The organism is Streptomyces sp. WAC05374 (assembly GCF_004353505.1).
Taxonomy (GTDB): Bacteria; Actinomycetota; Actinomycetes; order Streptomycetales; family Streptomycetaceae; genus Streptomyces.
This window is the reverse complement of record NZ_SMNQ01000012.1, coordinates 1-115,343: the sequence shown is the minus strand read 5'-3', so window position 1 is coordinate 115,343 and position 115,343 is coordinate 1. Positions and strand designations below refer to the sequence as shown.

General features: G+C 72.7%; 96 protein-coding genes and 2 pseudogenes (1 of these 98 running past the window's edge). 63 read left to right on the top strand and 35 right to left on the bottom strand.

Going from position 1 to position 115,343, the window contains the following annotated elements:
• The 13 genes from E2B92_RS22200 to E2B92_RS22145 form a co-directional block, all read left to right on the top strand.
• On the top strand, positions 1–346 hold the 3' portion of the coding sequence (locus E2B92_RS22200; protein WP_126889203.1) for a (2Fe-2S)-binding protein. The gene continues 260 nt to the left of window position 1, outside the view; only the last 346 of its 606 coding nucleotides appear in the window; the start codon falls outside the window, past its left edge; its stop codon occupies positions 344–346.
• A gap of 2 nt (positions 347–348) precedes the next feature.
• Positions 349–2,757: a xanthine dehydrogenase subunit D gene (pucD, locus tag E2B92_RS22195; RefSeq protein WP_126889204.1), complete on the top strand. Its 2,409-nt coding sequence runs from the start codon at positions 349–351 to the stop codon at positions 2,755–2,757.
• A gap of 221 nt (positions 2,758–2,978) precedes the next feature.
• The gene (locus E2B92_RS22190) at positions 2,979–4,421 is read left to right on the top strand and encodes an NCS2 family permease (RefSeq protein ID WP_126889181.1); all 1,443 of its coding nucleotides are present in this window, start codon (positions 2,979–2,981) and stop codon (positions 4,419–4,421) included.
• 38 nt (positions 4,422–4,459) lie between these two features.
• A complete protein-coding gene (locus E2B92_RS22185; protein ID WP_126889180.1) occupies positions 4,460–5,599 on the top strand; it encodes an XdhC family protein in 1,140 nt (379 codons plus the stop codon).
• 111 nt (positions 5,600–5,710) lie between these two features.
• The gene (locus tag E2B92_RS22180) at positions 5,711–6,934 is read left to right on the top strand and encodes a GNAT family N-acetyltransferase (protein ID WP_126889179.1); all 1,224 of its coding nucleotides are present in this window, start codon (positions 5,711–5,713) and stop codon (positions 6,932–6,934) included.
• A gap of 186 nt (positions 6,935–7,120) precedes the next feature.
• Positions 7,121–8,221: a glutamate--cysteine ligase 2 gene (locus E2B92_RS22175; protein WP_126889178.1), complete on the top strand. Its 1,101-nt coding sequence runs from the start codon at positions 7,121–7,123 to the stop codon at positions 8,219–8,221.
• Positions 8,222–8,269: 48 nt separating this feature from the next.
• Entirely contained in the window at positions 8,270–9,043 is a 774-nt protein-coding gene (locus E2B92_RS22170) for a phosphodiesterase (RefSeq protein WP_185923795.1), read from the top strand.
• Between the two features lie 28 nt (positions 9,044–9,071).
• Positions 9,072–9,242, top strand: a complete 171-nt coding sequence (locus tag E2B92_RS33025; protein WP_185923794.1) for a hypothetical protein — start codon at positions 9,072–9,074, stop codon at positions 9,240–9,242.
• A gap of 207 nt (positions 9,243–9,449) precedes the next feature.
• Positions 9,450–9,929 (top strand): DUF5709 domain-containing protein, encoded by a 480-nt coding sequence (locus E2B92_RS22165; protein ID WP_126889553.1) that lies wholly within the window; start codon positions 9,450–9,452, stop codon positions 9,927–9,929.
• A gap of 74 nt (positions 9,930–10,003) precedes the next feature.
• Entirely contained in the window at positions 10,004–10,573 is a 570-nt protein-coding gene (locus E2B92_RS22160) for a (2Fe-2S)-binding protein (protein ID WP_126889554.1), read from the top strand.
• The gene (locus E2B92_RS22155; RefSeq protein ID WP_133087661.1) at positions 10,570–11,562 is read left to right on the top strand and encodes an FAD binding domain-containing protein; all 993 of its coding nucleotides are present in this window, start codon (positions 10,570–10,572) and stop codon (positions 11,560–11,562) included. The genes E2B92_RS22160 and E2B92_RS22155 overlap by 4 nt, the downstream gene beginning before the upstream one ends.
• A 20-nt stretch (positions 11,563–11,582) precedes the next feature.
• The gene (locus E2B92_RS22150; protein WP_133087660.1) at positions 11,583–13,736 is read left to right on the top strand and encodes a xanthine dehydrogenase family protein molybdopterin-binding subunit; all 2,154 of its coding nucleotides are present in this window, start codon (positions 11,583–11,585) and stop codon (positions 13,734–13,736) included.
• Positions 13,737–13,753: 17 nt separating this feature from the next.
• Complete coding sequence (locus E2B92_RS22145) at positions 13,754–14,689, top strand: glutaminase (protein ID WP_126889389.1); 936 nt, start codon at positions 13,754–13,756, stop codon at positions 14,687–14,689.
• Between the two features lie 25 nt (positions 14,690–14,714).
• On the opposite strand, the gene E2B92_RS22140 is transcribed toward E2B92_RS22145, so the two are convergent.
• Positions 14,715–16,457 (bottom strand): IclR family transcriptional regulator domain-containing protein, encoded by a 1,743-nt coding sequence (locus tag E2B92_RS22140; protein ID WP_133087659.1) that lies wholly within the window; start codon positions 16,455–16,457, stop codon positions 14,715–14,717.
• 132 nt (positions 16,458–16,589) lie between these two features.
• On the opposite strand from E2B92_RS22140, the gene E2B92_RS22135 reads away from it, so the two are divergent.
• Both E2B92_RS22135 and ctaD read left to right on the top strand, forming a co-directional pair.
• Positions 16,590–17,480 (top strand): FAD-dependent monooxygenase, encoded by an 891-nt coding sequence (locus E2B92_RS22135; protein ID WP_133087658.1) that lies wholly within the window; start codon positions 16,590–16,592, stop codon positions 17,478–17,480.
• A gap of 232 nt (positions 17,481–17,712) precedes the next feature.
• Positions 17,713–19,455 (top strand): aa3-type cytochrome oxidase subunit I, encoded by a 1,743-nt coding sequence (gene ctaD, locus E2B92_RS22130; protein ID WP_126889486.1) that lies wholly within the window; start codon positions 17,713–17,715, stop codon positions 19,453–19,455.
• Positions 19,456–19,462: 7 nt separating this feature from the next.
• Here ctaD and E2B92_RS22125 read toward each other — a convergent pair whose 3' ends face one another.
• Entirely contained in the window at positions 19,463–20,113 is a 651-nt protein-coding gene (locus E2B92_RS22125; RefSeq protein ID WP_126889485.1) for a phosphoribosyltransferase, read from the bottom strand.
• Positions 20,114–20,405: 292 nt separating this feature from the next.
• Between E2B92_RS22125 and E2B92_RS22120 the strand changes: the two genes are divergently transcribed.
• From E2B92_RS22120 to E2B92_RS22110, 3 genes are all read left to right on the top strand, one after another.
• Positions 20,406–23,336, top strand: coding sequence for an NACHT domain-containing protein (locus tag E2B92_RS22120; protein WP_126887209.1), 2,931 nt, complete (start codon positions 20,406–20,408; stop codon positions 23,334–23,336).
• Positions 23,337–23,403: 67 nt separating this feature from the next.
• A complete protein-coding gene (locus E2B92_RS22115; protein WP_133087657.1) occupies positions 23,404–24,570 on the top strand; it encodes a polysaccharide pyruvyl transferase family protein in 1,167 nt (388 codons plus the stop codon).
• 28 nt (positions 24,571–24,598) lie between these two features.
• Positions 24,599–26,008, top strand: a complete 1,410-nt coding sequence (locus E2B92_RS22110) for an FAD-dependent oxidoreductase (protein WP_443070297.1) — start codon at positions 24,599–24,601, stop codon at positions 26,006–26,008.
• Between the two features lie 21 nt (positions 26,009–26,029).
• On the opposite strand, the gene helR is transcribed toward E2B92_RS22110, so the two are convergent.
• Both helR and E2B92_RS22100 read right to left on the bottom strand, forming a co-directional pair.
• Complete coding sequence (gene helR / locus E2B92_RS22105; protein WP_235023920.1) at positions 26,030–28,228, bottom strand: RNA polymerase recycling motor ATPase HelR; 2,199 nt, start codon at positions 28,226–28,228, stop codon at positions 26,030–26,032.
• A gap of 142 nt (positions 28,229–28,370) precedes the next feature.
• Positions 28,371–29,657 carry an NAD(P)H-dependent oxidoreductase gene (locus tag E2B92_RS22100; protein ID WP_126887207.1) on the bottom strand — a complete coding sequence of 429 codons (1,287 nt, stop codon included), beginning with the start codon at positions 29,655–29,657 and terminating at the stop codon, positions 28,371–28,373.
• Between the two features lie 425 nt (positions 29,658–30,082).
• On the opposite strand from E2B92_RS22100, the gene E2B92_RS33835 reads away from it, so the two are divergent.
• The 6 genes from E2B92_RS33835 to E2B92_RS22070 all read left to right on the top strand — a co-directional run bounded on the left by E2B92_RS33835 (position 30,083) and on the right by E2B92_RS22070 (position 36,872).
• Entirely contained in the window at positions 30,083–31,843 is a 1,761-nt protein-coding gene (locus E2B92_RS33835) for an ABC transporter ATP-binding protein (RefSeq protein ID WP_126887206.1), read from the top strand.
• The gene (locus E2B92_RS22090; protein ID WP_126887205.1) at positions 31,840–33,582 is read left to right on the top strand and encodes an ABC transporter ATP-binding protein; all 1,743 of its coding nucleotides are present in this window, start codon (positions 31,840–31,842) and stop codon (positions 33,580–33,582) included. The genes E2B92_RS33835 and E2B92_RS22090 overlap by 4 nt, the downstream gene beginning before the upstream one ends.
• A 68-nt stretch (positions 33,583–33,650) precedes the next feature.
• On the top strand, positions 33,651–34,412 hold the full coding sequence (locus tag E2B92_RS22085) for an SAM-dependent methyltransferase (protein ID WP_126887204.1): 762 nt from the start codon (positions 33,651–33,653) through the stop codon (positions 34,410–34,412).
• A gap of 92 nt (positions 34,413–34,504) precedes the next feature.
• On the top strand, positions 34,505–35,194 hold the full coding sequence (locus E2B92_RS22080; RefSeq protein ID WP_126887203.1) for a StsF protein: 690 nt from the start codon (positions 34,505–34,507) through the stop codon (positions 35,192–35,194).
• Positions 35,191–36,183 (top strand): phosphotransferase family protein, encoded by a 993-nt coding sequence (locus tag E2B92_RS22075; RefSeq protein ID WP_126887202.1) that lies wholly within the window; start codon positions 35,191–35,193, stop codon positions 36,181–36,183. Before E2B92_RS22080 ends, E2B92_RS22075 begins: the two co-directional genes overlap by 4 nt.
• A 44-nt stretch (positions 36,184–36,227) precedes the next feature.
• On the top strand, positions 36,228–36,872 hold the full coding sequence (locus E2B92_RS22070) for an HAD family hydrolase (protein WP_126887201.1): 645 nt from the start codon (positions 36,228–36,230) through the stop codon (positions 36,870–36,872).
• Positions 36,873–36,878: 6 nt separating this feature from the next.
• On the opposite strand, the gene E2B92_RS22065 is transcribed toward E2B92_RS22070, so the two are convergent.
• A complete protein-coding gene (locus E2B92_RS22065; protein ID WP_126887200.1) occupies positions 36,879–38,153 on the bottom strand; it encodes a DegT/DnrJ/EryC1/StrS aminotransferase family protein in 1,275 nt (424 codons plus the stop codon).
• Positions 38,154–38,395: 242 nt separating this feature from the next.
• On the opposite strand from E2B92_RS22065, the gene E2B92_RS22060 reads away from it, so the two are divergent.
• Together E2B92_RS22060 and E2B92_RS22055 are read left to right on the top strand one after the other, a co-directional pair.
• Entirely contained in the window at positions 38,396–39,916 is a 1,521-nt protein-coding gene (locus E2B92_RS22060; protein WP_126887199.1) for a GMC family oxidoreductase, read from the top strand.
• A 45-nt stretch (positions 39,917–39,961) separates the two neighbouring features.
• Entirely contained in the window at positions 39,962–41,197 is a 1,236-nt protein-coding gene (locus E2B92_RS22055; protein WP_133087656.1) for a DegT/DnrJ/EryC1/StrS family aminotransferase, read from the top strand.
• 95 nt (positions 41,198–41,292) lie between these two features.
• Here E2B92_RS22055 and E2B92_RS22050 read toward each other — a convergent pair whose 3' ends face one another.
• A complete protein-coding gene (locus tag E2B92_RS22050) occupies positions 41,293–42,066 on the bottom strand; it encodes an inositol monophosphatase family protein (protein WP_133087655.1) in 774 nt (257 codons plus the stop codon).
• Positions 42,067–42,195: 129 nt separating this feature from the next.
• Here E2B92_RS22050 and E2B92_RS22045 point away from each other — a divergent pair, with 129 nt between their 5' ends.
• From E2B92_RS22045 to E2B92_RS22035, 3 genes are read left to right on the top strand one after another with little or no spacing between them, the layout of a single operon-like run.
• Complete coding sequence (locus E2B92_RS22045) at positions 42,196–43,128, top strand: phosphotransferase (protein ID WP_126888040.1); 933 nt, start codon at positions 42,196–42,198, stop codon at positions 43,126–43,128.
• A 55-nt stretch (positions 43,129–43,183) separates the two neighbouring features.
• Positions 43,184–44,236 (top strand): inosamine-phosphate amidinotransferase 1, encoded by a 1,053-nt coding sequence (locus E2B92_RS22040; RefSeq protein WP_126888041.1) that lies wholly within the window; start codon positions 43,184–43,186, stop codon positions 44,234–44,236.
• 14 nt (positions 44,237–44,250) lie between these two features.
• A complete protein-coding gene (locus E2B92_RS22035; RefSeq protein WP_126888042.1) occupies positions 44,251–44,853 on the top strand; it encodes a dTDP-4-dehydrorhamnose 3,5-epimerase family protein in 603 nt (200 codons plus the stop codon).
• 82 nt (positions 44,854–44,935) lie between these two features.
• Here E2B92_RS22035 and rfbD read toward each other — a convergent pair whose 3' ends face one another.
• From rfbD to E2B92_RS22020, 3 genes are all read right to left on the bottom strand, one after another.
• Positions 44,936–45,850 carry a dTDP-4-dehydrorhamnose reductase gene (rfbD, locus tag E2B92_RS22030; RefSeq protein ID WP_126888043.1) on the bottom strand — a complete coding sequence of 305 codons (915 nt, stop codon included), beginning with the start codon at positions 45,848–45,850 and terminating at the stop codon, positions 44,936–44,938.
• A 96-nt stretch (positions 45,851–45,946) separates the two neighbouring features.
• Positions 45,947–46,936, bottom strand: a complete 990-nt coding sequence (gene rfbB, locus E2B92_RS22025) for a dTDP-glucose 4,6-dehydratase (protein WP_126888044.1) — start codon at positions 46,934–46,936, stop codon at positions 45,947–45,949.
• Positions 46,937–46,985: 49 nt separating this feature from the next.
• Positions 46,986–48,053: a glucose-1-phosphate thymidylyltransferase gene (locus E2B92_RS22020; protein ID WP_126888045.1), complete on the bottom strand. Its 1,068-nt coding sequence runs from the start codon at positions 48,051–48,053 to the stop codon at positions 46,986–46,988.
• A 648-nt stretch (positions 48,054–48,701) separates the two neighbouring features.
• Between E2B92_RS22020 and E2B92_RS22015 the strand changes: the two genes are divergently transcribed.
• The 12 genes from E2B92_RS22015 to E2B92_RS21960 all read left to right on the top strand — a co-directional run bounded on the left by E2B92_RS22015 (position 48,702) and on the right by E2B92_RS21960 (position 61,368).
• A complete protein-coding gene (locus tag E2B92_RS22015; protein ID WP_443070296.1) occupies positions 48,702–49,580 on the top strand; it encodes a streptomycin biosynthesis protein in 879 nt (292 codons plus the stop codon).
• 164 nt (positions 49,581–49,744) lie between these two features.
• Complete coding sequence (locus E2B92_RS22010; RefSeq protein ID WP_126888047.1) at positions 49,745–50,668, top strand: APH(6)-I family aminoglycoside O-phosphotransferase; 924 nt, start codon at positions 49,745–49,747, stop codon at positions 50,666–50,668.
• A gap of 584 nt (positions 50,669–51,252) precedes the next feature.
• On the top strand, positions 51,253–52,299 hold the full coding sequence (locus E2B92_RS22000; RefSeq protein WP_126888049.1) for an inosamine-phosphate amidinotransferase 1: 1,047 nt from the start codon (positions 51,253–51,255) through the stop codon (positions 52,297–52,299).
• A 40-nt stretch (positions 52,300–52,339) separates the two neighbouring features.
• Positions 52,340–53,185, top strand: a complete 846-nt coding sequence (locus tag E2B92_RS21995) for a glycosyltransferase (RefSeq protein ID WP_126888050.1) — start codon at positions 52,340–52,342, stop codon at positions 53,183–53,185.
• Positions 53,186–53,194: 9 nt separating this feature from the next.
• Positions 53,195–53,794, top strand: a complete 600-nt coding sequence (locus tag E2B92_RS21990) for a streptomycin biosynthesis protein StrG (protein WP_125616796.1) — start codon at positions 53,195–53,197, stop codon at positions 53,792–53,794.
• 40 nt (positions 53,795–53,834) lie between these two features.
• On the top strand, positions 53,835–54,182 hold the full coding sequence (locus E2B92_RS34170; RefSeq protein ID WP_443070295.1) for a hypothetical protein: 348 nt from the start codon (positions 53,835–53,837) through the stop codon (positions 54,180–54,182).
• Positions 54,183–54,225: 43 nt separating this feature from the next.
• Positions 54,226–54,984 (top strand): hypothetical protein, encoded by a 759-nt coding sequence (locus E2B92_RS21985; RefSeq protein WP_443070294.1) that lies wholly within the window; start codon positions 54,226–54,228, stop codon positions 54,982–54,984.
• Positions 54,985–55,002: 18 nt separating this feature from the next.
• Positions 55,003–56,049: a Gfo/Idh/MocA family protein gene (locus E2B92_RS21980; RefSeq protein WP_133087654.1), complete on the top strand. Its 1,047-nt coding sequence runs from the start codon at positions 55,003–55,005 to the stop codon at positions 56,047–56,049.
• Entirely contained in the window at positions 56,046–57,437 is a 1,392-nt protein-coding gene (locus E2B92_RS21975; RefSeq protein ID WP_126889462.1) for an alkaline phosphatase, read from the top strand. The genes E2B92_RS21980 and E2B92_RS21975 overlap by 4 nt, the downstream gene beginning before the upstream one ends.
• Positions 57,438–57,511: 74 nt before the next feature.
• A complete protein-coding gene (locus E2B92_RS21970) occupies positions 57,512–58,654 on the top strand; it encodes a DegT/DnrJ/EryC1/StrS family aminotransferase (RefSeq protein WP_126889461.1) in 1,143 nt (380 codons plus the stop codon).
• 161 nt (positions 58,655–58,815) lie between these two features.
• Positions 58,816–59,769: an aldo/keto reductase gene (locus E2B92_RS21965; RefSeq protein ID WP_133087653.1), complete on the top strand. Its 954-nt coding sequence runs from the start codon at positions 58,816–58,818 to the stop codon at positions 59,767–59,769.
• Positions 59,770–59,772: 3 nt separating this feature from the next.
• On the top strand, positions 59,773–61,368 hold the full coding sequence (locus E2B92_RS21960; RefSeq protein WP_133087652.1) for a glycosyltransferase family 39 protein: 1,596 nt from the start codon (positions 59,773–59,775) through the stop codon (positions 61,366–61,368).
• A 46-nt stretch (positions 61,369–61,414) separates the two neighbouring features.
• Here the strand turns inward: E2B92_RS21960 and E2B92_RS21955 are convergent, their stop codons facing one another.
• Complete coding sequence (locus E2B92_RS21955; protein WP_235023918.1) at positions 61,415–61,966, bottom strand: hypothetical protein; 552 nt, start codon at positions 61,964–61,966, stop codon at positions 61,415–61,417.
• A 1,322-nt stretch (positions 61,967–63,288) separates the two neighbouring features.
• On the opposite strand from E2B92_RS21955, the gene E2B92_RS21950 reads away from it, so the two are divergent.
• From E2B92_RS21950 to lepB, 3 genes are all read left to right on the top strand, one after another.
• The gene (locus tag E2B92_RS21950; RefSeq protein ID WP_235023924.1) at positions 63,289–70,953 is read left to right on the top strand and encodes a golvesin C-terminal-like domain-containing protein; all 7,665 of its coding nucleotides are present in this window, start codon (positions 63,289–63,291) and stop codon (positions 70,951–70,953) included.
• Between the two features lie 99 nt (positions 70,954–71,052).
• Complete coding sequence (locus E2B92_RS21945) at positions 71,053–71,559, top strand: SMI1/KNR4 family protein (RefSeq protein ID WP_160159773.1); 507 nt, start codon at positions 71,053–71,055, stop codon at positions 71,557–71,559.
• 20 nt (positions 71,560–71,579) lie between these two features.
• On the top strand, positions 71,580–72,239 hold the full coding sequence (gene lepB / locus E2B92_RS21940; RefSeq protein ID WP_235023917.1) for a signal peptidase I: 660 nt from the start codon (positions 71,580–71,582) through the stop codon (positions 72,237–72,239).
• Positions 72,240–72,368: 129 nt separating this feature from the next.
• On the opposite strand, the pseudogene E2B92_RS21935 reads toward lepB, so the two are convergent.
• Positions 72,369–73,456: pseudogene (locus E2B92_RS21935) on the bottom strand (magnesium and cobalt transport protein CorA); the annotation flags it as partial.
• Positions 73,457–73,623: 167 nt separating this feature from the next.
• On the opposite strand from E2B92_RS21935, the gene E2B92_RS21930 reads away from it, so the two are divergent.
• The gene (locus E2B92_RS21930) at positions 73,624–74,754 is read left to right on the top strand and encodes a winged helix DNA-binding domain-containing protein (protein ID WP_126887214.1); all 1,131 of its coding nucleotides are present in this window, start codon (positions 73,624–73,626) and stop codon (positions 74,752–74,754) included.
• On the opposite strand, the gene E2B92_RS21925 is transcribed toward E2B92_RS21930, so the two are convergent.
• Both E2B92_RS21925 and E2B92_RS21920 read right to left on the bottom strand, forming a co-directional pair.
• A complete protein-coding gene (locus E2B92_RS21925) occupies positions 74,751–75,398 on the bottom strand; it encodes a LysE family translocator (RefSeq protein ID WP_126887215.1) in 648 nt (215 codons plus the stop codon). The two genes, E2B92_RS21930 and E2B92_RS21925, sit on opposite strands and share 4 nt — an antisense overlap.
• Before the next feature lie 111 nt (positions 75,399–75,509).
• On the bottom strand, positions 75,510–76,337 hold the full coding sequence (locus E2B92_RS21920) for a helix-turn-helix transcriptional regulator (RefSeq protein WP_126887216.1): 828 nt from the start codon (positions 76,335–76,337) through the stop codon (positions 75,510–75,512).
• 91 nt (positions 76,338–76,428) lie between these two features.
• On the opposite strand from E2B92_RS21920, the gene E2B92_RS21915 reads away from it, so the two are divergent.
• Both E2B92_RS21915 and E2B92_RS21910 read left to right on the top strand, forming a co-directional pair.
• A complete protein-coding gene (locus E2B92_RS21915; protein WP_126887217.1) occupies positions 76,429–78,105 on the top strand; it encodes an AMP-binding protein in 1,677 nt (558 codons plus the stop codon).
• The gene (locus E2B92_RS21910; RefSeq protein ID WP_126887218.1) at positions 78,102–79,715 is read left to right on the top strand and encodes an AMP-binding protein; all 1,614 of its coding nucleotides are present in this window, start codon (positions 78,102–78,104) and stop codon (positions 79,713–79,715) included. Before E2B92_RS21915 ends, E2B92_RS21910 begins: the two co-directional genes overlap by 4 nt.
• A 27-nt stretch (positions 79,716–79,742) precedes the next feature.
• Here the strand turns inward: E2B92_RS21910 and E2B92_RS21905 are convergent, their stop codons facing one another.
• Positions 79,743–80,129 (bottom strand): hypothetical protein, encoded by a 387-nt coding sequence (locus E2B92_RS21905; protein ID WP_327437498.1) that lies wholly within the window; start codon positions 80,127–80,129, stop codon positions 79,743–79,745.
• A gap of 614 nt (positions 80,130–80,743) precedes the next feature.
• A pseudogene (locus E2B92_RS34165) lies at positions 80,744–81,017 on the bottom strand (hypothetical protein); the annotation flags it as partial.
• A gap of 197 nt (positions 81,018–81,214) precedes the next feature.
• On the opposite strand from E2B92_RS34165, the gene gcl reads away from it, so the two are divergent.
• Positions 81,215–82,999 carry a glyoxylate carboligase gene (gcl, locus tag E2B92_RS21895; protein WP_185923701.1) on the top strand — a complete coding sequence of 595 codons (1,785 nt, stop codon included), beginning with the start codon at positions 81,215–81,217 and terminating at the stop codon, positions 82,997–82,999.
• Between the two features lie 71 nt (positions 83,000–83,070).
• On the opposite strand, the gene E2B92_RS21890 is transcribed toward gcl, so the two are convergent.
• Complete coding sequence (locus tag E2B92_RS21890) at positions 83,071–83,997, bottom strand: peptidoglycan recognition protein family protein (RefSeq protein WP_126887909.1); 927 nt, start codon at positions 83,995–83,997, stop codon at positions 83,071–83,073.
• Between the two features lie 117 nt (positions 83,998–84,114).
• Between E2B92_RS21890 and E2B92_RS33020 the strand changes: the two genes are divergently transcribed.
• Complete coding sequence (locus tag E2B92_RS33020; RefSeq protein WP_185923700.1) at positions 84,115–84,276, top strand: hypothetical protein; 162 nt, start codon at positions 84,115–84,117, stop codon at positions 84,274–84,276.
• Positions 84,277–84,354: 78 nt separating this feature from the next.
• Here the strand turns inward: E2B92_RS33020 and E2B92_RS21885 are convergent, their stop codons facing one another.
• Positions 84,355–85,617 (bottom strand): serine hydrolase domain-containing protein, encoded by a 1,263-nt coding sequence (locus E2B92_RS21885; protein WP_235023915.1) that lies wholly within the window; start codon positions 85,615–85,617, stop codon positions 84,355–84,357.
• Between the two features lie 22 nt (positions 85,618–85,639).
• Positions 85,640–86,536 carry an alpha/beta hydrolase gene (locus E2B92_RS21880; RefSeq protein ID WP_126887908.1) on the bottom strand — a complete coding sequence of 299 codons (897 nt, stop codon included), beginning with the start codon at positions 86,534–86,536 and terminating at the stop codon, positions 85,640–85,642.
• A gap of 97 nt (positions 86,537–86,633) precedes the next feature.
• Between E2B92_RS21880 and E2B92_RS21875 the strand changes: the two genes are divergently transcribed.
• A complete protein-coding gene (locus tag E2B92_RS21875) occupies positions 86,634–87,668 on the top strand; it encodes a helix-turn-helix domain-containing protein (RefSeq protein ID WP_126887907.1) in 1,035 nt (344 codons plus the stop codon).
• A 188-nt stretch (positions 87,669–87,856) separates the two neighbouring features.
• Here E2B92_RS21875 and E2B92_RS21870 read toward each other — a convergent pair whose 3' ends face one another.
• The 11 genes from E2B92_RS21870 to E2B92_RS33015 form a co-directional block, all read right to left on the bottom strand.
• On the bottom strand, positions 87,857–88,975 hold the full coding sequence (locus E2B92_RS21870) for a protein-L-isoaspartate O-methyltransferase family protein (protein ID WP_126887906.1): 1,119 nt from the start codon (positions 88,973–88,975) through the stop codon (positions 87,857–87,859).
• Position 88,976: 1 nt separating this feature from the next.
• Positions 88,977–89,105, bottom strand: a complete 129-nt coding sequence (locus E2B92_RS33830; protein WP_260604415.1) for a hypothetical protein — start codon at positions 89,103–89,105, stop codon at positions 88,977–88,979.
• A 98-nt stretch (positions 89,106–89,203) separates the two neighbouring features.
• On the bottom strand, positions 89,204–89,377 hold the full coding sequence (locus E2B92_RS32725) for a hypothetical protein (protein ID WP_160159771.1): 174 nt from the start codon (positions 89,375–89,377) through the stop codon (positions 89,204–89,206).
• Positions 89,374–89,496 (bottom strand): hypothetical protein, encoded by a 123-nt coding sequence (locus E2B92_RS33825; RefSeq protein ID WP_268830919.1) that lies wholly within the window; start codon positions 89,494–89,496, stop codon positions 89,374–89,376. Before E2B92_RS33825 ends, E2B92_RS32725 begins: the two co-directional genes overlap by 4 nt.
• 123 nt (positions 89,497–89,619) lie before the next feature.
• A complete protein-coding gene (locus E2B92_RS21865; protein ID WP_126887905.1) occupies positions 89,620–90,801 on the bottom strand; it encodes a helix-turn-helix domain-containing protein in 1,182 nt (393 codons plus the stop codon).
• On the bottom strand, positions 90,798–91,445 hold the full coding sequence (locus E2B92_RS21860) for an HAD family hydrolase (RefSeq protein WP_126887904.1): 648 nt from the start codon (positions 91,443–91,445) through the stop codon (positions 90,798–90,800). Before E2B92_RS21860 ends, E2B92_RS21865 begins: the two co-directional genes overlap by 4 nt.
• A gap of 463 nt (positions 91,446–91,908) precedes the next feature.
• Positions 91,909–93,366, bottom strand: a complete 1,458-nt coding sequence (locus E2B92_RS21855; protein ID WP_126887903.1) for a catalase — start codon at positions 93,364–93,366, stop codon at positions 91,909–91,911.
• 181 nt (positions 93,367–93,547) lie between these two features.
• Complete coding sequence (locus tag E2B92_RS21850; RefSeq protein WP_126887902.1) at positions 93,548–94,438, bottom strand: 2-hydroxy-3-oxopropionate reductase; 891 nt, start codon at positions 94,436–94,438, stop codon at positions 93,548–93,550.
• A 36-nt stretch (positions 94,439–94,474) separates the two neighbouring features.
• Positions 94,475–95,314 (bottom strand): TIM barrel protein, encoded by an 840-nt coding sequence (locus E2B92_RS21845; protein ID WP_126887901.1) that lies wholly within the window; start codon positions 95,312–95,314, stop codon positions 94,475–94,477.
• Positions 95,315–95,485: 171 nt separating this feature from the next.
• The gene (locus tag E2B92_RS34160; RefSeq protein WP_443070293.1) at positions 95,486–95,653 is read right to left on the bottom strand and encodes a hypothetical protein; all 168 of its coding nucleotides are present in this window, start codon (positions 95,651–95,653) and stop codon (positions 95,486–95,488) included.
• Positions 95,654–95,660: 7 nt separating this feature from the next.
• A complete protein-coding gene (locus tag E2B92_RS33015) occupies positions 95,661–95,999 on the bottom strand; it encodes a hypothetical protein (RefSeq protein WP_200840167.1) in 339 nt (112 codons plus the stop codon).
• 286 nt (positions 96,000–96,285) lie between these two features.
• Between E2B92_RS33015 and E2B92_RS21825 the strand changes: the two genes are divergently transcribed.
• From E2B92_RS21825 to E2B92_RS21790, 8 genes are all read left to right on the top strand, one after another.
• The gene (locus E2B92_RS21825; protein ID WP_133087651.1) at positions 96,286–96,540 is read left to right on the top strand and encodes a hypothetical protein; all 255 of its coding nucleotides are present in this window, start codon (positions 96,286–96,288) and stop codon (positions 96,538–96,540) included.
• Between the two features lie 56 nt (positions 96,541–96,596).
• Entirely contained in the window at positions 96,597–96,917 is a 321-nt protein-coding gene (locus E2B92_RS21820) for a helix-turn-helix domain-containing protein (RefSeq protein ID WP_126888722.1), read from the top strand.
• A 152-nt stretch (positions 96,918–97,069) separates the two neighbouring features.
• Positions 97,070–97,585 carry a 2-oxo-4-hydroxy-4-carboxy-5-ureidoimidazoline decarboxylase gene (uraD, locus tag E2B92_RS21815; protein WP_126888719.1) on the top strand — a complete coding sequence of 172 codons (516 nt, stop codon included), beginning with the start codon at positions 97,070–97,072 and terminating at the stop codon, positions 97,583–97,585.
• Entirely contained in the window at positions 97,582–97,971 is a 390-nt protein-coding gene (gene uraH / locus E2B92_RS21810) for a hydroxyisourate hydrolase (protein ID WP_084900072.1), read from the top strand. The genes uraD and uraH overlap by 4 nt, the downstream gene beginning before the upstream one ends.
• Before the next feature lie 7 nt (positions 97,972–97,978).
• The gene (pucL, locus tag E2B92_RS21805; RefSeq protein ID WP_126888718.1) at positions 97,979–98,902 is read left to right on the top strand and encodes a factor-independent urate hydroxylase; all 924 of its coding nucleotides are present in this window, start codon (positions 97,979–97,981) and stop codon (positions 98,900–98,902) included.
• Positions 98,903–98,973: 71 nt separating this feature from the next.
• Positions 98,974–100,374: a nucleobase:cation symporter-2 family protein gene (locus E2B92_RS21800; RefSeq protein WP_126888717.1), complete on the top strand. Its 1,401-nt coding sequence runs from the start codon at positions 98,974–98,976 to the stop codon at positions 100,372–100,374.
• A gap of 48 nt (positions 100,375–100,422) precedes the next feature.
• Positions 100,423–101,811, top strand: a complete 1,389-nt coding sequence (locus E2B92_RS21795; protein WP_126888716.1) for an 8-oxoguanine deaminase — start codon at positions 100,423–100,425, stop codon at positions 101,809–101,811.
• A 272-nt stretch (positions 101,812–102,083) separates the two neighbouring features.
• Positions 102,084–103,550, top strand: coding sequence for a nucleobase:cation symporter-2 family protein (locus tag E2B92_RS21790; RefSeq protein ID WP_185923750.1), 1,467 nt, complete (start codon positions 102,084–102,086; stop codon positions 103,548–103,550).
• A 93-nt stretch (positions 103,551–103,643) separates the two neighbouring features.
• Here E2B92_RS21790 and E2B92_RS21785 read toward each other — a convergent pair whose 3' ends face one another.
• From E2B92_RS21785 to E2B92_RS21770, 4 genes are all read right to left on the bottom strand, one after another.
• Positions 103,644–104,774, bottom strand: a complete 1,131-nt coding sequence (locus tag E2B92_RS21785; RefSeq protein ID WP_126888715.1) for a serine hydrolase domain-containing protein — start codon at positions 104,772–104,774, stop codon at positions 103,644–103,646.
• 72 nt (positions 104,775–104,846) lie between these two features.
• Complete coding sequence (locus E2B92_RS21780; RefSeq protein WP_126888714.1) at positions 104,847–105,452, bottom strand: 3'-5' exonuclease; 606 nt, start codon at positions 105,450–105,452, stop codon at positions 104,847–104,849.
• A 44-nt stretch (positions 105,453–105,496) separates the two neighbouring features.
• Entirely contained in the window at positions 105,497–106,105 is a 609-nt protein-coding gene (locus tag E2B92_RS21775; RefSeq protein ID WP_235023914.1) for a TIGR03086 family metal-binding protein, read from the bottom strand.
• A 55-nt stretch (positions 106,106–106,160) separates the two neighbouring features.
• Positions 106,161–106,340: a hypothetical protein gene (locus tag E2B92_RS21770; RefSeq protein ID WP_235023913.1), complete on the bottom strand. Its 180-nt coding sequence runs from the start codon at positions 106,338–106,340 to the stop codon at positions 106,161–106,163.
• A 718-nt stretch (positions 106,341–107,058) separates the two neighbouring features.
• Here E2B92_RS21770 and E2B92_RS21760 point away from each other — a divergent pair.
• From E2B92_RS21760 to E2B92_RS21745, 4 genes are all read left to right on the top strand, one after another.
• The gene (locus E2B92_RS21760) at positions 107,059–109,227 is read left to right on the top strand and encodes a hypothetical protein (RefSeq protein ID WP_185923773.1); all 2,169 of its coding nucleotides are present in this window, start codon (positions 107,059–107,061) and stop codon (positions 109,225–109,227) included.
• Between the two features lie 82 nt (positions 109,228–109,309).
• The gene (locus E2B92_RS21755; RefSeq protein ID WP_133087650.1) at positions 109,310–110,272 is read left to right on the top strand and encodes a fibronectin type III domain-containing protein; all 963 of its coding nucleotides are present in this window, start codon (positions 109,310–109,312) and stop codon (positions 110,270–110,272) included.
• Between the two features lie 226 nt (positions 110,273–110,498).
• On the top strand, positions 110,499–111,029 hold the full coding sequence (locus tag E2B92_RS21750) for a hypothetical protein (RefSeq protein ID WP_235023912.1): 531 nt from the start codon (positions 110,499–110,501) through the stop codon (positions 111,027–111,029).
• Positions 111,030–111,103: 74 nt separating this feature from the next.
• Positions 111,104–111,613, top strand: a complete 510-nt coding sequence (locus E2B92_RS21745; RefSeq protein ID WP_185923772.1) for a hypothetical protein — start codon at positions 111,104–111,106, stop codon at positions 111,611–111,613.
• Between the two features lie 55 nt (positions 111,614–111,668).
• Here the strand turns inward: E2B92_RS21745 and aceB are convergent, their stop codons facing one another.
• Both aceB and E2B92_RS21735 read right to left on the bottom strand, forming a co-directional pair.
• The gene (gene aceB, locus E2B92_RS21740; RefSeq protein WP_126888939.1) at positions 111,669–113,291 is read right to left on the bottom strand and encodes a malate synthase A; all 1,623 of its coding nucleotides are present in this window, start codon (positions 113,289–113,291) and stop codon (positions 111,669–111,671) included.
• A 229-nt stretch (positions 113,292–113,520) separates the two neighbouring features.
• Positions 113,521–114,135: a nucleotidyltransferase family protein gene (locus tag E2B92_RS21735; RefSeq protein ID WP_126888938.1), complete on the bottom strand. Its 615-nt coding sequence runs from the start codon at positions 114,133–114,135 to the stop codon at positions 113,521–113,523.
• Between the two features lie 115 nt (positions 114,136–114,250).
• Between E2B92_RS21735 and E2B92_RS21730 the strand changes: the two genes are divergently transcribed.
• Positions 114,251–115,343, top strand: a 1,093-nt coding sequence (locus tag E2B92_RS21730; protein ID WP_133087649.1) for a serine/threonine-protein kinase, incomplete at its 3' end; no start/stop codon positions are given.

Genomic DNA, 115,343 nt, shown 5'->3' with positions numbered 1-115,343 from the left:
GCACAGCGGCACGTGCGGCACCGGCGCGTGCGGCGGCGACGGCACCCCCCTCCAGGCCGCCCAGCAGTGGTCCGCCAAGGGAACCGACTCCCAGACCGGCGAGGGCACCGAGCTCTCCCCGATCCAGCAGGCCTTCATCGACGCGGGCGCCGTGCAGTGCGGCTTCTGCACCCCCGGCCTGCTCGTCGCGGCCGACGAGATGCTGGAGCGCAACCCCTCCCCGTCCGACGAGGACATCCGCGAGGCGCTCTCCGGCAACCTCTGCCGCTGCACCGGTTACGAGAAGATCCTGGACGCCGTCCGCCTCGCGGCCGCCCGCCAGGAGCGTCAGGGAGAGGCGGTCTGACCATGTCGCGAAACACCCGAGTCGCCGCCGCCCCGGCCGGCACTCCCACCAAGGTCACCCAGGGCTCCCAGACCAAGGGCGGCATCGGCGAGTCCACGCTCCGCCCCGACGGCACCCTCAAGGTCACCGGCGAGTTCGCGTACTCCTCGGACATGTGGCACGAGGACATGCTGTGGGGCCAGATCCTGCGCTCCCCGGTCGCCCACGCCGAGATCGTCTCCATCGACACCTCCGAGGCCCTCGCCCAGGCCGGCGTGTACGCCGTCCTGACCTATGACGACCTGCCCACCGAGGTCAAGAACTACGGCCTGGAGATCCAGGACACCCCGGTGCTCGCCCACGGCCGGGTACGCCACCACGGCGAGCCGGTCGCCCTGGTCGCCGCCGACCACCCGGAGACCGCCCGCCGCGCGGCCGCCAAGATCAAGGTCGAGTACAAGGAGCTCCCCGTCGTCACCGACGAGGCCTCCGCGATCGCCCCCGACGCGCCGCTGCTGCACCCGGGCCGCGACGACCACCACGCCGGCCACGTACCGCACCCGAACATCGTGCACCGCCAGCCGATCATCCGCGGCGACGTGGCGGCGGCCCGCGAGCGCGCCGACGTGATCGTCGAGGGCGAGTACACCTTCGGCATGCAGGACCAGGCATTCCTCGGCCCCGAGTCCGGCCTCGCCGTGCCCGGCGAGGACGGCGGCGTCGACCTGTACGTCGCCACCCAGTGGCTCCACTCCGACCTGCGCCAGATCGCGCCCGTCCTCGGCCTGCCCGAGGAGAAGGTCCGCATGACGCTCTCCGGCGTCGGCGGCGCCTTCGGCGGCCGCGAGGACCTGTCCATGCAGATCCACGCCTGCCTGCTGGCACTGCGCACCGGCAAGCCGGTCAAGATCGTCTACAACCGGTTCGAGTCCTTCTTCGGCCACGTCCACCGCCACCCGGCGAAGCTCTACTACGAGCACGGCGCCACCAAGGACGGCAAGCTCACGCACATGAAGTGCCGGATCGTGCTGGACGGCGGCGCCTACGCCTCCGCCTCCCCGGCCGTCGTCGGCAACGCCTCCTCGCTCTCCGTCGGCCCGTACGTCATCGACGACGTCGACATCGAGGCCGTCGCGCTCTACACCAACAACCCGCCCTGCGGCGCCATGCGCGGCTTCGGCGCGGTCCAGGCGTGCTTCGCGTACGAGGCCCAGATGGACAAGCTCGCGGCGAAGCTGGGCATGGACCCGGTCGAGTTCCGCCGGCTCAACGCCATGGAGCAGGGCACGCTCATGCCGACCGGGCAGCCGGTCGACTCGCCTGCCCCGGTGGCCGAACTGCTGCGCCGCATCAAGGCCCGCCCGCTGCCGCCGGAGCGCCAGTGGGAGACCACCGAGGGCGCCGACGTCCGCGCGCTGCCCGGCGGTCTGTCCAACACCACCCACGGCGAGGGCGTCGTCCGCGGTGTCGGCTACGCGGTCGGCATCAAGAACGTCGGCTTCTCCGAGGGCTTCGACGACTACTCCACGGCCAAGGTGCGCATGGAGGTCATCAACGGTGAGGCGGTCGCCACCGTCCACACCGCGATGGCCGAGGTCGGCCAGGGCGGCATCACCGTCCACGCCCAGATCGCCCGCACCGAGCTGGGCGTCACCCAGGTGACGATCAACCCGGCCGACACCCAGGTCGGCTCGGCCGGCTCCACCTCCGCCTCCCGCCAGACGTACGTCACCGGCGGCGCGGTCAAGAACTCCTGCGAGCTCGTCCGCGAGAAGGTGCTGGAGATCGGCCGCCGCAAGTTCGGCACGTACCACCCCGCGTGGGCCACCGCCGAGCTGATCCTGGAGGGCGGCAAGGTCGTCACCGACGGCGGCGAGGTCCTCGCCGACCTGGTGGACGTCCTGGAGAACGAGGTCGTCGAGATCGAGGCCGAGTGGCGCCACCGCCCCACCGAGGCCTTCGACCTCCGCACCGGCCAGGGCAACGGCCACGTCCAGTACTCGTTCGCCGCGCACCGCGCGGTCGTCGAGGTGGACACCGAGCTCGGCCTGGTCAAGGTCATCGAGCTGGCCTGCGCCCAGGACGTCGGCAAGGCCCTCAACCCGCTGTCCGTCGTCGGCCAGATCCAGGGTGGCACCACCCAGGGCCTGGGCGTGGCGGTCATGGAGGAGATCGTCGTCGACCCCAAGACCGCGAAGGTGCGGAACCCCTCCTTCACGGACTACCTGATCCCCACCATCCTCGACACCCCGACCATCCCGGTCGACGTGCTCGAGCTCGCCGACGACCACGCGCCCTACGGGCTGCGCGGCATCGGAGAGGCCCCGACCCTGTCGTCCACCCCGGCCGTCCTCGCGGCGATCCGGAACGCGACGGGCCTGGAGCTCAACAAGACGCCGGTACGCCCCGAGCACCTCACCGGCACCCTGTAGCCCTCCGGGCGGTGCGTGCCTCCCGGGAACGTCACACTTCCACCGCCCGCACCGCCCGGAGCATCCCCCCACCCCCCGCCCCCCACGCAGTACCGCAGTACCGCATCACCCCGTTCGTCTCGGGCCGTCCCCCGGGTCGTGCAGCCAACGCACCATCCCAAATCCCGCAGTCTTTGCCCCCGGGCATGCGGGTGCCCCTTTGAACCTTGGGAGTAGGCACCATGACCCAATCGTCAGTGGAGCCGAAGACCGTCGCCGAAGACGCGGGATCCGGTTCCCGTGTCCCCGCCGGACGGTCTTGGCTCGACCGGTACTTTCACATAACCCACAGAGGATCCACGGTCGCGCGCGAGGTGCGCGGCGGCATCACCACCTTCATGGCGATGGCGTACATCCTCTTGCTCAACCCGCTGCTCCTCGGCGGTCCGGACGCGGCCGGCGACAAGCTGAGCCAGCCCGCCCTGATCACCGCGACCGCCCTCGCGGCAGCGGTCACCACTCTGGCGATGGGTTTCATCGGCAAGGTCCCGCTCGCCCTCGCGGCGGGCCTGAGTGTCGCGGGCGTCATCTCCACCCAGGTGGCCCCGGAAATGACCTGGCCGCAGGCCATGGGCATGTGCGTCGTCTACGGCGCCGTGATCTGTCTGCTGGTCGTCACCGGTGTTCGTGAAGTCATCATGAACGCCATCCCGCTGGCGCTGAAGCACGGCATCACGATGGGCATCGGCCTTTTCATCGCGATGATCGGCTTCGTCAACGCGGGCTTCGTCGGCAAGAGCGAGGGCGGCGGTCCCGTCACCCTCGGTGTGGGCGGCTCGCTCACCGGCTGGCCGGTGCTGCTGTTCGCCATCACCCTGCTGCTGATCTTCATGCTCCAGGCCCGCAAGGTGCCCGGCGCCATCCTGCTCGGCATCGTGGTCGGCACGATCATCTCCGTCGTCGCCACCGCGACCGGCCTCATCAGTGAGGAGGAGTGGGGCGGCAAGGCGCCGATCCTGCACGGCAGCTTCGTCTCCATGCCGGACTTCTCGCTCTTCGGCGAGGTCGAGTTCGGCGGCTGGGAGCAGCTCGGCTACACCACCGTCGGCATGATCGTCTTCACCCTGGTGCTGGCGGGCTTCTTCGACGCCATGGCGACCATCATCGCCGTCGGCCAGGAGGCCAAGCTCGCCGACGCCCAGGGCCGCATGCCCGGTCTGAACAAGGCCCTGTTCATCGACGGTGCCGGCGGTGCCATCGGTGGCGCCGCGGGTGCCTCCGGCCAGACCGTCTTCATCGAGTCCGCCACGGGCGTCGGTGAGGGCGCGCGTACGGGGCTGTCGGCCTCGGTCACCGGTCTGTTCTTCGCCGCGTGTCTGTTCTTCACCCCGCTCACCCAGCTCGTGCCGGGCCAGGTCGCCTCCGCGGCCCTGGTCGTGATCGGAGCGATGATGCTCCAGAACGCCCGGCACGTGGACTGGACCGACTGGTCCGTCGCCGTCCCGGTCTTCCTGACCGTCGTGCTGATGCCGTTCACCTACACCATCACCACCGGTGTCGGCGCGGGTGTCATCGCGTACTGCGCCATCAAGGCGGCGCAGGGCAAGTGGCGGGAGCCCAGCATCCTCATGTGGGTGCTCTCCGCGGTGTTCGTCTTTTACTTCGCCACGGGTACCGCGCACTGACGGGACCCCCTCACACATCCGCCTGTAAGGAGGCCGACATGCTGGACATCGCCGAGGAACTGCACCGGTGGGTCGAGCAGGGACGTGACTTCGCCGTCGCCACCGTGGTGGCCGTCGGTGGCAGCGCGCCCCGTCAGCCGGGCGCCGCCCTCGCCGTGGACAGCGAGGGCACGGCGATCGGGTCGGTCTCCGGCGGATGTGTGGAGGGGGCCGTGTACGACCTGTGCCGGCAGGCGCTCCAGGACGGCGAGACCGTCCTGGAACGCTTCGGCTACAGCGACGAGGACGCCTTCGCGGTAGGCCTGACCTGCGGCGGAGTCATCGACATCCTCGTCACTCCGGTACGCGGCGGGGTCTACCCCGCCGCGCTCGGAGCCGCCGCCGGAGGGGAGGCGGCGGCTCTGGCCCGGATCACCGACGGCCCGGCCGGGCTGATGGGCCGCGCCCTCCTCGTCCACCCCGACGGCTCGTACGAGGGAAGCCTCGGCGGCCACCCCGAACTGGACCGGACGGCGGCGGGCGAGGCCGGTGCCATGCTCGACGCCGGCCGCACCGGCACCGTCACCATCGGCCAGGAGGGCTCGCGGTGCGGACAGCCGCTCACCCTGCTGGTCGAATCCAGCGTGCCGGCCCCCCGCATGATCGTCTTCGGCGCGATCGACTTCGCCTCCGCTCTGGTACGGGTGGGGAAGTTCCTCGGCTACCACGTCACCGTGTGCGACGCCCGCCCGGTCTTCGCCACACCCGTCCGCTTCCCCGAGGCGGACGAGATCGTCGTCGAGTGGCCGCACGAGTACCTGGCGCGCACCGAGGTGGACGCCCGCACGGTGCTGTGCGTCCTCACCCATGACGCCAAGTTCGACGTGCCCCTGCTCGAACTGGCCCTCAAGCTTCCCGTCGCGTACATCGGCGCGATGGGCTCCCGCCGCACCCACGAGGACCGCAACAAGCGCCTCCGCGAGGTCGGCGTCACCGACCTGGAACTGGCCCGGCTGCGTTCCCCGATCGGCCTCGACCTCGGTGCCCGCACACCGGAGGAGACCGCCCTGTCGATCGGCGCGGAGATCGTGGCCTCCCGGCGCGGCGGCAGCGGTGTCTCCCTCACGGGCGCCCACACCCCGATCCACCACGACGGCCCGGACGCCTCCCCGGCCGGACGCATCGGATCGGTGGCCTGAGCGCGGACGCCGGCCCTGTACGGGCGACCGGCCGACCGGGGGCAGGCCCCCGATCAAGGCGGCGGAAAACCCCCGTGACCTGCCCGTTATCCGGAGACTACAGTCCGGACCATGGACATCCGTGATGTGCCCGAGGCCCATGTGGACCGGGCCATGGAGCTCGTGTACCTGGTCTTCCACGACAATCCGGAGGAGGAGAAGCGCAAGCACCACCGCGAGCTGGTGCTCCAGTGCGAGCGCATCGGCGCGTACGACGGCGACACCCTGGTCGGGTTCGTCGCCGCCCACCGCTTCATCCTCTCCGTCCCCGGCGGCGATCTGCCCTGCCCGGGACTGACGTTCGTCTCCGTCGCGCCCACCCACCGCCGGCGCGGCGTGCTCTCCGCGATGATCGCCGAGCTGTTCCGGCGCGCGGCCCGGCAGGGCCGGCCGCTGGCCGCGCTGTGGGCGTCCGAGGACGCCATCTACGGCCGGTACGGCTTCGCCCCCGCCATGGAGTGCCTCAGCATCGAGATCGACTCCCGCCGCCCGCTCGCCCTGCGCATCGCGCCCGACGAGCGGCCGCTGCGGCTGGTCGCCCCGGCCGACGTCCCGGACGTCGTGGGTCCCTACTACGACGCCACGCGCGCCGTCCGTGCGGGCCGGATCGCCCGGGACGCCGAGCGCTGGAGCGGCGAGTGGCTGGTGGAGGAGGACGAGGAGGACGACGAGCTGTCCCCGCCCCGGATCGTCGTCCTCGGCGCCGAGGGCGAGCCGATCGCCGGGTACGCCGTGTACCGCACCAAGTCCGGTGACGACGACACGAACACACCCGGCGTGGTGCGCGTCGACGAGCTGGAGGCGGACGACGCCGCCGCAGCCGCCGCCCTGTGGCGGTACGCGGCCTCCATCGACCTCACCGGCACGGTCCGCGCCTGGGGCCGCCCGCTGGACGACCCGCTGGCGCTGTTCGCCGCCGACCGCGACCAGGTGCGGATCACGGGCCGGTTCCCGGGCCTGTGGGTCCGGCTGGTCGACGCCGCGGCGGCGCTCACCGGCCGCTCCTGGGCCGCGCCCGTCGACGTCGTGCTGGACGTCCGGGACGACCACGTGCCCGCCAACACCGGCCGCTTCCGGCTCACCGCCACCGAGGGCACCTGCTCCTACGAGCCGGTGGACGCCGCGCCCGACCTGAGCCTCGACGTCCGGGACCTCGCGGCCTGCTACCTGGGCGGCACGCGGGTCCGGCACCTGGTGCGCGCGGGCCTCGTGGTGGAGCACACCGAGGGCGCGGCGGCCCGGCTGGACGCGGCCCTGGCGACGGAACTGGAGCCGAACACCGGCGACGAGTTCTGAACCTGGGGACGGCCCCGCGAGCGGGGTACCCGGAGGGGTTCAAGCCGCGGGCGTCGGGAACTCGCCACATCCCCGACCCAGGCCCGACGGACCGGTGCGCGGAGCCTGCCGAGCCGGGATGATGGTGCGTCCCGCGCAGTCCTCAGGACCAGTCCCCGCTGGATGCGATCGGAAAGGTGGTTTCCGTTGCGCACTGTCGGAGTGGAGGAGGAACTCCTCCTGGTGGACCCGCGGACCGGCGAGCCACGCGCCCTGTCCACGGCCGTGCTGGCCATCGCGGCCAAGGAGAGCAGGGGCAGGGGCCACGCCTTCACCAAGGAGCTCCAGGGGCAGCAGCTCGAGTTCGCCACGCACCCCCGGAGCGGCATGCGCGAGCTGGCCGCCGAGATCGAACGCTGGCGCGCGGTGGCCGCCCGGCACGCCGGGGAGGCCGGGGCCGCGGTGGTGGCCCTCGCCACCTCGCCCCTGCCCGCCGGGCCGGCCCTCACCGAGGGCAAGCGCTACCGCTGGATACAGGAGCAGTTCGGCCTCACCGCCCTGGAACAGCTCACCTGCGGCTGCCACGTCCATGTGTCGGTCGAGTCCGACGAAGAGGGCGTCGGCGTCCTGGACCGGATACGGCCGTGGCTGTCCGTCCTGCTCGCGCTGAGCACCAACTCGCCCTTCTGGCAGGGCCACGACAGTGGCTACAACAGCTACCGCAGCCGGGTGTGGGGACGCTGGCCCTCGGCGGGCCCCGTGGAGGTCTTCGGCTCGGCACGCCGCTACCACCAGCAGGTGCGCGACCTGCTCGACACCGGCGTCCTGCACGACGAGGGGATGATCTACTTCGACGCCCGGCTGTCCCGCAAGTACCCCACCGTCGAGGTCCGCGCCGCCGACGTCTGCCTGGACGCGTCCACCACCGCCCTGCTCGCCACTCTGACCCGCGGCCTGGTGGACACCGCCGCCCGGGAGTGGCGCGAGGGCGAGCCCGTCGCCCGCCACGGCGTCGGCCTGCTGCGCGCCGCGGCCTGGCAGGCCGGCCGCTCCGGCGTGGACGACGTGCTGATCCACCCGCTGACCATGCGCCCCGCCCCGGCCGACCACGTCGTGTACGCGCTGCTCGGCCACATCGAGAAGGCCCTCGACGAGAACGGCGACCTCGAGTTCGCCCGCCAGGGCCTGGCCGAGCTGCTGCGCGACGGCAACGGGGCGCGCGTCCAGCGCCGCCTGCTGCACCGCACCGGCAGCCTCCGCGAGGTCGTCGCCGCCTGCGTACGCCGCACCCAGGAGGGCCCGCATTAGCCGCCGCTCCCGGGGGGTACCCGCTCACGCGGACGGAAGGGAGCCGGCGTGGCGATCGAGAAGCGGGTCTTCGGCATGGCGCGCCGCATCGCCCGGCGGCGCTCCGCACCGGCGTTCCACCCGTGGGGCCTGACCTGTGCGGGCGTGCTGGACGTGCCCGGGACCGCCGGCGGGGCCGCCCCGTGGGGCGTGCCGTTCCTGGACGGCGCGGGCCGGTACGAGGTGACCGTGCGGTGGTCGCGGGCGGCCGGGCTGCCGGCGCGGTGGCCGGACGCACTGGGGCTCGCCCTCCGGGTCGAGGACGCGGGCGGGACCGGCGCTCCGCTGGACCTGCTGCTGACCTCCAGCGGCTCGGGCCCGGTGGGCCGCCATGTGCCGCGCCCCCGGCGCGACGCCCTGGCCGGGCCGTACTCCACCCTGCTGGCCTACCGGGTGGGTGACCGGGAACGGGTGATCGCCGCGTTTCCGGTGCGCGGCGCGCAACGGCGCCGGGTGCGCGGCGACCTGGCCTCGCTGCGCCGGGCGCTGGACGACGCCCCCGTCCGCGTCGAGCTGTGCGCGGCCGGCCCGGGCGAGCCCTGGCGGGGCCTCGCGACCCTCGTCGTCGGGACGCCACGGCCGTATCCGGCGGGCACGACGCCGACGTACGACCCGTACCTGCACGGCCTCCCCGGCCTGCGGCCCACGGACCGGCTGCACGGCCTGCGGGCCGCGGCGTACAGCGGCTCGCGGCACGGCCGGCAAGCGGTGGGGTGGATTCCGCATGTTCCGGCGGGCCGTGGGCAGGTGCCGGGGCGCCGGGACCGCCCCGGTGCCCCGTAGCCGCCCGCGCCCGGAGGAGAAACCGCACGTGTTCCCGCGCCACAGCCCGCCCGGTTCGCCGATATACGACCAGCTCGTCGAGGAGCACGGAGACGTGCTCGGCGAGGCGAGACGCCTCGCCGACCTCACCCACCGCGAAGCCGAACGCCTCCTCGCCTGGGACGTCTCCGCCCTCGGCACCAGCGACGACCACCCCTGACCCTCCCGGCCGCCCCGCCCCATTCCCCGGCCGGCCGCCCGGGGGCGCCCCCCCGCCCCGCGACGGCCGGCCGCCCCAGGGCTGCCCCCACCCCCCCCGGCGGGTGTCCGGAGTGCCGGGATGTGTGACCTGTTCCAGGCTGGATACGCGATCAGTCGTACGAGCCGAAGGCGCCGAGCCGCAGGAGCAGCAGACGGGAGCCACGCCATGGGAACCGAAGAAGCGATGGGCGACAACGTCTACCAGCCGGATGACGCCGAGGGCCGGGAGGACGACGGCATCCTCGACCCCGAGGACACCCTCTCGGACCGGGAGGCGGACCCCTACGACGAAGGCTGGTCCCCGCCCGAGCGGCCGCTCGCCGTCAACCACGTCGGCACCACCGCCCGGGAGCAGCGCGAGGGCGAGACGCTCGACCAGCGGCTCTCCGAGGAGGTGCCCGACCCGGCCCTCCAGGAGCCGGACGACTCCAACGGCATCGGCGACCTGCCCGGCGGCGACGGCGAGCCCATCGACGACCAGGTCGGCCGCGAGCGCTCCGGCCGACTCGTCGCCCCGGACGAGGGCGTGCGCACCGACGACGAGAAGGACGTGGTGGCCCGGGACGTCGGCATCGCCGGAGCGGCGGCGTCCGCCGAGGAGGCCGCGATGCACACCGTGCCCGACGAGGCCGACGAGGCACGCTGATGAGCTCCGCGCACACACCGGTCCCGAGCCCCATCCCGGACCCCACGCCGACGCCCGACCCGGCCCCGGAGCCGATGCCCGACCCGGGCCCCCTGCCGGACCCGCCCCAGTCCCCGGACCCGGACGCCACCCGGTCCCGCGTCACCCTCCAGGTGAACGGCGAGCCCCGGGACCTCACTGTGGACCACCGCGCCACGCTGCTCGACGTCCTGCGTGAGCGCCTCGGGCTGACCGGGGCCAAGAAGGGGTGCGACCACGGGCAGTGCGGGGCGTGCACCGTGCTGGTCGACGGGCGGCGCGCCAACAGTTGCCTGCTCCTCGCTGTCGCCCAGGACGGGGCCGAGGTCATCACCGTGGAGGGCCTCGCCGCGGGCGGCGAGCTGCACCCGGTGCAGCAGGCCTTCCTCGACCGGGACGCCTTCCAGTGCGGCTACTGCACACCCGGCCAGCTCTGCTCGGCGGTCGGGGTGTTCGCGGAGGCCGCCGCAGGGCACCCCTCCCACGTCACCGACCCCGGCCGCCCGTCCGGCCAGGGCCCCGTGGAACTCGACGCCGAGGAGATCCGCGAGCGGCTGAGCGGCAACCTGTGCCGGTGCGGGGCGTATCCCAACATCGTCGCCGCCGTTCAGGACGTGACCCGGTGAAGCCCTACGCCTACGTACGCGCCAGGAGCGTCGAGGAGGCCACCGCCGCGCACGCGGCCCGCCCCGGCGCCCGCTACCTCGCCGGCGGCACCAACCTCGTCGACCTGATGAAGCACGGGGTCGAGGCGCCCGACACGCTCGTCGACGTCAGCCGCCTGCCGCTCGACACCGTCGAGGAGCTGCCCGACGGGTCCCTGCGCGTCGGCGCGACCGTGCGCAACAGCGACCTGGCCGCCCACCCCCTCGTGCGCGACCGCCACCCGGTCCTGTCGCAGGCGCTGCTCGCCGGGGCGTCCGGCCAGCTCCGCAACATCGCCACCACCGGCGGCAACCTGCTCCAGCGCACCCGCTGCCCCTACTTCCAGGACACCGCCAAGCCGTGCAACAAGCGTGAGCCCGGCACCGGCTGCGGCGCCCGTGACGGCATCCACCGCGACCACGCCGTCCTCGGCCACTCCCCGCACTGCATCGCCACCCACCCCTCCGACATGGCCGTCGCGCTCGCGGCCCTCGACGCCACGGTGGAGCTGCACGGCCCGCAGGGGCAGCGGTCCGTGCCCGCGGCCGAGTTCCACCGGCTGCCCGGCGACCACCCGGAGCGGGACACCGTCATCCGGCCCGGCGAGCTGATCACCGCGGTCGTCCTGCCCGCCACCACGGCCGGGCTCCCGTCCGCGTACCGCAAGGCCCGCGACCGGGCCTCGTACGCCTTCGCGCTGGCCTCCGTCGCGGCCGTGCTGGACCTGGCCGAGGACGGCACCGTACGCCACGTGGGCCTCGCCTTCGGCGGGCTCGCCCACCGCCCGTGGCGCGCCCGGCTCGCCGAGACCGCGCTGCTGGGCGCCGCGCCCACCGAACGCGCCGTCGCCCACGCGGTGGACGCCGAGCTGGGAATGGCGCAACCGCTGCGGGACAACGCCTACAAGGTGCCGCTCGCCCACAACCTGGCCCGCCGGGTCCTCGCCGAGCTGGCCGCCGCCCGCCCCTGAACCCGAACCGGAGCCCAGCGATGCACCCCACCCGGACCACCCGGACCCGGGCCCGAGTCCCCGCCGCGCCCCCTACCCCCCTCGGCACCGCCGCCGAGCGCCTGGAGGGCCGCGACAAGGTCACCGGTGCCGCCCGCTACGCCACCGAGCACGCCCACAACCCGCCCGACTGCGCCTACGCCTGGCCCATCCCCGCCACCATCGCCCGTGGCCGTGTCACCTCCGTCGACACCGCGGCCGCCCTCGCCCTGCCCGGCACCCTTGCCGTCCTGACCCCTGACACGGCACCCCGCCTCGGCGAGACCGAGGACCCGACGCTCGCCGTGCTCCAGGACGCCACCGTGCCGCACCGCGGCTGGTACGTCGCCCTCGCCGTGGCCGAGACCCTGGAGGCCGCCCGGGCCGCGGCGGCGGCCGTCCGCGTCACGTACGCCGCCGAACCGCACGACGTCACCCTCACCGAGGACCACCCGGACGCCTACCGCCCCGACGAGGCCAACGGCGGCGTCCCCGCCCTCCGGGAGCGCGGCGACGCCCCGGCGGCCTTCGCCGCCGCGCCCGTCCGGGTGGACGTCACCTACCGCGTCCCGCCGCTGCACAACCATCCGATGGAGCCGCACGCCGCCTACGCCCGCTGGGACGGCGAGGGCGACGGCGCCCACCTGACGGTGTACGACTCGAGCCAGGGCGCGAACCCCGTCCGCAGCGTGCTGGCCGTGCTCTTCGGCCTCCCCAAGGACCGGGTCACGGTCGTCTCCGAGCACGTGGGCGGCGGCTTCGGCTCCAAGGGCACGCCCCGCCCCCACGTCGTGCTGGCCGCGATGGCCGCCCGCCACACAGGCCGCCCCGTGAAGCTCGCCCTCCCGCGCGGTCACCTCGCGGCCGTCGTCGGCCACCGCGCGCCGACCATCCAGCGCGTCCGGCTCGGCGCCGAACGCGACGGCACCCTCGTCAGCCTCAGTCACGAGGTCACCACCCACACCTCCCGCATCAAGGAGTTCGTCGAGCAGGGCGCGCTGCCCGCACGCGTCATGTACGCCTCCCCGCACAGCCGCACCGACCACCGCGTCGTCCCCCTCGACGTCCCGAGCCCCTCCTGGATGCGCGCCCCCGGCGAGGCGCCCGGCATGTACGCGCTGGAGTCGGCCATGGACGAACTCGCCGGCGCCCTCGGCGTCGACCCCGTCGAGCTGCGCGTCCGCAACGAGCCCGCCACCGAGCCGGACAGCGGCCTGCCGTTCAGCAGCCGCAACCTCGTCGCCTGCCTGCGAGAAGGGGCCCGCCGCTTCGGCTGGTCCGACCGCGACCCGCGTCCCGGCGTCCGCCGCGAGGGCACCTGGCTCACCGGCACCGGGGTCGCCGCCGCCACCTACCCGGTGCTCGTCTCACCCTCCACCGCCACGGCCACCGCCCGGCACGACGGCGGCTACGACGTACTCGTCAACGCCACCGACATCGGCACCGGCGCCCGTACCGTGCTCGCCCAGATCGCCGCCGACGCCCTCGGCGTCCCCCTCGGCTCCGTGACCATCGGCATCGGCAGCACCCGCCTGCCGTACGCCCCGCTCGCCGGCGGCTCGTCCGGCACCGCCTCCTGGGGCTGGGCCGTGCACCGGGCGTGTACGAGCCTGGCCGAGCGGCTGGCCCGCCACACGGGCCCGCTGCCCGCCGAGGGCCTGTCCGCCTCCGCCGACACCACCGAGGAGGCCCGGCGTACGCCGCCGTTCGCCCGGCACGCCTTCGGCGCCCACTTCGCCGAGGTCCAGGTCGACACCGGCACGGGGGAGGTGCGGGTGCGACGGCTCCTCGGCGTGTACGCCGCCGGGCGCATCCTCAACCCGCGCACGGCCCGCTCACAGCTCATCGGCGGCATGACCATGGGGCTGGGCATGGCGCTGACCGAGCACAGCACCATGGACCCGGCGTTCGGGGACTTCGCCGAGCGGGACCTCGCCTCGTACCACGTACCGAGCCACGCCGACGTCCCGGACATCGACGCCCACTGGGTCGAGGAGCACGACGACCACCTCAACCCGATGGGCAGCAAGGGCATCGGCGAGATCGGCATCGTCGGCACCCCGGCCGCCATCGGCAACGCCCTGCACCACGCCACCGGCGTCCGCTTCCGGGAGTTGCCGCTCACCCCCGACCGGGTACTGCCGGCCCTGGCCTAGCCCGTAATGTGGAGGCCGTGTCACCCTCCACGCAGCCCGTCACGGACTTCCGGCCCGTCCTGGAGCGCATCGCCGCCGACATCGCCGCCACCCCCGGCCGCGGCCGCCCCGCCGACTACATCCCGCTGCTCGCCGAGGCCGACCCCGACCGCTTCGGGATGGCCGTCGCCGAGCTGGACGGCACGGTGTACGGGGTGGGGGACTGGCGGCAGCCCTTCTCGGCCCAGTCGATCACCAAGGTCTTCACCCTCGCCCTCGTGCTCGCCGCGGACGGGGAGACGCTCTGGGAGGGCGTCGGACGCGAACCGTCCGGCAACCCGTTCAACTCGCTGGTGCAGCTCGAGTACGAGAACGGCATCCCGCGCAATCCGTTCATCAACGCGGGCGCCCTCGTCGTCACCGACCGCCTTCAGAGCCTGACCGGCGACGCCTCCGGCAGCCTCCTGGACTTCCTGCGCGCCGAGAGCGGCAATCCCGCCCTCGACTTCGACGAGAAGGTCGCCGCCTCCGAGACCGCCCACGGCGACCGCAACGCCGCCCTCGCCCACTTCATGGCGTCGTACGGCAACATCACCAACCCGGTGCCGGACCTGCTCGACCAGTACTTCCGCCAGTGCTCGGTCGAGGCGTCCTGCGCCGACCTGGCCCTGGCCGCCGGGTTCCTGGCCCGGCACGGCATACGGGCCGACGGCTCCACCCTCCTCACCCGCAGCCAGGCCAAGCAGATCAACGCCGTCATGCTGACCTGCGGCACCTATGACGCGGCCGGTGACTTCGCCTACCGCGTCGGCCTGCCCGGCAAGAGCGGCGTGGGCGGCGGCATCATCGCCGTCGTACCCGGCCGCTGCACCCTGTGCGTGTGGAGCCCGGGCCTGGACCGGCGCGGCAACTCGGTGGCGGGCGTCGCGGCGCTGGACCGCTTCACGACCCTCACCGGCCTGTCCGTCTTCTGACCCGGCGTCCGGCCGGCCCCCCGGCTCACACCGTCGCGATCCGGGCGAAGCGGCCCGCCACGTGCAGGTCGGCCTCGATGCGGTCCGCCGTCGCGCGCAGCTCCGGCAGCAGCTCGTCCACGCACTGCGCGGTGGTGCGCCGCACGCTGTGCATGGCCACGTTGACGGCGGCGACGGCCCGCCCGGCGCGGTCGCGCACCGGCACGGCGACGGACCGCAGGCCCTCCTCCAGCTCCTCGTCGACCAGGGCGTAACCGCTCGCGGCGACGGTTTCCAGGATTCCGGCCAGCTCCTCCGGATCGGTGACGGTGTGCGGGGTCAGGGGCCGCGGCCGGGTGCGGGCGAGGCCCGCGGCCCGCTCGTCCGGCGCCTGCTCCGCCAGCAGCACCCGGCCCATGGAGGTCGCGTACGCCGGGAAGCGCGTCCCTACGGTGATGTCGACGCTCATGATCCGGCCGGTCGCCACCCGGGCCGTGTACCGGATGTCGTCCCCGTCCAGCACGGCGAGCGACGCCGAGTCGTGCACGCGGGTGGCGAGCGCGGCCAGGTGGGGCGCCGCGATGGCGGGCAGGGTGGTGCGGGACAGCGGGGGATACCCGAGGCCCAGCACGCGCGGGGCCGGCCGGAACGTCCGCTCGTGCGCGGTGACGTACCCCAGGTGCTCCAGGGTGATCAGGGCCCGGCGGGCGGTCGCGCGGGCCAGGCCGGTCGCCTCGGCGACCGCGCTGAGCGTCAGGGCTTCCCGCCCCTCGCCGAACGCGGTCAGCACGGTCAGCCCGCGGGCCAGCGACTCGACGAAGTCCCGGCCCAGTTCCTGCTTGGACGCCCCGGTCCAGGCGGCGAGCCCGGCGGGCGCGGGTGCCGGGGCGGGCGGCGGGGCCTCGCGCCAGGCGCGCTCCATCTCCCGCACGGCCGCGCGCAGCGGGGGCAGCGCCGCCTCCCGCAGCGACGCGGCCCCGTGCCGGCTGGTGTGGCTCACCACGCTCACGGCGCACACCACCCGCCCGTCGGGCGCGCGCACCGGTACGGCGAGGGCGACCAGGCCCGGCTCGATGCGCTGGTCGTCCACCGCCCAGCCCCGCCGGCGCGCCCCGGCCGCCCGCCGCTCGAAGTCGTCCTCGCCGGCCCGTGCGCCGGTGCCGCGCCGCTCGCGCCACCGCGCCCACTCCTGGTCGGTCCAGTCGGCGGCAAACAGGTCCCCCGGCGCGGTGCGTTCGGCGGGCAGCGGGTCGCCGATGCGGAAGCTGAGCGACATGGCGCGGCGCCGGGTCGCCTGGTGGACGAGACGGATGCCGTCCCGGTCGGGGACCGCGAGGGAGACCGACTCGTCCAGTTCGTCGGCGAGGGCGTCGGCGCGGGCGCCGAGCAGGCCGGGCAGGCGGATCGCGGCCAGGTAGGCGTTGCCCAGCTCCATCAGGCGCGGGGCGAGAGCGGCGTCGCGCCCGTCGAGACGGACGTACCCCATCCGCGCGAGGGTGGCGGTGACCCGGTCGACGGTGGCGCGGGGGAGCCCGGTGGCGCGTTCCAGCGCGCTGGCGCTCAGTACGCCGTCGGCCTCGGTCAGCGCGCGCAGGACGGCGATGCCCCGCATCAGCGGCGCGACGGCCTCCGGCGGCGCGACAGCTTCCGGCGGGGCGACGGTCCGGGGCGGGGCGACGGTCTCCGGCCGGGTGACGGTCCCGGGCGGCGGGTCGGCCTCGGACGGGGCGGCGGTCTGCGGCCGGGTCACAGCCTCGCGCGGCGGGTCGGCGGGGGTGGGGGGAGGCATCGGCCCTCCGGCATCGGTCGTCACGGGCGGAACGGGGGCGTTGACAGCGCCGGGGGCGGCACGCGGACTCGGCGCCACCTGGATGACGTGAAGTTTACTTCGCCTGGCGAACAGGAGCTTCCATGCGCACCCGTGGGCATCGTCGGGGGCGGCCCGGCCGGGCTGCTGCTCGCCCGGCTGCTCCACCGCGCGGGCATCGGCAGCGTCGTCCTGGAGAGCCGCGACCGCGCCTACGCCGAGCGGCGGCAGCGGGCGGGCATCCTGGAGCAGGCCACCGCCGACGTCCTGCGAGAGGCGGGCGCCGGGGCGCGCCTCGACCGCGAGGGCATGGTCCACGACGGCATCGAACCGCGCTTCGACGGGCGCGCCCACCGCGTGGACTTCCCCTCCCGCACCGACGGGCGGCGGGTGGTGGTCTACGCCCGGACGGAGGTCGTCAAGGACCTCATCGCCCTGCAACTCGCGGACGGCGGACCGCTGTTGTTCGGCGCCGAGGCCCGCGCCGTCGAGGGCGCCGACAGTGCGCGGCCCCTCGTCCGCTACACCCACGAGGGCCGGGAGCGGACCCTCGCCCGCGACTACGTCGTCGGCTGCGACGGCTTCCACGGCATCGCGCGCGGGGCCGTCCCGGAGGCGCTGCGGACGACGTACGAGCGGACCTGCCCGTACTCGTGGCTGGGCATCCTCGCCGAAGCGCCGCCCGTGTACGACGAGTTGATCCACGCCCACTCACCGCGCGGCTTCGCCCTCGCCAGCATGCGCTCGCCCACGGTGAGCCGCCTCTACCTCCAGGTTCCCCACGGCACCGACGCCGCCGACTGGCCCGACGGGCGGATCTGGGACGAGCTGCACGCCCGGTTCGCCCTGCGCGCTCGAGCGACGACCCTCCACACCGAACCGGACCAGTCGCCGTTCGAGACCCGCCCCCGGCTCGCGCGGCTCGACCGGATCGCCTCCGGCGGGCACGCCGCCGCCGAACTGGCCGCCGACTGCACGGGCTTGCCCTTCACCACCATCGGGTGACGCCCGCGGCCGCTCGGGAGACGCGCGGTACGACCATCATGGCGGCGCCCCCGGCGGGCGGCCGTCCCCCGGGGGGCAGCGCGCCGGGCGCTGCCCAATACGAGTGACGTATCCAGCGCCGTACGGGCCCAAAGCGCCCGGTGTCCGCGCCGTACGCATACGTTTCGGAGGGCGGTAAGGGGGGTCCTTTGCCGCGCGTCCTGCCCGTGCGTGTGCGTTGACGAGGATTCGTATGGTGACATCGACGGAGCCGGTCGCTCCGGTGCCGGTGGCGGGACGCGGTCTCGGCCGTGTCGTGGTGAGCTGGCTGACCACGACGGACCACAAGAAGATCGGTCACCTCTATCTGGTCACGTCGTTCGCCTTCTTCCTCTTCGCCGGCGCGCTCGCCCTGCTGATGCGCGCGGAACTCGCCCGGCCCGGATTGCAGTTGATCTCAAACGAGCAGTACAACCAGGCGTTCACGCTGCACGGCACCGTGATGCTGCTGCTGTTCGCCACGCCCACCTTCGCCGGATTCGCCAATGCGGTCATGCCGTTGCAGATCGGCTCGCCGGACGTCGCGTTCCCGCGGCTGAACATGTTCTCGTACTGGCTCTTCCTCTTCGGCGGCCTCATCGTCATCGGCAGCGTGCTGACGCCCAACGGCAGCGCCGATTTCGGCTGGACCGCCTATGCGCCGCTCAACCGGCTGGAACGCACCCCGAGCATCGGCGCCGACCTGTGGATCATGGGGCTCGCGCTCTCCGGTTTCGGGACGATCCTCGGCGCGGTCAACTTCATCACCACCATCATCGGGATGCGCGCACCCGGCATGACGATGTTCCGCATGCCCATCTTCACCTGGAACATCCTGCTGACCTCGGTCCTCGTGCTGCTGGCCTTCCCGGTCCTCGCCGCCGCCCTCCTGTGCCTGGAGTCCGACCGCCGGTTCGGCTCCCACATCTTCGACGCCTCCAACGGGGGAGCGCTGCTGTGGCAGCACCTGTTCTGGTTCTTCGGGCATCCCGAGGTGTACATCCTGGCGCTGCCCTTCTTCGGCGTGGTGACCGAGATCCTCCCCGTGTTCTCCCGCAAACCGCTCTTCGGTTACATCGGGCTGATCGGCGCCACCATCGCCATCACCGGACTCTCCGTGGTCGTCTGGGCCCACCACATGTTCGCCACCGGCGCGGTGCTCCTGCCCTTCTTCTCCTTCATGAGCTTCCTCATCGCCGTACCGACGGGCGTCAAGTTCTTCAACTGGATCGGTACGCTGTGGAAGGGGGCCATCACCTTCGAGACCCCGATGCTCTGGGCCCTGGGATTCCTCGTCACCTTCCTCTTCGGCGGCCTGACCGGCGTCATCCTCGCGTCGCCGCCCATGGATCTCCACGTCACCGACTCGTATTTCGTCATCGCCCACTTCCACTACGTCCTCTTCGGCACGATCGTCTTCGCGATGTTCGCCGGATTCCATTTCTGGTGGCCCAAGATGACCGGCAGGATGCTCGACGAACGCCTCGGGAAAATCCACTTCTGGACCCTGCTCGCCGGCTTCCACCTGACCTTCCTCGTCCAGCACTGGCTCGGCGCGGAGGGAATGCCGCGCCGGTACGCCGACTACCTCGCCGCCGACGGGTTCACCGCGCTGAACACCCTGTCGTCGCTGGGGTCCTTCCTGCTCGGCCTGTCGACCCTGCCGTTCCTCTACAACGTCTGGAAGACCGCCAGGTACGGCGAGCGCGTCACCATGGACGACCCCTGGGGCTACGGCCGCTCCCTGGAATGGGCCACCTCCTGCCCGCCGCCCCGCCACAACTTCACGGCGCTGCCGCGCATCCGCTCCGAGTCGCCCGCCTTCGACCTCCACCACCCGGGGGTCGCCGGCCTGGAGAAGGCGCACACCGGCGGCCGCCGCGACGTCGTCGAACCCGGCCGGGGCATCGTCTCCCCGCCGGGCGGGCCCGACGAGCGCGGCGAGGGCCACACCTGACAGTGCGTCAGCCGCCGTGTGCGGCGCTCAGGGTCCGGATCACCTCGTCGTCGGTGAGCTGGTCGAAGTCGTCGTACCACTGACCCACCGCCTCGAAGTACGGCGGCTGGTACACGTACACGATCTCGTCCGCCTCACCGCTCAGCGCCGTCACCGCCTGGCGGGAACAGACCGGCACGGCCAGCAGCAGCCGGGCCGGCCCGGCGGCCCGTACGGCACGCAGCGCCGCCCGCGCGGTGACACCGGTGGCCAGCCCGTCGTCGACCACCACCGCGGTGCGTCCGCGCAGCTCCGGCGCCGGCCTGCCGCCCCGGTAGAGCCGCTCCCGGCGGCGCACCTCCTCGCGCTCGGCGTCGACCCGGACGCTCAGCCGCTCGGGCGTCAGGCCGAGCACCGCGAGCGCCCGGTCGTCGAAGATCGGCGGCTGGTCCCCGACCAGGGCACCGATGCCGACCTCCGGGTTGTACGGCGCGCCGATCTTGCGGACGACCACCACGTCCAGGGGCGCGTGCAGCGCCCCGGCCAGCTCGTCGCCCACGGGCACGCCCCCACGCGGCAGCGCCAGGACGACGGGGTCGTCCAGCCGCCCCTGCCGCTGCCGCTCGACGAGCAGACCGGCCAGCCGGCGACCGGCCTCCCTGCGGTCCTGGAAACGCATCGTGCTGCCTCGCTTCCGTCGCGTCGGAGCGGGCCGACCCTGCCTCGTGCCCTGCCCCGGCCACGGGTACCCCGCCCCCGGACGTTGTCCCGCCTCCCCGCCCGACCGCCCGCGCGGTCCGGAGCCCGCCCCCGGCCACGCGTCCCCCCCAGCCGGGCCCGCCAGGTAACCGGCGCCGGCGGGGCATGCTCCCGCGACGCCCCCGTGCGCCCCCCGTGGCCTCGGTACGCCCGCGCCCGGGCCCTCGTTCACCTCACACGGACGGGGCCACGGAGAACGGGGGCACGGGCACATGTGGGCGCCACTGCGGGAGACACGCGTACAACGGCGCATCGGGTTCTGCGCGGTCGCCGCCTCCCTGGTCGCACTGGCCGCCGCACTGTCCCGCCGGGGCGGCGGCGCCGACACGACCTCGATGTGGATCTCCGCCGTCTCCGCGTTCGTCTCCCTCTGCGCCTTCACGGCCGACCTGCTGCGCGACACCGCCCCCGCCCCCTCCGGCGCCGCCCGGCGGCGGCAGGCGGCCGACGACCTCGCCGAGGCCGTGCACACCCAGTGGTCGGACGAGGCCCGGCTGCGCCGGCTCCAGGACCCCGAGCCGCTGAACGTCACCTGGACCCGCGCCGGCCCGCCGCTCGCCGACCGCCGCCCCCTCCGGCGCGGCCCGGCGCTGCCCGAGCCCCGCGACGGCGACCAGCGGCTCGACCGGATCGTCGAGACCTTCCGGGCGGTGCCCTCCGGCCGGCTCGTCGTGCTGGGCGAGCCGGGAGCCGGGAAGACCATCCTGGCCGTCCAGTTCGTCCTCGGGACGCTCGCCGCCCGGCGGCCCGGCGGCCCGGTGCCGATCCTGTTCCCCCTGGCGGGCTGGGACCCCCGGCACGTCCCGCTGCGCCAGTGGCTCGCCGAGCGCCTGGCCGCCGACTACCGGCCTCTGGCCGCCGTCCGGGGCGAGCGGACACTCGCCCGTGAACTGCTGGACGCCGGGCTGGTCCTGCCCGTCCTCGACGGCTTCGACGAGCTCCCCGCGGCCACGCACGGCACGGCCCTGCGCCGCCTCAACGGCGAACTGGACGACCGGCTGCCCGTCCTGCTCACCTGCCGCACCACCGACTGGGCCCGCGCCACGAGCGGCGGCGACGTGCTGACCGCCGCCGACGTCGTCCGGCTGCGGCCACTGGACCTCCCCACCGCCCGCGACCACCTGGTGAGCACCGCCCGCGCCCACCCCGACGGCGGCACCGTCTGGACCCGGCCCCTCGCCGCCCCCACCGCACCCCTGGCCGAGGTCCTCGGCTCACCGCTGATGGTGTCCCTCGCGCGCACGGTGTACGCCGACGGCTCCCGCGACCCGTCCGAACTCCTGAACCGCAGGAACTTCCCCACGGCGGAACGCATCGAGGAGCACCTGCTCGACGCCTTCGTGCCGGCTGCCTTCGCCGACGCGGACAGCACCTGGCGCCCGGGCGCCGCCCACCAGTGGCTGTGCCACCTCGCCCGCGACCTCGCCCCCCGCCGCCCCGGAACGTCCACCGCCTGGCGGCTGGCCTGGTGGGAACTCCCCGCCACCATGCCGGCCGCGCTGCGCGTCATCGGCCCCGCCCTCCTCGCACTCGCCGCCACCGCCGCGCTCCTGGTGCCCCTGGCCGTGTACGGGCGCGGCGTGGTCGGCAACTGGGACCACCCGCTGTCGGCCGTCGTCAACCTCGCAGGACTGCTGACCGGCCTGTGCTTCGGGCTCGCCCGCCTGCTGCCCGCCACCGCCACGAGCCCCCAGGGACCACGGCGGCTCGCGCGCATGGCGCTGCGGATGACGGCCGCCGCCGCGGTCGTCGCGGTGGCCCTCGGCGTACTCGTCCCACCGCTGGTCAGCTCCCGGCTCGGCGCCGTGATCACCCCCCGGGCCACCTGGTACCTCAACGGCTGCTGCTTCGGGCTGATCCTGTCGATGATGTTCGCGGTCGCCGGCCTGCCCCGCCGCCCCCTGCCGCTGGCCCTCCCCTGGGCGGGCAGCCCCAGCGGCCCGCGGGCCCTGCGCGCGCTCGGTGCGCTGGTCGTCTTCACCGGACTCGCCGTCCACGGCTACGCCGGCGCCGCGGTCCCGGCCGGAACCTGCGTCGTCGCCGGGCTGCTGCTGGTCGCGGCCTCGCTGCGGCGCGGCGAACGGGCGGCCGCGCCCTGCACCGGACCGGCCGACGTCCTGCGCGGCTTCCGCCGGGGGCTGGTGCGCGGGTTCGTCGCCTGCACCCTCATCGGCGTCACCGGCTCGGCCGTCGTCGGCGGTGTCACCGGGGCCTTCGCCGCGTACGAGATCCACTCCGCCCGCCCGGCGGCGACCGGGGAGGTGATCGAGGGCTGGCGGCTCGAGCGGACGCCCGACGGCGCCCGGTCGGTCCGCTCCACGCGACCCCGGCAGGTCGTCCTGGCGGAGCGCACGGCGCTGGCCCGCCCCTTCGCCGTGATGGAGGGCGCCCGGATCTGGGCGGACGGGGAGCTGGGCACGTACACGGGGGAGGTGCGCGTCCACCGGGCGGACGGCGGGTGGGCGATGGACTGGCGGGGCGGGCCGGAGCGGTGGCGCGGCAAGCCCGTCGACGCCCACAACGTGGTGGTCGCCCTGCCCGAGCCGGTCAGGCTCTGGCTCGTGCACCGCCCCGCCGGGGCCGTCATCCGGGACGCGGTCGTCCCCCTCGTCGCCTTCGGCGCGCTCATCGGCGCCATCGGCGGCTCGGCCGCGGGCGTCTACCGCGCGCTGAACACCCCCTCCGACACGATCCGCGCCGCCGGCCCGCGGAGCGTCCTGCGCACCGACCGCGCCGCCACCCTCGTACGCGGCGCCCTCGCCGCCCTCCTCGCCGGCGCCGTCTGCCTGGTCGTCATCCCGCTGACGGGCCGGGGCAGCGCCCTGGGCACCATGCACACCGAGCTGTGGGTACCGGTCGGCACCTCCGCGCTCGCGCTCAGCGCCTGGGGGCGCCTGGGCGCCGCCAGGATCTGGCTGGCCGTGACGGGACGGGCGCCGTGGCGGCTGATGCGGTTCCTCGCCGACGCGCACCGCCGCGGGGTGCTGCGCCAGTCGGGCGCGCACTACGAGTTCCGCCACCTCCGGCTCCACCAGCGCCTCGCCGGACACCCGGCCACCACCGGCACGCCCGGCCCGCCGGACCCCGTCCGGGAGGCGGAGGCCGGGAGCGCCGGCACCGGGACGGCACGTCGAGATGCGTAAATCTCGCCATGGGGTGAACTGGTACAGGAAGGTGCGAACGCGGCGGAACGGGTGAGGCTGGCCGACCATGGATGACCGAAACAGTGTGTCCGTAGGCGTGCTGGGCTCCTACGGGGGCCGGAACCTGGGCGACGAGGCGATCCTCACCGCCTTGCTGGACCGCCTCCGCGCCGACCGGCCGGACGTCCGCATCGTGGTCTTCTCCCGCGACCCCGCGTACAGCCGCGCCGCCCACCCGGACGTCGAGGTGGTCGGCTGGGAAGGCGTGTGCAGGGAGCGGATCTCCGAGCACCTGCGCCGGCTGAGCGTCCTCGTCCTCGGCGGCGGCGGCATCCTCTACGACACCGAGGCACGCCGCTACCTGCGGCTCGTCCGCACCGCCCAGGACCTCGGCGTGCCGGTCTTCACCTACGCCCTCGGCGCGGGCCCCCTCACCGACGAGACCGACTGCGCCTGGGTCCGGGCGACCCTCTCGGACGCCGCCGAGGTGACCGTACGCGACGAGGAGTCCAAGCTCGTCCTGGAGGAGGCCGGACTGACCCGGCCCATCACGGTCACCGCCGACCCGGCGCTGCTGCTGACGCCCGGGGAAGGCGGCGACGAGCTGCTGCGGGCCCAGGCCGTACCGCGTGACATGCGGCTGGTCGGGATGAGCGTGCGGGAGCCCGGCCGGGCGGCCGAGCACCTCGACGAGGAGGGCTACCACCAGCTCCTCGCCAACGTGGGCGACTTCCTCGTCCACCGGCTCGACGCCCATGTCGTGTTCCTCCCGATGGAACGCGACGACATGCGGCACGCCCACGCGGTGGTGTCCCGGATGGCCGACGCCGACCGCTGCACGGTCCTGCACGGCACCTACCGCCCCCAGCAGATGCTCGACATCGTCCGGCGGCTCGACCTCGCCATCGGCATGAGGCTGCACTTCCTGATCTTCGCCGCCCTCGCCGGCATCCCGCTGCTGCCGCTGCCCTACGCGGGCAAGGTCTTCGACTTCGCCCAGCAGATCGGCGCGCCGGCCCTGCGCGGCGTGGTCCGGGAGACCGCGGGCCTGCTCCTGGCGGAGGTGGACCGCCTGTGGGACGAGCGGCCGGACCGGGTGGCGCACATGACCACCCGTACGGCCGAGATGCGGCTGCGGGCCACCGGGACCGCCGACCGGCTCCTCGCCTACCTGGACCGCACCGCCCCCCGCCCCCTCGTGCTCGCCGCCGCACCGACCCCCGCGGCCGGCTGACCCCGGCCACCGCCTCCCGGGAGGAAACGTGACCCACCTGATGCCGCCGCGGGTGCCGCGGACGGTGGAGCTGCCCCCGCGCCAGGCCCTGCACGCGGGCACCACCCAGGTGCTCGTGATCGGCGGCGGGCCCGCGGGCATCGGCGCGGCCCTCGGCGCGGCGAACGCGGGCGCCCAGGTCACCCTCGTGGAGCGGTACGGATTCCTCGGCGGCAACGCCACCGCCGCCCTGGTGATGCCGCTGATGAGCTTCCACAACGAGATGAAGCAGGCCGTCCCCGGCGACTCCGGGCGCCTGCTGCCGCCCGACCACGGCGAGGGGGAACCCGTCGTCGGGGGAGTGCTGTGGATGCTGCTCGACCACCTGGTGCGCGCCGGAGCGGCGATCCGCCCCTCGGTCGAGACCGGCTACACGGTTCCCTTCGACGCGGAGCTGTTCAAGCTCGTGGTGTACGAGCTGCTGGAGACGCACGAGGTGCGTACGCTGCTGCACGCCTTCGCCTCCGGTGTCGTCAGCCTGCCCGACCGCGCCCGGGCGGTGTTCGAGACCAAGTCGGGGCCGCTCGTCATGGACGCGGACGTGATCGTGGACTGCACCGGGGACGGCGACATCGCGGCGGCGGCCGGCGCCCCGTACGAGATCGGCCGGCCGGAGGACGGCTGGACGCAGCCCATGACGCTGATGTTCCGCATGGTCCGCTTCGACCACGACGAGTTCGCCGCCTACGCCCGTACCCACCCCGACCAGTGGAAGGGCGTCCACGGGCTGTGGGACCTGGTGCGCGCCGCCACCGACGCCGGTGAACTGGACCTGCCGCGCGAGGACATCCTCTTCTTCGCCACCCCGAACGACGGCGAGGTCGCGGTCAACTCCACCCGTGTCACCGAGGTGCTCGGCACCAGCGTGTGGGACCTCACCCGCGCCGAGTTCGCCGCCCACCGCCAGATGGCCCAGATCGCCCGCTTCCTGCGCGGCCGCGTGCCCGGTTTCTCCGACGCGTACGTCGTCCAGAGCGGCGTCCAGGTCGGCGTCCGCGAGACGCGCAGGATCACCGGCGAGTACCGGCTGACCGGCGAGGACGTGCTGACGGCCCGCAAGTTCGACGACGCCGTCGCCCGCGGCGCCTACCCGGTGGACATCCACAACCCCAGCGGCCGCGGCACCACGCTCAAACGCCTCCCGCGCGGCCAGTCCTACGACATCCCGCTGCGCTGTCTCTTCCCCCGTGACACGGAACGGGTCCTGGTCGCCGGCCGCTGCATCTCCGGCGACCACGTGGCCCACTCCTCCTACCGCGTCATGCCGATCTCCATGGCGACCGGCCAGGCGGCCGGCGTCTGCGCGGCCCTCGCGGTGTCCCAGGGCAAGCGCCCCCGGGACGTCCCCGTCGGCGCGGTCCAGGACGAACTGCGCGCCCAGGGCGCCAGCCTGCCCTGACCCGCCCGCCGCGCGGGCCGCTCACCGCGCGTCCGTGAGGACGACCAGCTCCCGCGTCGCCCTGGTCATCGCCACATAGCGGTCGACCGCTCCGGCGACACCCGTGCCGAACCGCTCGGGGGAGACGAGGACCACCAGGTCGAACTCGAGGCCCTTCGCCAGCTCCGGGGTCAGCGACCGGACGCGCGCGGTCTCCCGGAACGAGGGGTCGCCGATGACACAGGCGGTCCCGTCGTCGTGCGCGGCGAGCCAGGCGTCGAGGACAGCGTCCCGGTCCGCGACGCGGCCGTGAACGACGGGGATGCCGCTGCCGCGCACCGAGACCGGCACATTGGCGTCCGGCAGACCGGCCCGGACGGCCGGCTCGGCCTCCGCCATGACTTCCCGCGGTGTCCGGTAGTTGACGCTCAGGGACGCCACCTCGACACGGTCGAACCCGACCCGGCCGAGCCGTTCCCGCCACGACTCCGTGAACCCGTTCCTCGCCTGGGCGCGGTCACCGACGACGGTGAAGCTGCGCGACGGGCACCGCAGCAGCAGCATCTGCCATTCGGCGTCGGTCAGTTCCTGCGCCTCGTCCACGACGACGTGCGCGAACGGGCCGGCGAGCAGGTCCGGGCCGGCGGTGGGCAGTTCGGACTCGTCGACCAGGCTGACCCGCGCGTCCTGGCCGCGCAGCATCGTCACCAGGCCCTCGCCGTCGTCGCCGTCGGCGCCCGAGACCGACGCGGCCTCGATCAGGTTGTCGACGACCTGCGCCATGCGCTCGCGCTGGGCGGCGAGGACCGCCTCCTGGCGGCGCCGGCGCCGTGACGCCTCCGGGTCGCCGAGCCGGTGCCGGGCCGCGTCCAGCAGCGGCAGGTCGGACACCGTCCACGCCCGGGCGTCGGCGCGTCGCAGCGTACGCACCTCGTCCGGGGTGAGCCAGGGGGCGCACATCCGCAGGTAGGCGGGCACCGACCACAGGTCCCCGACGAGATCGGCCGCCTCCAGCAGCGGCCACGCCCGGTCGAGGGCGCCGACCAGCTCCCCGTCGTGCGCCAGCGCCCTGCGCACCAGGTCGGGCGGGGCGTCGCCGCCGAGCCTGTCCGTCACGATCGCGACCAGTTCCTCCCAGACGTCGTCGCGCGCCTCGTTGTGCGGGGTCCCCGGCGCCGGGGCGTCGAACGCCTCGGCCCAGTCGCCGGCGGTGAGCCGGACGTCGCCCCAGTCGGTGGTGACCGTCATGCCCCCGGTGGGCGGCTCCTCGTAGAACCGGACGGCCGTCTCGATCGCCCGCACCATCCGCGCGGACGCCTTCAGGCGGGCCACCTCCGGATCGGCCTCGGCCACCGCGCCGGCCCCCTCGGCGACCAGGTCACGCACGGTGTACGTCCGCACGCCCTCCTCGCCGAGGCTGGGCAGGACGTCGGAGACGTACGCGAGGTAGGGCTGGTGCGGGCCGACGAACAGGACGCCGCCCCGGCGGTGACCCAGGCGCGGATCGGCGTACAGCAGGTAGGCGGAGCGGTGCAGCGCGACCACCGTCTTGCCGGTGCCCGGACCGCCGTCGACCACGAGGGCGCCCCGGGAGCCCGCCCGGATGATGGCGTCCTGGTCCGCCTGGATGGTGGCGAGGACGTCCCGCATCCGGGGCGAGCGGCCGGCGCCCAGATCGGCGATGAAGGCCGACTGGTCGTCGAGCGCCGCGTGCCCCTCCAGCCCGTCGGCGGTGAACACCTCGTCCCAGTAGTCGCTGATCCGGCCACGCGTCCAGCGGTACCGGCGGCGGCTCGCCAGACCCATCGGGCGGGCGTGGGTCGCCGCGAAGAACGGCTCGGCCGCCGGGGAGCGCCAGTCGAGCAGCAGCCGGCGCCCCTCGCTGTCGGTGAGGCCGAGCCGTCCGATGTACACCGGCTCCCCGTCGTCCGCGCCGACGACGCGTCCGAGGCACAGGTCCAGGCCGAACCGGCGCAGGGCGCGCAGGCGGCCGGTCAGCCGGTGGATCTCCGCGTCCCGCTCCATCGCCTCCCGTCCGGAGCCGCCGGGAGCCCTGCGCTCCGCGTCGAGACGGTCCGACAGTTCGGCGATCGCCTCCTCGAGGCTCTCCGCGATGGCCGCGAAGTGCCGCTCGTCAGCGGCGATCAGCGCCGGATCGGCCTTGGCCGCGAGGCGCTCCGGGAGCGCGAACACCGGCGCGGTGCCACCGCGCGACTCATGGACGGACAACTCCGCACGCACGTCGTGATTCCCTCATTTCCGCAGGTTCCTGGCTCGGGCCAGCGATTCTGCGGCACCACGGGGGCCTTGCCGCAAGCCCCCCGGTGAGCTATACGTTGTAAGTGGCGAGGAGTGGGTGCACCTCCTTCTCCCCTCGGTGGGGTCAGACGGCGAACAGCTTGTCCTGCTCCGCGCGGAGCGTGTCGACGAGCCGCCCCGGCGGGAGGATCACGTCCCCGTAGCCGATCACGGTGTCCTTCGCGACGGCCCGGCGCAGCACGCAGCCCTCGGAGATGCCCATCGGCAGCAGGTCGTCCGCCCGTGTCACGGCGTGCGACTCGGCCACCCCGTAGGTGTCGTAGCCGCCGATCCCGTCCAGCACCGTGCCCGCCGGCAGGTCCCGCTTGGCGGTGGCCACCACGTCGACCCGGGGGCCCGCGGGCGGGGTCAGGGCCGCGTCGCCGAAGTCCACGGCGCGGACCACGGTGTGCGGCACCTCGAAGTGGCACAGGTGGTACGGCGTGTAGAAGGCGTACAGCGGACCGCGGCCCAGCTTGTACAGCTCCAGGTAGCTGCGCTGCACGGGGTCGTCGTGGGTCCCGAGCACGTACACGCCGGGGGCGGGCTTGGTGCCCACCACGTAGTCCACGATGCCGCCGTGGGCGCGCAGTTCGTCGACGTCGTACATCTGGGTCAGCTCGTCGACGTGGCCGGTGTGGTCGCGTCCGTACATGCCGCGCCGGGGCACGGTGAAGCCGAAGGCGTTGGCCACGATCGCCTGCTCGAAGGAGACCTTCGTCCCGTCGGTGAAGCTGGTGATCATGTGGACGTTCTGGCCCCACCGGTCGGCGAACGGCTGCTGGGTGGTGGGGGTGCGGTACTCGTCCTGGAAGCCCTTGATGTTGCCGGCCACCAGCGGGGTCACGCCCAGACTGCGCACGAAGCGGAGCAGGTTGGCCTGGACCGCCGGCTGGTCGCCGTCCGCCCCGGTGAGCACCACCCCGGCCGAGCGGGCGCGGTGCGCGAGCAGCGGCCCCACGGTGCAGTCGAGCTCGGCGTTCATCGTCACCACCGGCAGGCCCCGCTCGATGGCGGCGATGGTGATCCGCGCGCCGAAGTCCACCGCGCCGGTGACGTCCACCAGGCAGTCGATGCCCTCCGCGGCGATCAGCGCGAACGCGTCCTCGGTGACCACCGGCCGCCCCCCGGCCACCGCGGCCGAGATCGCGTCCGCCGTGTCGGCCCGGGCGGGTGCCAGCCCCGCCTCCTTGTAGGCGCGCTCGGCGTTCGCCGGATTGCGGTTGGAGATCGCCGCGACCCGCATGCCGGGCACCGAGGCGGAGATGTGCCGTACCAGGCCGCGCCCCATGTAACCGGCGCCCACCATGCCGACCCTGATCGGCCGGCCCTCTTCCGCGCGGCGGCGCAGCGCGGTGTCGACGATGATCATCGGCTGTCCGCCGGAGCCTCGGCCGGCCGGGGCCGGCGGGCGGAGCACGGGGTGCCCGCGCGGGAAGGGCGTGAACCGCCCGAGTGCAGAAGGCGTACGCCGCCGGAGCGGAGGGGGCGTGAGGAGCGGGCGGGTGACCCGCGGTCGTCATCCGGTTGCTTCCGCTCGATGAGCGCCGCACCCGTCGGCGGAGTGGCGTGGACCAGCATGGCGAATCTCCGATGCCTGTCGATGCGTCAGGGAATTGCGAGGCTAGGTCGGTGGCACGAAGCTGGGCAACAGCCGCCGGAGCGCGTCACACCGAAAGCCGCGGGGGGCTCTGGTGTCCGGCCTTTCGACTGCTTACCGTACGCAGTCGAACAGCGAACAAGGCGCCGCAGCAATAGAGTTGACGGTCCGTCGGGCGCGCTCGATATCGTCGCGCAATGCGTCCGCTCCCCGTCGCAGACCCAGGTCACCCCGACATCCGATCGGCCTCGCGCTATTTGATGTGGCTCGCCGGCCGTATCGCCGGGCCACTGAGCGCGGCGGCCTTCCTCGGCCTGCTCTGGCTGGGCTCGCAGGCACTGATGCCGGTCGTCGTCCGCGAGGCCATCGACGAGGGACTCGTCCCCGGCGACATGCGCGCCGTGCTGCTCTGGTCCGCCGTGCTCCTCGGCCTCGGCGTGGTGCAGGCGGTGTCCGGGATGGTCCGGCGCCGGCTGAGCATGCACAACGCGCTGGCCGCGGGCTTCCGCACGGTGCAGCTCGTGGTCGGCCACGCGGGCCGGCTCGGCGCGGACCTCGAACGCCGCGTCGACGACGGCGAACTCGTCAGCGTCGGCACCTCCGACATGACGACCATCGGCAACGCCTTCGACGTCGTCGGCCGGGCCTTCGGCGCCGTCGTCTCGACGCTGCTGGTGGCCGTGGTGCTGCTGGAGCAGTCGCCCTCCCTCGCCCTGCTCCTGATCGTCGCCCTGCCCGCGATCATTCTCACCATGGGCTACACCCTGCGCCCGCTGCACCGCAGGCAGAGCGCCTACCGGGACCTCCAGGGCGAACTGACCTCCCGGCTCACCGATGTGGTCACCGGCCTCAAGGTCCTGCGCGGCGTCGGCGGCGAGACCTCCTTCGCCCGCTCCTACCGCGAGCGCTCCCAGCGGGTGCGCGCCGCCGGCTCCCGGGTCGCGGGCGCCGAGGCCCTGATCCGTGCCGCCCAGGTGCTGCTGCCCGGCCTGCTGGTCGGCACCGTCACCTGGATCGGCGCCCGCGCCGCGCTGACCGGCGCGGTCACGCCCGGCGAGCTCGTCGCCTTCTACGCCTACGCCGCCTTCCTCGTCGAACCGCTCGCCATCTTCACCGACACCGCCGACCGGTTCGCCCGCGCCCACGTCGCCGCCCGCCGCGCCATCGCCGTGCTCGCCCTGCCGGCCGGCCCCCACGGCGGCACGGACGGCCGCACCCCCGTACCCGCCGGTGCGCACGACCTGGTCGACGAGCGCACCGGACTGGTCGTGACCGCCGGCTCGTTCCTCGTGGTCGTGGCGCCCCCGGCCGAGGGCGTACACCTGGCCGACCGGCTCGGCGGCTACGCCGACGGGCCCGTCCGCTACGCCGGGCTGCCGCTGACCGAGCTGCGCCGCGACGACCTCCACCAACACATCCTGGTGGTCGACAACCGCTCCCGGCTCTTCCGCGGCCCCCTGCGCGACAGCCTCGACCCGCACCGCACCGCCGGCGACGACGAGGTGCGCGCCGCACTGCGGGTGGCCGCCGCGGAGGACATCGTCGAGGCGCTCCCCGACGGCCTGGACACCGAGATCACCGCCGACGGGAGCCGCTTCTCCGGCGGCCAGCGCCAGCGGCTGGTCCTCGCCCGCGCCGTGCTCGCCGACCCGGACGTCCTCGTCGTCGTCGACCCCACCTCCGCCGTCGACGCGCACACCGAGGACCGGATCGGCCGCCGGCTGCGGGCCGCCCGCGAGGGCCGCACCACCGTCCTCGTCAGCTCCAGCCCGCTGCTGCTCGACCACGCCCAGCAGGTCGCCCTCGTCCACGACGGCTCGGTCGCCGCCACCGGCGCACACCGCGACCTGCTCGCCACCAGCGCCCCGTACCGCCGGGTCATCCAGCGCGAGACCGGCGCGGAGCCCACCGGGGACGCGCCCCCCACCAGCCTCGTCACCCGGGAGACCACGGAATGAGCAGGGCAGCACTGCCGGTCGCCGACACGGCCGAGGTACGCCGGCACGCCCGCGCCCTGGCCCGCCGCCACTCCGGCGACCTCGGCGTGCTGCTGGCGCTGCACGGGCTGGCCGCGGCGTGCGGCCTGGTCGCCCCCTGGCTGATCGGCCGGCTCATCGACGAGGTCGTCGGCGGCACCACGGCCGGCACCGTCGACCTGCTCGCGCTCGGCCTGCTGGCCTCACTGGTCGCCCAGGCCGCGCTCACCTACGGTGCGGTGCAACGCTCCTGCCGGTTCGGCGAGAAGATCACCGCCGAAGTGCGCGAGGACTTCGTCGACCGGGTGGTGGACCTGCCCCTGTCCACCGTGGAGGACGCCGAACCCGGCGACCTGATCACCCGCGCCTCACGCGACACCGACGCCCTCACCAACACCGTCCGCTACGCCGCACCCGAGACCCTCATCGCCTCGCTCACCTGCCTGTTCACCTTCGGCGCCCTGCTGCTGACCGGCCCGCTCACCGCGCTGCCCAGCCTTCTCGTCATCCCGCCCCTGTGGATCGGCACCCGCTGGTACCTGCGGCGCTCCGGCACCGCCTACCGCAGGCGCGGGGCCAGTTACGTGGCGCTCGGCGACAGCCTCGCCGAGACGGTGCCCGGGGCCCGCACCGCCGAGGCGTTCGGCCTCCAGCGATGGCGCCGCCGGGCGCTCGACCGCGACCTGGGCACGGCCTACCGGGCCGAGCGGCACACCATGTGGCTGCGCAGCTCCTGGTACCTGCTGGTGGAACTCAGCTACGCCGTCCCCCTGGTCGCCACCCTCGCCATCGGCGGGCTGCTCCACACCCAGGGCCTCGCCTCGCTCGGCCAGGTGGTCGCCGCGACCCTCTACGTACGGCAGCTCATCTTCCCCCTGGACGACGTGCTGAGCTGGATGGACGAGCTCCAGATCGGCTCGGCCTCGCTGGCCCGGGTCCTCGGGGTGAGCAAGCTGCCCGCCGACCGCGAGCCCACCGGCGCCCGGCCCACGGGCCAGGACCTCACCGCCCGCGCGGTCACCTACTCCTACGTGCCCGAACGTCCCGTCCTGCACGGCGTCGACCTGGACCTCGCGCCGGGCGAACGGCTCGCCGTCGTCGGCCCCTCCGGCTCCGGCAAGTCCACCCTCGGCAAGCTGCTCGCCGGCATCTACCACCCCGGCTCCGGCACGGTCCGCCTCGGCGGCGTACCGCTGGTCGACCTCAGCACCCGCGACCTGCGCGGCCGCATCGCCCTGGTCACCCAGGAACACCACATCTTCCGCGGCACCCTGCGGGAGAACCTCACCCTCGCCCGCCCGGCCGCCGACGACACCGAGGTGCGCCGCGCCCTGGACGTGGTCGGCGCGGGCGACTGGGCGGCGGCACTGCCGCACGGCCTGGACACCCCGGTCGGCTCCACCGGGCACGACCTCACCGCCGCACAGGCCCAACAGGTGGCCCTGGCACGGCTGCTGCTCGCCGACCCGCACACCCTGGTGCTCGACGAGGCCACCGCACTGCTCGACCCGGCCACGGCACGGCACACCGAACGCGCCATGGCCGCCGTCCTGAGCGACCGGTCCGTCATCGCCATCGCGCACCGGCTGCACACCGCCGAGGACGCCGACCGGATCGCCGTCGTCGAGAACGGCCGCATCACCGAACTGGGCAGCCACCACGAACTGCTGGCCGCCGGCGGCGCCTACGCCGCACTGTGGCGCGCCTGGCACGGCGAATGAAACAGCAGTGCCCGGGCGGAGATTGAAATCGTTGCGGCGAATAAGGCTCCGGTCCTAGCCTGAGGAATATGAATCCAAGGAAGCCGCATGTGGACTGGGACGCCCTTTTCGGCGACGACTACGACTACTTCGATCTCCCCGATCTCACACCGGAACTGAGTGAGAAGGAAGCGTCGAGCATGGTCGCCCTCGGCGGATTCGAACCGGGAATGGACCTCCTGGACGCCCCCTGCGGCCACGGCCGGCACGCCAACGTCCTGGCCTCACGCGGCTATCGGGTGGTCGGCATCGACCGCGACGAGCGCTTTCTCGCGATGGCCCGCAGGGAGGCCGGGGAAATGGGGGTCCAGGTCGATTACCGGCACGTCGACCTGCGGGAGATGCCCTTCGAGGCGGAATTCGACGCGGCCGTCTCCTGGTACAGTTCCTTCGGCTACTTCGACGACGAGACGGACCGCGACATTCTCCGGCGCTACCGCCGCGCACTCCGTCCCGGCGGCCGTTTCCTGCTCGACATGCATTCCCCTTACCGGCACATTCCGAGCGTGCTCGCCAATCACGAGATGCACGTCGACATCCTGCGCCGGGGGACGGACATGGCCGTCGACATCCAGGAACTGGACGCCGAGGCGAGCCGCTACTACGCGGAGAAGATCACCATCCGCGACGGCAAGGCGGAGCGGGCCCGCTACAGCGTCCGCATGTTCACCGCCCCCGAGATCCTCGAGTGGTTCCGGGCCGCCGGCTTCTCCCACGCGCGGGTCATGAACGAGTCCGGCGGCACCTTCACCGTCAGCAGCCGCCGCCTGGTGGTCCTCGGCACCGCCTGAACCGCCCCCGCGCCCGTCCCCGCCGGGTCACGCGTGCCCGGCCCCGTCCCAGACAGCCCACCGTGACGACCATCCGCGAAAGAGGGGTTCCCTTGGACGTCCACTCCGCCCGGCCCGTGGCCTCGACCGGCCGGTTCCGCACCGACGCCGCCGACATCGGCACCGACGCCCTGCGCGCCCACTACTCCGCCCACCGCTGCGCCCAGATACCGCGGGTCACCGACGTCACCGAGCTCAAGGCGGCCGCCCTGTCGGCCTACCGGGAACTGGGCGACGACGTCGAGCTCGACGCCCAGGAGCACACCTTTGCCGACGGCGCGCTCGGCTACGGCTTCCGGCTGCGGCGCATCGACGCCAAGACCGACTCACCGGCCCGCGCCGCACGCGTCACCACCGTCCTGCGCGACCACGGCCTGCTCGACTGGGCCGAACACGCGGCACACCACCTGCTGCCCGTCGTCGACACCATCACCGGCCGCCAACTGCACTTCGAGCGGGTGTTCCTGCTGGTCTACCGCGAGGGCGACTACATCGGCCCGCACGGCGCCGAGGAGGACACCGACCTCGACCGGTTCAACCTCCAGTTCCCGCTCTGCTACAACACCGTCGGCTCCATGCGCGTCCTGCGCCAGGGCTTCCTGGAGCCGATGTACGACCGCGACGGCGACGCCCGCCTCCTCGGCCCGCGCATGTGGCACGAGGTGCCGCCCCTGCTCCGGCTGCCCGACGGCCCCGACCCGCTGCGCCTGGTCGTGTCGCTGCGCCTGAGGGCGCACGGATGACCGGCGTCACCACCGGCGCCGAACGCGCGGCGCGGGCCGCCGAGACCGCCGCCGTGGCCGCCGAGGTCTTCCGGCACCACGGCGCGGACTTCGCCGCCGCCCGCCGCGCGGCCGGCTGGACGAACGCCACCTGGCTGGGCGGCGGGCTCGCCGTACGCGTCGCCGGCTCCGCCGGAGCCCAGGACCTCGTCCGCGAGACCCGGCTGGCCGCCCTGCTGCCCCCCGAGGTGGGCTACCCGCAGGTCCTCGACTCCGGCGCGACCCGCGGCTTCGAGTGGGTCGTCACCCGGGAGATCGCCGCGACCAGCCTGGACGACGCCTGGAACACCCTGGACGGCGAACGGCGCGCGGCCGCGGCACGCCAACTGTGGGAGCGCGCCCGGGCGGTGCACCGGGTCGACCCGGCCGCCGCCGCGGCCGTCGCCCGGCCCCACAACCCCTTCTACGCCCGCTCCCCGGACGAGGCAGGGGCCGCCCTCCTGCGGCTGCACACGGCAGGGGTGCTCACCCGGGACGAACGCGCACGGCTGAGTGCCGCGCTCGACCGCCACTGGGCGGCCCTGCCCGACGCCCCCCGGGTGCTCAACCACGGCGACCTCTCCCCGGTCAACGCGCTGTGGGACGGCACCGACGTGGTGGCCCTGCTGGACTTCGAGTTCGCCGTCCTCGCCCCCGTACAACTCGACCTGAACGAACTGGTGAAGCTGGCCTTCGCGCCCCCGCCGGCCGGCGCCGGGCCGACCGCCCGCGAACGCGCCGCGCGGGCACTGCTCCAGGAGGCGGTGGCCGAACTGGCCCGGCCCCTGCTGCGCACCGACGCCGACGCCGACCTGCTGATCGGCCACTCCATCCAGCTCGAGACCTGGGGCCTGGAGCGCGAGCTGGCGAAGCCCGGCAGCAAGGACCACGAGGACTGGGAGCCGTACCGGATGCTCGTCGCCTGCGCGCACACCGACGGCGGTCATTACGCCCCCCTGCTGGGGCGCTGAGCCCGCGGGGCCGCCACCGGCCCCCCGGGGAAAGGGTCTGAGACATGATTCGAGCGCTGTTCGTGGACGCCGGCGGCGTGCTCTACAACAACATCAACGAGGAGACGGACTTCCTCGACCGGGTCGCCGACCGGTACGGCGTGGACCGCGCCGAACTCGCCCGGCGCGTCGAGGCGTCGGCACCCCGCTACGAGAGCGGCGCCCGCCATGTGCACCAGGTGCTGAGAAGCCTCGTCGCGGACGGAACGGGGCCACCGGCCGGCACCCACGAGGAGGCGCGGTGGCTGGACCGCGCGTACCTGGGCTCCGTCCGTGCCCACCGGGACAACTTCCGCGCCCTGCGCCGCCTGCGCGAGGAGCGGCCGGGCCTGACCACCGTCCTCACCAACAACGAGGCCGAGCACTGGGACCGTCTGAAGGACGCCGCCCACGGGCACTTCGCCCTGTTCGACGCGCTGTACTCGTCCTGGCGCGTGGGCCGTGTGAAGCCGGCGCTGTCGTTCTTCACCGAGGCCCTGCGGGGATGCCGGGTGGCGGCCGCCGAGACGCTGCTCGTCGACGACCGCGTCACGGTGCTGCGGGTGGGGGCGGAACTGGGGATGCGCACGCTGCACGTGTCCACCCCCGAGGTCCTCGCCGAGCGGCTCGGCCCGGCGATCCGCGGGGACGTGCTGCCTTCCGTGCCGTGACCCCGCTCAGTGCGGGATCTCCCGGACGTTGTCCATGACCTTGCGGAACGCCCGGGCGATGTCGTCGATGGCGTCGAGCGGGGCCAGCAGCACCTCGTGTCCGAAGCTCACCACGCTCTCGTGGACGCGCTTGGCGACCGGGAGGTCGAACCGCGCCGGGTCCACCCGCTCCAGGTAGCGCGTGTCCGTGGCGAACCGCCGGCGCGAGGCGGGCCGGTGCAGCGGATTGTCGTTCAGCGGCCGGTGGGTCAGCATCACCGGGAAGCCCAGCTCGGCGGTGAGCGCCCGGGCGATCCGCTCCACCGGCGCCACCGCCAGCACCTCGTCGGGCAGCCGCACCATGTAGCGGTAGTAGGCCCGGGCGGTGGTCCCGGGAGAGGTGTCCTGCACCGTCATCCCCATGTCGGCGAGCCGGCCGGTCAGATGGTCGGCGGCACGCACCCGGCGGGCGTTCTGCCCGTCGAGCAGGGCGAGCTGGTCCAGCAGCACCGCCGCGTGGAACTCCGACAGGCAGGCGTTGCTGCCCATCAGCCGGCCGGTCTCCTCCAGCTCCATCTCGCCCACACCCACCGGTTCGCGGCGCAGCACCCGCCCGTCCGCCCGCAGGTGCTCCGCGCGGTTGGCTATCTCCGCGTCGTCGGTCACCAGCGCCCCGCCCTCGCCGCAGGTCAGCAACTTGCTGCCCTGCATGCTGAACACCCCGGCCGCACCGAACGCACCCACCGGCCAGTCGCCGTAACCGGCGCCGTGCGCGTGCGCGCAGTCCTCGATCAGGGGCAGACCGTGCCGCTGGGCGATGTCCAGCAGCGAGTCCAGGTCCGCCACGGCCGAGTACGCGTGCACCACGGTGATGGCCCGCGTCCGCTCCGTGATCGCCGACTCCACGGCCGCCGGATCGAGGCAGTACGTGGCCGGATCGACGTCCACCAGCACCGGTACGGCGTTGATGCCGAGCACGGCCGACGCGGACGCCACCCAGCTCAGCCCGGGCACGATCACCTCGTCCCCGGCCCCCACCCCGCACGCCTCCAGCGCGATGGCCAGCGAGGCGGTGCCCGTCGCCACCGGCACGCACATCGCCGAACGGCAGTAGTCCGCGAATGCGGCCGCGAATTGACGCTCGTACGACTGCCGCCCCTGATAAGCGCAACTGATGGTCCAACGGCCGCTGGTCAATACGTCCTCGAGGCTTTTCAGTGCCCGTTCGCCCGGCTGTGGCCAACGGGGCCACTCCCGCTCCGTCAGACGCGGTCCACCGGAGATCGCCAGTGCATTTCCCATGATTGCCCTCGCTTTCGAGAATGCGACGGATGGGCATCGGAATTTACGCACCCCCACCAGCCGTACGCCACAGTGCGTACGGAGCGCACAGTACGCCCGGACCACCGCGAACTCCCGGCCGTGTTCGACCGGGGAAGGCACGCAGTCGAACGGGATGGGTACGCTGCGGCGAACCGGCCGCCCGGATATCAGGTCGCCTCTTCACGGCCGGAGGCGGGAAAGCACCAGGCGAGGAGTCAGAGATGTCCGGCAATCCCCCGTCGCAGCACGCATCGGCCGTCTCCCGTGCCGGGGGAGCGGACCCCCGGGGACCTCTCCCGCGGCACGCCCGGACGGTGATCGTCGGCGGCGGCCTCGCGGGCGTCGAACTCGCCGCCGCGCTGGCCGGCCACGGCGCCGAGGACGTCCTGCTGCTGGAGGCGGGTCCCGGCGAGGACCTGACCCACATCCACCTGACGCACCCGCGCGGGGCCGCCACCGAGGTCGTCTTCGCGCCGGAGCGCGACCCGCACTTCCACCGGCCCTGGCGGTCCGACGCGCCCCCGCACTACACCGGCATCTCCGGGCTGCGGCGCCGGCTCGGCGGCCGGTCCCTGTACTGGCACGGCGTCGTCCTGCCGCTGGAGGACTGGGCGCTGCGCACGCCCGCGTGGCCCGCGGAGGTCGTGGCCGACCTGACCACCACCGCCGGAGGGCCGTCCTGGTACGACCGGGTCACCGCGGACCTGACCGCCTGGAGCGGTGGCGTGCTGTGGGACCCCGCGCAGCCCGCCCGGACCCCGTTCGGCGGCCGGGAGTTCCGCCCGCTGCCCCGGGCCTGCCGGCACCTGCCCGGCACCGGCCGCTGGGAGGCGTACACCGCGCTGGCAGCCTGGCGCGGGCCCGGCGGCCGCCCCGCCCCGCCCCCCGGCGTCCGGGTGCGCTGCGACACCGACGTGCTCGCCGTGGACGTGCGGGACGGCCGGGCCCGCGGGGTCCTGGTCCGCGCCGCCGACGGCACCACGGCGACGGTCGCCGCCGACACCGTGGTGCTGTGCGCGGGCACCGTGGAGAGCACCCGGCTGGCCGCGCTCGCCCTCACCGAGGCGGGCGCCCTGCGCGCCCCCCGGCTGGGCGGCCTCGCCGACCACATCGTGCAGGGCTTCGTGGTCCGGCTGCCCGCCGGCGGGCTGCCCGCACCCGGCTCGTACCACCTGCCCGCGGACCCCGCGCTCCGCTCCTACCTGCGGATGGACGTGTACGACGAGGGGCACGGCGAGGCGCTGCTGGACGTACGGGTCACCGGCGAGCAACTCCCCAACGAGGACAGCGTGGTGGAGTGCCGGCCGTCCGCCGGACAGCCCTGGCGGGCGCACGTCCGCACCGCACTGCTGCCCGAGGACCGCAAGATGATCGGCGGCCAGCGCGACCTGCTGCGCGACTTCTGGGCGGCGGCCGCCCGGGACGTGGGACTGCCCGCCGCACCACTGGAGTTCACCGGCTTCGGCGACGTCGGCCGCGACAACACCCGGGTGCTGCCCGACCACACCCGCGGCCAGGCCACCGGCCGGCCCGAGACCTGGGCGAGCCTGCTCGGCACCGAGGACCACGAGGGCGGCAGCCTGCCGCTCGGCCGGCTGCTCGACGCGCGCCAGGCCTTCCCCGCGCTGCCCGGCCTGTACGCCGCCGGGCCGGCCGTGTTCCCCCGCCTGGGCGCCGCCAACCCGTCCTTGACCACCATCGCGCTGTCCCGTCGGCTCGCCGCCCTGCTCGCGGCCGGCTGACACCGCACCCCCGGACCACCGGGCGACACCCAGGGAGGAACCACAGTGCCGGGACCGGGCTACCGCTTCTTCGGCGACGAGGAACGCGCCAATGTGATGGCCGTGCTCGACCGCTGGTACGCGGGCCGAGAGGCGTTCGACGACCCCGGCGAGGGGGAGTGGGTCCGCCGCTTCGAACGGGCGGCGGCCGAGCGCTTCGGCGCCGCCCACTGCCTCGGCGTCAACAGCGGGACCTCCGCGCTCGTCGCGGCCCTCGTGGGCCTCGGCATCGGACCGGGTGACGAGGTCATCGTCCCCGGCTACATGTTCGTCGCCTCGATCGCCGCGGTACTGCACTGCGGTGCCGACGCCGTGCTCGCCGAGATCGACGAGTCCCTCACCCTGGACCCCGCCGACGTACGGGCCAGGATCACCCCCCGCACCCGGGCGATCATGCCCGTGCACATGCTGGGCGCCCCCTCGGACATGGACGCGCTGCGCGCCCTCGCCGACGAACACGGCCTGCTCCTGCTGGAGGACTGCGCCCAGAGCGCCGGCGGCAGCCACCGGGGCCGCCCGCTCGGCACGCTGGGAAGCGCCGGCACCTTCTCCCTCAACCACTACAAGGTCATCACCTCGCTCCAGGGCGGGTTCGTGCTCACCGACGACCCGCTGGTCTTCCAGCGGGCCTACTCCTTCCACGACCAGGGCTGGTTCCCCTACCGCCAGGACAGCGGCCGGGGCGACCTCCTGCTCGGCATGAACCTGGGGCTCGGCGAACTGCACGCCGCCGTGGCGCTCGCCCAGCTCGGCAAGCTCGACCGCGTCCTCGGCCGGGTCCGCGACGTCAAACAGCGGCTCGTCCGGGCCGTCGGCGACCTGCCCGGAGTGCGCCGCAGGCACCTGCACGACCCCGAGGGGGAGTGCGGCACGACCGCCGTGTACGTCTTCGACGACGCCGCGCACGCCCGGGACGTCGCCGCCCGGCTCGGCACCCGGACGCTCCTCGACTCGCCGACGCACTACTACGGCGGGCTGCCCGCGCTCACCGCGTTCGGCCGCGGCGACCGTTCCACCGTGCCCTTCCGCGCCCCCGGCGGCCGCCCCGCCCCGCACGCGTTCGAGCCCGGCGCCCTGCCCCGCACCGACAGCGTCCTCGCGCGTTCCCTCGCCCTGGCGACCGGCGTCTCCGACAGCTACCTCGGCCCCGGATTCGGCGTCCACCCCGGCTCCTCGGACGCGGAGATCGACCGCGCGGCGGACACCTTCCGCCGCGCGGTCAAGGGCGAGGCGCTGACCTGACCGGTGCGGACCGCGCGGGACCGGCCGGCGGCGGCGCCGGCCGGTGGACTCACACCCCGCCGGCCGCTGGCTTCACACCCCGCCGGCCGGTGGCCTCACACCCCCGCCCCCCGCAGGAGCCCGGCCAGCCCGTCCGCGACGCCCTCCGCCGCGTACACCAGCCAGCGCCCGTCCAGTCGGCCGCCGCCGCACAGGTCGTCGACGCGCCCCCCGGCCTCCCGCACCAGCAGGGCGGCCGGGGCGCGGTCCCAGACGTGGCCGCCCTCGTCCACCACCGCGTCGGCCCGGCCCTCCAGCAGATCCGCGACCAGGCACACCGGGGACTGAACCCACCGCACCTGGTCGCGCAGCGGCTCGACGGGGGAACCCGGCATCAGGAACCCGCCCACCCGGGCCTCGGCCGGCGGCACGGCCGCCCCGGGAACGCGCAGCCGACGTGCCGCCGACAGCGGCTGCCCATCGGTGGACGCGAACGCCCCACGGCCCCGGACCGCCCACCACCGGACACCCTCGGTGGGCCGGCTCAGCACGGCGACCCGCAGCTCACCGCCGACCTCCAGCGCCACATGGGTGCCCCAGTCGCGCGCCCCGGCCAGGAACGGGATCGTCCCGTCGATGGGGTCCAGGATCCAGCGGCGCCGGGACGCGGTCCTCAGCGCGCCGCACTCCTCGCTCAGCACCCCGTCCCCGGGCCGTTCCGCCGCCAGCACCGCCAGCATCGCCCGCTCCACGGCGAGGTCGGCCTCGCTGACCGGGCTGCCGTCGCTCTTGTGCCGCGCGGCCGGCCGCCGTCCGAAGAATCCCAGCGCCAATTCGCCCGCCAGGTCGGCGAGTCGGTGCGCCAGCAGTACGTCACTGTCATTCTCCATCGGGCCACCATATCCACGGACGCATTACCGGCGGCGCGGCCGCATTCCCCACCGCCAATGTCCGTCCCCGGACCGTTGAACACCCGCGCGGAATAGGACCCGTGGCCGCTCCCGGTGTTAGCCTCTGGCATGCTCTTGGAGAACAAGCTCGTGGATCGCCGGAGCCTCCTCCGGCTTGTCGAGGAGAACTTCCAGGAATACATACCGAGCGGCCGGGAATTACCCGAGCCGGAATTCTTCCCGCTCGGCGAGGACAGTTGGTCCTACCGCTGCGGACCCCTGTGGATCAGTGTCCGCCGCGACCTGGACGGGCATTTCCCCGGGGCGTACGAAGTGGCGCTCCTGCTGCGCGAGAGCGGCAAGGAGTACGTGCTCGCCCCGCTCCCCGGACGGGACGGACGCGTGGTGCACCGGATCGCCGACCTTCCCGTCGTGGTCTTCCCGTACGTGGAGCGTGCCACCGCCTCCGCCGTCCCGCCCACCCGTGCACAACTGGAGCTGCTGATGCGGCAGTTGCGGGACGTGCACGCCTTCGAGCCGCCCGCCGGCCGGCACGTCGACGTACCCACCGAGGACTTCCGCTTCCCCTTCGAGAACGACCTCGACAAGGCGCTGGAGGCGGCGCTGCACGGCGGCGCCGCGGAGTGCGGCCCCTACGGCGGCCGGCTGGCCGACCTGGTGGCCCGCAGGTGGGACCACCTCACCGCGCTGCGCGACGAGGCCGCGCGGGTGGCCGCCCGGTGCACCGCGCGGTGGCGCGGCGAACGCCCTGCGCTGACCCACGGCGACCCCAGCACGGCGAACGTCCTGTTCGGACACGGCGTGGACATCATCGACTGGGGCGGGGCGATGTGGGCCCCGCCGGAACGCGACTGGGCCGCCCTGACCCGGGTGTTCGGCGCCGCCCCCGAGGGCCGATCGGTGTTCCTGCGCTTCTACGAACTGCGCTGGACGCTCGCCGAGATCGCCGAGTACGCCGGCCGCTTCACCGGCCCCCACACCGGGGACGCCGACGACGACGCCATGTGGGGCCGGCTGGCCCGCTACCTCCCCGCCGCCTGAAAGCCCGTCCACCGCCGCAAGCGTCCCGTGACCGACTCGTCCCGGAGGGTTGGCCGTGAGCCTGGTCAGTGTCCACAACGAATGGGACCCGCTGGAGGAGGCCGTCGTCGGCACCGCCCTCGGCGCCCGGGTGCCGGTCGCCGACCGGAGCCTGCTCGCCGTCGAGTACGCCGAGTACGCCGGGCCCGGCCGCTGGCAGGACGTACCCACGGGCCCCTACCCGGACCGGGTGGTCAAGGAGACCGAGGACGAACTGGAGGAGCTGTGCGAGGAGTTGCGGGGTCTCGGTGTGACCGTCCGCCGCCCCCGCGCCCGCGACCACGCCGCCCGTGTGCGGACCCCCGACTGGGAGAGCGACGGCTACCACGACTACTGCCCCCGCGACGGGCTGCTCACCGTCGGGAACACCGTCATCGAGACCCCGATGGCACTGCGTGCGCGATGGCTGGAGTCGTCGGCCTACCGGGAGCTGCTGATGGAGTACTTCACCAGCGGCAGCAGATGGGTGTCCGCGCCCAAGCCCCGCCTCGCCGACGCGATGTACGACCCGGCCGCGCCCCCCGGCGAGCGGCTGCGCGAACGGGAGCCGGTGTTCGACGCGGCCAATGTGCTGCGGCTCGGCACCGACCTGCTGTACCTGGTCTCCGACAGCGGCAACGAACTGGGCGCCCGCTGGCTCCAGTCGGCCCTCGGCGAGACGTACACCGTCCACCCCTGCCGCGGCCTGTACTCCTCCACCCACATCGACTCCACCCTCGTCCCCCTGCGACCGGGCCTCGTCCTGGTCAACCCCGCCAGGGTGAGAGAGGACAACCTGCCCCCAGTGCTGCGCTCCTGGGAGCGGATCGAGTGCCCCGAACTCATCGGCCTCGGCTACGCCGGGGACGTACCGCACTGCTCCCCGTGGATCGGGATGAGCCTGCTGGTGCTCCGGCCGGGCCTGGTCGTCGTGGACCGCAGGCAGCTCGGGCTGATGCGGGTGCTGGAACGGCACGGCGTGGACGTCCTGCCGCTGCGGCTGACCCATGCCCGGATGCTCGGCGGGGGCTTCCACGGCGTCACCCTCGACGTCCGCAGGACCGGAACCCTCGAGACCTACCGCTTCTGACGAGAGGAGGGCGGATGCGTCCGCTCAGTGTGGACGGTGCCTGGCTGGCCGAGACCCGTGCGTTCGCCGACGACCGGGGCGAGTTCCAGGAGCTGTACAGCGGCCGGGAGCTGAGCGGAGTGCTCGGCTACGAACCCGGCGTCGCCCAGGTCAACCGGTCCGTCTCGCGGCGCGGCGTGCTGCGGGGCGTGCACTTCGCCCAGGTCCCGCCCGGCCAGGCCAAGTACGTCACCTGTCTCAGCGGTGCCGTGCTCGACGTGGTCGTCGACCTCCGCGTCGGCTCGCCCACCTACCGTGCCTGGGACGCCGTCCGCCTCGACGACCCGCACCGCAGCCTGTACGTCGAGGCCGGCCTCGGCCACGCGTTCATGGCGCTCACCGACGACGCCGTCGTCGTCTACCTCACCTCGCGGGGCTACGCCCCCGGGCGGGAGCACGGCGTGCACCCGCTCGACCCCGACCTCGGCATCGCGTGGCCCGGTGACATCGAGCCGGTGCTCTCGCACAAGGACCGGCAGGCGCCCGGCATCGCGGAGATGGAGCGGCGCGGCCTGCTGCCGGCGTACGAGGAGTGCGTGGCCTTCCACCGCTCCCTGCGCGAGCGGTCCGTGGCCTGAGCGCACGACAGGACGGCCCACCGGTGAAATCCCACCGGTGGGCCGTCGTCGTCCGCGTGCGCCCCCGGCCGGGAGCGGCACCTCACCGCCGGGGCACCGCCGAACGGCCCACCGCACCGCGGAGCGTGGGGAACGCCTCCGTCAGCGCGGCGCGCCAGTCCCGCAACGGCTCCAGGCCCGCCTCCCGCCAGCGCGGCTGGTCCAGCACGCTGTAGCCGGGCCGCGTGGCCGGCCGGGCCAGCGCCCGGCTGGTGGTGGGACGGACCCGGTCGGGATCGGCGCCGAGCAGCCGGAACGTCTCGCGGGCCAGGGCGTACCAGGTGGTGCCGCCCGTGTTGGTCGCGTGGTAGACACCGGCGGGCGCCGCCCCGGCGAGCGCCGCCGAGCCCAGCGCCGCCAGCCGGTCGGCGAGGTCGGCGGTCCAGGTCGGCTGGCCGTGCTGGTCGTCCACCACGCGCACGGTGTCCCGCTCGGCCTCCAGACGGATCATCGTGGCCACGAAGTTGGGCCCGCCCGCCCCGTACAGCCAGGCGGTGCGGACCACGTAGCCGGCCTCGGGCAGGATGCTCAGCACCGCCCGTTCCCCGGCCCGCTTGGTGAAGCCGTACACCGTGCGCGGCGCGGTGGGGTCGTCCTCCCGGTAGGGCCGCACGGCCGAACCGGCGAACACGTAGTCGGTGGAGAGCTGGAGCAGGACGGCGTCCAGCGCGCGGCAGGCCGACGCGAGATGGCGCGGTCCGTCACCGTTCACCGCCATGGCCCGCGACGGCTCCGACTCCGCCGCGTCGACCGCGGTCCACGCCGCGCAGTTGACCACCACCGCCGGCCGGTGGCGTGCCAGCGCGTCGCGCACGGCCGCGCCGTCCGTGATGTCCAGGGCGCCGCGGCCGAGCGCGGTCACCGCCGCACCCCGGCGCAGCAGCAGGGAGGTGAGTTCGCGCCCCAGCATGCCGGACGCACCGGTGACGAGCCAGCGCGGGCGAGGGTACGGGGACATGGTGTCGGTCTCCGGGGGGTGCGCGCCCGGCGTCGGGCGGAGGGAACCCAGGGCGTGTCCTTCGGATCGTGCCGGGCGCGACCCGGAAGACACGTCCTAGGCGGGCAGCGAGCCGGCCGGGAGCAGCGGCTCCCACCAGGAGCGGTTCGTCCGGTACCAGGCGACCGTGGCGGCCAGCCCCTCGGCCAGGCCGGTGGCCGGCGCGAAGCCCAGTTCCCGCCGTATCCGGGTGGAGTCCACCGAGTAGCGCCGGTCGTGCCCCTTGCGGTCCTCGACGTGCACCACGCTGCTCCAGTCGGCACCGCACGCCTCGAGGAGCAGCCCCACCAGCTCCCTGTTGCTCAGTGTGGTGCCCCCTCCGATGTTGTACACCCGGCCGGCGCGGCCGCGGGTGCGGACCGCCTCGATGCCCCGTACGTGGTCGTCGACGTGCAGCCACTCGCGCACGTGCAGCCCGTCCCCGTACAGCGGCACCCGGTGCCCGTCCATCAGCAGGGTGATGAAGCGGGGGACCAGTTTCTCCGGGAACTGGTGGGGCCCGTAGTTGTTGGAGCAGCGGGTCACCCGCACGTCCAGGCCGTGGCTGACGTGGTGGGCCAGCACCAGCAGGTCGGCGGACGCCTTGGAGGCGGAGTAGGGGCTGTTGGGCCGCAGTGGTTCGTCCTCGGTCCACGAGCCGTGCTCGATGGACCCGTAGACCTCGTCGGTGGACACCTGGACGAACGGCGCCGCCCCGTGCCGCCGGGCCGCGTCCAGCAGCGTCTGGGTGCCGTGCACATTGGTGCGTACGAAGGCGGAGGCGTCGATCAGCGAGCGGTCCACGTGGGACTCGGCGGCGAAGTGCACGACCTGGTCCTGGCCGGCCATCACCCGGTCGACCAGCGCCGCGTCGCAGATGTCGCCGTGCACGAACCGGTACCGGGGGTGGTCGCGCACGGTCGCCAGGTTGGCCGGATTGCCGGCGTAGCTCAGGGCGTCCAGCACGGTCACCACCACGTCGGGCGGGCCGTCGGGGCCGAGCAGGGTGCGGACGTAGTGGGAACCGATGAAACCGGCTCCGCCGGTGACGAGCAGATGTGTGGTCATGGGAACGGGCTTCCGCCTTCCGGTCGCAACGGGTCGGGGTCAGGAGGCATCAGGAGGAGATCTGCGCCTTGCTGTGGTCGCCGAGCACGAGGCGGTGGGCGTGCGGCACCGGCGGCGCGGACGTCACCCGCACATGGCGGCCGATGAGCGACGCCTCGATGCGCCGCACCCCGCTGATGGAGGCGCCGCGCAGCACGATGGAGAACTCGACCTCGCTGTCCTCCACCAGGCAGTCCTCGGCGATGGAGGTGAACGGCCCCACGTACGAGCCGGCCACGACCGCGCCCGCACCGATCACGGCGGGGCCCACCACACGGGAGTTGCGCACCTCGGCGCCCTCCTCGACCCGGACGCGCCCGATGAGGTCGCTGTGCTCGTCCACCAGGCCGTCGCAGCGCGGCTCGGTCGCCTCCAGCACGAGCCGGTTCACCTCCAGCATGTCGGCCACGTTGCCGGTGTCCTTCCAGTAGCCGGTGATCTGCGTGGAGCGCACGTCCCGGCCGGCGTCGATCAGCCACTGCACCGCGTCGGTGATCTCCAACTCGCCGCGCCACGACGGCTTGACGGCCCGCACGGCCTCGTGGATGGCGGGGGAGAAGAGGTACACCCCGACCAGGGCCAGGTCGCTCCTGGGGTGGGCGGGCTTCTCCTCCAGCCCGCACACCCGCCCCGCGGCGTCGAGTTCGGCCACGCCGAAGGACCGGGGGTCGGACACATGGGTGAGCAGCAGATGTGCGTCCGGCCGGGCGGCGCGGAAGTCCCGGATGGGTCCCTCGATCCCCCCCACCACGAAGTTGTCGCCGAGATACATGATGAAGTCGTCCTCGCCCAGGTAATCGCGGGCCACCAGGACGGCGTGCGCGAGTCCCAGGGGTTTCGGCTGCGGTATGTAACTCACGTCGAGACCGAATTTCGAGCCGTCCCCCACGGCGTCGGTGATTTCCCCGAAGGTGTCGCCGACGACAATACCGACATCGGTGATGCCGGCCGCGGCGATCGCCTCCAGCCCGTAGAACAGGACGGGTTTGTTGGCCACCGGCACCAACTGCTTCGCGGACGTGTGCGTGATGGGCCTCAGGCGCGTGCCCGCTCCGCCGGCCAGTACGAGCGCTTTCATGTCGTTCTCCCTGTGTGGTCTTGGGAACACGGGGGCGTGGGAACACGGTGCGTGGCGCTGTCGCGGGAGAGGCCGCGCCGCCGGACAGCGGCGGAGGCGGCGGACGGTGTGACGTTTTCCCGCCGCGCGATCAATCCTTTTGCGTTAAGACTGCGTTGACGGGGACGGCCGATTGATCGTCGGCAGTGGCCGGAAAGGAGCGCATGGCCCGTGCCGTCGTCCCCGTGACCCTGTCCGGCACCCCCTGTCCTGCCGGTCTGCCGTGCGGCGACGGTGCCCGCGCCGGTGAGTGACCTGCCTATCCCGGGGTCGCCTTTCGGCCGCTTAGGGTTACTTTACTTAAACGTTCATGGATGCTAAGCATATGCCGGGTGAAAGAGAGAAGGCCCTGACCCGTGCTGCCGTGAATGCCCGGCGACCAAAGGATAGGTAATGGAGCCTGTTTTAGGTAACAGCCCTGTTCAAGCGCGTGACCAGCCAATGGGGTGCCTGGGAGAATCCGACGAGAACAGCTTCCAATTGTCCGACGTGGTCATGGTGCCGATCGATTCGCTCCGGGCCTCCGACTCCCCCCGCAGCTCCGGCGAGGATGCCGAGCACATTCGTACTCTCGCAGAATCCGGAGCGGAACTTCCCCCCATTGTGGTGATGCGGTCCACGCTGCGGGTCATCGACGGCATGCACCGGCTGCGGGCCGCCGGACTCCGCGGTGCCACCGAGATCGCGGTCCGGTACTTCGAGGGGGAGGAGAAAGAAGCATTCGTCCTCGCGGTCAAGGCGAACATCGCCCACGGCCTGCCGCTCTCCCTCGACGACCGAAAGGCCGCCGCGAGCCGCATCCTCACGAGCCATCCGCTCTGGTCCGACCGGGCCATCGGACGGGCCACCGGCCTTTCGGCGAAAACGGTGGCGACCCTGCGGTCCTGTTCGACCGCGGGAGTTACACAGTCGAACGTACGGGTCGGCCGTGACGGGCGGACCCGCCCCCTGGACGCCACCGAGGGACGGCAGTTGGCCGGCCGGCTCATCCAGGAGAACCCCACGGCGCCACTGCGCCAGATCGCCGCCCAGGCCGGGGTGTCCCTGGGCACCGCCTCCGACGTCCGCAAGCGGCTGCGCCGGGGCGAGAGCCCGCTGCCCGGACGTGACCGCGTACGGGAGAGGCCGGCCGCCGCCGAACAGCCACCGGCCCGTACCGAACGGGCCGAGGAGACCGTCCCCTCACGGGCTCTGATGCTGCGTCACCTCAGCCGCGACCCGTCCATACGGTTCACCGAGGACGGCCGGGTACTGCTGCGCTGGCTCAACGTGGTGGCCGTCCGCAGCCAGGACTGGGACCGGCTGCTCGGCAACGTGCCACCGCACCGCGCCGAAGTCATCGCCGAACTCGCCCGGGGCTGCGCCGAGATATGGCAGCGCGTCGCCGAACAGCTCGAACGGGCCGACGCCGACAGGTCCGACGAGCCGGCCCCCGGCGCCACCGACGGCGACACCGGCGCCCCCCTGCACCGGGCCGGCCTGCGGTGACGCACCCGGGCACGGCCACCGACGGCGCCCCCGAGAACCCCGGCCCCGCGGCCGGCCGCGCGCACACCGCGCCCCCCTGGTAGACCGCCCGGTCCCGCCGGCGGGACCCGCTCGGGTCACCGCGGCCGGGCCGCGGCGGGCAACTCCCCTCGAAGGAAAGACCGATGAGTACGCCGGAAACGATCGAAGTCCCCGACGCCCTGGCCGCGTCCCTGACGAGAAACGGTGGTGAGGAGGAACGGGCCTGGATCGCCGCCCTGCCCGCCCTGGTCGCGCGACTGCTCGGCCGGTGGGACCTGGAGCGGGACGGCGGCGTCGCCTCCGGCGAGGCCTCGCTCGTCGTGCCCGTACGGCGCGCCGACGGCACCCGCGCCGCGCTCAAGCTCCAGATGCCCCGGGAGGAGACGACCGCCGCGCTGACCGGGCTGCGCGCCTGGAACGGCAACGGCGTCGTACGGCTGCTGGACCACGACCCGGTGAGCAGCGCCATGCTGCTGGAACGCCTGGACGCCTCGCGCACCCTGGCGTCCGTCGAGGACGACGACGCGGCCATGCGTACCCTCGCCGGGCTGCTGGCCAGGCTGCACTCCGTCCCGGCCCCCGACGGGCTGCGCGGCCTCGGAGGGATCGCCCGCGAGATGCTGGAGGCCGTGCCCGGGGCCGTCGGCTCGCTCACGGACCCCGCCGACCGGCAGCGCCTGCGAAGCTGGGCGTCGGCCGTCACCGAGCTGGTCGGCGAGCCGGGGGACCGGATGCTGCACTGGGACCTGCACTACGACAACGTGCTGGCCGCCGAGCGCGAGCCATGGCTGGCCATCGACCCCGAACCCCTGGCCGGTGACCCGGGCTTCGACCTGTGGCCCGCGCTGGACACGGGCTGGGAGAAGCTCGAGGCGGCCGGGGACCCCCAGCGGGTGGTCCGCCGGCGCTTCGACCTGCTGACCGAGGCGCTGGGACTGGACCGCGAGCGCGCGGCCAACTGGACCCTGGGCCGGCTGCTCCAGAACACGCTGTGGGACATCGAGGACGGGCGCACCACGATCGACCCGTCGCAGACCGCCGTGGCCGACGCGCTGTCGCGCCGCTGACCCGGCACACACCCCACGGCGCACGGGCCGCACGAGCCGGCCGTACACCGCTGAACGCGACGCGCACCCACCCGGGCGCGCGTCGCGTTCTTCGCGTTGCCCGGACGCCCGGACGCCCGGACGCCCGGACGCCCGGACGCCCGGATGCCTGGATGCCCGGACGCCCGGACGCCCGGTGTCCGGGCACAGGAGCGCGCCGCGGGGGAAAGCGCAGGTGGCGCGCTCGTCCACGACGGCGCGGGGCGGCAGCGGACACAGTCGCGGATCGAGGCGGTGATTGTTAGCCTTCAGGCGGTCCGGTGGTCCGGGCGGCACCGCTGAGGAACGTCGCACCGGAATCCCGCGCGGTCCCCCCGAGCGGGGCCCGAACGCCCACCGGCACGTCGAGGCCGTTCCCGCCGTCCTTCCCGTACCTCCCGCCGTACGCCGTGCCCGCCGGGCCGTTCCCGGCGGCCGGCACACGTCCCGGCCCGCCTCCCGTGCACCGCCGCGCCCCCGGGCCCGGCGGACCACGCCGCGGGCCGGCCCGCGCCGCACCGGCCACCGGTCGTCATACCCCCCTGCCCATCCACGTGAGGAGTGTCATGAGCCTTGTCAGCGTGCACAACGAATGGGACCCGCTGGAGGAGATCATCGTCGGCACGGCGGTGGGCGCCCGCGTCCCCCGCGCCGACCGCAGCGTCTTCGCGGTGGAGTACGCGAGCGAGTACGACAGCCAGGACCAGGTCCCCTCCGGCGCGTACCCGGACCGGGTGCTGAAGGAGACCGAGGAGGAACTCCACATCCTGGTGGAGGAGCTGACCAAGCTCGGCGTCACGGTGCGCCGGCCCCAGGCCCGCGACAACGCCGCACTGATCAGGACCCCCGACTGGGAGACGGACGGCTTCCACGACTACTGCCCCCGCGACGGCCTGCTGTCCATCGGCCGGACCGTCATCGAGACCCCGATGGCGCTGCGCGCCCGCTTCCTGGAGTCGCTCGCCTACAAGGACATCCTGCTGGACTACTTCGCCAGCGGCGCCCGGTGGCTGTCGGCGCCCAAGCCGCGGCTGACCGACGCCTCCTACGCCCCGCAGGCCCCGGCCGGTGAGCGGCTGACCGACGTGGAGCCGGTGTTCGACGCCGCCAACGTGCTGCGCTTCGGCACCGACCTGCTCTACCTGGTGTCCGACAGCGGCAACGAACTCGGCGCCAAGTGGCTCCAGTCGGCGGTCGGCGACACCTACACCGTGCACCCCTGCCGGGGGCTGTACGCGTCCACGCACGTCGACTCCACCATCGTGCCGCTGCGGCCCGGACTCGTGCTGATCAACCCCTCGCGGGTGAACGACGCGAACATGCCCGACTTCCTGCGGTCGTGGGAGACCATCACCTGCCCCGAGCTGGTGGACATCGGCTTCACCGGCGACAAGCCCCACTGCTCGGTGTGGATCGGCATGAACCTGCTGGTGGTGCGGCCCGACCTGGCCGTGGTGGACCGCCGGCAGACCGGGCTGATCAAGCTGCTGGAGAAGCACGGGATGGACGTGCTGCCGCTCCAGCTCACCCACTCGCGCACCCTCGGCGGCGGCTTCCACTGCGCCACGCTCGACGTCCGCCGCACCGGCTCGCTGGAGACCTACCGGTTCTGATGTCCCGCCACGTCCACTACCGCCAAGGGAGGTTGACCACGTGATCGGTTACGGCGTCTGCGTAGGCCCGGGCAATCTGTTCGAGCGCATCTGCCTGCCGGGGATCGAGCGCGTCCGGACACCGGGCAGCCCGGTGTTCACCATGCGCAACCAGCGTTCACTGTTCTCGGCGTACAACGCCATGTTCGACCAGGCGGCCGCCAACTCCGACATCACCGGACTGGTGATGCTCCACGACGACGTCGAGCTGCGGAAGAACCCGGCCGAGGTGGCACAGCCGGTCTTCGAGGACGACTCCGTCGGGATGCTCGGCTCGGTCGGCGGCTCCGACACCGTCTCGCTGGCCTGGTGGAACGAGAAGGAGACCCGGCGCGGCCGGGTCACCGACTACGACAAGGTCCACGACTACGGGTCGGACCGCTACGAGGTCCACGCCGTGGACGACGTCATCCTGTGCGTCAACCGCTGGACCATCGAGAACATCCGCTTCCCCGAGGGGCACTACCGCGGCTTCGAGGGGCTCGGCGTCATCCTCGCCACCCTGATCCGCGCCGCCGGCAAGCGCGTGATCGTCCAGGACCTCCAGGACGTCATGCACCACAACGACGGCCGCGGTTTCAACGGTCTGAAGGACTGGCGCCACAACGAACTGCGCTGGCAGCGCGAGTTCTTCGACCTCAGCCCGCTCGAACGGGTGGGCAACCACCTGGAGCGGCTCACCATCCCCACCATCCCCCTGCGGCTCGCCGCCCGCCGGCTGGCGGTACGCGCGGCCGGCCGGGCCCACGAGGTCAGCGACGGGGAGACGGGCGACCCGGTGATCGACGAACTGGTCGGCGGCTGGTACCGGCGGTGCAAGCGCCTGCGCGGCCGCATGCTGGTGTGAGGAGAACACATGGCCAAGTACACACGGCTCCGCTACGACGTGACCCGGATCCCCCTCGCCGACCTCGTGCGCGAGGTGCTGAAAGTGGACGACCTGGAGGGCCTCGCGGCCAGCGAGTGGCTCGCCACCCGGGAGACCGACCAGAGCACGCCGTACCACAAGCAGTTCTACGACAACTTCGACATCGTCTCGCCCACCTACCGCATGCTGGCACGGCACCTGCTCGGCGACACCGTCGACGACATCTACCTCCAGCGCGTGCCCACCTTCCGCGTGCACCTGCGCAACTCCGTCGCCGTGGGCTCCTGGCACCGCGACCGCGACTTCGGGCATGACCCGGCGGAGGTCAACTACTGGGTGCCGCTCACCCGGGCCTTCGGCAACAACACCCTGTGGATCGACAACGAGCCGGTGCACGCCGAGTACGGCGAGGTCATCGTCTTCGACGGCGCCAACTCCTGGCACGGGAACGTCGTCAACGACACCGAGAGCAGCCGGGTCAGCATCGACTTCCGCACGCTGCCCCGGTCCGCGTACCAGCCCAACGGCAAGAAATCCGTCTCCTTCGGACTGCCCTTCCTGCTCGGCCAGTACTGGGACGTCGTCTGAACCTCGGCCGGCTCCCGCGCCACGACGAAATGGCCCCGACATGGTGATGACCTCCGAACCGACCGGGAACCCCCCGGGCGCCACACGCCCAGCGGAGTCCCTGACGCACCTCGACCACCGCTTCCGGGAGTTCCTGGCCGGTCTCCCGGACGACCGCCCCCCGTGGTTCTGCTTCTTCTCCTCCGGCCTGCTGCACGTCGTCCACCACTTCCTACGCTTCGTTCCCGAGCCGCTGAACTGCGTCTTCGTGTGCTCCGCGCTCAGCGCCGAGGAGATCGCGCTGCGCGACCGCATGAGCGGTGGCCTGCCCGTCTTCGACATGGACGACCGGGTGGGCAGCCACGAGATCTTCGAGCTGCTGCTGCGCAACACGGACCGGCCGTTCTAGAAGCTTCTGCTTCGTCACCGACACCGACTGGTTCGACCGCTGCATGGACGGACTGGAGCCGGGCGTGGCGGTCAGCGGCCCGCTCAGCTACGGCCCCATCCCTCTGGCCGCGCCGCCCTTCCTGGCACTGGACCCCCGGGTCCGCCCCGACATCGAGCGCGCCATCGGCGGCCCCGTCACGCCCGCCGCGTACGCGTACGTCCCCCCGGGGCCGGAGAAGGAGATCGACGGCGCGACGGTGCGGCTCATCGAGCCGCACCACGAGCGGGCGCTGGCCCGGGTGATGGCCCTGGAGGGTCCCCGGCTGCCGTTCCCGCAGGGCGGGGTGGTGGACGTCCTCGACGACGGCCGGGAGGTGCGCAGCCACGAGCGCCATCACCACCTCCACAACGGCAACGAGGTGATCCGCGTCGTCTTCGACGGGCTGATGTTCTACCAGCTGATGGCCCTGGCCGCGGGACTGCGGATCGCCCACTTCCACCAGTTCCCGGGCACCAAGGTCTTCGCCCCCCAACTGGTCCACGCCGGCGGCATCTCCTACTGGCATCGGCTGCGGCCCAGCGAGATCGCCGCGGGCATCCACGAGCTGCCCTGGTCGGCGCACGTCGACGCCCTGCTGCTGGAGGACTTCAACAAGCGGCCGGACGCCCCCGCGGGCTACCGCGCCCGCAGCACCCGGCTCGCCGCCAGTCTGCGCCAGTCCGCAGCCGACCTGGCGGGGCTGCGCGAGGAACTGCGCGCCAAGCTCACCTCCTCCGGCGTGGACGTGACCGACCCCCGCTGGGCCGCCGTACTCGACTGAGCGTTACGGAGACTTTCGATGAGAGTGGGAATCGTCGGGGCCGGCCGCATGGGCCGGCTGCACGCCCGTACGCTCCTGGAGCTTCCCGACCCACCGGCCCTGGTGGTCCACGACGTCGACCCCGACGGCGCCCACCAACTGGCCCGCGCCCTGGCGGAGGAGACTGGGGCCCGCGTGACGGTACGGCCGGCACTCGCGGAGGTCGTCGCCGGCGTGGACGCGCTGGTCGTGGCCACCCCGGCGACCCAGCGGCGGGCCCCGCTGCTGGCCGCGGCACGGGCGGGCGTGCCGGTGTTCTGCGAGAAGCCGCTGACCGCCGACGTGGCCGAGGCCCGCGAACTGGCCGGGGTCCTCGCCCACGCCCCACTGCACGTCGGCTTCCAGCGGCGCTGCGACCCCGCCTACCGGGCACTGCGCGAGCGGATCGCCTCGGGCCGGCTCGGCCGCGTCCTTCTCGTGCGGTGCACCGCCTTCGACCACCACCCGCCGGCCGGCGCGTACGAGCGGACGGCCGGCGACATCTTCACCGACTGCCTCATCCACGACATCGACGCCGTGCACTGGCTGACCGGACAGCCCACCGTGGCCGTCCAGGCCGACGGGGCACGGCTGCTGGGCGGCGCCGGGTACGACGTGGCCACGGCCGCCCTGACCCTCGCCGACGGCGCCCGCGCGGTGCTCACCGCGTCCCGGCTCGACCCGCACGGGTACGACCACCGCGTCGAGGTGCTGGGCACCGAGGGCTCGTACGCGGTCGGGCTCGACGCGCGGACCCCGCTGCGCCTGCTCGGCCAGGACGGCACCGGCTGCCCGCCCGCCCCCGGTGAGCACCCCCCGTACCAGGACTTCACCGACCGCTTCGCGACCGCGTACCGGCAGGAGATCGGTGACTTCGTCGACATGGTGACGCGGGGTGCCCCCAGCCCCTGCACCGCCGAGGAGGCGCTGCGCGCGCAGGAGGTGGCCGCGGCCGCCGGCCGGGCCGCCGCGACCGGCACCCGTGTCGTCCTGGACCCGGCACCGGCCGCCGGCGCGGCCACGCCCGTGGGGGGCAGGGCCGGATGAGCCGCACGTCCACCCACCGGGGACGCCGCTGGGCGCGGCGCTGCGCCGCCCTGGCCACGGCCCTGCTGGTCCTCGTCACCCTGCCCGCCGCCTCCACCGCCGACGGGGCGGGCGGAGCGGACCGGGACCGCGGACGGGCAAAGACCGTCCCGGGCCGCGCACCGGCGGACAACGTCATCCTGCTCATCGGCGACGGCATGGGCGACGCGGAGATCACCGCGGCGCGCGACTACTCCGTCGGCGCGGCGGGCCGGCTCGCCCTGGACACACTGGCCACCACCGGGCGGCGCACCACCTTCTCCGTGGACGAGCGGGGCCGGCCGGTCTACGTCACCGACTCCGCCGCCGGCGCCACCGCCTGGGCCACGGGCCGGCGGACCGTCAACGGACGGGTCTCCAAGACCCCCGGCACCAACCGGCCGCTGCCCACGCTGCTGGAGAAGGCCCGCCGCCACGGCTACGCGACGGGCAGCGTGACCACCGCCTCGGTCGCCGACGCGACCCCCGCCGCCCTGACGGCCCACGTCACGGACCGGTCCTGCAAGGGCCCCGCCGACATGGCCGAGTGCCCGGCGGACACCCGGGCGGCCGGCGGCGCCGGCTCCGTCGTCGAGCAGACGGTCGCCGCCCGCCCCGACGTCCTCCTCGGCGGCGGGGCCGACCACTTCGCACAGACCGTCACGGACGGCCCGTACCGCGGCCGTACGGTGCTGGAGCAGGCCCGCGCGGCCGGCTACCAGGTGGTGCGCGACCGGGCGGAACTGGCGGCGGCCCGCACCGACCGGCCCGTGCTCGGGCTGTTCGCGCCCGACTACCTGCCCGTGGAGTGGACCGGGGCACCGGCCGCGCCCGGCGGCACCGCGCCGCAGCGGTGCGCCGTCCGCAACCCCGCCCGGCCCGGCGGCACACCCACCCTGGCCGAGTCCACCCGTGCCGCGCTCGGCCAGTTGACGGCCCGCCGCGACCGGGCCACCGGCAAGGGCTTCCTCCTCCAGGTCGAAGGCGCCTCGATCGACGACCGGGCGCACGAGGCCGACCCCTGCGGGCAGATCGGCGAGACCCTGGCCTTCGACAGGGCCGTCGCGGTCGCCCTCGCGTACGCCGCACACCACCCCCGCACCCTCGTGATCGTCACCGCCGACCACGGCCACGCGACCCAGATCCTGCCCGACGACGCCCGGCCGGCCGGGCTGTCCACCACGCTCGTCACCGACGAGGGCGGCCGGATGCTGCTCGGGTACGCCACCGCCGGACCCGGCGGGACGCAGGAGCACACCGGCGTCACCGTGCCGGTCGCCGCCCGCGGCCCGCTCGCGCACCGCGTCCTCGGCCTCCGCGGCAACACCGAGCTGTTCGGCACCGTGTGCGCGGCGCTCGGACTGCGGTGAACCCGCGCCCGCCCCCTGACCCTTCCCGAACGTTCCCTTCCGAACCGACAGCCTCCGAACCGAAAGGTCACACCTTGAGCTCCTTCCAGGAATTACCGCGGTGGCCCCAGCTCACGGACGACGACATCGAGGCGGCGGTGGCGGCCCTGCGCTCCAACCGCCTGGTGGGGCAGGGCAACAAGACCGTCGAGGAATTCGAGGCGGCCCTGGCCGCCGGACAGGGCGTGGAGCACGCGGTCGCGGTGTCCACCGGCACGGCGGCCGTGCACCTCGCGCTGCACGTCCTGGACGTCGGGCCCGGCGACGAGGTCATCGTGCCCGCCCACACCTTCATCGGCTCGGCGAGCCCCGTCGTGTACCTCGGCGCCCGCCCGGTCTTCGCCGACGTCACACCGGACACCCACTGCCTGGACCCCGACTCGGTGAAGTCGCTGATCACCGACCGGACCAAGGCCATCGTGGTCGTCCACATCAACGGCATCGCCGCCGACATGGCCGCCCTGACCGCCGTCGCCGCCGAGGCGGGCGTCCCGGTCGTCGAGGACGCGGCGCAGGCGCTGGGCACCGAGATCGGCGGCCGGCCCATCGGCGGCTTCGGCGACCTCGCCTGCGTCAGCCTCTTCGAGCAGAAGGTGATCACCTCGGGCGGCGAGGGCGGTGCCGTGCTCACCGACAACCCGGACCACGCGGCGCGGCTGCGCCGCCTGCGCAGCCACGGCGAGGGCCCCATCGAGGGCCGCCCCGGCATGATCTGGGCGCACGAGGTCGGCTACAACTACCGCCTCACCTCGGTCCAGGCCGCCATCGGCCTGGCCCAGCACAAGCGGCTCGGCGAGATGGTCGAGGCCCGCCGCCGCAACGCCGCCCGCCTCTCGGAGCGGCTGGCCGGTGTCGAGGGCCTGGAACTGCCGGTGGAGCCGGAGGGCACCACCCACGCGTTCTGGAAGTACGCGGTGCGCGTGGCGCCGGGCGGCGGCCGCCGCCCCGCCGGCGAGATCGCGGCCGACCTCCGCTCGCGAGGCGTCCCGGTGCTGCTGCGCTACCCGTTCCCGCTGCACAAGCAGCCCGCGTTCGCCGGACACGAGGGCGTCTCCCTGCCGGTCGCCGAGCGGCTGTCCCAGGAACTGCTGGCGCTGCCGTCCCACCCGGGGCTCACCGAGGGGCACCTGGACCACATCGCCGACGAGGTCCGCCGGGCCGTCGCCGTCACGGCGTGACCCGCGTCCCGTCCACCGCACCGGCCGCGTACGTCACGGCGTGACCCGCGCCCCCGTCCGCCGACGGGACCGACGGGCGCCGCACCCGCCGCACCGGCCGTGTACCGGCGCGGTGCGGCGCCCGCCGACCCCCGACGACACCGACACACCAGGAGAGCCACATGACCACCGCCCCCCGGCCCGCCTCCGCCCCGCCCCCCGGCCCCGAGGGCCCGCCGCTGCTCCTCGGCACCTCCGCCTTCGGCCAGAACGAACGCGGCTTCCCCGTCTTCGACGCCTACTGGGAGGGCGGCGGCCGCGCCTTCGACACCGCCTGGCTCTACGGCCACGCCTACGGCCCCGGCTGCTGCGAGCGCACCTTCGGCGCCTGGGCCCGGTCGCGCGGCGTCGAGAAGGACGTCTGGGTGCTGGCCAAGGGCGCGCACACCCCGGAGTGCCTGCCCGACCGCGTCGAACCCCAACTGACCGAGAGCTTCGAGCGCATGGGCCGCGACGACGCCGCGCTCTACATGCTCCACCGCGACAACACCGACGTCCCCGTCGGGGAGTTCGTCACCGTTCTCGCCGGCCTCGTGGACCGCGGCCTCATCGGCGCGTACGGCATGTCCAACTGGACCCTCGCACGGGTCGTCGAGGCCGTCGCCTACGCCCGCGAGCACGGCCTGCCACTGCCCGCCGGCGTCTCCAACCAGTACAGCCTGATCGACATGGTCCACCCCATCTACCCCGGCACCGTGACCTCCAACGACCCCGCCTGGCGCGACTGGCTCGCCGAAGGGACCGTCCGGCTGTACCCCTGGGCGAGCCAGGGCCGCGGCGCGCACGCGCTCGCCGACCCCGACGAGCTGCGCACCGGTCCGCTCGCGGAGAGCTGGTACAGCGAGACCAACGCCGCCCGAATCCACCGCGCACGCCTGCTCGCCGGGCGCACGGGGATCTCCGCCACCGGCATCGCCCTCGCCTGGACCCTCTCCCAGCCCTTCCCGGTCGTCGCCCTCATCGGACCCCGGCTGCCCGAGGAGGTCCGCGACTCCCTGGCCGCCGCGGCCCACCGGCTCACCGACGCCGAGCGCGACTGGCTGGAGACCGGCGAGGGTGACCTCCCGGACCGCTGACCCATGGCGACCACCCCCACACCGACCCGCCCCCGTACACGGCCGCCCGCACCGGCCCCGCCGACCCCGCCGGCCTGGGCACCCATCCTCGGCATCGCGGCCGGTACCGCGGCGGTGCTCCTCCTGCTCGCCGACCGCCACGGCTACGACGGCGACGAGCTGTACTTCCTCGCGGCCGGCCGCCACCTGGACTGGGGGTACGCCGACCAGCCGCCCGGCGTGCCGCTGCTGGCGCTGCTGGCCGACACCCTCGCCCCCGGCTCGCTGCGCGTCCTGCGGCTCCCGGCCATCCTCGCCACCGGCGCGGGGACCGTCCTGGCCGCGCTGCTGGCCCGGGAGCTGGGCGGGGACCGGCGGGCGCAGTGGCTGACCGCGGCCGCCCACGCCCTGGCCCTCGGCGCGCTCGGGCGGCTGCTGTCCACGGCCGCCCTGGACGTTCCGCTGTGGACGCTGCTGACCTGGCTGCTGGTGCGCTGGGTGCGGCTGCGCCGGGAGGGCGTGACGCGCGACCGGCTGCTGCTCGCCGCGGGGGCCGTCGTCGTGGTGGCGATGCAGGTCAAGTTCCAGATCGTGGTGTTCTGCCTGGCCCTGCTGGTGGCGGCGCTGCTGTGCGGGCCGCGCGGGCTCCTCGCCCGGCCGCCGCTGTGGGCGGGCACGGGGCTCGCGGCCCTGTCGGTCGTGCCGGCGCTGGTGTGGCAGCACCGGCACGGCTGGCCGCAGTTGCGGATGGGCGAGGCGATCGCCGCGGAGGTCGCCCAGCGGGAGGGGCAGCCGGTCAACCTGGCGCTGATGGTCCTGGGCCTGGGGCCGGTGCTGGGCATGGCGCTCGGCCTGTACGGGCTCGGGCTGCTGCTCATGGACCGGGAGCCGGCCGGTTTCCGCTTCCTCGCGGTGGCCGCGCTGCTGGTGACCGGGTTCGTCGTACTGACCGGCGGGCGCGCCTACTACATCCACGGCGTGTTCCCCGCGCTCTGGGCGGCGGGCGCCGTCGGCCTCCAGCGGCGGCGGGCGGCACGGAAGGCGGCGGCGTCCGGCCGGCGCGCGGGCTGGGCGGTGTACCCCGTGATCGCCGTGTCGGCCGTGTGGCCGCTGCTGGACCTCCCGCTCCAGCCACCGGAGTCGTACGTCGGCAGGGCGCCGCACCGCTTCGACAAGCGCTCGGAGATCGGCTGGCCGGAGCTCGCCGACCAGGTCGCCGCCCTGTACCACCGCCTGCCGCCCGGGACCCGGGACCGCGTGGTGGTGATGTCCGACGACTACTGGGTGGCCTCCGCCCTCGCCCACTTCGGCCCCGCCCGGGGCCTCCCACCGGTCCACAGCGGCTCCCGCGGCTACTGGTTCTTCGGCCCGCCCCCCGCCGACCGCACCGTCGTCCTCCACGTCGGCCACCCCGACCCGGCACTCCGCGCCCACTTCGGCGCGGCCCGTCAGGTGGCCACCGTCGACAACGGACTGGGCATCGCCACCGAGTACCAGGGCCGCCCGATCCACCTCCTCAGCCACCCGAAGGCACCCTGGACCGACATCTGGCCCAAGCTCCTGCGCCTGGACCCCCACGGCCCGCGCACCGCGGCCAGTCCCGCGACGTTCATGCCGTAGTCAGGGAAGGCGGCCGTCACCGAAGCGCGCCGGAGGTTACAGCGGCCTATCGCCGGCCAGACCGAAGGAGAGGACCGCTGCAGGTGGCGCGGCCGAACGGACCCATGGCAGTGGCGCGTTGGGCGTGCTTGCCACTGACGGCGAGCACACACACCGCCTCGCCGCCTTTTTCGTCCAGGACGATGGCCACGGTCGGGGCTTTGCGCACCGCTACCTGCACCGTCTTCTTCCAGGGCAGTTCGGCGTCCTTCTCAACCGTGGCAGCACCGGACCGGCTGCCGGCGAGGTAGGAGATTTCGGCGGTTCCCGTGCCGGTCACCTCGTAGGTCACCTCGGCCGTCGGTACCGCTCGCGGTTCGGGCTTGTCCCCGGTGCTGAGCACGCCGTACCCGACCAGAGCGCCACAGGCGAGGAGCAGTACGGCGGAGATGACCACGCCTTGGCGGCCGCCGACCGACCCCTTCGCGGCGCGCTCCTGTGCCGGCCTGTCTTCCGGCGCGCCAGGAACGCTTTCCTTCCTGGTGTCCGACTCGGGATCAGTGCCGGGTTTCGGGCCGTTCTCCGGCGCTGTGTTCTCCGTGGATTCGCTGGACGGCATGAAGGGCCCGGCTTTCGGTGAGTCGGCTGACGTGGAAACCCGGGCGGTTATACACCATGCCGGTTCGCCTGAGCGAGCGACGGGAAGAATGGGACGAACAACCCGGATGAGAGCCGCCTTTTGTCGTGCTTGTCCGCAAGGTTGACAGCACGTCAGTCCCATGGCCAATACTCCCGCTGCCGCGCACGTGACCAGGCGCTTCTACGCGCTTGCTTGCCTGCTCGGGCTACTGGCTCGAAGCCGATCGGAAACCTCTGATCCGGCCCATTTGGCGTACCCAATATGTCCCTGCGGCCAAGCATGGGGCGCCGAAACAGAAAGGCACTTGCGTGTCCATCCCATACAGGAGACATATCTCCTGTCTGATCGTGGCAGCGGTCGCGGGAACGCTGCTACCACAGGTCGCTTATGCGGCGCCGTCATCGCCAACCAGCGGCGATGACAAGGGTGTTGTCGACACCATCACCGGCTGGTTCTCGGACGACGACGAGAACGCCTCCGCCGCGCCTCCGGTCGGCGGGAAGCTGGAGATACCCAGCCGCCAGAAGCTCCCCCGGGCGGTCTCCGAGCCCGCGCCGAAGCGGGTCAGGGAGCTGACCGACCGCCGCACCCCGCAGGCGCGCTTCTGGCAGTTGTCGGACGGGCGGGTGCAGGCCGAGCTGTCGGCCGTGCCGACCTCGTACCGCTCCGGCTCGTCGTGGAAGCCGATCGACCCGGCGGTGAAGCCCACCGCGCAGGGCTTCGCCAACACCACCAACACCGGCCGCAGCGCCTTCGGCCGCGGCGCCGGCGAGGTGCTGCGTTACGAGGCTCCCGACGGCCGCTCGGTCACCCTGGGCCTGAAGGGCGCCGCGAAGGCGCTGAAGCCGGAGGCCAAGGGCTCCACGGTCACCTACAAGGACGCCGTGGCCGGGGCGGACCTGCAGTACGTGGTCGGCGCCGGGCAGGTCAAGGAGAACATCGTCCTGGCCGAGCGCCCCGCCGGGCCGGTGACGTTCACCTTCACGCTGGACACCGAGGGCCTGGTGCCCCAGGTCCGCGAGGACGGCTCGATCGCCCTGTACGGCGAGGCGCCGCAGACGCCGGTGATGACGATCCCCGCGCCGTACATGACGGACGCGAAGAAGGACCCCCTGTCGCCCACCGGCGGCACCTACAGCACCAAGGTCACCCAGAAGCTCACCCGGGCCGCGGACGGCAAGGGCTGGACCCTCACCGTCACGCCGGACGCCTCCTGGCTGGCGGCCAAGGAGCGCCAGTACCCGGTCGTCATCGACCCGACGATCACCGTCACACCGAACGCGTCCCAGTCGCAGGACACGATGGTCCTGTCCGACCAGCCGTCGGTGAACTTCAACACCACGTGGAAGCTGTCGGCCGGCAAGACGGACACCGGCATCGCGCGCTCGCTGATCAAGTTCCCGATCGACGAGATCCCCTCGGGCGTCGACATCGACACCGCCCGCCTGGAGATGTACTTCGACCAGGCGCACACCACCAACGGCAACGACGTCACCATCGGCGCCTACCGGGCGACCGGCTCATGGGCCGAGTCCACCGCGACCTGGTCCAACACCAGCGCCCTGGTCGGTGAGCTGTCCGGCACCAGCGTCCAGCAGGACGACGGCGACACGGGCACCGCGGCCGTCGGCGAGTGGCCCAGGGCCTCCGCCACCGCGGCCAACGGCGGTGACTACGCGTACAACAAGAACACCGCGACCGGTGAGACGTACACCTGGCAGCCGAAGGTCCCCGAGACCGCCAGCTACCGCGTCGACGTCCACTACCCGGCCGCCTCCGACGCCGCCACCGCCGCGCCGTACACCGTCACCCACCGCGACGGCACCAACAGCTACACGGTGAACCAGACCGGCACCGGCGCCACCTGGAAGACCCTGGACGCCACCCAGCGGTACTTCTCCAAGGGCACCGCCGGCAAGGTCGTCCTCGGTGACACCGGCTCCGCCACCACCCGTACCCTCGCCGACGCGATCCGCCTGGTGAACCCGGCCTCGATCGTCAAGAACACCGGCGAGTACAACCAGTGGCACAAGTTCCCGGTCACCGACACCGTCCAGAAGTGGGTCTCCGGCACCGCCACCAACCACGGCTTCGTGGTCAAGGGCACCGACGAGTCCGCGACCGCGCCGACCGGCGGCCCGCGCTACGAGGCGGCCGACGGCAACACCTACGGCGGCGAGACGTCCACCTACCCGAGGCTTACCGTCACCTACGGCAAGGTGGGCGCCGCGCTCGACTCGCCGACCGTGGTGCACTCCACCGGCCCCGAGCTGTCGTGGGCCAAGTACACCAACACCACCGGTGACACCGGCCTGGACATCGTCGAGTACCAGCTCCACCGCTCCACGCAGCAGGTCTTCACGCCGTCCGCCGCGACGCTGATCGCCCCGATCCCGTCGACCGCGACGACGTACACCGACACCACGGCCGTACCGACGCCGGACTCCAGCTCGGCCGAGATCGGCAAGTCGTACTACTACCAGCTCGCGGTCAAGACCAAGGGCGGTGAGCTGCTCGGCTCCCCGACCCGTGTCGTGGGCATCCCCAAGGCCGGCCGGACGATGAAGATCATCCAGGCGGGCCAGGCCGACACCACGCTCTCCTCCGCCCAGCCCACCACCAACCAGGACAAGATCATGTCCTGGAGCGTGGGCCAGACCTGGCTGAGCGTCGGCAACAACTCCAGCACGTACGGCAAGACCCGCGCCGTGCTGAAGTTCCCCACCGCCGACATCCCCACCACCGCCACGGTGCTGGAGAACAAGCTGTACATGTGGGGCGCCGAGACCACCAGCACCAGCAACGGCGCGATCTACGAGCTCCACGCCCTCAACCGCGACTTCGACGAGACCACGGCCACGTGGAACAACGCCACCTCCACCACCGCGTGGACCACGGCGGGCGGTGACTTCGCGGCGGCCGTCTCCGACACCGTCCCGCAGATCACCGACGAGGTCGGCCGCCACTGGTGGGACGCCACGGGCCTGATGCAGAGCTGGGTGAGGACCCCGGCCGCCAACAAGGGCGCCCTGGTCAAGCTGAAGGACGAGACCACCACCGGCCCCCAGGAGCGCACCCTGTTCCTGTCGGCCGAGGCCGCCGACCCGCAGCTCCGCCCGTACATGCAGGTCATCTACGTCGACTCGACCACCGAGGACACGTACTACGCGCCGAACACACCGGCACGGATGACGCCGAACTCCACCTACACCGTGGACTTCACCGTCACCAACACCACCGCCACCGCGTGGGCGGCCGGTGAGCGCGAGCTGTCCTACACCTGGAAGCTCCCCGACGGCACCGACGTCACCACGGGCGGCAACCAGCTCAGCACCCCGATCCCGGCCCTGCTGCCGGGCCAGTCGGCCACCATCCAGGCCAAGGTGAACACGGCGATCAACTCCGACTCCGGCAACAAGCGCCGCGAGTACGTGCTCGGCTGGGACGTCCGCAAGACCGCCGACGGCACCTGGCTGTCCGCCGGCACCGGCGGCATCCCGTCGCTGAAGCAGAACGTGGCGATCGAGGACCCGACCTCGAACACCCTGGGCATGGAGAAGTTCTACTCGTACGCCGGCAAGAACACCGGCGCCGGTTCGAACTTCATGAACAACCTGGCCTCCGGAAACGGCGTGTGGCAGTACAACGCCTTCACCAACCCCGGACGCGGACTGAGCACCTTCGCCCGCCTGGCGTACAACAGCCAGGACACCACGGACACGGTCGCCGGCCACGGCTGGTCGTTCCAGTTCTCGGGCCCCATCCGGCTCGGCGCGCCGCTGGACTTCCACCCCAACCCCAACCCGACCGAGATCCGGCTCCCGGACGGCGACGGCACCACGCACGTCTTCCGCAAGCAGGCCGACGGTACGTGGCTGGCCCCGGCGGGCGTCCACTACAAGGTCACCATGAAGGCCGGCCTGGACTGCAAGCCCACCAAGGACCCGGTCCCGGACGCCTGGACGCTCACCCGCCCCGACGGCACACGGTTCCTCTTCGGCTGCGACGGCTACCTGACGTCCACGGTCGACAAGAACGGCAACACGCAGACGTTCACCTACGAGGAGCGCAAGTCCAACAACAAGCCGACCAAGTTCCTCAAGTACATCACCGACCCGGCCGGCCGGCAGACCCTCACGGTCGACTACTGGACCAAGGGCCAGTCCGGCTACCAGTACGTCAATGACTCCGGGGTCCTGACCACCGACGCCGGTGCGCTGAACAACTCGAAGATCTACGACCACATCCGCTCGGTGACCGACGTCTCCGGCCGGAAGGTCGAGTTCCACTACACCACCAAGGGCCTGCTCGGACAGTTCACGGACGGTGTGGGCTCGACGCAGCCAAAGGTGTTCAAGTTCACCTACGACGCGACGCAGGGCAACAAGAACGTCAAGCTCGTCAAGGCCACCGACCCGCGCGGCAACGCCACCAACCTGGCCTACTACGCCCCGCAGGCCGGTGACGACCCGAAGTACCACTGGTGGACCAAGACGATCACCGACCGTCTCGGTTTCCTCACGGGCTTCGCGTACAAGGCGAACACGACGAACCCCAAGTTCACCGACACGAAGGTCACCGACGCCGAGGCGCACGCCACGGACTACGTGACCGACGACTTCGGCCGCCCGGTCCAGACGACCAACGCCAAGTCCCAGGTCACCAAGTTGTCGTGGGACGCCGACAACAACGTCACGTACATGGAGGAGGCCAACGGCGCCAAGACCGCGTACTGCTACGACCAGAAGACGGGCTACCCCCTTTGGTCGCGCGACGCGGAGAACAACAAGGGCGGCGTCCCGCCGTCCTCGGACTGCGCCCCGGGCACCTACCCGGCGAACTCGCAGCAGTACAGCTACCAGACCCGTCTGGACGGCTTCTCCGCCGACCTGTTCACCAAGACCTCACCCGAGGGCCGCAAGTGGCAGTTCGGTTATGACTCGTTCGGCAACCTGAAGACGGTCACCGACCCCAAGGGCGTCGCGACCACGACGGCGGACGACTACACCACCACGTACGAATACGACGCGTACGGTCAACTGACCAAGGCGATCGACGCCAACGGCAACCCGACGACCAACAGCGAGTTCGGTCCGACGGGCTACCCGGCCAAGATCACCGACGCGTTGGGCAAGGCCACGTCGTTCGTCTACGACGAGCGCGGCCAGGTCCGCGAGACCACCGACGCCCTGGGCAAGAAGACCACGCAGACGTACGACACCTTCGGACGTCCGCTGACCAAGGTCGTGCCGAAGGACCAGGCGGCCGGAGACCTGATCACGCTGTCGGCGCCCGAGTACGACGCCAACGACAACGTCACCAAGGCGACGGCGCCCAACGGTGCGGTCTCCACGGCGGTCTACGACGCGGCCGACCAGATCACCTCGGACTCCGCGCCGAAGGACACCGCCACTTCCGCCGAGCGCAGGACGGTCTACACCTACGACAAGGTCGGCAACCTCAAGACGACGACCGAGCCCAAGGGCGCACTGACCACGGGCGACGCCACCGACCACGTCACCACCAACACGTTCGACGAGATCTACCAGCTCACCTCCGTGGCGAACGCCGCGCAGCACCGGATCTCGTACGAATACGACAACGTCGGCAACGTCACCCGGATCGTCGATCCGAGGAAGAACGCCACGACGGACACGGCCGACTACCTGACCAAGACCGCCTATGACCTGAACCACCGGGTCACCACGGTCACGGACGCCGCCGGCAAGTCCATCACGACGACCTACGACAAGGACTCCCTGGTCATCCAGACCAAGGACGCCGAGGGCAACATCACCTACGTCGACTACGACGAGCGCGGAAAGAAGAAGGAGGTCCGGACCCCCTACGAGGGGACCACGTTCCGCACGACCCGGTACGAGTACGACCAGGTGGGCAACACCACCAAGGTCATCTCCCCGCGTGGTACGGCCACGGCGGCCACGGACGACTTCGTCTCGCGCACCGAGTACGACGCGCTGAACCGTCCGGTCAAGCAGTTCCAGCCGTACGACCCGGCCGACTCCCGCTACAACAGCCCGAACGTCTACACCCAGACCGTGTACGACGCCGTGGGCCGCGTGGCGAAGAAGTCGCTGCCGCCGTCCGAGGGCCAGACGGTCCGCAACGACACGGTCTTCGAGTACTTCGACAACGGCTGGACGAGGAAGTCCACCGACCCGTGGGACATCTCCACCACGTACGACTACACCGAGCTCGGGCAGCAGAAGGCCCGCACGCTCACCTCGGCGGGCGGCTCCTCGGACCGCACCATGACGTGGTCGTACTACCCCGACGGCAAGCTGAAGTCCAAGGCGGACGACGGTGTGCCGGTGGGCAAGTCGGTGGTCCTGGTGGACAACTCCGACAGCCAGCACACCTCTTCGACCGGTACCTGGGCGAAGGGTGACATCGCCGGGCAGCACGGCTACGACCACCGCACGCACGCGGCCGGTACGGGCACGGATGCCTTCACGTGGACGCTCAACATCCCCAAGGACGGCACGTACACCGCGTACGTGAAGTACCCGAAGGTGACCGGCGCGGCCACGACGGCGAAGTACACGCTGTCGCAGGGCACCACCACGCACCCGTCGGTCACGAAGGACCAGAACGCCGCCACCGGCACCTGGGTCTCGCTCGGCTCGTACAGCCTCAAGCAGGGCAATGACGCCAAGCTGAAGCTGGAGCAGAACAGCGGCGGCATCGTCGTCGCCGACGGCGTGAAGCTGGTGCGTGACACGGCCGGCGAGACGGACTCCGAGAAGAAGTCCTTCGCCTACGCCTACGACGCCAACGGCAACCTGACCTCGATCGACGACACCTCGTCCGGTGCCAGGATCGACGCCTACACGATCGTCTACACCGGTCTCAACCAGGTGGCCAAGGTCACCGAAGCGCTCGCCGGGGCGGAGAAGAAGTCCACCTCGTACACGTACGACGTGAACGGCAAGCCGGAGACGATCACCCACCCCGACCAGTTCTCCAAGTACACCTACGATCTGCGGGATCTGGTCAAGACCGTCTCGGTCGGCAAGTCGTCCACGGACGGCTCGCCGAAGGTGACCTCGTACACGTACACCGACCGTGGTCTGAAGCTCCAGGAGACCAAGAACAACAAGAACACCGTCGACTACACCTACTACCTCAGTGGTGCGGTCAAGACGGCCGTCGAGAAGAAGCCGAACGGCACGCTCGTCTCCTCGCACACCTACGCCTACGACCCCAACGGGAACAAGGCGCAGGACGTCGCGAAGAAGATGAACGCCGACAACAACGCGGCCTATCTCGAGTCGACCACGGACTACACCTACGACCCCGCGAACCGGCTCGCCAAGTCGGTCAAGACCGGTAACGGTGCGGGCACCGAGACGTACGTCCACGACGACAACGCCAACGTCGTCAGCCAGACGGTCAAGGGCACGTCCACGACGTACACCTATGACCGCAACCGGCTGGTCTCCGCGGCGGTGGGCGGCTCGACGGCCACGTACAACTACGACCCGTTCGGCCGCCAGGAGTCCGTCACCGGTGGCGGCAAGGTCATCGAGCGCTCGGTGTACGACGGATTCGACCACGTCGTCGAATCCCAGAAGATGGACGACGCGGGCACGCTGAAGTCCACCAAGTACACCTTCGACCCGTTGGACCGTACGGCGTCCAAGACGGCCGACGGCAAGACCACCGACTTCACCTACCTGGGTCTGTCGACCGAGGTGCTCGGTGAGGAGGTCGCCGGCGCGCTGACGAAGTCGTACCAGTACAGCCCCTGGGGCGAGCGCCTCTCCCAGGTCAAGCACAACACCGACGGCACCGGCGAGGACGGCTACTACGGCTACAACTCGCACACCGACGTCGAGACGCTGACCGACAAGGACGGCAACTCCAAGTCCACCTACGGCTACACGGCCTATGGCTCGGACGACGAGTCCGAGTTCACCGGTATCGACAAGCCCGACGCCGGCGACCCGACCAAGGAGGCGTACAACCCCTACCGCTACAACGCGAAGCGGTGGGACGCCAACTCCGGCACCTACGACATGGGCTTCCGGGACTACAACCCCGGACTCAACCGGTTCACCACCCGGGACATGTACAACGGTGCCCTGGCGGACATGGGTCTCGGTTCCGATCCGTACACCGGAAACCGGTACTCCTTCACCGGCGGAAACCCCACCAGCTTCGTCGAGCTGGACGGCCACATCTTCGGCTGTGACTGGTGCGGCGACGTTCTCGACACGATCGGGGATGTCGCTGTCGGCGGTGTCAAGAAGGCGGGGGGCGGTTGGAAGGTCGCCGCTGACGTCTTCCTCAACGGCATCGGATGGAACACCGAGACGGCCTCCAACGGGTACGAGTCCGACTACACGGGTGACCGCAGCAAGGGCCGGCTCGTGGAGCCCGACGGGCAGTGGGACTGGGTTCCGGGAGCATCACGATTCCCGTTCACACAGGCCTCCTGCGAGGATGACGAGAGCTCGGTGTTCTACCAGCCTCTCGACAAGTACGACCGGGCGCAGGGAGTGCGGGCCTGCCTCAACAAGGGCGACTTCAGTTGGGTCAACGACAAGGGCCAGACGATGGGGAACCCTGACTCCGCGATCGCTGGGGCTCCGGTCCCGCGGCCCATGAGCAAGTACCCCGAGACCTGGACCCCGGGTTTCATCGATGGCGTGGGAATGAACCGTGGCCATCTGCTGGGCAATCAGTTGGGCGGTGACACAGACCGCCGGAATCTGGTTTCCTTGTACGGCAAGCCCAATAGGTCCCAGATGAAGAAGGTGGAGGACCAGGTTGCCGCCATGGTGAACAGTGGGCAGACGGTTTATTATGAGGTGACCGCTCACTACACTGGCAAAAACGGTGCACCGGACTACCTGACCATCAACTGGCTGAATCTGGATACCGGAGAAATTCCAGCCGATCCGATCACGATCTGGAACACTCCCACAGGGCTGAAACCCTGATCAGGTTCACTGGCTCGGCAAAGCGATAGCAGGTGCAGGTGAATACCGTTCTTCGGTATTCACCTGCACCTTTCACTTCAGAAAGGTTTCTTTATGTGGGTGCGGCGTCTGATCGAGTTGACCGACTGGGTGCCTTTGGATCTCACGGTCGACTGGGAGTCGATCGAGCGAGAGCTGCAGCTTCCGCTTCCGGCGGACTACAAGGAACTCTTCGAGGCTTTCGGCGGGGGTGTCTTCTGTGAGTCCGTCTTCTTCCTCGCACGTTCGGACGCCCTCTCTTTCGACCTTCTTGCGCAGTGGCGGGCTTCTGTTGCGGCAGAAGAAGAAGGTGACCCGTACCCGGTCTACTCACCGGGCGGCAAGGGTGTCATCGAATGGGCGGCGACGGAATGGGCGGATCAGTACTGCTGGCTTGTCGACGCGGAGCGGCCCGGTGAATTTTCGATTCTTGCTCGAGGCGATGTCGGCGAGTGGCACAGGTATGACATGTCGACGTCGGAATTCCTGTACCGGGTTCTTGCGGACAAGGAATTCAAGCCCTTCGGTGTCGCGGAGTACGGCCTTGACCCGACGTTCCAGCCGGGCCGCTCGGTCGACGGCAGTTGAGCAGGGTAGGACAGGGAGGGGTGCTGGTGCAGTCGCAACGTGCGGGCCGCGGACTCAGAATCGCCGCCTGGGTCCTGGTCCCGCTGGGGTTGGCGCTGTCGCTGGGAGCCGTGGGACGAATCGGAGCCACCGGTGACCTGGGCCGGGAACGGATCACCGTCGCAGGCGACGCGATGCGGCCCACCTATCGTCCGGGCGAGCGGCTCGCCATAGAGCGGGTCGACGAAGGTGACATACGCCGGGGTGATGTCGTTCTCGTCACTGTGCCGGACCGCTACGGGGACGCACCGGCCCTGCAGCGCGTGATCGGCCTGGGCGGAGACCGCGTGGAGTCCACCGACGGTACGCGGGTCGCGGTGAACGGCAAGGAGATCGACGAGCCGTACGTGATGCGCGACAAGTTCGGCACCACGGGCGCACCGTACGAGGTGACCGTGCCGGACGGGCGGCTGTTCCTTCTTGGCGACAACCGGCCCAACGCGAATGACTCGCGGTACTTCCTCGAAGAGCAGTCGGGCAGCGTCGCGGCCTCCGACGTGCGCGGCCGTGTCCGAGCCGAACGGGTCGTGCCGCTGGTGCCGTCGGCACTGGGGGCGTCCGGAGCCGTGCTCACACTGGTCGGGATCGGATTGGGGATCTGGGGGTATGTGACCAGGCAGCGTTCCCTGGCGCGGTGGTAACGACATGGTCCGTGGCTTGGCCCCGCTCGACGGCCCGTCGACGGCGACCCGGTCGCTCGCTGGACTCGAGAACGGCCATTCGGCAGAGTTCGCGGATGCGAATTGAGGTCGTCGCAGCGGCCCCGACGCCTATAGCCAGTCCCGCTTCTTGAAGACCACGTACAGGCTCGAACACACCACTGCCATCAGCAGGATCGCGAAGGGGTAGCCGTACACCCAGTGCAGTTCCGGCATGTGGTCGAAGTTCATGCCGTAGATGGTGCCGACCAGCGTCGGGGCGAAGAGGATGGCCGCCCACGACGAGATCTTCTTGATCTCCTCGTTCTGTTCGAAGCCCGCCTCCGCCAGTGCCCGCATCTCCGCGTTCTGCTGCTGGGTGACCAGGGTGGCGTTGACCGTGAGGATCTCGGTGAGGGCCTGGCGGAAGCCGTCCACGCGTTCGCTGGTGTGGGTGACGTGGTCGGCGACGTCGCGCAGGTGGCGCTGGAGCTCCTCGTCCGTGCCGTACTTGGCGAAGCCCGCCATCAGGCTGTGGAGCATGCCGACCATGGGACGGGTGGCGCGCTGGAACTCGACCATCTCGCGGGAGAGTTCGTAGATGCGGCGGGACACCTCCGGGTCGCCCCGGAAGACCTCCGTCTCGATCTCGTCGATGTCGTTCTGGACGCCCGCCACCACCGGGGCGTAGCCGTCGACGACGGCGTCGAGGATGGCGTACAGCACCGCCTCCGGGCCCAGGGCCAGCAGCTCCGGGGTCTCCTCCATGCGGCGGCGCACCGCCGAGAGGTCCGGGGCGGCGCCGTGGCGGACCGTGATGAGGAAGTCCGTGCCCAGGAAGATGTGCAGCTCGCCGAAGTCGACCTCCTCCTGCGCGTCGAGGTAACGCGCGGCGCGCAGCACGACGAAGAGCGTGTCGCCGTACCGTTCCAGCTTCGGGCGCTGGTGCGCCTCCATGGCGTCCTCGACGGCCAGTTCGTGGAGGTCGAACTCGGCCGCCAGGGAGAGCAGTTCCGCCTCCGACGGGCGGTGGAGCCCTATCCAGGCCATGCCGTCCGGCTCCTCGCGCAGTTGCCGGAGGGTCTCGGCCAGCGTGCCGGGCGAGGACACCTTGTGGCCGTCCCGGTAGAGGGACGCCTGGACGACGCTGCCCCGGTCGGGGGACGAGGAGCCGGAGGAGGAGGGGGAGGCGGACGCGGCGGAGACGCGCTCGGCGACCGGCGCGGGGGCCGGGGAGCGCCGTCGCCAGTTCGGCTTCTTCGAGGGCAGGGTCATGTGGGGCTCACCTCCCGGTCGCACCATATACGCGCCGGTTCGCCCTGGCACGGCAGGACCGGCGCCCTATTGCGGACAGCAGTTGTCCGCGAGGGAGCGTAGCGTGCGCGGCATGGACTCCGAGAAGAAGCCCGTGCTCTCCACCCGCGCCCTCAACCGTGCCACCCTGGCACGGCAGCTCCTGCTGCGTCGTACCCCCATGCCGGCGAAACACGCCGTCGCCCACCTCGTCGGACTCCAGGCGCAGAACACCAAGCCGCCCTATTACGCCCTCGCCGCCCGCCTCGACGGATTCCGCCCCGAGGAACTGTCCGCGCTGATGGAGGCCCGGGAGGTGGCCCGGATCGTCACCATGCGGTCCACCATCCACACCCACACCGCCGACGACGTCCTCGCGCTGCGCCCCCTCGTCCAGGCCGCCCGCGACCGGGAGGTCACCCTCTTCCGCAAGGGGCTCGTCGGGGTGGACCTGGAACGGCTCACGGCGCTCAGCCGCGACCTGGTCGAGGAGCGGCCCCGTACGCCCAAGGAGATCCGCGAGGCGCTGCTGAAGGAGTGGCCCGACGCCGACCCGCTCGCCCTGACCGTCGCCGCCCGCTGCCTGCTGCCGCTCGTCCAGGTCACGCCGCGCGGCCTGTGGGGGCGCGGCGGCCAGGTGGCCCTCACCACCGCCGAGACCTGGCTCGGGAGATCCGCCGAGCCGGTGACCCCGCAGGCGGCCGTCCTGCGTTACCTCGCCGCCTTCGGCCCCGCCTCCGTCAAGGACATGCAGACCTGGTCGGGCCTGACCCGGCTGCGCGACGCCTTCGAGGCGCTGCGCCCGACCCTGCTGACCTTCCGGGACGAGCAGGGCGTGGAGCTCTTCGACCTGCCCGACGCGCCCCGCCCCGACCCGGACACCCCGGCACCGCCCCGCTTCCTGCCTGAGTTCGACAACCTGCTGCTCTCGCACGCCGACCGCACCCGCGTCGTCCCCAAGGAGTACAAGGACCGCACCTGGAAGGGGAACCAGGCCTACCGCACCTTCCTCGTCGACGGCTTCCTCGCCGGGACGTGGCGGCCGGAGGAGACGGCGGCAGGGGGCACGGCGAGACGGGGCACGGCGACAGGTGGCACGGTGACGGTTCAGCCGTTCGGGACGCTCACCCGCGAGCAGCGCGCCGCCGTGGCGGAGGAGGCCGCACGGACCATGGCGGTGATGGCCCCGGGGACGACGTACGACGTACGGTTCGGCACGTTCTAGTCCGCGCGGCCCGTCGCCGCCACCGTCACGCCCAGGCCGATCATCGCGAAGCCGCCCGCACCGCCCACCATCGACAGCCGGCGGTCCGAACGGGCGAACCAGCCGCGGGCCGCCGCCGCGCCCAGTCCCCACAGGGTGTCGGTGACCAGGCCGATGCAGATGGGCACCAGGCCCAGCAACAGCATCTGGAGCGCCACCTGCCCCGCCGCGTGGTCCACGAACTGGGGCAGCACCGCCGCGAAGAAGACGATGCCCTTCGGGTTGGTGACCCCCACGACCACGCCGTCCACCACCGTGCGCAGGTCAGCCCGCGACGCGGCCGGCTCCGGCGCGTCCATCAGGGCGGCCCTCATCTCCTTGCGGTGCCGGAACGCCTGCACCCCGAGGAACACCAGGTACGCCGCGCCCGCCAGCTTCACCGCCATGAACACGGCCGCCGACCGCTCCACCGCCGCGCCGATCCCCAGGGCGACGGCCACCACCAGGACGTACGAGCCCAGCACATTGCCGAGCACCGTCGCGATCGCCGTACGCCGGCCGTGCGCCAGGGCGCGGCCGATCACGAACAGCACGCTCGGGCCCGGGATCACGATCACGAGCATCGACATGGCCGCGAAGGCCAGCACACGGTCTGTGGACACCATGGCCCTATGCGCGCCCCGCCCCCCGGCACCCGGCCGTCACGGCAACAGCCCCGCCCGTCCATCGAGCCCGCCGTCACGGCAACAGCCCCGCCGCCGCACACGAGCCCACCGTCACGGCAGCAGCCCCGACCGGCGGGCCGACGCCACCGCCTGGCCGCGGGTGTGGGCGCCCAGCTTCCGCATCGCCGAGCGCAGGTAGCCCTTCACCGTCTCGGGCCGCAGGCCCAGCCGGCCCGCCACCTCCGCGTTCGTGGCGCCCGACGCCACCGCCGCCAGGACGTCCGTCTCACGGGGCGTCAGCGTCACCCGCCCCGCTCCCGCCGGCACCCGGGCAGACGCCAGGCGCCCGCACACCGCCAGCAGCTCGGCGCGCAGGGCCGGGTCGGCGATCCGGGGCGCCAGCGCCCGCAGTTCACCGTGCGCCTCCCGGACGCCCTCCCACGCCGCCGGGTCCTCCGGCACTCCGCCGTCCCCGGCCGCGTCCGGCCGCCCCGCCCCGTCCCGCACCACCAGGGCCTGCTCCACGTCCCGGGCCGCCGCCACCGCCGCGTCGAAGACCCGGTCCCCGAGCGGCAACGGCACCCGCAGCCCCCCGTACAGCACCCCGCGCACCCGCCGGCCCACGACCACCGGCACGGCCAGCACCGACCGGAGGCCCTCCGCCGCGACCGGCCCGTCGTACTCGTGGCTGATGTGCCGGGCCGAGGCGTAGTCGGTCACCGCGCACGGCCGGGCCAGCGCGATGGCCTTGCCGCCGAGCCCGTTGCCCGCCCCGATCGCGAGCCCGCCCAGCGCCGTGGACAGCGCCCCGTGCACCTCGGCGATCCGCATGCGCCGGCCGTCGTGGAGCAGCCCCCCGAAGGCGATGGGCAGCCCCGTGTCACGGCGCAGGCGCAGCAGGGCCCCGCGCATCTCCACAGCTTCCACCCGCTCCGGCACGTCACCGCTCCTTCACCCCCGTTCGGGGGTAGTGAGACCTGGGTCACCGATTACACGATGCCGGTGACGGGTCCCGCAACGAGGAGGACGCATGGCGGCGAGCGGCGCGACACGGAAGTTCCGGGAGGCCCGGGACTTCCTGCTGCGGCACCGGGAGGACTACGAGGCGGCGTACGAGGGGTTCACCTGGCCCCGGCCGGACCGTTTCAACTGGGCCCTTGACTGGTTCGACGTCATCGCCGAGGGCAATGACGCGACCGCCCTCCACATCGTCGAGGAGGACGGCACCGAGGCGCGCGTCAGCTTCGCCGAGATGCGCACCCGCTCCGACCGGGTCGCCAACTGGCTGCGCGGCCTGGGCGTACGGCCCGGGGACCGCATCGTGGTCATGCTGGGCAACCAGGTCGAGCTGTGGGAGACCGCCCTCGCGGCGATGAAGCTGCGCGCCGTCGTCATCCCCGCGACGCCGCTGCTCGGCCCCGCCGACCTCGCCGACCGCGTCGAGCGCGGCCGCGCACGGCACGTGATCGTGCGCTCCGAGGACACCGGCAAGTTCGCGGACGTGCCGGGGAACTACACCCCGATCGCCGTCGGCGCGCGCGTCCCGCACTGGATCGCGTACGAGGACGCCTACGGGGCCTGTACGCCCTTCGTGCCGAACGGCGAGACCCGCGCCGACGACCCCCTCATGCTGTACTTCACCTCCGGCACCACCGCCCGCCCCAAGCTCGTCGAGCACACCCACACCTCGTACCCCATCGGTCACTTGGCGACCATGTACTGGATCGGGCTCCGGCCGGGCGACGTCCATCTGAACATCTCGTCGCCCGGGTGGGCCAAGCACGCCTGGTCCAACCTCTTCGCGCCCTGGAACGCCGAGGCGACCGTGTTCATCCACAACTACACGCGCTTCGACGCCGCCCGCCTGATGGCCGAGATGGACCGGCACGGCGTCACCAGCTTCTGTGCCCCGCCGACCGTGTGGCGGATGCTCATCCAGGCGGACCTGTCCGCGCTGCGCACCCCGCCCCGGGAGGTCGTCGCCGCCGGCGAGCCGCTGAACCCCGAGGTCATCGAGACCGTACGGCGCGAGTGGGGTGTCACCGTCCGGGACGGCTTCGGGCAGACCGAGACGGCCGTCCAGGTCTCCAACAGCCCCGGGCAGTTGCTGAAGGCCGGCTCGATGGGGCGGCCGAGCCCCGGCTTCCGCATCGAACTGCTCGACCCGGTGACGGGGAAGCCGGGCGCGGCGGAGGGCGAGATCGCCGTCGACCTGTCGACCGGGCCGGTGGGCGTGATGACCGGCTACCACGGCGACCCGGAGCGTACGGCCGAGGCGATGGCCGGCGGCTACTACCGCACCGGGGACATCGGCGCGCGCGACGCCGACGGGTACGTGACGTACGTGGGCCGGAGCGACGACGTCTTCAAGGCGTCCGACTACAAGATCTCACCGTTCGAGCTGGAGAGCGCGCTGCTGGAGCACGAGGCGGTGGCGGAGGCGGCGGTCGTCCCGGCGCCCGACCCGGTCCGCCTCGCGGTCCCCAAGGCGTACGTCGTCCTCGCCGACGGCTGGGACCCGGGCCCCGAGACGGCGAAGGCCCTGTTCGCGCACTCGCGGGCGGTCCTCGCCCCGTACAAGCGCGTCCGGCTCATCGAGTTCGCCGAGCTGCCCAAGACCGTGTCGGGGAAGATCCGCCGGGTGGAGCTGCGCGAGCGCACGGCGGCGGGGTCGGCCGCCGAGTACGCGGAGGGGGACCTCGTATGAGCCTGTCCTACGCGCACGGAGTGGGCGGCACCGCGCTGCTCGGCGACACCATCGGCGCCGACCTGGCGCGGACCGTGGCCCGCCACCCGGACCGGGAGGCGCTGGTCGACGTGCCGTCCGGCCGCCGCTGGACGTACGCGGAGTTCGGCGCCGCCGTGGAGGAGCTGGCGCGCGGGCTGATGGCGGCGGGGGTCGCCAAGGGCGACCGGGTCGGGATCTGGGCGGTGAACTGCCCCGAGTGGGTGCTCACCCAGTACGCCACGGCCCGGATCGGCGCGATCATGGTGAACATCAACCCGGCCTACCGGGCGCACGAGCTGTCGTACGTGCTCAACCAGGCGGGGGTCTCGCTCCTGATCGCGTCCCTCGCCCACCGGACGAGCGACTACCGCGCCTTGGTGGAGCAGGTGCGCGCCGGCTGCCCGGGGCTGCGGGCGGTGCACTACATCGCCGACCCCTCGTGGGAGGAGCTGCTGGCCGGGACCGTACCGGACGGTGAACTGGCCGCCCGGGAGGCGGAGTTGTCGTGCGACGACCCCGTCAACATCCAGTACACCTCCGGGACCACGGGCTTCCCCAAGGGTGCCACCCTCACCCACCACAACATCCTCAACAACGGTTACTCCGTGGGGGAGACGCTCGGCTACACCGAGCGGGACCGGATCTGCCTGCCCGTGCCCTTCTACCACTGCTTCGGGATGGTGATGGGCAATCTCGCGGCCACCTCGCACGGCGCCTGCGTGGTGATCCCGGCCGCCTCCTTCGAGCCCGCCGCCACCCTGGGCGCCGTCCAGCGGGAGCGGTGCACCTCGCTGTACGGCGTACCGACGATGTTCATCGCCGAGCTGAACCTGCCGGACTTCGCCTCGTACGACCTCTCCTCCCTGCGCACCGGGATCATGGCCGGCTCGCCCTGCCCGGAGGAGGTGATGAAACGGGTCGTGGCCGAGATGCACATGGCGGAGGTGTCGATCTGCTACGGCATGACGGAGACCTCCCCGGTCTCCACCCAGACCCGGCGCGACGACGACCTCGAGCGCCGCACGGGCACCGTGGGACGGGTGATGCCGCACGTCGAGATCAAGGTCGTCGATCCGGTGACCGGCGTGACCCTGCCGCGCGGCGAGGCGGGCGAGCTGTGCACCCGCGGCTACGGCGTGATGCTCGGCTACTGGGACGAGCCGGAGAAGACCGCCGAGGCGATCGACCCGGGCCGCTGGATGCACACGGGCGACCTCGCCGTGATGCGCGAGGACGGGTACGTCCGGATCACCGGCCGCATCAAGGACATGATCATCCGGGGCGGCGAGAACGTCTACCCGCGGGAGATCGAGGAGTTCCTGTACGCCCATCCCAAGATCGCCGACGTCCAGGTGGTCGGGGTCCCCGACGAGCGGTACGGCGAGGAGATCCTCGCCTGCGTGATCCCGCGCGACCCGGCGGACCCGCCGACCCTGGACGAGATCACCGCGTACTGCCGGGAACGGCTGGCGCACTACAAGGTCCCGCGCCGGGTGGAGATCCTCGACGCCTTCCCGATGACGGTCAGCGGCAAGGTGCGCAAGGTCGAGCTGCGCGAGACGTACGGGGGCGCGCCGAGCGCGGTATGACCCTCGCGGGCGCCCGGCGCCCGGTGGTCACACGCCCCGGGCGACGAGCTCGTCCGCGGCGCCGTTGAGAGGCTGCGGCGTGCCGGTGAGGTCCATGACGAACAGCGGCAGCCGCAGCCGGTCGGCGCGGGCGCGGGCCTTCTCCTCGTACCCGGCCAGGGAGAACGACACGCTGGTCACCGAGGCGGCGAGGCCGGTCAGCCACAGGCACTCCACGGCGCGCAGGGAGGTGGGCCGGGTGGTCGGATCGACCTGGGCGACCAGACCAGGGCCGCGCAGTTCGATGCCGAACCCGGAGCCCGGCCCGTAGGGCGCGCCCGAGGTGTCCTCGGGCTGGACGACGTCGCGGAAGCCGAGCCAGCGCAGGTAGAGCGCGGCGGCGGTGACCGCGTCGCGGGCGGTGCGGATGGTCACGGGCCGGAACGAGGGGCGCCGCACCGCGGCCGCGCGCGGCAGCGGCGGCTGGGAGGGCGCCGTCGAGACCCCGGTCGTCGACGCGGTCGCCCCGGGCGGCGGCCCCACCGGCCCGCCCCCGGCGGCCCCGGGGGAGTTGGGGGCGGAGGAGCCGGGTGTGGGGGTGCCGGATGTGGGGGAGCCGGGCGCCGGAGTGCCGGGGGCGGAGGGCCCTGGTGCGGGAGACTCGGGCGTGGGGGAGCCGTGCGGGGAAGAACCGGGCGCGGAGGACCCTGGCGCGGAAGGCGCGGACGCCTCGGTGCCGGACGCCTCGGTCCCGGGCGCCGCGTGCCCGGGCGCCGCGGGATCCGGATCGGCGGCGTCCGGCGCGGAGGTCCGGCTACCGGAGGACCCCGGCGCGGTATCCCCGGACGGCGCAGGGCCGGACGGCGCGGAACCGGACGGCGCGGACCCGGACGGCACAGGACCGGACGGCACAGGACCGGACGGCACAGGACCGGACGGCACAGGACCGGACGGCACAGGACCGGAAGCCGCCGGACTGAACGGCGCGGAACCGGACGCCGCAGGGCCGGACGGCGCGGACCGGGTGGTGGGCCCCGGGGCCGGCTGCGGCGGTACGACGGTCACCGGCCGTACCGCGACGCGCAGCACCGTGCCGCACGGGCAGCCCAGCTCGGGCTGCGGCCACTGGTCCCGGCGCCCGCAGGCCGTGCAGCGGACCGTGACCCACTCATCGGTCCAGGTGCGGTGGGTGATCGGCTCGGCGGGAGCGCCCCTGAGCAGCGGCGGGACGACGGGCACACCGCACGGGCACGGGTAGACGGGCGGTGCGTACGCGTGCGTACGGCGGCAGGCCGGGCAGCGCACCGGGACGTTCTCTCCCACGAAGGACCCCCTTCTTCACGCCATCCATCGTCCACCAAGGGCGGCCGCTCGGGGACGGAGTTCGGCCATCCCTTGACTGCATCTCTCACACACCTTAGATTGCTTCCGTATAGCAGAACTATACTTCCGCATTACGGAATCGAAGCTCTCAGGTGGCGCGACAGAGCCCGAATCCGCCGGCCGAAGCAGGAGCACCCATGCCTCGTATGACCGCCGCCCGAGCGGCTGTTGAGATCCTCAAGCGCGAAGGCGTCACCAACGCGTTCGGTGTGCCGGGCGCGGCGATCAACCCCTTCTACAAGGCCCTCAAGGAGGGCGGCGGGATCGACCACACGCTCGCCCGCCACGTCGAGGGCGCCTCCCACATGGCCGAGGGCTACACCCGCGCCAAAGCGGGCAACATCGGTGTCTGCATCGGCACGTCCGGCCCGGCCGGCACCGACATGATCACCGGCCTGTACTCCGCCATCGCGGACTCGATCCCGATCCTGTGCATCACCGGCCAGGCCCCGGTCTCGAAGCTCCACAAGGAGGACTTCCAGGCCGTCGACATCGCGTCGATCGCCAAGCCGGTCACCAAGGCCGCGACCACCGTCCTGGAGGCCGCGCAGGTCCCGGGCGTCTTCCAGCAGGCCTTCCACCTGATGCGCTCCGGCCGCCCCGGCCCGGTCCTCATCGACCTCCCGATCGACGTCCAGCAGACCGAGATCGACTTCGACCCGGAGACGTACGAGCCGCTGCCGGTCTACAAGCCGCGCGCCACCCGTGCCCAGGCCGAGAAGGCCCTGCGGTTCCTGCTGGAGTCCGAGCGCCCGCTGATCGTCGCCGGCGGCGGCATCATCAACGCCGACGCCTCCGACCTGCTGGTCGAGTTCGCCGAGCTGATCAACGTGCCGGTCATCTCCACCCTCATGGGCTGGGGCACCATCCCCGACGACCACGCGCTGAGCGCCGGCATGGTCGGCGTCCAGACCGCACACCGCTACGGCAACGCGACCTTCCTGGAGTCGGACTTCGTCCTCGGCATCGGCAACCGCTGGGCCAACCGCCACACCGGCTACAACATGGACGCCTACACCAAGGGCCGGAAGTTCGTCCACGTCGACGTCGAGCCCACCCAGATCGGCAAGATCTTCGCCCCGGACTACGGCATCGCCTCGGACGCCAAGGTCGCGCTCGAACTCTTCATCGAGGTGGCGAAGGAGCTCAAGGCCGAGGGCAAGCTGCCGGACTTCGGTGCCTGGGCCGCCTCCGCCCAGGAGCGCAAGGCCACCCTGCAGCGCCGCACGCACTTCGACAACATCCCGATCAAGCCGCAGCGCGTGTACGAGGAGATGAACAAGGCCTTCGGCCCGGAGACGCGCTACGTCACCACCATCGGCCTCTCCCAGATCGCCGCCGCGCAGTTCCTGCACGTCTACCGGCCGCGCCACTGGATCAACTGCGGCCAGGCCGGCCCGCTCGGCTGGACCATCCCGGCCGCGATCGGTGCCGCCGTCGCCGACCGGGAGACCCCGATCGTCGCGCTCTCCGGCGACTACGACTTCCAGTTCATGATCGAGGAGCTGGCGGTCGCCGCCCAGCACAAGGTCCCTTACGTCCACGTCCTGGTGAACAACGCCTACCTCGGTCTGATCCGTCAGGCGCAGGTCAACCTGGACATCAACTTCCAGGTCAACCTGGAGTTCGAGAACATCAACACCCCGGAGCTCGGCGTCTACGGCGTGGACCACGTCAAGGTCGCCGAGGGCCTGGGTGTCAAGGCGATCCGGGTCACCGACCCGAACGAGCTGGGTGCCGCCCTGGAGGAGGCCAAGAAGCTCGCCGCCGAGTACCAGGTCCCGGTCGTCGTCGAGGCCATCCTGGAGCGCGTCACCAACATCGCGATGAGCAAGACGGTCGACATGAGCAACGTGACCGAGTTCGAGGAGCTCGCCACCGAGCCGGGCCACGCCCCGACGGCGATCCGCCCGCTCGTCTGATCCCGCCCTCGTGAAGCGGCCCCCGTACCGGAGAAGTCCCGGGACGGGGGCCGCCGCGCGTCGCGCCGCCCTCAGGAGGACCAGCGCAGGGCGCGCAGCACGCGCCACTCGACGCTGGCGGCCCGGTCGGCCTTGATCTCCACCCGTAACACCTCGTCGCGGTCCAGCACCCCGTTGCGCGTGACGGCCACGTTCAGCAGGCCGTCCGGGCCGATGGTGCCCGCGTCGATGGGCAGGTCGAGCGACCGGTGCTTGGTGGTGAGGTGATAGTCCTGGAAGCGCATGGTGACGCGCGTGCCGGCCTGGCCCCTGACCGTGGCGTACGCGGTCGCGGAGTAGGCGCACGGGCCCTGGAGCAGTGCCGCGTCGTTGGCCATGGCCAACTGTTTGTACGTTCCCGCCGTCAGTGCGGGGCCGCCTTCCTGGGTCTCGTTGATGACGGTGGGCATGGGGTCCTCCTCCTGTGGCGAGCCGCTCGCCCGGGCGACGATCCCCGGGAAGACGACGTTCTTGAACTGGCGCACCCGGGCGTCGCCCGGGCACGCCGTACCGCCGCTCGACCACGCGGCGTGCAGCCGGTGGTAGCCGTATCCGGGGTCGGACGCGCTGCGGCAGATCCGCAGCGGGATGCCGTGCCGCTGGTGCAGCCACACCCCGAGCCGGATCAACTGCTCGACCTGCGCGCCGGTCCACGGGTCGGTGTGCTTGAGGTTGGACGCCGTCTCGATGGACACCGCCCCGGTGCCGTCGGGGCGGCGGTTCGCCTGGTAGTTGGCGTCCGCGCGGGTCTCGGTGCCGATGTACTGCCCGAGGTCCCCCTCGTACCCGAGCCCGAAGTGGCTCTCCAGGTTCGTCGAGTCACGCCAGTACTCGTACATCCGGCGCGCGGTCCACGGGGCGGCGATGCTGTGCAGGATGAACTGGGTGGGCCGGATCGCCGCCTGGGCGTCCGACTCGGGCTGCAACTCCATGCGCGTCGCAGCGGGATACCACGCCATGGCCCCCCTTTCCGGAGCTGCCGACGGGACGCTGGGTGCGTCCCGTCCGGGTACTACCCACCCTGCGTAACCGACACCCCTGTGCTCCATTCCGCGAAACCGGGGTACCCGGCCCGCATGACAGATGTTGTGGACGCGGACGAACTGCTCCGCCGCATCCGGGTCACCCGGGACTGGGCACGCCGGCAGGAGCAGCAGGCGACGGACGAGATGTCGGCGGCGGCGTACGAGGCGGTGAGGAGGGCCCTGGACAAACTGATCGACCCGTCCTCCAACTGAGGACGCCACCCGTCCTCGCACTCAGGACGCGGCCCGTCCTCAGTCCGGGGACGAAGCCCGTCCTTACGGCTGAGGACGCTACTCGGTCCGGGCCCCGGTGCCCCCGTCACCGCACGTCGCCCGCTGGAACAGCGCCTCCAGCGCGCCGTCGATGGGGTGGGGGAGCGGCTCGCCGCCCGGGCCGACCCTGTTCCACCGCTGGAGGTTGACCGCCACGGACATCTGGCGCCGGCCGTCGTCGCGGGTGAGGGAGATCGTGCCCGCGCCCCAGACCGTGCCGTCGTGGCCCCAGAAGGTGCCGCAGCCCGGGATGTCGACCTTGTGCAGCCCGAGGCCGTACTGGATGGTCGATCCGTCCAGGGCGCGGACCGGCACGGCGCGACGCATCTCGGCCAGCGACGACGGGGACACGATCCGGCCGCGCAGCAGCTCGGCGTAGAAGCGGTTGAGGTCGTCCATGGTCGACACCAGGGCGGCGCCCGCGCCCGTCCAGGACATGTTGTAGACGCTGTAGTCGCGCGGCGGGTCGATCACGCCGAACATGGCCTCGTACATCCGTGAGTGCGGGCCCTTGATGCGCGTGCCGGAGGGGAACTCGGTGTGCCGCAGCCCGGCCCGCTCGATGACGTTGCGGGTGATGTACCGCTGGGCGGTCGTTCCGGTCACCTTCTCGAGGAGCTGGTCGAGGAGCTGGTAATTGGTGTTGGAGTACACCCCGGTGGGGCCTCCCGGCTCGCCGGCGGGCGGGGCGGCGAGCCCCAGCGCGATCAGCTCGGCGGGGTGGAACTGCCGGAACCGGTTGTCGTCCAGGCTCTTGGACGACATGTCCGGCAGGGAGGGGAACGCCTGGATGGACGGGAAGGCGTAGGGGATGTAGTCGGGCAGGCCGCTGGTGTGGTTGAGCAGCATCCGCACGGTGATCTTCCTGCCGCGCTCCCCGGGCACCAGGTGCGGCAGGTAGTCGCCGATCGGCGCGTCGAGCCGGACACGGCCCCGCTCGACCTGCTGCATGACCGCCGCGGCGGTGAAGGTCTTGGTGATGCTTCCGACGCGGTGCCGCATGTCGGGCCGGACGGGGCGGCCGGTGGCCAGGTCCGCCACACCGGAGGCGCCGCGCCACACCCGGTCGCCGTCGCGGACCTGGGCGTACACCCCCGGTACGCCCGCCCGGTGGACGGCGTCCAGGGCGGACGCCAGCCCCGCCGGATCGATGCCCTCGGAGGGGCTCGTGCCGCCGGCCGGCGCGGCGTTCACCGCGCCGGCCGCGGGCAGCGGCGCCACCATGCCCGTGCACACGGTCAGTGCGGCGACGGCCGCGCAGAGGGCCAGTCTGGTGTTCATGGCTCGGGGTCCTCTCGTCGGTTCAGTCGGTCAGGGCGCGGCGCAGGGCCGCGGAGAGCTCGGCGATCTGACGCTGCGACACACCGGCGGACAGCAGCGCCTGCGAGCCGTGGAAGGTGCCGGGCCACTGGTGCAGCTCCACCGAGACGCCCGCCTGGAGGAGGCGCAGCGCGTAGGCGATGTCCTCGTCGCGGTTGGGGCACAGCTCGGCGGTGGCGATGTGGGCGGGCGGCAGGCCGGACAGGTCCTCGGCCCGTGCGGGAGCGGCGTACGGCGTGGCGGGTGTGCCGCCCAGGTAGTGCCGCCACGACGCGGTGACCTTGTCGCGGTCGATCCACGGTGTGTCGGTGAAGTTCCGGGCCGACCAGCTCTCCTGACGGTCGTCGAGCTGCGGCTGGTTCAGGAGCTGGAAGCAGATCGGCGGCCCCTGCCGGTCGCGCGCCCACAGCGTCAGCGCGGCCGCGAGGCCCCCGCCCGCGCTGTGCCCCCCGACCGCGATCCGCCCGGGGTCGACGCCCAGTTCGGCCGCGTGCGCGGCCGTCCAGGCCAGCGCGGCACGGGCGTCCTCGAGGGCGGCCGGGAACGGGTGCTCGGGGGCCAGGCGGTAGCCCACGGACACCACCACGGCGCCGGAGCCGGCCGCGATGCGCCCGGCCCAGGGGTGCTCGGTGTCCACGTCGCCCATGACGAATCCGCCGCCGTGCAGCCAGACGACGGCGCCCCGCGCGCCGTGCGGCCGGTAGATCCGCACCGGCACGCCGGGGTCGCCCGGGACCGTACGGTCCTCGATCTCCATGCCCGTGGTGTCGGGCGGCGGCACCCTGGCCGCCAGGCCGGCGAGGCCCTTGCGCTGGGCGGCAGGGTCGGCCAGGTCGGCCTTCGGGAAGAACGGGATGAACGCTTCGAGTTCGGGATCCATGCCGGCCATCCTCGCGGCGGGCCGCCCCCGCGATCATCCGCCAACTGTCGGGCATCCGTGGGGGATCACGCGCCGATCGGCGCCTATGCTCCCTGGCATGGAGGCACTTGCCGTACGTCTGTCGGGGCTCGACGCACATGTCGACGGCGCGCTGCGCGTCATCATGTTCTACGACACGCTGATGCGCCGGCGGGTGGATCTTCCGGCGCTCGCCCGGGCCTCCGCGGGGCTCGCCGAGTGCGTGGCCGGTGTCCGCCTCCACGGCACGGGGCGCACGATCCGCTGCGCGCCGGACGGCGCGGAGGCCGCCGGGCCGCCGTCACCTGCGTCCTCGTCCGCGCCGGTCACCCTCGACGAGGAGGAGATCGGCACGGTGTGGCTGGAGCGGCCGGGCCCGCCCGTCCCGCTGGACGAGGTGCTGCTGGACCGGCTCGCCATCGCCGCCGCGGCGGTCGCCGAGCGGTACGGCCCGGAGCGCACCACCATGGCCGACCCCGCGCTCGTGGAGCTGGTGATCAGCCCCGGCACCGACGAGGCGGCCCGCACGCGGGCGCTGCGGCTGCTGGGGTTCGCCGCCGACCTGCCGGTCCAGGTCGTCGCCGTACGGTCCCGGCTGCCCCTGGACCGGGTCGGCGGCCTGATCTGCCCGGCCCGCCCGGTGAAGGCGGCACCGCTCGGCGACGTGGGCGTCCTCCTGGCGACCACCGTGGACCGGGCCGCGTTCCCGGCGGGCGTCCACGCGGGCATCGGCGCGGCCGGCGGCCCGGACCGCTCCTGGGAGCAGGCCCGCACCGCCCTGCGCTTCACCACCACCCGCAGACCGGTCGTCCACCACGGCGAGCTGGGGGCGCTGGCGCTGCTCGCCCAGGTGCCCCGGGACACCGCGCGGACCAACGCCGACGTGGCCGCCGTCGCCCGTGTCGCGGCCGTACCGGAGGACCTCGCGACGCTGGAGGCCTACTGCGCCACCGGCTCCCTGCGCAGGGCCGCCGACCTGCTGCACCTGCACCACAGCAGCGTCGCCCGCCGGCTCGACCAGATCGCGAGGACCCTGGGCGTCGAACTCACCGAGCCGCACGGACTGCTGCGGGCCACGCTCGCGCTCACCACCTGGCGGCTGCTCGGCGACTGACCGGGCGAGCACGCTGACGGCCCCGTCCGGGCGCTGTTCCGGGCGGGGCCGATCGGTCCGCAGCACGCGGCAGCCAGCAGCGCGGGTAAGGACGTGTTCCACGGTAGGCGGCGCCACTGACAACGGGACTCCGCGCGGGGTGGGCACCCGCCCGGCCGCAGCGGACGGGCCGGGCAGCCGGGGCGGTCTCAATGGGCGGGCGCGCGCACCGGTGCGGGCTCGATGATCCGCTCGGGGTGGTGCAGCCACACCTGATGGCCGCGGGCCGTGACCGTCAGCCCGAAGTCGCGGGCCTCGGGCGAGCCGAGGGCGATGTACTCCTGATGGACCCGCTCCACTTCGCGCCACAGGCTGCGGGCCCCGTACTCATGTGAGCTCTCGCCGGTGACGGCGGTCGCCGCGCAACCGTCCTGGTCCTGCAACCAGACCTGGGCGCCGTCATTCCGGTCAGCATGCACCATGCGCACCGCCGGCAGGCGAGCGCCCGCGTAGAGCGCGAACCCGAGCGTCAGCAGCTCGCGCGGGTCGACGCTCGTCGGGGTGGCCCGGCACGACGACTGGTCAACCGGCAGAGGGTCGGCCGACCGGTGGGAGCGCATCGGCATGTACGACGCGCCGCCCTGGAACCGGCCGGCCGCGATGCCGCTTCCGTCGGTGGTGAGCTGGACGACGGCGCCGCTCCAGAAGTCGCGGGCGACCGGTGCGACAAGGACGCCGTTCGGGACGAGCTGCTGCACCAGCGAGTGCGGGACCGTCCGGAGCGCGCACGTGGCGATGATGCGGTCGAACGGGGCCTGGTCGGGCCGGCCCCACTCGCCGTCCGCGCACGCGAGGTTGGGCCGGTACCCGGCCGCGCGGAGAACGGCGGCCGCGTGGTGTGCCAGGCCGGGGTCGACCTCGACGCTGTACACCGCCGAGTCGCCGAGGCGGCGGGAGAGCAGCGCGGCGACGTACCCGGACGCGGTGCCGATCTCCAACACGCGCTGTCCGGATTCGACTTCCAGCAGACGGAGCATGCGGGCGACCATGCTCGGCTGGCTGTTGGACGAGGTGGCGATACCGGGGCCGTCCGGCTCACCGTCGTCGATCTGGATGACGACCGGCTCGTCGGAATGGATCAGGGCTAGCCGCTCGGCCTCGGTGGTGAGCGGCTCACACGTCGTCGGGCCCTGCCGCCATGCCTGACGGGGGATGAAGGGTGCGCGGGGGACGGCGTGCCAGACGGCGCGCCATGTCTCGTCGAGCAGACCGCGCCCGTAGAGGCTCTCTACGAGCGCGGCGTGCCCGCCCACTTGGGCGGTGGTCACATCAGCTCCCGTCGGTGTGCTTGCTCGGGCCGGACCCGTCGGGGGACGGCGGGGAGGGCGGCGGGGTCCAGGGCTTGTCGGACGGCTCGCCGCCGTGCTTGCCGCCGTCGGCGCTCGTGGTGCTGCTCATCTGCGTACCTCCCGCGTAGGTGCTGCCGGATGGTGGCGGGGTGGTGGTGCCCGCCCGCCGCGCCGCCCCCGCCGTCGGTCGTGGGCAGCGGGCGGAGTTCAGCGGGTGCCGCGACGCCGGCTCTGGTAGTAGGCCAGGGCGGCGAGTTCGTCGTCGACGGGCGCGGCGAGCTTGCGCGCGTGCGCGCGGCAGGCCCACACGTCCTGGCCCTCTCGCACGGCGACGACGAGGACGTGCTCACCGGAGCCGCAGTGGGCGCAGCGGGCGCTCACGGCGCGGGCTCCGGGGTCGGCAGGACCTCGTACAGCGCTCGCACCCGGTGCTCGGTGGCGCAGGCCCGGTGCGCGTACAGCGGGTGGCCGGGGCCGGACGTCCTCTCCAACGCTCTCACGTACGCCTCGCCATGCGAGCGCGCGATGCTTACGGGCCCGTCGACAACGACGACTCGGCTATCACTCATGGATGGATGTTGTCCCGGTCACCCGGGCGGAAGTACCCCGGCGGGGGGTACCTCTCAGACGGCGTGGCACCACTCGGCGAACGCCGTGAGCGCCGGGGCCGCGCCGCGCCGCAGCCTCCGCAGGGTGGCGACGTCGTGACGCACCCATGGGTGCTCGCGCGTGTGCAGCGGGGCAATGCGCCGTGCGGCCGTGAGCGACTCGAACGCGTAACCCGGCCGCCCGGCCCAGAGCTGCGCCCGGGCGAGCTCGATGTAGAACCCGCTGCGGCGCTCGGCCGGCATGTCGGTGGGTGGTTTCCACGCGTGGGCAGCGGCCAGCGCCTCGCCGACGTGGTCACCGCCGAGACTCACGGCCACGGCCACTCGGTGGACGCGCACCGAGTCCGGGCCGAACGCCGTGCCCCCGTAAAGCCCCTCCGGGGCGTGCTCGGTGAGCCGCTCCGCCTCGGCGAGGTGCACGCGGGCCGCTGTGGCGTCGCCGGCGCGCGCGGCGATGACGGCTGCCCGCATGTGCAGCGCCCCACGGGCGGCGGCCGTCGCCGGGCCGGTCGGGGCTGGAGCGCGGTCGATGGCGGTTTCGAGCGCTGCCAGGCCGGCCCGGTGCGCGCGGGCGGCGAAAAAGATCTCGGTCCGCACGTAGGCGACGGTCGCCGCGACGAGAGGGTCGCTGCATCGCGCGGCCGCCCACCGCATGAGTTCGATGAGTCGCGCCGAGAGATCCCGGGCGCCGTACTTGTACGCGGTGGCGTCGACGCTGCGGTACGCGGACACCAGCAGGGCCGCCACCTGCTCGATGTCCGCCTCATCCGCCTGGTGTAACGCGCGGGCGAGTTCGGGCACCAGGTCGGGGGCAGCGTGCGCGACCCGCTTGTACTGAGCGGCGAGGCGCCACGCGGTGCACTGCTGCACGTCGCCGGCCAGCCGGGACAAGGGGCGGACGGGGCCGTCGGTCGGGATGTCGTAGACCGCGATGGCGTCGGAAATCGCCGGCAGGGCGTCGCGCACGGCGCACGTGGCGGTGGCGTCGCCGAGGAGCCGGGGTACGTCGACGCCGAGGGCGTCGGCCAGGGTTTCGAGCATGCGCGGGCTCGCGGCCCGCTCGCCGCGCTCGATCTTCCGGATCGTGCCCAGCGCGACGCCCGCCCGGTCGGCGAGCCGCTGCTGCGTCATCCGTGGCCGGGCGATGCTGCGGAAGCAGGCGACTCTGCGGCCGAGGCCGGCACGGCCGGCGGTCATGCCGAGCCTCGGACGATGGCGAGCAGGTCGTGCAGCGAGTCGATGTGGTGGTCGGCCGCAGCCCGCACGGCGGGGTCGTCGGCCCACAGGTACCCCCACGGGCCGCGACGTAGATGAGCGGTCCGCAGTCCCGCGTCGCGGGCGGGATGGACGTCGTTCGCGGGATGATCGCCGACGTACAGGGTTTCGTGCGGCAGCGCCTTGCCGGCGTCGACGACCCGGGCGAAGAACTCAACGTCCGGCTTGGCGCAGCCCCACTCTCCGGAGGTGACCACCAGATCGGCCGGCAGGTCCAGCGCGCGCAGCAGCTCACCCGCGCGGCGCGTCTGGTTACCCGCGATGACGACCCGTACACCTGCGTCGCGGAGCGCGGCGAGGGCGGGGCGGACGTCCTTGTACAGATCGGTCTCGTCGAGGTGCTCGCCGCGGCCCGCAGCTTCGCGGGCGCGGTACTCGGCGGCGACGTCGATGCCTGGGCGCAGCAAGCGCAGAGCGTCAGCGTTGTCGCGGCCTTGTGCGACGACGGCGCCGACGAGTGCGGCAAGGGTGTGGCGGGGGACGTCGAGCCAGTCGGCCCAGGAAGCCCAGTACCGGTCATCTCGTACGAGGGTCTCGCCAATGTCCAGGGCTACCGCGCGAATCATGCCGGACAGCCTAGGGGGGATCAGGGCCCCGGCAGGTGAAAGCGCCCCGAAGGCTGGGAGGGGCGCTGGTGCGGTGCCGGACTCGCAGGTCACGGCCATGAGGAAGGGCGCGGAGTTGGGGGACCGTAAACCCCAACTCCGCGCCCCGGCTTCTTCTGTTGGTGTGAAGTTGTGACCGTCCGACGGTGCGAGGCTGGTGCGACAGGACGTTCGCGCCGCCGGACGGGGGTGCAGGGGGGAGGTGGTGGCGCTGGGACCGCGGCGGCGGCGACGGAGTTCCGGCCGGGCCTTCCTTCAGGTCAAGAAGGTGGCCGGGATTCCTTACCACCGCACTGGCACGCTCGCCGCCGCGGTCCTCACGCTGTCCGTACCGTTGGCCACCCCTCATCCGGGCCCGCGGTGCGGACTGCGTACGGCTTCCGACCTCCCGTCAGGAGCCGTACGCGGTCTGGGTGTCGCCGGATCAGTCCTCGCGCAGGGCGCGGACCGCCTCCTCGACGCGCTTGCCGTAGTCCGGGTCGGCGGCGTGGAAGTGGGCGAGGTTCTTCTCGATGACGTCCTCGCGGGAGACCTGGGACAGGCCGCCGGCGATGTTCGCGACGAGGCGGGACTTCTCCTCCTGGGACATCAGGCGGTACAGCTCGCCCGCCTGGAAGAAGTCGTCGTCCTTGACGTGCTGCGGGGCAGCGTGGGTGCCGGTGTGGCCGGAGACGGCCAGCGGGGCGGAGAGCGCCGCGTCGGTCTGTGCGGGACCGGCGTAGGAGTTGGGCTCGTAGTTCTTGTCGTGGCGCGAGCCGTTGCGGGTGGCCATGAAGCCGTCCCGGCCGTAGTTGTCGGCCACGGTCGCCTTGGGGGCGTTCACCGGGAGCTGGGTGTGGTTGACGCCGAGGCGGTAGCGGTGGGCGTCCGCGTAGGCGAAGAGGCGGCCCTGGAGCATCTTGTCCGGGGAGGGGCCGATGCCGGGAACGAAGTTGTTCGGCGAGAAGGCGGCCTGCTCGACCTCGGCGAAGACGTTGTCCGGGTTGCGGTCCAGGACCATCCGGCCGACCCGCTGGAGCGGGTAGTCGGCGTGCGGCCACACCTTGGTGAGGTCGAAGGGGTTGAAGCGGTAGTCCGCCGCCTCGGCCGCCGGCATGATCTGCACGTACAGGGTCCAGGAGGGGTTCACACCGCGCTCGATGGCCTGGAGCAGGTCGGTCTGGTGCGAGTTGGCGTCCTTGCCGACCACCTCGGCGGCCTGCTCGGACGACAGGCAGCGGATGCCCTGGTTCGTCTTGAAGTGGTACTTGACGAAGAAGGCCTCGCCCTGGGCGTTCGTCCACTGGTAGGTGTGCGAGCCGTAGCCGTTCATGTGGCGGTACGAGGCGGGGATGCCGCGGTCGCCCATCAGCCAGGTGATCTGGTGCGTCGCTTCGGGGGAGTGCGCCCAGAAGTCCCAGACGTTGTCCGGCTCCTGCTTGCCCGTGAACGGGTCGCGCTTCTGCGAGTGGATGAAGTCGGGGAACTTGATCGGGTCCTTGATGAAGAACACCGGGGTGTTGTTGCCGACGAGGTCGTAGTTGCCCTCTTCGGTGTAGAACTTCACCGCGAAGCCGCGCGGGTCGCGGACCGCGTCCGCGCCGCCGAGGGAATCGGCGACGGTGGAGAAGCGGATGAAGAGGTCCGTGCGCTTGCCGACCTCGCCCAGGAAGTCGGCCTTGGTGTAGGCCGTGACGTCGTCGGTGACCTCGAAGTAGCCGTACGCACCGGAACCGCGGGCGTGCACGACACGCTCCGGGATGCGCTCACGGTTGAAGCGGGCGAGCTTCTCCAGCAGGTGCTGGTCCTGGAGGAGGAGCGGGCCACCGACGCCGGCGGTGGCGGAGTTCTGGTTGTCGGCGACAGGGGCGCCGGACTCGGTCGTAAGCACGCGCTTCGACATCGTGACCTTCCGATACGTACGGGAGCTGCTGGCGGTGCGAGGAGCGTAAGTACGCCCCCGAGCTCACGTCAACAGTTTGTTGAAAGTGAAGCTGAGGTGTTCCGGGCGGCGCCGCCGCCTGGGCGCGACAGGACAGGTGTCAGCGACGACACCGCCCGGAGATCTGGGGGAGCCGGAAGGCTCAGACCTGCGAACCGGAGAGGCGTTCGACGGCGCGCAGCAGCGCCGAGTGGTCCAGGCCGCCGTCGCCCTGGGCGCGCAGGGAGGCGACGAGCTGGGCGACCACGGCGCCGACCGGGAGGGCCGCGCCGACGTTGCGGGCGGCGTCGGTGACGATGCCCATGTCCTTGTGGTGCAGGTCGATCCGGAAGCCGGGCTTGAAGTCGCGGTTCAGGAAGTTGTCCTTCTTGCGGGTCAGCACGGTGGAACCGGCCAGACCGCCGTTGAGGACGTCCAGGGCGGCGGTGAGGTCCACGCCGGACTTCTCCAGGAAGACCACGGCCTCGGCGCACGCCTGGATGTTGACCGCGACGATGAGCTGGTTGGCGGCCTTCACCGTCTGGCCGGAGCCGTGCGGGCCGCAGAGCACGATGGTCTTGCCGAGGGCCTCGAGGATTGGCTTGGCCTCGTCGAAGTCGGCCTGCTCGCCGCCGACCATGATGGACAGGACGGCCTCGATGGCACCCGCCTCGCCGCCGGACACCGGGGCGTCGATGACGCGGATGCCCTTCTCGGCGGCGTTCTTCGCCAGGTCGACGGAGGTCTGCGGGGTGATCGACGACATGTCGATGATCAGCGCGCCCTGCCTGGCGTTCTCCAGGATGCCCTCGGGGCCGTAGGAGATCGCCTCGACCTGCGGGGAGGCCGGCACCATCGTGATGATCACGTCGGCGTCCTTGACGGCCTCGGCGATCGAGCCGGCGGCGGTGCCGCCCGCCTTGGCCAGGCGGTCGAGCTTGTCCTGCTCCAGGGTGTAGCCGGTGACCGAGTATCCGGCCTTCAGCAGGTTCTCGGACATGGGCGAGCCCATGATGCCGAGACCGATCCAGGCGATCTTGGGGAGATTGCTCATGAGGGTGCCTCTCAGAACTGGTGGTGCGGAAGGAAGTCAGCGGGCCGCGCGGGCCTCGGCCGGCAGCCAGTCGAAGGACTCGGCGCTCGGGCGGTCGCCGGCCTTGTACTCCAGGCCGACCCAGCCCTGGTAGCCGGCCTTGGCGAGCTGGTCGAGCAGCTCCTCCAGCGGCAGCGAGCCGGTGCCCGGCGCGCCGCGGCCCGGGTTGTCGGCGATCTGGACGTGACCGGTCTTCGCGGCGTACGCCTCGATGACCTGGCCGACGTCCTCGCCGTTCATCGACAGGTGGTAGATGTCGAGGAGGAACTTGGCGTTGCCGAGGCCCGTGGCCGCGTTGACCTTGTCGACGACCTCGATCGCGGCCGGGGCGCTCACCAGCGGGTAGCGCGGCGACTCCGGCTTGTTGAGCGTCTCGATCAGCAGCGTCGCGCCGATCCGGTCGGCCGCGCGGGCGGCGAGGACCAGGTTCTCCAGGGCGAGTTCGTCCTGGACGGCCGGGTCCACGCCGTCGACGCGGTTGCCGTACAGGGCGTTGAGCGCCTTGCAGCCGACGGAGGCGGCGAAGTCGGCGGCCACGTCGATGTTGGCGCGGAAGCGGTCCGACTCCTCACCGGGGACGGACAGGGCGCCGCGGTCCGGGCCGGGGAGCTGCCCGGCGTAGAAGTTCAGGCCGACCAGCTTGGTGCCGGCGTCGTCCAGAGCCTTCTTCAGGGCGTCGAGCTCGCTCTGGTCGGGCGTCGGCGTCTCGATCCAGGGCCACCACAGCTCGACCGCGGTGAAGCCGGCCGCGGCGGCGGCCGCGGGACGCTCCAGGAGCGGGAGCTCGGTGAAGAGGATCGACAGGTTCACATTGAAGCGCTGGTCCGTGTATCCCATGAGGGGTTCGGCGCTCCTTCCGTATTGCGGAAGTTCGTTTCTGCTTAACGGAAGATTGCCTGGGGCGGGCGAGGGCTGTCAAGAGCGGCCCGCAAAACGGACCACTAAAAAGGCGCCTTCCGGGCGATGGCCCGAAAGGCGCCTCGGCGGCTTGTACACCGCTACAACCTGCTACAACGCGTCCACGGCGCTCACCTTCCAGCCGGCGCCGGTACGCGCGAGGGTCATCCGGACCCGGTTCAAGTCCACCCGGGGCCCCGGCACCTGCGTGCTCGTGGTGACCTGGTTGACGAAGAGCAGGACGACCGCCCGGTCCGGCGACGCCGACACCACCGACACGGCCGGATCACCGCCGCCCGGCGGCGCGACCACCGACGCCCTGACCACGCCCCGGTACTTCCGCGCGGTCGGCCCCACCACGCTCGTGGTCGTCCTGCGGTGCTCCTCCCGGTGCCCGGCCCGCCGCCGCGCGCCGCCCCTCGTCCGCCGCGTCCGCCACCCGCAGCGGCGGCAGTTCCGTCCGGTAGGGGGAGTCGCCGGAGACGCTCGCCCCGGGCGCGGCGGGGGGCTCCGCACGGGACGCCGAGGCCACCGCGCCGGGGGCCTGCGAGGCGGTCAGCACGGCCATCGCCGTCATCGCCGCCGCCGCGACCACCGCGCCCCGCACGCCCCGACCGCGCCCCACCCCCCCATCCGCCCCCCGCCCCCCCCCCCCCCCCACCCACCCGCCCCCCCCCCCCGCCGCCCCAACGCCCCCGCCCGCACCACCCGCGCCCCCACCCCCCACCCCCCCCCCCCCCGCCCCCCCACCGCCCGCCGCGCAACCCCCGACCGCCCCACCGTCCGCCGCCCCGCAACCCCGTTCCGTCGCCATCACCCGCGTCCCTCCCTGTCGGCCTGTGTCACCTGCTCTACGGGCCGGTAGCCCCCGTCCGTCGCACGCGGTCGCCGCCATTGCTTAACGTGGGGGCATGCAGCGACTGAGAGTGGAGTTCACGACAGAGCCCTTCGACCTGGACGAGGCACCGGCGCACGCGGTGGTGGCCCGTGAGGTCATCCAGGCGGCCGACCTGGACGCCGTGGACGTGGGCCCGTTCGGCAACACGGCCGAAGGCGGCGCGGACGCGGTGCTCACCGCGGTCGACGCCCTCCTCCGCCAGGCCCTGGGCGCCGGCGCCACCCGGGTGTCGTTGCAGGTCAACGTGATCGGGGAGGACGAGAAGTGACGACCGGACCCGGGGATCACCCCCTCGTCACCGCGGTGAAGCCGCTGGTCGACGCCATGGGCGCCCAGATACTGGGACCGCAGGAGGCCACGGACGACGACGTCGTGCTCGCCTGGGAGGGCGAGGACGTCCTCGCCGTACGGCTGCCCCAGCTCGCCGACTCCCTGGACCACATCCTCGCGGCGATGGAGCGGCGCCACGGCAAGCCGCTGTCGGAGCTGGACCGCAAGACCAAACAGGCCGTCGTACGGACCCTGGAGGCGCGGGGCGCCTTCTCCGTCCGCCATGGCGTCGAGACGGTGGCGGGCGCTCTCGGGGTCAGCCGCTTCACCGTCTACAACTACTTGAACAGGGAGAATGCCGCGAAGAGTGAGTAGCTGAGCACGCTGCGGGGTCAGCCGCCGTCCAGATGCCGGGACGGCGGCTTTTGTGTCACCGAAGTTTCAACAAAGTGTTGACGGGGCGTTGGGGGAGGGCGTTAGCTATCCGCAGCCCGTCCAAGCACAGGAAAACAGCCACGGAGGCTCCCGTGACTTCAGGTTCGACACCGGGCCTCGCCCGGTTCAACACCTCCGCGGACAGCGACGCGCTCGCCGCCCTGCACGAGGTGTGTGCCAGCTCGGCGTGGGGGAGCAAACTGCTCGCCCAGCGCCCGTACGCCACCACCGAGGCCCTCCTCCTCGCCAGCGACGCCGCCATGGCGGAGCTGACGGCCGAGGACCTGGCCGAGGCGATGGCGGGGCACCCGCCGATCGGCCGCCCGAAGCCGGGTGACCCGACCTCCTCCCGCGAGCAGAGCGGGATGGCCGGCGCCTCCGAGGACCTCAAGGCCGAAATGCTCGAACTGAACCTGGCCTACCAGGAGAAGTTCGGTCACGTCTTTCTGATCTGCGCCACCGGCAGGACCGGTGAGCAGATGCGCGACGCGGTCCGGACCCGGATCGGGAACTCGCCCGAGCAGGAGCGGGAGATCGTCCGCACCGAACTGGGCAAGATCAACCGCATCCGGCTGACCCGTCTCGTAGAGGAAGAGAGCGCCGCATGAGCACGGAAACCACCGCATCGGTGTCCACGCACATCCTGGACACCAGCATCGGCCGTCCCGCCGAGGGCGTCGCCATCTCCCTGTCGGCCCGCAGCGGCTCCGGCGCGGAGTGGGTGGCGCTCGGCGGCTCGGCGACCGACGCGGACGGGCGCTGCAAGGACCTGCCGGCCCTGCCGGAAGGCACCACCCACGTACGTCTCGACTTCGAGACCGAGGCGTACTTCGACAAGAAGCAAGCCGAGGCGCAGCAGGACGCCCCCCGCGTAAGGGACAGCGGCGCGTTCTTCCCGGAGGTGGCGATCACGTTCGCCGTCGTCCCGGGCGAGCACTACCACGTACCGCTGCTGCTCAACCCGTTCGGCTACTCCGTTTACCGAGGGAGCTAGCAGACACATGCCCACGATTCTCGGCCAGAACCAGTACGGCAAAGCAGAGAACCGCGTCGTCAAGATCACGCGGGACGGCGACACCCACCACATCAAGGACCTGAACGTCTCGGTCGCCCTCTCCGGCGACATGGACGACGTGCACTACTCCGGCTCGAACGCCAACGTCCTGCCGACCGACACCACCAAGAACACGGTGTACGCGTTCGCCAAGGAGTACGGCATCGAGTCCGCCGAGCAGTTCGGCATCCACCTCGCCCGTCACTTCGTGACGTCGCAGGAGCCGATCCACCGGGCGCGCATCCGCATCGAGGAGTACGCCTGGGAGCGCATCGAGACCTCCGACGCCAACTCCAAGTTCATCGGCGCCGACGAGGTCAAGCACTCCTTCGTCCGCAAGGGCCAGGAGACCCGCGTCTCGGAGATCACCTACGACGGTGAGAACTGGCAGGTCATCTCCGGCCTGAAGGACCTGGTCGTCATGAACTCCACCAACTCGGAGTTCTGGGGGTACGTGAAGGACAAGTACACGACCCTCCAGGAGGCGTACGACCGCATCCTGGCCACCCAGGTCTCCGGCCGCTGGCGGTTCAACTGGACCGACGACGAGCAGCGGATGCCCAACTGGGAGAGGTCGTACGAGCAGGTCAAGAAGCACATGCTCCAGGCCTTCGCGGAGACGTACTCGCTCTCCCTCCAGCAGACGCTGTACCAGATGGGCTCGCGCATCATCAACAACCGGTCGGAGATCGACGAGGTGCGCTTCTCCCTGCCGAACAAGCACCACTTCCTGGTCGACCTCGAGCCGTTCGGTCTGAAGAACGACAACGAGGTCTACTTCGCGGCCGACCGCCCGTACGGCCTCATCGAGGCCACCATCCTCCGGGACGGTGTGGAGCCGCAGATCCCGGTCGACATGACCAACCTCTGATTGCCAGGCCGATGACCGCCCGCGCGCGCCCGCAGTAGGGCGGGGCGGTCATCGGACCGGAGGGAACAGCAATGGCACAGCCCGCCACGGGGCCGGCACCGGAAGGCCCGTGTTCCACCCCACCGGAGAAGGTCCCCTGCCATCCGGTGGACGAAAAGCTCCCCTTCTCGCGGCTCGTCCCCGCCGCGCTCCAGCACATCGCCGCCATGTACGCGGGCGTCGTCACCCCTCCGCTCATCATCGGCCAGGCCGTCGGTCTGGACGCCGCCGGGATGACCCGGCTGATCGCGGCGAGCCTGCTCATCGCCGGCCTCGCCACCATCCTCCAGACCATCGGTGTCACGAACATCGCCGGGAACCGGCTGCCGTTCGTCAACGCCGCCTCCTCCGCCGGTATCGCCCCGATGCTCGCCATCGCCGAGACCAGCGCCCCCGGCCGCCAACTGCCCGCGATCTACGGTGCGGTCATGGTCGCCGGAGTGTTCTGCCTCGCCGTCGGACCCTTCTTCGGCAGGCTTCTGCGCTTCTTCCCCCCGCTGGTCACCGGCGTCGTCATCACCCTCATCGGGGTGACCCTGATGCCCGTGCCGGTGAGCTGGGCCCAGGGCGGCGACAAGCACGCCGCCGACTTCGGTGCCATGAGGTACCTGGCGCTCGCCGCCTTCACGCTCGTCGTGATCCTGCTCTTCCAGCGCTTCGGCAAGGGCTTCGTCAAGCAGATCGCCCTGCTGCTGGGCCTGTTCACCGGCACGCTCGCCGCGATCCCCTTCGGGATGGCCGACTTCGCCGCGCTGAAGGAGGCGCCGGTCGCCGCCCTGCCGTCGCCGTTCGCCTTCGGCACGCCCGAGTTCCAGCCCGCCGCGATCCTCTCCCTGTGCATCGTGATGCTGGTGCTGATGACCGAGTCCAGCGCCGGAATGCTCGCCCTCGGCGAGATCTGCGAACGCCGCACCGACGGCCGCACCATCACCCGCGGCCTGCGCACGGACGGCATCGCCACCCTGATCGGCCCCGTCTTCGGCGGGTTCCCCACCTCGGCCTTCGCGCAGAACGTCGGCGTCGTCTCCCTCACCCGGGTGCGCAGCCGCTACGTCGTCGCGGTCGCCGGCGGCGCCCTCCTCGTGCTCGGGATGTTCCCGGTGCTCGGCGCGGTCGTCTCGCTCGTCCCGATGCCCGTCCTCGGCGGCGCCGGTATCGTCCTGTTCGGCTCGATCGCCGTCAGCGGCATCCGTACGCTCTCCGAGGCCGGCCTCGACGACAGCTCCAACATCATCCTGGTGGCCGTGGCGCTCGGAGCGGGCATCATCCCGCTCGCCGCCCCCACCTTCTACGCGGACTTCCCGGCCTGGGCACAGACCGTCCTCGGGTCCGGGATCAGCGCCGGAGCGCTCGTCGCGGTCCTGCTCAACCTGTTCTTCCACCATCTCGGCACCCGGAGCCGTCACACGGTCCCGGCACTCAAATCCTCCTAGGGTCCTGCCGTGCCCACACAGCCACCACCGAACGAAGAAGGAAGCACCATGGCACCTTCGGCAGCCCAGCGCATCGTGATCGAGAACTGCGCGATCGCGACCGTCGACGCCAATGACACCGAGTACGCCTCGGGTCACCTCGTCATCGCGGACAACAGGATCGAGTCCATCGGAGCCGGCAAGGCCCCGGAGGGCCTGGAGAACGTCGTACGGCGCATCGACGCCACCGGCCACCTCGTCACCCCCGGCCTGATCAACACGCACCACCACTTCTACCAGTGGATCACCCGTGGCCTGGCCACCGACCACAACCTGTTCAACTGGCTCGTCGCCCTCTACCCCACGTGGGCCCGCATCGACGAGCAGATGGGGTACGCGGCGGCCCAGGGCTCCCTGGCCATGATGGCCCGCGGCGGCGTCACCACCGCCATGGACCACCACTACGTCTTCCCGAAGGACTCCGGCGACCTGTCCGGCGCCATCATCAAGGCCGCCTCCGAGATGGGTGTCCGCTTCACCCTGGCCCGTGGTTCCATGGACCGCAGCGAGAAGGACGGCGGCCTGCCGCCGGACTTCGCCGTCGAGACCCTCGAGGGCGCCCTCGCCGCCACCGAGGAGACCGTCAAGAAGCACCACGACGCCTCCTTCGACGCCATGACCCAGGTCGCCGTCGCGCCCTGCTCCCCGTTCTCCGTCTCCACCGAACTGCTCCGGCAGGGCGCCGAGCTGGCCCGCCGCCTCGGCGTGCGCCTGCACACCCACGGCTCGGAGACCGTGGAGGAGGAGCAGTTCTGCAAGGAACTGTTCGGCATGGGCCCGACCGACTACTTCGAGTCGACCGGCTGGCTCGGTGAGGACGTGTGGATGGCGCACTGCGTCCACATGAACGACTCCGACATCGAGGCCTTCGCCCGGACGAAGACGGGTGTCGCCCACTGCCCCTCGTCCAACGCCCGCCTCGCCGCCGGCATCGCCCGCGTACCCGACATGCTCAAGGCCGGCGTCCCCGTGGGCCTCGGCGTCGACGGCACCGCCTCCAACGAGTCCGGTGAGCTCCACACCGAGCTGCGCAACGCCCTGCTGATCAACCGCCTCAACCCGGTGCACCGCGAGGCGGCCCTGAACGCCCGCCAGGCGCTGCGCCTCGGCACCTACGGCGGCGCCCAGGTCCTCGGCCGGGCCGCGCAGATCGGCTCCCTGGAAGCCGGCAAGCTCGCCGACCTGGTGCTGTGGAAGCTCGACACCCTCGCCCACGCCTCCATCGCCGACCCGGTCACCGCCCTCGTCTTCGGTGCGGCGGCCCCGGTCACCGCATCGTTCGTCAACGGCAAGCAGATCGTGGAGAACAACCGCCTGCTGACCGTCGACGAGGACGCCGTCGCGCGCTCCACCCGGGACGAGGCCCAGCGCCTCGCCCGCATCGCCGCCCAGGGCTGACCCCCTGAGGCGCACATCGCCGGCCCGCGTCCGACGCGGGTGAGCGATCCACGAAGTCCGGTCGAGGGGGACGGCCCTCGACCGGTCGCCGTGGACCCGAGCGGGGTCCGCGGCAGCCGGACCGGGGGGTGCCGTACCGCAATGAGGTACGCACCCCCCGGAACGGTGAAGGGTGTCGGCACCAGCGACGACACACCCCCCCGGGCGCAACACCTGCAGCACCTCCCTGAAATCCACGTACCGAGCACGTGTAACCGACCGGAGGAACCCACGTGGCCGCCAAGCCCAGGTTTCGCAACGACGAAGACGCCCCCGACACCCCCGAGGCAGGAGCCGCCGCCGACGGCCGCAAGCATCCGGTCGACGAGACGCTCCCGCCCCTGAAGATGTTCACCAGCGGCCTCCAGCACGTGGCCGCCATGTACGCGGGCGTGGTCGCCCCACCCCTGATCGTCGGAGCGGCCGTGGGGCTCTCCGGGACCGAACTCACCTTCCTCACCGGCGCCAGCCTGTTCACCGCGGGCCTCGCCACCTTCCTGCAGACCCTCGGCATCTGGAAGATCGGCGCCAGACTGCCGTTCGTCAACGGCGTCACCTTCGCCGGTGTCGCCCCGATGCTCGCCATCGTCGACACCACCGACGACAAGGCCGACGCCCTGCCGGTCATCTTCGGCGCGATCATCGTCGCCGGCCTGCTGGGCTTCATCGCCGCCCCCTACTTCAGCAAGCTGGTCCGGTTCTTCCCGCCGGTCGTCACCGGCACCGTCATCACCCTGATCGGCGTCTCCCTGCTCCCGGTCGCCTTCGGCTGGGCCCAAGGGCCCAATCCGGCGGCCGAGGACTACGGCTCGACCACCTATCTCACCCTCGCGGCGATCACCCTGGTCCTGGTCCTGGTGCTGCGGCGCTTCACCCGCGGCTTCGTCAAGCAGATCGCCGTACTGATCGGTCTCGTCCTCGGCACGCTCATCGCCATACCCTTCGGCGTCACCGACTTCAGCCCGGTCACCGAGGCGGACATCGTCGGCTTCCCGACTCCATTCCACTTCGGCGCCCCGCAGTTCGCCCTCGCCGCCATCATCTCGATGTGCGTGGTGATGCTCGTGTCGATGACCGAGTCGACCGCCGACATGCTGGCGCTCGGGGAGATCGTCGAGCGGCCCGCCGACGAGAAGACCATCGCGGCCGGCCTGCGCGCCGACACCCTCGGCTCCGCGATCAGCCCGCTGTTCAACGGCTTCATGTGCAGCGCCTTCGCACAGAACATCGGGCTCGTCGCCATGACCAGGATCCGCAGCCGGTTCGTGGTCGCGGCGGGCGGTGGCTTCCTGGTCCTGATGGGGCTGTCGCCGGTGGCCGCCTCGCTGATCTCCGTCGTGCCGCGCCCGGTCCTGGGCGGCGCGGGCGTCGTCCTGTTCGGCTCGGTCGCGGCCAGCGGCATCCAGACACTGGTCAAGGCGGGCCTGGAGAAGGACAACAACGTCCTGATCGTGGCCGTCTCCCTCGCCGTGGGCATCATCCCCATCACGGCGCCGGAGTTCTACCACGCCTTCCCGGAGACCGCGAAGATCATCCTGGACTCCGGCATCTCCACCGGCTGTGTCGCCGCCGTCCTGCTCAACCTGGTCTTCAACCACATCGGCAACGGCGGACGCGACGCCGACGAGGTCACCGCCCCCATGGAACCGGGCGAGGAGATCTCCGAAACCCGCGCGGGCAAGACGGCCCCGGTGCACTGACGCACCGGATCGCCCGGCCCGGGCGTGACGGGCCTCAACCGGTCGTGCTGCTCGGCCCGCCGGCGCCGGGCCGGGCCGTGCCACGTCCCGCCCTCAGAACGCGGCGGCGGCGATACGCATGATCCGCTTCCGTTCCTCCGCCTCGTCCCGGCCCGTGGGGTTCGTCGAGTAGACCAGGACGCGCCGCAGGTCCTCGGTGGCGAAGGCGCCGCTGGTGTAGCCCGAGTACGAGCCGCTCTTGCCCCAGACGACCACCCCGCCGGGCAGCTCCGTCCGCATCACCCCACCGAGGCTGTACTCCGCCCCGGTCACCCCGGCGGGCATCGTGAACAGCAGCTCCTGCTGGGCGGGCCGCAGCAGCCGCCCGCCCAGCAGTGCCGTCAGGAAGCGGGTCAGATCCGGGGCGTTGGAGATCATGCCGCCCTCGGCCCAGGGATACGGGTCGGCCCGGCTGACGTCCCGCAGCGCGTCCGAACCGGGCACGACGACCGCGGCGCGCGTGTACGGCTCCGGCATCGACCAGTCGCCTGCCGCCGGTATGGAGGTGTGCCGCAGCCCGAGCGGCCGCAGGATCCGGTCCCGTACCTCCCTCTCGTAGGGCCGCCCCGTGACCCTCTCGATCATCAGTCCGACGATGAAGTAGTTGACGCCGTTGTACCGGTAGGCCGACCCGGGGGCCGCCGGCGTACCGCACGACAGTGCCGACGCGACGACCACCTCCGGCGTACCGGGGCGGAAGCACGTGGGCCGTTGCAGGCCACTGGTGTGGCTCAGCAACTGCCCCAGGGTGATCCCCTCGTACCCGGCCGGCAACAGCCCCGGCGCCACCTCGCCGACGGTGTCGTCCATCCCGATCCGGCCCTCGCCGACGAGCTGGAGCGCGACGGCGGACGTGAACAGCTTGGTGACGCTGCCGATCCTGATGTGGGCGCCGGGGCCCGGTACGGAGGTGCCCGACGTCCCGGTCCAGCGCCCGTCGCGTCCGGTGACCCGGACCAGGGCGCCGGACATCGTCCTGTCCGGCAACCCGGCGATCGACTCCCGCAGCGCCTTGCGGTTCAGGTCGTGCGGGGCCGGCGTCGCCCCCGGTGGCGGGGGCGGTGCGACGGCCACCGCGACCGCGTCACCCGCCACCGGGAGGGCGCTCGCCGTCACGGCGGCCAGCAGCGCGCCCGCCGTGATCAGCGTGGTCGACCGGGCGGTCTTCCTGGTTGCGTTGGTCATGACGGGGAGTCTTCCGGCGCGCGCCCGCCCCGGACCATCGGGGCTTTCCCGGTGGCGACCCGGACGCGCCCCTCACACCGCCCCTGACCCCGGCTCCCCCTGCCAGGCCATGAGGTTGCTGAACAGCTCCGCCTGTTCGATCGCGTCGTCCAGCGCGTGGTGCGTGTGGCGCCGGCGGGAGAGCAGCTCGCGCGGCATGGTGCCCTTGGCGACCGCGCGGAGCGGCAGCCGTGCCTTCGTGGCGTACAGGGTCTTCATGTCCATGCACCCCGAGTGCCCGAACGGGCTCTCGCCCGTGTACCGCATCAGGTACCAGTACAGGAACGTCCAGTCGTACGACGCCGGGTACCCGCACATCACCGGCTGCGCGCCCGTGCTCACCTCCCGGACCCACGCGCTGAACTCGCCCATCACCGCGGCGGGTTCACCGCCCTCCGCCGCCAGTCGGTCCCGGTCCAGTCCGCTGACCGCGAGCGCCTCCGGGACGAACGCGTCGCCGACCGGGCGCAGTTCGCGGTAGAAGGTGTCCGCCTCGGGGTCGGTCGCCGCGTACCCGTCGGCGTCCTGCCGCCCGGCGACCGCGGCACCGATGCTGAGCATCGAGTACGGGCCGGGGATGGGACCGTCGGCCTCGATGTCGACGGAGATGTACAAGCTGGGTTTGAGACGGCGTGCCATGGATCGCGAGCATGGCACACCGCGTCCGCCCGGTCACCCGGGTTTCAGCGGGCCACCTCCGGGCCCCAGTCGGGGCGCCGGCCGCTGAGGCCGATCACACGGTCGAGCAGGGGCGCGTCGTCCGGCACCGGGACGGGCGGCCCGAACGGCCCGCGCTGGTCCGGGTCGTCGGCGGTGGGGGCCAGCAGGGCGTACGAACCCTCCAGCGACGCCTCGTCCGGCGCGTACGCCTGGCCGGTCGCCCGCGCCAGGTCCCAGCCGTGGATCAGCACCTCGTTCAGTGCGACCAGCCCCGCCACCTCGCCCGGCAGGGTGACACCGCCCGCCCGGGTGGTGCCCTCCCACGCCGCCGGGTCCCGCCAGGCGTCGGCCAGCTCGCCGAGCCGGCGGGGAATCGTGGCGCGCCAGTCCCGCCCCAGGGCGGGGAGGCCCGCTCCCGGGTCGGTGTCCGTGGTGGGGCCGAAGGCCTTCCGGCCCGCGTCCCGGAAGGCGACCGCGAGCCCCTCCAGGTGGGCGAGCATGTCCCGTACGGCGTAGTCGGGGCACGGGGTCGGGCCGTCGAGCCGGTCGTCGGTGACTCCCTCCACCAGCTTCGCCACCCGCCGGGTCGCGGGTCCGAGATCGAGCATGACCGTCTCCGTCTGTGCGTCCATGGGTGCGTCCATGTGAGGGCAGACCGCCCCGGGGCCCGAAACTCATCGTCCCCCCTCATCGCGTCCGCCGCGCGCACTCGGCCGCCAGCCGCGGATACGCCCGGGCGATGGCCCCGTACACCCTCTCCCGCAGCAGCCGCTCGGCCTCCGCCCTCCCGGTCGCCCCGAAGAGCCCGTCCAGCAGGGTGTCGTACCGGCTGAGCGCATGGCACAGATAGTCGACCTGCCACCGCACCAACGCCCCCCCCCCCCCGGCCCCCCCCCCCCCCCCCCCCCCCCCCCCCCCCCCCCCGCCCCCCCCCCCCCCCCCCCCGCCCCCCCCCCCCCCGCCCCGCCCCCCCCCCCCCCCACCCCCGCAGCCCCCCCACCCCCGCCGCCGCCACCCCCCGCATCAGCACCCCCCACCCCCACCGCGCCAGAACCCCCGCCGCCCCTACCTGCCCCACCGCCCCCGCCCGGGCCGCCATCCAGCAGCCTGCGGTGGCGCACCGCGCGGCGTTCCAGCTCCGCCCGGGGCAGGAGCGGCACCCTGATCGGCTCCGCGCGGATGGCCGCGAGGACCGCCCGGCGCCGGCGCTCCGCCGCCGCACGCGCCGCCGAGGGGCTCCGCCCCGCCGCCGCCGAGCACGCAGCGAACTCCGGTGTCCCTTCCACCGCCTCCACCCGCGCCAGCAGATAGAGCCGCACCGGCGCGACCGACCACCGCCTCGGGTCCCGCCCCTGCACGTCCGGCTGACCGAGCAGGTCGCGGACCATCGCGTCCGTCCACCCGCGCCGCCGCAGTCCCCCGAACGTCAGGAACGTCAAACGCTCCGTCATGAATCCTCCAACCCCCGTCACGGAGAGTGATGAATCCAGTGAAGCGCACACCACTGACAACCGCGTCGCCTGATCGGGCTAGTCACCCGTGCTCGCAGCGGCGCCGGGCCGGGCACGGCCCATACGCTCCCCGAGTGACCGTGATCCGTACACCCGCTCCGAACACCGGACTCGACGACTTCCTCGCCCGCGCGGACAAGGAACGCGAGGCCCGCGGGGAAGCCCCCCTCCCCGTGCGTACCGCGGACGCCGTCCTGACGATGCTCGCCCTGCGAGGGGCCGACCGCAGGGCCGGTGTGCCCGAGCCGACCGTCCGGCTCCTGGCCCCGGTGCTCCACGAGGACCTGCCCGTCCTGCTGTGGGGCACCCCGCCGGAGGTGGACGCCGTGGGCGACGTCCTCACCGCGCTCGCCGGCCACGTCCGGGCGTCCGGCCGCCTGAACGCCAAGCGCCACGACCGGCTGCTCGCCGCGATCGACGAGGCGCTGCCCGCGTTCCGCCGGGCCGTGGCGGACCCGTGGAACCTCACCTGGCCGCGCTGGTACGCGTCCCTGCTGCGCGCCGACGGCGTCGACGCCGACGACCCCGGTGCCGTACGGGCCTGGCTCGCCGCGCACGAGACCACCCCGCGCGGCGAGCGCCCTGCGCTTCCCGCGCCCCTGCACCGGGCGGACGTCGCCGCCCGCACCTTCGCGGTCCGCGTCCACCTGGGCGAACTCCTGCTCGCCGCGTTCGCCCGTGACGTCGAGGTGCCGTCACCGGCCGGCCCGCTGCTGCCCGGCCCGCCGCTGGACGCCGACCGCCCCGACGAGGCGCTCCCCGCCGAGCTGGAGCGGATCGCGTCCGCGCTGAGCGACCGCTGGACGGCGGCGGGCCTCAGTGACGCGCTCGCCGAACCGGACGGCCCGCACGCCGCGCTCGCGCCCGGCCCCGCGTCCCTCCCGCACGTCGCCCTCGCCGACCGGCTGCTGGGCGAACACCTCGACTACTACGGCGACTCCGCCCACCCCGTCCCGCCGCCGCCCGCGCTGCCCGCCCCCGACGGGATCAGGGAGCTGCTGCACGGCGCCCCGCTGCCCGCCGCGCTCGCGGCGCGCTCCGACGACGTCCCGAGCGGACTCGCCGAACGCTGCTTCACCGGCTCCGCCGCCGACGTCTGGGCCGAGGGGACCCCGGAGGAACTGACCGAACTCGCCGCCGACATCCTGGCGGCGGTCGTCGACACCATCGGCGCCACCTCGGACTCGGAGTACGCGCCCGACGCCGCGCACCTGCTGTACACGCTGTACGAGCGGGGCGGCACCCCCGACTCCGTCGTGCGCAACGCGGCCGAGCACGGCGACCTGCCGGTCGACCCGGAGCTGGAGGACGCCCCCGTGCCGGTCCCCGAGGACACGTCGTACCGGCCGTACGAGATGCCGCCCGCGGACCGGCTCCCCGCCCTCCTGGGCGTCCCCTCCCTGAGCGAGGAGGACCGGGCGGGGCTGGACGTCCACGCCCGGGCCCTGGCGGAGGTCGTGGACCGGCTGGCCGAGACGGGCTGCGTCTTCCGCGCGGGCGACGCATACGGCCTCACCCCGCTCGGGTGCGCCGTGGTCCGGCACGTGCTGACCACCGGTCATGTGGTGGCGCCCGACCACGAGGAGATCTCCGAGTGGGAGGCCGAGGGGCTCGTGACCGCCGTCCAGGACTGGCCCGCGCAGACGGCCGTCGACACCCTGGCGAAGTGGACGTCGGGGCGGGGCGCCGCCGCCTGGGGCGAACTGCTCGACGCCGTGGAGGCGGCCAAGGGCGCGGACTTCCACGGCGTCGACACGGCCACCGTCTACGCCCGCTTCGGCCTCGCCTCCGTCCCCGCCGAGGCGCTGCGCGCCGCGCTCACCCACCCGGCCACCGGGGCCCGGGCGTACCGGCTGCTGGCGGACCGGGAGGAGGCGACCGCCCAGGACGCCGACCGCGTTCCGCTGAGCGCCCGGGGGGTGCTCGCCCTGGAGGATCTGGAGGACGCGCGGCGCCGGGACCTGCGCGCCCGTCAGGCGGCCGCCGCGGGACTGGCGGAAGCGGCCGCCGCTCCCGCCCCCGCCCTGCCCGGCGCCTTCGACACCGCCGCCGCGGGGTGGCCCGGCGGCGCGACCGCCCTGGTGGAGGCCCTGGTCCGGGCCGACCGCCCGACCGCCCGCCACGTCCTGGAGGTGCTCGCCGGCCATCACCCCGACCCGCGGGCGGCCGCCCTGTTCGCCCGTACCGCGAAGGCGCTTGGCCGGCCGGCGCGGTCGCCGTCCCCCAGGAGGCGCCACCGCTGACGGTGTCCCGGGTCTTGAACACGTGCCCCCAGGTGTGCCATACAGGTCTGGACCAATTGCCTGTCGTACGGGGAGGCCGACCGTGCAACGCCCGCTCACCGCAGCCGCGTCGACCGTCGCCGCCGCCGTCCTGCTCACCGCGTGCGGCGGCGCGGACGCGGACGAGGCCAGGGACGCCCGGCGCCCCTCGACCCCCGCCGGGGTCACCGCCCAGGCGGGCAGTGCCACGTCCGTGCACGTCATGTGGGAGCGCTCGACGGACGACCGGGCCGTCACCGGGTACGAGGTGCTCCAGGCGGGCCGGAAGGTCGCGGCGGTACCCGCCTCCAGAACCATGGTCGACGTCGAGCGGCTGACCCCCTCCACCGCGTACCGCTTCACCGTCCGCGCCCGTGACGCCGCCGGCAACCTGTCCGCGCCGAGCGCCGCCGTGCCCGTCACCACCCCCGCCTCCCGGCCCGGCGACACCACACCCCCCACCCGCCCGCCCGCGCTGCGCGGCACGGTGGAGGGCGGCCGGGAGGTCACCCTCACCTGGAGCCGTGCCACCGACGCGGTGGGCGTCACCGCGTACGACGTCTACCAGGCCGACTCCCGCATCCACAGCGTCCCCGGCACGGCCACCACCGCCCGCGTCACGGGCCTGCGCCCCGGCACGGTCTACACGTTCACCGTCCGCGCCCGTGACGCCGCGGACAACTCCTCGCCCGACAGCCCCCCGGTCGACCTCACGACTGCCCGGGCCGCCGGGTCCGGGCCCAGCACCGCCCCCACCGGCCTCACGGCGACGGCCCGCAAGGGCGCCGTCGACCTCACCTGGACGCCCCCGGACACCGGTGCCCCGGTCAAGGAGCACCAGCTCTTCCTCAACGGGGCCTTCGCCACCACCATCGTCTGGGGCGCCCAGCCCCCTCCGGGGCCGGTGCGCCACACCTTCACCGTCACCGACGGACCCGGCACCCGCTACACCGTCAAGGTCCGCGCGAAACTCCCGGACGGCACCTGGGGCGATTTCTCGGCCCAGCGCACGGTCGTCATTCCATAAGGGGCGCCGCCGATAGCTGTAGCGGCCATCTATGAGTGATCCGATTCACGCTTCCCTGCTTTGGATCATGAACCGCGGCTGGGTTAACGTCGAATCCGTCCGTTCGGCATGACCAACCGGCGGACGGGATACAGCCGGGGGAAGAAGAATTCCGGGGGCCGTTGCGTTTCGCTGTCCATCGGCGTGCCCGCATGCCCTCTTCCCCCTCGACAAGGGGAAATCGTCAGTGAAGAACAATTGCATCCGCGCGGCGGCCGCCGCCGCGCTCGCCGCCGTCGTGTTCGGCGCCGCCGCGCCCGTCGCCCAGGCGGCGGAGGCGGAGCGGCAGCAGGCGGCGAGCGAGGTTCCGGCGGAGTCGCTGCGGCCGACCGCCGCGGACGTGCGCGACCTCGTCGCCCGGATGAAGGCCGACGGCGCCGATCCCGCGCTGATCGCCGAATTCGAGCGGTATGCCGGGCAGTTGGAGAATCCCGACGCCCACCAGCGGACCAAGCGGGCCCTGGGGATGGGGACCATCGTCCGCAAGCTCGTCGTCGCCGGTCTGCGGCACGGAGGCGTGTGGGCCGGGAAAATCATCGGCAAGGTGAGCAAGAAGAGCGGCGCCTTCATCTCCCGTAATGGGAACAAGATCGCCGATGCCATCGAGGACGTCGAAGGGTGGAGCGAGACCGCCCTCACCGTGGCCATGGTGAAGGCCGGAATTCCCACGGACGTGGCGCACGACATCGCGCGGGCCATCATGCTGGTCGCTCTCTGACCTGGTCCCTCGCCAACGGGCGGTATTCCCTCCGGGGGATGCCGCCCCCTCGACACACATGGGAAGGAGCCGCGATGGAACCGGGGAAGCATTCCGGCGACACCCCCGAGTGGGGCTCCCTGTCGCCCCGTCAGAAGGTGCTCGGCGCCGTCGGTATGACGGGGCTCGGCCTCGGGGTGGTGGCACTGGTGCTGCTGGCCGTGCTGCTGGGCGTGCTGATCGTCGTCGCGGTGGCCCGTCCGCTGGTGGAGCTGGAGAGTGGGGCCGCGCCGGTGTGGGGCGCGCTGCTCTGCCTGCCGTGCGGTCTGCTCGCCGCGCTGTTCGTGCACCCGCTGCGCGCCGGGCTGCGTCTGCTGACCGCTCCCGGCCGCGTCAGGGCCGCCGGTGAGGAACTGCTCTCCGCCGCGACGACGTTCCTGGCGGTGCTGTTCGTCGCGTCGTTCACCCCCGGGCTGCGCGTGCGCGACCCGTGGGTGCCCGCCCTCCTGGCGACGCTGCTGGTGGCGCTGGCGGGCTGGGCCGTCACGTACGCCGAGGGGCGGCGGGCGGCCCGAAGCGGCGGCGGGGACGGCTCCGCCCCCTGACGCGGTGCGGCGCCAGGGGGCGGCAGGCGGCTCTCCGGGGGAGAGCCGGAAGGCGTCAGCCGACGAGCTGCTCGTACGCGGGCAGCGTGAGGAAGTCCGCGTAGTCCTCGTCCAGCGAGACCTTCAGGAGCAGGTCGTGGGCCTGCTGCCAGCGGCCGGAGGCGAAGGCCTCCTCGCCGATCTCGGCGCGGATGGCGGTCAGTTCGTCGGCCGCGACCTGGCGGGCCAGCTCGGGAGTGGCCCGCTCGCCGTTCTCGAAGACGACACCCGCGTTGATCCACTGCCAGATCTGGGAGCGCGAGATCTCGGCGGTGGCCGCGTCCTCCATCAGGTTGAAGATGGCCACGGCGCCCAGTCCGCGCAGCCACGCCTCGATGTAGCGGATGCCCACCTGGACGGCGTTGCGGAGGCCCTCGTACGTCGGCTTCGCGTCGAGCGAGTCGATGGCGATCAGGTCGCCGGGGGCCACCGAGACGTCCTCGCGGAGGCGGTCCTTCTGGTTCGGCCTGTCGCCGAGCACGGCGTCGAAGGAGGCCATGGCGATCGGGACCAGGTCGGGGTGGGCGACCCAGGAGCCGTCGAAGCCGTCGCCCGCCTCGCGGTCCTTGTCCGCCCTGACCTTCTCGAAGGCGACCTTGTTGACCTCGGCGTCCTTGCGGGACGGGATGAAGGCCGCCATGCCGCCGATCGCGTGCGCGCCGCGCTTGTGGCAGGTCCGCACGAGGAGTTCGGTGTACGCGCGCATGAACGGGGCCGTCATCGTGACCGCGTTGCGGTCGGGGAGGACGAACTTCTGCCCGCCGTCACGGAAGTTCTTGACGATCGAGAAGAGGTAGTCCCAGCGGCCGGCGTTCAGGCCCGAGGCGTGGTCGCGCAGCTCGTAGAGGATCTCCTCCATCTCGTACGCCGCCGTGATCGTCTCGATCAGGACGGTCGCGCGGACGGTGCCCTGCGGGATGCCGACGTAGTCCTGGGCGAAGACGAAGATGTCGTTCCAGAGGCGGGCCTCCAGGTGCGACTCGGTCTTCGGGAGGTAGAAGTACGGGCCCTTGCCCAGGTCGATGAGGCGCTGGGCGTTGTGGAAGAAGTACAGGCCGAAGTCGACCAGGGCGCCCGGGACCGGGCGGCCGTCGAAGCGCAGGTGGCGCTCCTCCAGGTGCCAGCCGCGCGGGCGCATGACGACCGTCGCCAGCTCGGCGGCGGGCTTGAGGGCGTACGACTTGCCCGTGCGCGGGTCGGTGAAGTCGATCTTCCGCTCGTAGGCGTCGATCAGGTTGAGCTGGCCGAGGACGACGTTCTCCCAGGTGGGGGCGGACGCGTCTTCGAAGTCTGCGAGCCAGACCTTCGCGCCCGAGTTCAGGGCGTTGATGGTCATCTTGCGGTCGGTCGGGCCGGTGATCTCGACGCGGCGGTCGTTCAGCGCGGCCGGGGCCGGCGCGACCTTCCAGCTCTCGTCCTCCCGGAGCTGTGCGGTCTCCGGGAGGAAGTCCAGGGTGCTGGTGCGGGCGATCTCGGCGCGACGCTCGGCGCGGCGGGCGAGGAGCTCGTCACGCCGGGGCGTGAAGCGCCGGTGCAGCTCGGCCACGAAGGCCAGGGCCGCGTCGGTGAGGACCTCGTCCTGCCGGGGCAGGGGCTCGGCTTCGACGATGGCCAGCGGGGACGGCGCTGGTGCGGACATGAGCTGTCACTTCCTTCAGCGGGGACTGTGGCACGGCGCCGTGCAGCGGCCGCCGGGCGTACGCGCGCGGCACTGAGTGCCGGGGGAGCCGAGATACGGTCACGGGCGCCTTCTGACGAACGGGTGCTTCTGAACAGTGGATACTAGTTTCCTCATGGTGGAAGTTCAATGGTTTGTTGATGTCGAGATTCTCAGGGTCGACACAACATGGCTCTGAGTGCCATGCCGTTCACTCCAGGTGTGCCAGGTCCTCCGGCGTGTCGATGTCGTACGGCTCCGCCACGTCCCCGCACTCCACCAGGACGATCGACGACTCGTGCTCCCTCAGGTACGCGCGTGCCCCGCGGTCCCCCGCCGCACTCGACCGGACGTCCGCCCACCGGTCCGCCCCGATCAGCACCGGGTGGCCGCGCTTCCCCCCGTACGAGGCCGCCACCAGTGCGCCGCGCGAGCCGGGCGCGGCCGCGGCGACCACCCGGCGCACCGCCTCCGGCCCGATCCCCGGCTGGTCCACCAGCGACACCACGGCCGCCCCGGCGCCCGAACCCGCGAGCGACGCCAGCCCCGCGCGCAGCGACGAGCCCATCCCCTCCTCCCAGGCCGGGTTGTCGACCAGGACGCACCCGGGCAGCGAGGCCCGTTCCCGTACGGAGCCGGCGGCGGCGCCCAGCACCACGTGCACCACCTCGCAGCCGCCCGCGCGCAGCACGCCCACCGCGTGCTCGACCAGGGGGCGGCCACGGTGCTCCAGAAGGGCCTTGGGGCGCCCTCCGAGGCGCCGCCCGCCCCCCGCCGCGAGAAGAAGTCCGGCGATCGGCGGCCCGTCTGTCGTCGTATGTCCCATGTGGAGTGCATACCGCATGCGGCGGCCTCCGTGCGCGGGTGAAGACCGGCCTCCGCCTTGGATAGGGTGCGTGATCGGCAGTCAGAACGAAGTCCGTTACGGGGGACATGGGTTGATGAGTGGTGGTCCGGCGCACCAGGGAACGGTCTTCCAACCGCTGGAGGACGACGATCCGCGATCCGTTGCCGGTTACCGGCTCGCCGCCCGGCTGGGAGCCGGCGGCATGGGCAAGGTGTACTTGTCGTACACCCCGGGCGGCAGGCCGGTCGCCATCAAGGTGATCCGGCCCGACTTCGCCGAGGACGCCGAGTTCCGGCGCCGGTTCGCGCAGGAGGTGAAGTCCGCCCAGCGCGTCCAGGGCCTCTACACGGCGCCGGTCATCGACGCCGACACCGACGCCCGCCAGCCCTGGCTGGCCACCGCGTACGTCCCCGGGCCCTCGCTCGCCGACGCGGTCCAGGCCCACGGCAGGCTGCCCGTCGACACCGTGCTGCTGCTGGTCGCAGGGATCGCCGAGGCGCTCCAGGTCATCCACGGCGCCGGCATCGTGCACCGCGACCTCAAGCCCGCCAACGTCCTCCTCGCCGCCGACGGGCCGCGCGTGATCGACTTCGGTATCGCCCGCGCCGCCGACGCCACCTCGCTCACCGGCAGCGGCGTCACCATCGGCACCCCGTCCTTCATGTCGCCCGAGCAGGCGGCGGGCCGCACGGTCACCGCCGCCACCGACATCTTCGCGCTCGGCCAGGTCACGGCGTACGCGGCCCTCGGCAGCCCGGCCTTCGGCGAGGGCACCTCGCACGGCGTGCTGTACCGGATCGTCCACGAGGAGCCGCAGCTCGACGGGCTCCCGGACCGCCTGCGCGAGCTGGTCACCCGCTGCCTGGCCAAGGACCCGGAGGCACGCCCCTCCGTCACCGACATCCTCGCCCTGTGCCAGGCCGCCAGTGACCAGACCGCGCTGCGCCGCCCGGAGGAGTGGCTGCCCGGCGCCGTCGCCGCCGACATCACCACCCGCGCGGCGGCGCCCGCCCCGGCGGCGGCCACCACGCCCCCCCCCCCCGCGCCCCCCCCACCCGCCCCGCGGCGGCCCCCCCGGCCCCCGCGCTCCGGGTCCCCCGCCGCCGGACCGCCCCCCCCCCCGCACCGACGAGCCGCGCGTTGGGAACGGGGGGTCTCGCCCGCGGCGGATGCCGCGGCTGGCGGTC

Excerpts from the sequence above, each read along its gene's own strand:
- pucD (WP_126889204.1), top strand. The coding sequence starts at position 349 with ATGTCGCGAAACACCCGAGTCGCCGCCGCCCCGGCCGGCACTCCCACC.
- E2B92_RS22190 (WP_126889181.1), top strand. The coding sequence starts at position 2,979 with ATGACCCAATCGTCAGTGGAGCCGAAGACCGTCGCCGAAGACGCGGGA.
- E2B92_RS22185 (WP_126889180.1), top strand. The coding sequence starts at position 4,460 with ATGCTGGACATCGCCGAGGAACTGCACCGGTGGGTCGAGCAGGGACGT.
- E2B92_RS22180 (WP_126889179.1), top strand. The coding sequence starts at position 5,711 with ATGGACATCCGTGATGTGCCCGAGGCCCATGTGGACCGGGCCATGGAG.
- E2B92_RS22165 (WP_126889553.1), top strand. The coding sequence starts at position 9,450 with ATGGGAACCGAAGAAGCGATGGGCGACAACGTCTACCAGCCGGATGAC.
- E2B92_RS22160 (WP_126889554.1), top strand. The coding sequence starts at position 10,004 with ATGCCCGACCCGGGCCCCCTGCCGGACCCGCCCCAGTCCCCGGACCCG.
- E2B92_RS22150 (WP_133087660.1), top strand. The coding sequence starts at position 11,583 with ATGCACCCCACCCGGACCACCCGGACCCGGGCCCGAGTCCCCGCCGCG.
- E2B92_RS22140 (WP_133087659.1), bottom strand. The coding sequence starts at position 16,457 with ATGCCTCCCCCCACCCCCGCCGACCCGCCGCGCGAGGCTGTGACCCGG.
- ctaD (WP_126889486.1), top strand. The coding sequence starts at position 17,713 with ATGGTGACATCGACGGAGCCGGTCGCTCCGGTGCCGGTGGCGGGACGC.
- E2B92_RS22125 (WP_126889485.1), bottom strand. The coding sequence starts at position 20,113 with ATGCGTTTCCAGGACCGCAGGGAGGCCGGTCGCCGGCTGGCCGGTCTG.
- E2B92_RS22120 (WP_126887209.1), top strand. The coding sequence starts at position 20,406 with ATGTGGGCGCCACTGCGGGAGACACGCGTACAACGGCGCATCGGGTTC.
- E2B92_RS22115 (WP_133087657.1), top strand. The coding sequence starts at position 23,404 with ATGGATGACCGAAACAGTGTGTCCGTAGGCGTGCTGGGCTCCTACGGG.
- E2B92_RS22100 (WP_126887207.1), bottom strand. The coding sequence starts at position 29,657 with ATGATCATCGTCGACACCGCGCTGCGCCGCCGCGCGGAAGAGGGCCGG.
- E2B92_RS33835 (WP_126887206.1), top strand. The coding sequence starts at position 30,083 with ATGCGTCCGCTCCCCGTCGCAGACCCAGGTCACCCCGACATCCGATCG.
- E2B92_RS22090 (WP_126887205.1), top strand. The coding sequence starts at position 31,840 with ATGAGCAGGGCAGCACTGCCGGTCGCCGACACGGCCGAGGTACGCCGG.
- E2B92_RS22085 (WP_126887204.1), top strand. The coding sequence starts at position 33,651 with ATGAATCCAAGGAAGCCGCATGTGGACTGGGACGCCCTTTTCGGCGAC.
- E2B92_RS22075 (WP_126887202.1), top strand. The coding sequence starts at position 35,191 with ATGACCGGCGTCACCACCGGCGCCGAACGCGCGGCGCGGGCCGCCGAG.
- E2B92_RS22070 (WP_126887201.1), top strand. The coding sequence starts at position 36,228 with ATGATTCGAGCGCTGTTCGTGGACGCCGGCGGCGTGCTCTACAACAAC.
- E2B92_RS22065 (WP_126887200.1), bottom strand. The coding sequence starts at position 38,153 with ATGGGAAATGCACTGGCGATCTCCGGTGGACCGCGTCTGACGGAGCGG.
- E2B92_RS22060 (WP_126887199.1), top strand. The coding sequence starts at position 38,396 with ATGTCCGGCAATCCCCCGTCGCAGCACGCATCGGCCGTCTCCCGTGCC.
- E2B92_RS22050 (WP_133087655.1), bottom strand. The coding sequence starts at position 42,066 with ATGGAGAATGACAGTGACGTACTGCTGGCGCACCGACTCGCCGACCTG.
- E2B92_RS22045 (WP_126888040.1), top strand. The coding sequence starts at position 42,196 with ATGCTCTTGGAGAACAAGCTCGTGGATCGCCGGAGCCTCCTCCGGCTT.
- E2B92_RS22035 (WP_126888042.1), top strand. The coding sequence starts at position 44,251 with ATGCGTCCGCTCAGTGTGGACGGTGCCTGGCTGGCCGAGACCCGTGCG.
- rfbD (WP_126888043.1), bottom strand. The coding sequence starts at position 45,850 with ATGTCCCCGTACCCTCGCCCGCGCTGGCTCGTCACCGGTGCGTCCGGC.
- rfbB (WP_126888044.1), bottom strand. The coding sequence starts at position 46,936 with ATGACCACACATCTGCTCGTCACCGGCGGAGCCGGTTTCATCGGTTCC.
- E2B92_RS22020 (WP_126888045.1), bottom strand. The coding sequence starts at position 48,053 with ATGAAAGCGCTCGTACTGGCCGGCGGAGCGGGCACGCGCCTGAGGCCC.
- E2B92_RS22015 (WP_443070296.1), top strand. The coding sequence starts at position 48,702 with ATGCGGTCCACGCTGCGGGTCATCGACGGCATGCACCGGCTGCGGGCC.
- E2B92_RS22010 (WP_126888047.1), top strand. The coding sequence starts at position 49,745 with ATGAGTACGCCGGAAACGATCGAAGTCCCCGACGCCCTGGCCGCGTCC.
- E2B92_RS22000 (WP_126888049.1), top strand. The coding sequence starts at position 51,253 with ATGAGCCTTGTCAGCGTGCACAACGAATGGGACCCGCTGGAGGAGATC.
- E2B92_RS21990 (WP_125616796.1), top strand. The coding sequence starts at position 53,195 with ATGGCCAAGTACACACGGCTCCGCTACGACGTGACCCGGATCCCCCTC.
- E2B92_RS34170 (WP_443070295.1), top strand. The coding sequence starts at position 53,835 with ATGGTGATGACCTCCGAACCGACCGGGAACCCCCCGGGCGCCACACGC.
- E2B92_RS21985 (WP_443070294.1), top strand. The coding sequence starts at position 54,226 with ATGGACGGACTGGAGCCGGGCGTGGCGGTCAGCGGCCCGCTCAGCTAC.
- E2B92_RS21980 (WP_133087654.1), top strand. The coding sequence starts at position 55,003 with ATGAGAGTGGGAATCGTCGGGGCCGGCCGCATGGGCCGGCTGCACGCC.
- E2B92_RS21975 (WP_126889462.1), top strand. The coding sequence starts at position 56,046 with ATGAGCCGCACGTCCACCCACCGGGGACGCCGCTGGGCGCGGCGCTGC.
- E2B92_RS21965 (WP_133087653.1), top strand. The coding sequence starts at position 58,816 with ATGACCACCGCCCCCCGGCCCGCCTCCGCCCCGCCCCCCGGCCCCGAG.
- E2B92_RS21960 (WP_133087652.1), top strand. The coding sequence starts at position 59,773 with ATGGCGACCACCCCCACACCGACCCGCCCCCGTACACGGCCGCCCGCA.
- E2B92_RS21955 (WP_235023918.1), bottom strand. The coding sequence starts at position 61,966 with ATGCCGTCCAGCGAATCCACGGAGAACACAGCGCCGGAGAACGGCCCG.
- E2B92_RS21950 (WP_235023924.1), top strand. The coding sequence starts at position 63,289 with ATGGTCCTGTCCGACCAGCCGTCGGTGAACTTCAACACCACGTGGAAG.
- E2B92_RS21930 (WP_126887214.1), top strand. The coding sequence starts at position 73,624 with ATGGACTCCGAGAAGAAGCCCGTGCTCTCCACCCGCGCCCTCAACCGT.
- E2B92_RS21925 (WP_126887215.1), bottom strand. The coding sequence starts at position 75,398 with ATGGTGTCCACAGACCGTGTGCTGGCCTTCGCGGCCATGTCGATGCTC.
- E2B92_RS21915 (WP_126887217.1), top strand. The coding sequence starts at position 76,429 with ATGGCGGCGAGCGGCGCGACACGGAAGTTCCGGGAGGCCCGGGACTTC.
- E2B92_RS21910 (WP_126887218.1), top strand. The coding sequence starts at position 78,102 with ATGAGCCTGTCCTACGCGCACGGAGTGGGCGGCACCGCGCTGCTCGGC.
- gcl (WP_185923701.1), top strand. The coding sequence starts at position 81,215 with ATGCCTCGTATGACCGCCGCCCGAGCGGCTGTTGAGATCCTCAAGCGC.
- E2B92_RS21890 (WP_126887909.1), bottom strand. The coding sequence starts at position 83,997 with ATGGCGTGGTATCCCGCTGCGACGCGCATGGAGTTGCAGCCCGAGTCG.
- E2B92_RS33020 (WP_185923700.1), top strand. The coding sequence starts at position 84,115 with ATGACAGATGTTGTGGACGCGGACGAACTGCTCCGCCGCATCCGGGTC.
- E2B92_RS21885 (WP_235023915.1), bottom strand. The coding sequence starts at position 85,617 with ATGAACACCAGACTGGCCCTCTGCGCGGCCGTCGCCGCACTGACCGTG.
- E2B92_RS21880 (WP_126887908.1), bottom strand. The coding sequence starts at position 86,536 with ATGGATCCCGAACTCGAAGCGTTCATCCCGTTCTTCCCGAAGGCCGAC.
- E2B92_RS21875 (WP_126887907.1), top strand. The coding sequence starts at position 86,634 with ATGGAGGCACTTGCCGTACGTCTGTCGGGGCTCGACGCACATGTCGAC.
- E2B92_RS33830 (WP_260604415.1), bottom strand. The coding sequence starts at position 89,105 with ATGAGCAGCACCACGAGCGCCGACGGCGGCAAGCACGGCGGCGAGCCG.
- E2B92_RS21865 (WP_126887905.1), bottom strand. The coding sequence starts at position 90,801 with ATGACCGCCGGCCGTGCCGGCCTCGGCCGCAGAGTCGCCTGCTTCCGC.
- E2B92_RS21860 (WP_126887904.1), bottom strand. The coding sequence starts at position 91,445 with ATGATTCGCGCGGTAGCCCTGGACATTGGCGAGACCCTCGTACGAGAT.
- E2B92_RS21855 (WP_126887903.1), bottom strand. The coding sequence starts at position 93,366 with ATGTCGAAGCGCGTGCTTACGACCGAGTCCGGCGCCCCTGTCGCCGAC.
- E2B92_RS21850 (WP_126887902.1), bottom strand. The coding sequence starts at position 94,438 with ATGAGCAATCTCCCCAAGATCGCCTGGATCGGTCTCGGCATCATGGGC.
- E2B92_RS21845 (WP_126887901.1), bottom strand. The coding sequence starts at position 95,314 with ATGGGATACACGGACCAGCGCTTCAATGTGAACCTGTCGATCCTCTTC.
- E2B92_RS21825 (WP_133087651.1), top strand. The coding sequence starts at position 96,286 with ATGCAGCGACTGAGAGTGGAGTTCACGACAGAGCCCTTCGACCTGGAC.
- E2B92_RS21820 (WP_126888722.1), top strand. The coding sequence starts at position 96,597 with ATGGGCGCCCAGATACTGGGACCGCAGGAGGCCACGGACGACGACGTC.
- uraH (WP_084900072.1), top strand. The coding sequence starts at position 97,582 with ATGAGCACGGAAACCACCGCATCGGTGTCCACGCACATCCTGGACACC.
- pucL (WP_126888718.1), top strand. The coding sequence starts at position 97,979 with ATGCCCACGATTCTCGGCCAGAACCAGTACGGCAAAGCAGAGAACCGC.
- E2B92_RS21800 (WP_126888717.1), top strand. The coding sequence starts at position 98,974 with ATGGCACAGCCCGCCACGGGGCCGGCACCGGAAGGCCCGTGTTCCACC.
- E2B92_RS21795 (WP_126888716.1), top strand. The coding sequence starts at position 100,423 with ATGGCACCTTCGGCAGCCCAGCGCATCGTGATCGAGAACTGCGCGATC.
- E2B92_RS21785 (WP_126888715.1), bottom strand. The coding sequence starts at position 104,774 with ATGACCAACGCAACCAGGAAGACCGCCCGGTCGACCACGCTGATCACG.
- E2B92_RS21780 (WP_126888714.1), bottom strand. The coding sequence starts at position 105,452 with ATGGCACGCCGTCTCAAACCCAGCTTGTACATCTCCGTCGACATCGAG.
- E2B92_RS21775 (WP_235023914.1), bottom strand. The coding sequence starts at position 106,105 with ATGGACGCACAGACGGAGACGGTCATGCTCGATCTCGGACCCGCGACC.
- E2B92_RS21745 (WP_185923772.1), top strand. The coding sequence starts at position 111,104 with ATGGAACCGGGGAAGCATTCCGGCGACACCCCCGAGTGGGGCTCCCTG.
- aceB (WP_126888939.1), bottom strand. The coding sequence starts at position 113,291 with ATGTCCGCACCAGCGCCGTCCCCGCTGGCCATCGTCGAAGCCGAGCCC.
- E2B92_RS21735 (WP_126888938.1), bottom strand. The coding sequence starts at position 114,135 with ATGGGACATACGACGACAGACGGGCCGCCGATCGCCGGACTTCTTCTC.